Below are 80,930 nucleotides of genomic sequence, written 5' to 3'. Positions count from 1 at the left end.
TCTTTTAAAAATAGCTCTGAACTTATTAAGAAATGAAACATCAGAAAAACAGGGAATTCCTGGTAAAAGACTTAAAGCTGCTTGGAATGAAAAATATTTATTAAAAGTACTTAGTGTCAAAGTATGAGTTTGCCCTGGAGATATTAAGTTTAAATTTTGAATACGTCTTAAATTAAAGAGCAAACGACACATAAAACATTGTGAATCCTATTTTATTTTAAAAAAAAACAATTGTATTTTTACATCACAAATTAAACTAGATGCCAAAAGACTTAAGTGATTATAGAAAATCTTACGAAAAACAAGAACTTTTAGAAAGTAACTGTCCAGAAAACCCAATGGAGTTATTTCAAACATGGTTTATAAGTGCAGATGAATCTGACACCGTAGTGGAAACAAACGCAATGACTATTGCTACTATCGGTACCGACGGATTCCCAAAAAGCAGGGTTGTATTGCTAAAAAAATATACTTCGGAAGGTTTTATTTTTTATTCTAATTACAATTCAGAAAAAGGAAAATCAATTGAAACCAATAAACATATTTGTTTATCATTTTTTTGGCCAGCAGTAGAACAACAAATTATTATTAAAGGAAATGCAGAAAAATTAGCAAAAAAATTATCTGATGGCTATTTTGACTCAAGACCAGACGGAAGTAAATTAGGCGCATGGGCATCTGACCAAAGTGCTGTTGTAACCTCTAGAGAAGAACTTGATGAAAATTTAAAAACGTTCGAAAAAAAGTTTGAAGGAGAAGAAATTAGCAGACCAAAACATTGGGGTGGCTATCTGATAAAACCAATTTCTATAGAATTTTGGCAAGGAAGACCCAATAGAATGCATGATAGAATACGCTATTCTTTACAAAAAGATTTTTCTTGGAAATTAGAGCGTTTGTCGCCTTAATATTTATATTTACATTTCAATAATAAAATTACATGAAAACACTTTACATAGTCCGTCATGCCAAATCTTCATGGGAGTATTCAGGTATTGAAGATATCGACAGACCTTTAAAAAGAAGAGGCATTAAAGACGCACATTTAATGTCTAAATTCTTATCTAAAGAAATTTCTAAACCCGATGTTTTTATGTCTAGTAGTGCAAATAGAGCTTTGCATACTGCCGTGATTTTTTGCGAAAACTTTGATTATCCTCTATCTAACCTAAAAATAAAACGACAGTTGTATAGTTTTAGTGATGGCTATTTAGTAAAAACGGTAAAAGCTTTGGATGACGCATTTAATTCTGCTATAATTTTTAGTCACGATCATGGCATTAATACTTTTGTGAATAAATATGGCCATAAACCATTAGCACATGTAAGTACTTGTGGTATTATAGGAATTCAATTTGAAGAGAAACATTGGAAAGATTTAAAGAAGGGCAAAACGATTATGTCAGAATTTCCTAAAAATCATAAATAAATTTAATTTGTTAGAAATAAAAAAATATGCTGCTATTGATATTGGTTCTAACGCCATTAGGCTACTGATTTCTAATATAATAGTAAAAGAAGGAAAAGAACCTCAATTTAAAAAATCATCTTTAGTGCGAGTTCCTATTCGTTTAGGAGCCGATGCTTTTGTAAGTGGTGTTATTAGTGAAGAAAACGCAGAAAGAATGGTAAATGCCATGGACGCCTTTAAATTATTAATGAAAGTACATCATGTAGAAAAATATAAAGCCTGCGCTACCTCTGCCATGAGAGAGGCAAAAAATGGCGCAGAAATTGCCGAAAAAATTCTTAATGAAACTGGTGTTAAAATCCATATTATTGGCGGTAAAGAAGAAGCCGCAATTATATCATCTCAAGATTTAAATGAACTTATTAGTGGTGATAATTCTTATTTATATGTTGATGTAGGAGGCGGTAGCACCGAATTTACTGTTTTTTCAGGAAGCAAAATTATCATCTCAAAATCATTTAAAATGGGAACTGTTCGTTTATTAAGCAATAAAAAATCTGTTAATAAAGAGATTTTTGAAAATGTTGAAAAATGGATTAAAAAAAATACAAAAGATTTAAAAAACGTGTCTTTAATTGGGTCTGGCGGAAACATTAACAAACTCTTTAAAATGTCTGGAAGAACCGAAGGAAAACCAATTTCTTTTATCTACTTAAATGCTCAATACCAATTTTTAAAGCAGATGAGTTATCAAGAAAGAATTTCTGAATTAAGTTTAAACCCAGACAGAGCAGATGTCATTATACCTGCTACAAAAATCTATTTATCTGCAATGAGATGGAGTGGAGCAAGAAAAATTTATGTTCCGAAAATTGGTCTTTCTGACGGGATTATAAAAAGCTTGTACTACAATAAACTATAAAATATTTATTTTACTAATTATTTATAAATGTTTTTAGTACATCTGACTATGTAGTTAATTTTATAAATTAAGTATCGATTAATGATTAGTATTATGAAAAAATTCTTTGGAGTGTAGCTTTTATAATGTGTGCTACTGTTACTTTCGGTCAAGATTTACCGTTAAATCCTGAACCAGGAAAATGTTATGTTCGATGTAAATCACCAGATATTTATAAGAATGAAACTGTAAATATTACCGTTTCTCCAGAATATAAAAAACTAGTTACTTACCCTGCTGATATAAAACAATTCAAGAAAAAGTTTTAATCAGAGAAGCAGGCCAAGAGGTTTTAATTGTACCAGCAGTTTGGGGTACCCAAGTAGTTACCTATTACGAGAAAGAAGATGGTACAAAATTAGAAGTACAAAAAGCTGTTTTTATTCAGGGTTTTGAAACTGTTGAGACTAAAGCTGCCGCTGCAAGTTGGGAAATGAGTGAAAAAATGCCCGATTGTGATTCTGATGATCCAGAAGATTGTAGATATTGGTGTTACAAACCTTTACCAGCAGAATTTAGAACAATGCCTGTTGAAAAACTTCAAACAGATGCAACGATTCTAAAATCATCTATTCCTGGAGTTACTAAAACGTATGAAAGAAAAGTTATGGTTAAAAAGCCAGAAACATCTATTGTGCAGACAGAACCAGAATATAAAACCATACAAAAAACAGTTCTTGTTAGCGATGCTAGAACAGAAGAAGTAATTATACCGGCTGTTTTCAGGTCTGTAACAAAAGAAATTTTAGTTAAAAAAGGAGGCTTAACTTCCTGGAAAGCTGTTGACTGTGAATTAGTAGATAATACACATTTGCCAATAAATTGGGATTTTTCTAGTGCAACCTTAAACGAAGGAGCTACTACAATCATAGATGCTAGATTGTTACCAATATTAAGAGACGGAATGGCCGTGTTTATTGAGTCGCATACAGATATGAGAGGTACAAAAAGCGACAATCAAGAATTATCAGATAGAAGAGCAAAAGCGGTTACAGATTACTTAATTTCTAAAGGAATTAATGCTAGCCAGTTATATGCTAAAGGTTTTGGAGAATCTAAACTTTTAAACAAATGTTCTGACGAGGTTGCTTGTTCTGAATCTGAACATGCAACGAATAGAAGAACCACTTTTAGAGTTGTGAATCAACGATAATAAATACTACATAAATCATAAAAAAAACGAAGCAACTTGCTTCGTTTTTTTCATGATTAAATCTAAATTATACAAGGTATACCCGTTTAATACCAGTTTAGTTTTATAGTGACTTGCAAATAAATTGAATTATTTTTTGATTAATTGAAATGAAAAGTAATTAACATAGCATCCTTACGGTAATTATTTTTAATGAAAGGTACGCATAAAAAAAACGATTTATCACGGAATTATAAGGCTAATTTGGTAAAGGTATTTAAAGTCAAAAAGTAAAAATATTTTAAGTTTTTAGGAGCATACCAGCGTACTATTCTAAAATCTTCAAAGGCTCCAATTGCCCTTTTTAGGGAAAGTTGTTTTTAGAAAAAAATGAAATCGAAAATTATACTTTTTAAACGACCTTTTAGTCTTAACTCGCTAGAACTACAATAAAATAAATAAGGTTTAGAATTCACTCAAACTTATAGTATAACAACACAACAAATGTTCTCTTTTCCTTTTGACTGTTATCTTCTATTTTTAAAAATATTTACAGTTTTCCCCAATCCTTATTTCATCAGAAATTCTATAAAACAGAACCAAAAGAGAAATAAAGTGAACAAGAATAACTACAGGATTTCTGTAAAAGCAACATATAAATTTTAAAGAAAAGCGAAATCAGAATCCGCGCAAAACACCCCAAAAACGAACTAAAATACACCTATTATCGCTATAATATTTTGTGTAAAATAAACTTTAATCAGGTATTTCTTATTTAAAACCTTTAAAATAGGCACTTTAAAAACTTATTAAAATGCATCATAATTTCAGCCGGAATTCGTACTACAAGAAGGTACAAAAATAGTATAATCTACTTTCTTTAATCGGTATAAATTTAGAAATATCGATGTATACATAAACCTAAATACGAACTATTTTGTGAAGTATTATTTGCATTCAAAAGAAAAAACTGCTTTTTAAACAACCAAAAATCGTCTACAAAAATAAAGAAATATTCTCCTTTATTTTCGATACCTCTAATAGCTGCTGATTACAGATTGAAAAAAGGGATAATAATATGCTGTCATTACATATCCTTTTTTCTCCGCTAATTTTTTACCTCGATGATCAACCATCAGTAAAGTAGGAAAAGCTTTCACTTTATATTTTTTTTGTAAGTAGAGATTTTCTTCCATTTTTGTTGGGTGTATCAAATCTCTTCTTCTTGGAATATCGACCTCTAAAAGCACTAAATCTTGATCAGATAAATTTTTAAATTTTTCTGTATGGAATAATTTTTTATCTAAAACTTTACAAGGACCACACCAATCTGAACCCGTAAAGTACATTAAAACAGGTTTATTCTCCTTTTTAGACTTTGCTAACGCCTCTTTAAAAGTAGAAATCCATTGCAATTCAATTTCGTTAACCTTTACATCTTCAGTACTTATACTTGAAACCTCTTGTCCATAAGTAGTTTGAAAAGCAATAAAACTGGCAATAAAAAAAAAGCTTACTCTATTCATAAAATATTTAATTTACTAAAAAACATCAAAAATAATACCATTATTAAAATACAAACTGTGTCTTACTGCTGTTAGATCATTGTTTGTGCATACTTCTAACAAAAAATAAACCGGTGTTTTAACATCGGTTTTGTTGTATATGAGCATTTATTATTTGATCAAATTCTTTATTCTGCCCTCCAAAAAAGTGTGTTTCAATTTCGATAAAAAAAAGATTTTGTAATTCGCCACTTAATCTAGTGTAATCTTTTTCTGTCGTTAATATTATTTTTTTATCAGACTTTATTTCGTCAAACTCTTTTTTAATTTTTTCTATTTCTACGGATGAAAAATGATGATGATCGGCATATTTTAAATGCTTAAAGTTATTTTTGTTTGTTACTAAAAAGTCGACTAGAGGAGCAGGATTTGCAATACCTGTAATCAATAAAATAGCATATTCTTTTAATGCGCTCAACGCTATTTTTTTATCCGAAGACAAAATGTTTCGATAAGAAATTGTTGTAAAAAAAACTTTTTTATCAAATTTTATTAATTTTTGTTTTATCTCTTCTTGCTGAAAATCACTTAAATTAGTGGGGCATTTTGTCACAATAATTATATCCGCTCTTTGAGCTCCTGACCTACTTTCTCTTAAATTACCTGTTGGCAGTAAAAAATCATTGGTAAAAAGATCGTTAAACTTCGTTAATAATACATAAAAACTCCCTTTTACTTTTCTATGCTGATACGCATCGTCTAGTAAAATAATTTCTGGTGATGTACTTTTTATCAACCTTTGAATCCCTTCTACCCTATTGGCATTTACAGCAACATCAATCTCATTAAACTTTTTAAAATACTGCAAAGGTTCATCGCCAACATCTAAAGCGTTATGACTGCCATTTAAGAGCACAAAGCCTTTTGTTTTACGTTTGTAACCTCTGCTTAAAACAGCTACTTTAAAACGATTTTTTAAAACGCTAATTAAATACTCTATTTGAGGCGTTTTTCCTGTTCCGCCAACACTTAAATTGCCAACAACAATTACTGGAATTTGAAAAGATGTCGATTTAAAAACCCCTACATCAAATAAAATATTTCGAATCGTTGTAATTATATCATACAAAATTGCAAACGGAAACAATAAAAATCGAACAAGTTTCATCTTCGTAAAAATACAATAAAAGAACGTCTAAAAAACAACCAATAACAATTCTATTCTTTTAGCTTCTTTCGCTCATTCTTGTATGTGTACCACAAACAGTACCGAACTATTCTTTACAAATTGTTTTCAAATTAAAAAGGCTAACTTTGTTTTTGATAAGCTGTTTACATGACTATAAAAACAATTACAAATTATATAGAAGAATTAGCGCCTTTGCACTACGCAGAAAGTTTTGATAATGTTGGCTTGCTCGTTGGCCATAATACATTAAAAGTTACCGGCGTATTGGTTACTTTAGATACGTTAGAGGAAACTGTTGATGAAGCAATTGCGAAAGATTGTAATCTGATTGTAAGTTTTCATCCAATTATTTTTGGCGGATTAAAAAAGTTGAACGGACATTCTTATGTAGAAAGAGTTGTTTTAAAGGCGATAAAAAATGACATTGCTATTTATGCAACCCATACTGCATTAGATAATTCTAAAAATGGCGTTTCTGCAAAAATGTGTGAAGTTTTAGGTTTGATAAACAATAAAATTTTAATTCCTAAAAAAGGTATTATCAAAAAGCTAACCACCTATGTTCCTGTTAAAGATGCCGATAAAGTAAGAAATTCGCTTTTTACAGCAGGCGCAGGTAACATTGGAAATTATGACAATTGTTCTTTTAACGTTGCGGGTGATGGAACTTTTAGAGGAAATGAACACGCAAACCCTGTTTTAGGAGAAAAAGGAAAAGTTCATACCGAAAAAGAAACAAAAATTTCTGTAACCTACGAAAGTAAAAACGAAAATTATATTTTAAAAACTTTACAAGAAAATCATCCTTATGAAGAAGTTGCATACGACGTGATAACGACCGAAAACCTGCATCAAGATATAGGTTTGGGAATGATTGGGGACTTGCCCTTAGAAATGGATGAAAAAGACTTTTTACTGTATTTAAAACGCACAATGAAAACAGATTGTGTTCGTCATTCTGCTTTTATCAACAAAAAAATTAAAAAAGTAGCCGTTTTAGGTGGTTCTGGAAGTTTTGCAATTAGCAATGCAATAAAAGCGAATGCCGACGCCTATGTGAGTGCAGACTTTAAATATCACGAATTTTTTAAGGCAGAAAACAGCATTCTTTTGGCAGATATTGGTCATTATGAAAGCGAACAGTTTACAAAAAACCTTTTGGTTGATTATCTTACGAAAAAATTTAGTAATTTTGCAGTCATTTTATCAGAAAAAAGTACAAATCCTATATATTATATATAAACATGGCAAAGAAGAAAGAAATTTCGGTTGAAGAAAAATTAAGAGCGCTATATGACTTACAGTTAATAGACTCTAGAATTGACGAAATTAGAAACGTTAGAGGCGAACTGCCTCTAGAAGTAGAAGATTTAGAGGATGAAGTTGCCGGGTTAAATACACGTGTTGCTAATTTAAACAAAGACGTTACAAGTTTAGAAACAGATATTAACAACAAAAAGTTGGCGATAGACGAATCTAATACGTTAATGAAAAAGTATGATGAGCAACAAAAAAAGGTAAGAAACAACAGAGAATTTGATTCGTTGTCGAAAGAAATTGAATATCAAGATTTAGAGATTCAATTGGCAGAGAAAAGAATTAATGAGTTTAAAGCCAAAATTGCTCAAAAAATGGAAGTTATTAACGGAACTAAAGAGAAGTTAGCGAAGCAAGAACTACATTTATCTCATAAAAAATCTGAATTAGATGCTATTTTAAAAGAAACTGAAAAAGAAGAAGGCCTTTTAAAAGAGAAATCTAAAGAGTTTAGCGAATCTATCGATGCTCATTTATTTGCTGCTTACCACAGAATCAGAACCAAAGTAAAAAATGGTTTAGCGGTTGTAGCTATAGAGCGTGGTGCTTCGGGAGGTTCTTATTTTACAATACCACCACAAGTGCAATTAGAAATTGCAAACAGAAAGAAAATTACTATTGATGAGCATAGTGGTCGTATTTTAGTTGATGCAGCTTTAGCAGCAGAGGAAAAAGAAAAAATGGATCAGTTATTTTCTTAACTATTTTACAAGTAAATATAAAAAACTCGAAGTACATACTTCGAGTTTTTTTGTGCTTGATTTTTAAAAATTCATTTTACTTATATCGCGTATTATGCTGCAAGCAGCGTGCGCAAAAATCCAAAAAAATGAGCAAACCGTAAGATTCTTAAAGAATGACAACCACAGTGCTTTACCATTTTGGTTTTATTGCTTGCGATACTATTTTGTTTGCGATACTTTTTGTTCTCCGTTTAGTTTTTAATGCTACGAGTATTCCATTATAAAATGATATGTAGAACGTGAAATTTTCGTGGAATAACAAACTTTGTTGTTCAGCATTTAAGAAATGGAAAATGAATAAATTTCTTGCGTTAAATCAAAAAAAAACTCAAAACAATGTTTTGAGTTTTTTTTTTAGATTTAGAAAATTAATAATCTAATTTTTTTAGATATTGTAATTTTTCTTTCCAAGTAAGTAAATCTTCTTTAAAGTCGTTCACCTTATTTCTTACATTTACAACTAACGGATTATCAGCTTTAGCGTTTGAGAAAAAACCTAAATTATTCTCTAACTGCTGCATTTCTTTCATAATCTCGTCTATCTTTTTTCTAACATATATCTGTTCAGAATCTAATCTTCTGGTATCCTTCTCGGCAGCATACCCATCTACAACATTTGTAAATTTTAGCATAGAAATTTCGTTTTTATCCAGAGATAAACTTTCTAACATTCTATCTATTTGCTTGTTAAACTTACCTTCTAAATGACGAGCATTCGATGGTAATTTTCCTAAACTTCTCCAAGCCTTAATCGATTCTAAAACTGTTTCTTTAGTCGTTTCTTTTGCTTCTTTTAAAACTTCTAAAAACTCTTTTTTAGCAATGGCAACCGCCTGTTCTTCTTTACTTGCAGAATTTTTTTGTTCGTGAAATCTATCAAAATAATGGTTACAGGCAGCTTTAAAACGTTTCCAAATATCGTCTGAAAACTTACGAGGAACATGGCCAATCTTTTTCCAATCTGCCTGTACTTTTTTCAAAGTATTCGTTGCCTTTTCCCAATCTTCACTTTCTCTTAAAGACTCTGCCAATTCTATTAGAGCAATTTTCTTTTCTAAATTGTCTTGCTGACTGCTCTTTTCTTCTTTGTAAAATGTATTTTTTGAGCTATTAAATTTTTTAGTTGCTCCTTTAAACTTCTGCCAAACTTCTTCACTCTTTGAGTAAGGAAGTTTCCCTACGTTAAAATACTGTTGTCTTAATGTTTCAATATCATTAATACTTTTTTGCCAATCGTTGTGGCTTTTATTTTTTGAGGTGTCATACGCATCTACCAAAGCAATAATCTCTAATTTCTTATTCGTTATGTCTTGATATTTAGAGCGCATTTCCTTAAAATATTCATGTCTTTTATCATGAATAGTTTTTGTTGCCAAACTAAATTTATGCCAAATTTCTTCCCGCAATTCTTTGGCTACAGGCCCTATATCTTCTTTCCAAATTTTATGTAATTCTTGCAGTTCTTTAGAAGCATAATTTACATCTGGCTCTTTTGCTAAAGCCTCTGCTTGCTTAATTATATTTAATTTTTCTTCTAAATTATGCTTAAATTCTAAATCTCTAAAATCATTACTTAAGTGCAATAAATCATAAAAACGCTCTACGTGATGATGATAAATTTTCCAGGTATCATTATAATACACTTTTGGCACGGCACCAATAGTTCGCCAAGTATCTTGAATTTCTTTAAAATTCTTGTACATCGTTGTAGCATCTGCCTCGTCTATTAAACTTTTTAAACTTTCAATAACCGCTACTCGTTTTTCTAAATTGTCATTTAATTGCTTGTCTAAGTCGTTATAATGGGCATCTCTTTGCTTCTTATAATCGGCTAGTAAAGAATTGTATTCTGCTTTAATCGGACTAGAAAACTGAAAATCTATAACATTACCTCCATCCGCTAAAAACGCAGCTTTTTTTTCTGCTATTAAAGCTCCAAATTTTTGATTAAAAGCAGTTTTAACGGTTTCTACTTGCGTCTTTATTTTTTGAGCAGGATTGTCTGCTATGATTTCTTTAAGACTCAAAACCAACGCTTCTAGAGTTAATTTAGAATACACTGTTGCTGACTCATCTTTTTCTTTAGCAATTTCCTTTTCTTCCTTTTCTACCAAAGAATCTTTAACTTCGATAACAGCTTTAGAAGTTTCATCAACTATTTCTTCATTTTTAGATGTTGTCTTTTCTTCTTCTTTAGAAACAACCTCAACATTTTCAGTCTTTATGTTTTCAACAAGTTCATTTTCATTTGGTGTTACATCAACTTTTTCTGTTGATTTTAACTCGTTTTTTTCAACGTTTTCTTCATTTTTATCTAACATATCTACAATGTTTAAAGGTCTTTGTACAATACTATAATTATACAGTCACCAAAAATAGTGACAACTTACAATAATTGCAAGTTATCACCATAAGTAAAATTTATAATGTGGTTATTTGTTCCAAATTCTCCAAGATTCTTCTGCCTGCAGCTGCAACATTTCTAATCCGTTTTTAATAACAGCCCCTTTTTCTTTTCCTTTGGATAAAAAAACGGTTTCTTCTGGATTGTAAATTAAATCATAAAGAATATGATTTGTAGTTATAAATTGATACGGAATGTCTGGGTGTTTTTCGATGTCTGGTGAGGTTCCTAGAGGTGTGCAATTAACAATAATCGTGTAGTTTTCTATAACTTCTTGGGTTAAACTTTGGTAAGAGATCTCTTTTTTTCCTTCAGGATTTCTAGACACAAATTTATATTTAATTTTATTTCTCTTAAAAGCGAAGGCAATCGCCTTTGATGCACCTCCTGTTCCTAAAATTAATGCTTTTTTATGATGCTTCTTTAAAAAGGGTGCAATAGAATTCTCAAAGCCAACAACATCAGAATTATATCCTTTTAAATTTCCTCTTTTTGTAAACTTAACCGTATTCACCGCCCCTATTTTTGCAGCAGTTTTATCTAATTTATCTAAAAACGGAAGGATTGCCTCTTTATAAGGAATGGTTACATTTATACCTTTTAAATTGCTGTATGCATCTATGATTTTTGGTAAATCTTCAATTTTTTGAAGATCGAAATTCATGTATTTATATTTCTTTAAATCTAATTTTTTAAATTTTTCAGTAAAATATCCACGCGAAAATGAATATGAAATATTTTTACCCAATAAACCAAATAATTTATTTTTTTCTGCTCCTGTCATAATAATCAATGGCTAATATTAATCCGATACCTGTAAAGATAAAAAACACCGCTAAAATGGTTTCTTTATTTAAACTGTTCGGTATAAATCGTTCGTAATTTTCTACTATTTTATGTCCTTTTATATCTAATAAATCAACTTCATTCGCTTGGGCATAAATAGTTCTTTTCCATGGCCAAACAATGCCTAAAGAACCGGTTATAAAACCAATAATAACTGCATTTACAATTTTATTATATCGTTTTAATACATACCCTAAAACATGTGAAAGCGAAACTAACCCAAAAGCAGAACCGGCTGCAAAAACGGCTATAATTTTTAAATACCTCATTTTTGTAGTATCTGATAAAAAATCAAAATTACCAGATAAAATGCTCGTTAATACATTTAGCAGCACATTTACAGAATCTACCAATAACAGCACATAATTGCCTAAAAGTATTAAAATAAAAGAGCCAGAAAGCCCGGGTAGTGTCATTCCAGAAACCCCTATAATTCCGCAAACAAAGACAAACCAAAGATTGTCATTTTCTACCGCTGGGGTTAAAAAACTAATCCCTAAACCGATACTTGCACCCACAAATAATGCAATAAGTTTTTTTTTGTTCCAACTTTTAAAGTCTTTGGCTATATAGTAAATAGACCCTATAATCATGCCGAAAAACCAACTCCAAACATAGAGTTCGTAGTGTTTTAAAAAATAATCTAAAAGCAATGAAACACTAAAATAACTAAAAATACTGCCGCCCATAACCAGCAACAAAAACGGTGTATTTGTATATTGAGAAAAACTTTTAAACTTTCCGCTAAATAATAATTTAAACGATTTTAAATTAATTTTCTGAAAAGAATAAATTAATTCTTCATAAAAACCTAAAACAAAAGAAACAGTTCCTCCAGAAACTCCGGGAACTTTATTTGCTGCCCCCATAGCCAATCCTTTTAAAAAAAGGATTATTTTTTCAGCAAACGTTCTTTCTTTATGCATTTATTTTTTTTGAAACGCTAATTTCTCCATTCCCAAAATTAAGGCAAAACCTACAATTGCTAAAATAATTGCCATTGTTAATTGCGCATCACCATCAAAAGAAAAAGGTAAAATACTTTCTTCATTTAAAGGCACTTGTAATCCTTTAGAATTCGTGCGCCAAGTTAACGTTTCTTTCCATGGCCAAATTTTATTTAAAGAACCTATGATAAAACCTGTTAAAACAGCTAATGTGTAATTTTTATAATGAGCAAACAACCATTTTAATATTTTAGAAAAACTTAACAAACCAATAACTGCGCCAGCCATAAAGATTAAAATAGTTTTAAAGTCTCTACTGTTTAAAGCATCTAAAATTGGTTTGTATGCACCTAATAAAACTAAAATAAAGGAACCAGAAATACCAGGTAAAATCATTGCACAAATTGCAATTGCACCAGCTGCTAAAACATATAAAGAAGATGAATTTTCAGAAACTAACGGATTTAAAGTAGTTATATAATACGCTAAAAACGCACCTAAAATCAATATAATAACAGCAATAAAGTTCCATTTTGTAATTTGCTTTGCGATATAAATAATACTTGCCAACACCAAACCAAAAAAGAACGACCACAATAAAATAGGTTCGTTTTCTAACAAATATTTGATGGCTTTTGCTAGCGATAAAATACTGATAAAAATACCCGCAAAAAGAGATAACAGAAAATTACCATTTAGTTGCGTCCAAGCAGCTTTAAAGCCTTCTTTTTTTAGCGTTTTAAACAAGCCTAAATTCACATTACTAATAGACCCCAAAAGCTCTTCATAAATACCAGAAATAAAGGCAATTGTACCTCCAGAAACGCCTGGAACTACGTCTGCAGCACCCATAGCCATTCCTTTAAATCCAATTATTAAATAGTCTTTAATTTTTCTACTCATCGAAATTTAATTTTGAAAAACGAAGGTAAATGATTTTAAATAAATGTTCACAATATTCTTTTTATTATAATATTATCTTTGGCCTGAATTAAACCAGACTATCATGAAAAAACATATTTTTATTTTACTTATTTTAACCTTAAGCCTAATTTCTTGCAAAAAAAATGACACTACAAAAACTATTACTAAAGAAGTTGAAACAGAAATAAAAGAAAATTTAGCATTAAAAATAACTCCGATATCTCATGCTACAGCAGTGATATCTTTTAATAGCGAAACCATTTATTTAGACCCTACTGGTGGCTTAAAGTCTTTTGAAAAATTTAAAAAACCTACGTATATCATAATTACGGATGTTCACGGAGATCACTTTAATTTAGAAACTTTAAAGGAACTAGATCTTTCAGAAACCACGATTATTGCTCCAGAAGCAGTTTGTAAAAATTTAACCTCTATTATTTCTAAAAAAATTATTGCGATTCATAATGGAGAAGAAAAATTGATGGCTACCTTTAAAATTGAGGCAATACCCATGTATAATTTAAGAGAAGAAGCTTTAAAATTTCATGCTAAAGGAAGAGGTAATGGCTATGTGTTCACCATAAATAATGAAAGAATTTATTTTTCTGGTGATACCGAAGACATCCCCGAAATGAGAAATCTAAAAAGCATTGATAAAGCTTTTATTTGTATGAATTTACCATACACAATGACCGTTGAAAGTGCCGCTGATGCAGTTTTAGAATTCAAACCAAAAGAAATATATCCATATCACTACAGAGGAACCGATGGTTTGAGTGATGTTAAAAAATTCAAAGAAATCGTTCAGAGGCAAGATGCCAATATTAAGGTTATTCAATAGAATTGGTATCCAAATAAAAACTAAACCCTATTTAACGATAGAAAACAGTAATAACTTGTTCCTTTTTTGATGATTTTTTATCCAAAAAAAATACTGAAACATTAACATCAAATTAAAGTGGTAAAAACTAATTGATACTCTTTAATTGTTTTGCTCACTTTAAGTTTGATTTTTGAAAAGGAAATAATGCCTGTTTTAAAAGAGTTTGAGCAAGGTTTTTTTTGGCATTTTTCTTATCTTTGAGAAACTCATAAAAATACAACGATGAAATTACTAAAAAAACTTACTTTTTTATTCTTATCGGTACTACTATTTACTTCTTGTGATAAAAATATGGAAAAAACCGCCATTGTAGATATAGCATCTAAAAGCGGCAGTAACGTAACAGGAAATGTAACTTTTACCGAAAAAAACGGAAAAGTCTTTATGAAAGCATCCGTTACTGGTTTATCAGCAGGAAACCATGCCATTCACATTCATGCCATTGGTGACTGCTCTGCAGAAGACGGAACATCTGCGGGAGGCCATTGGAATCCTACAGATCAAAATCATGGAGAATGGATGAAAGAACCTTTTCATACGGGTGATATTGGAAATATAGTTGCCGATAAAGAAGGAAAAGGAACAATTGTAAGAACTACAGATTTATGGTGTATTGATTGTGATGATGATACAAAAAATATTGTAGGAAAAGCTATTATTATTCATGCCGGGCCAGATGATTTTAGTTCTCAACCATCGGGTGCTGCTGGGCCTAGAGTTGGTTGCGGAGAAATTGTATTGAAATAACTTTTTACTTTAAAAAAAACCACTAAAAATTTAGTGGTTTTTTTTTTGTATTTCATTTTGATAGCCTAAAAACAACAATTGTTATTTTCAATTGATACCAAAAGTTTTACTACTTGCATATTTGTTGACATCCTTTTGTAAGAATGACTCTAATTTTTCAACCATTTTTGTGGTGCCACAGTAAAACGGACTCCGTTCATGAATTTCTAATGGTTTGATATCTAGTATTCTGTTAAAACCGTCTATGGCTTTTCCTCCAGCTTGTTCGGTTATAAAAGCGATAGGATTGCATTCATAAAGCAACCTCAATTTACCCTTATTGTTCCTATTACAACTTGGATACATATAAATTCCCCCTTTCAGCATATTTCTATGAAAATCTGCCACCATAGAACCAATATATCGAGAAGTATACGGTGTATCTTCTTTAACTTTTTGACAAAACTTTATATAGTCTTTTACGCCTTGAGGAAAGTGTAAATAATTTCCTTCATTCACCGAATATAGATTACCCTCTTCAGGAATTTTAATATTAGGATGCGAAAGATAAAAGGAACCAATAGCCGGATTTAATGTAAAACCATTTACCCCGTTTCCGGAAGTAAAAACGAGCATTGTAGAGGTTCCGTAAATAATATAACCCGCAGCAACTTGTTTATTTCCTTTTTGTAAAAAATCTTCTTTTTGAACAGGAGTGCCTATTGGAGAAATTCGTCTGTAAATTGAAAAAATAGTACCCACTGATACATTCACATCAATATTAGAAGAACCATCTAGCGGGTCCATTAAAACAACATACTTACTACTCATAGCGTTATTTGAACCATTTAAAATGATAAAATCATCGTTCTCTTCAGATACAATACCACAAACCACTTCTCGGTTGCTAATCGCATTTATAAAGATATCATTCGTATAAATATCTAATTTTTGCTGGTCTTCGCCTTGCACATTGGTACTCCCTGAGTATCCTATTATATCAACAAGTCCGGCTTTATTAATTTTATGATTTACTACTTTTGCTGCTAATTTAATAGCACTTAATAAGCTCGTAAATCCTCCTGATGTTTCTGCGTAATGTTTTTGATTTTCAATAATAAACTCACCTAAAGTTATGTTTTTATTCATCTTGATTGATTAATTAATAGAAAAGCCTTATCCAAAGTAAAAGCAACTTTACAATAAGGCTATTTCATGATTCTAACGCGTTGCATCGCCTGTGAAGATTGGAAAACCCCAAAATCCAACACGTATAATAAGAATATATTATGGTTTATTTTTGTTAGATTTAACAGAACACTCCAACTCTTGTTGTCAAGATATTTTGCCTTAAATACTTGCTTGTAATAGATATAACACGGCATTATGAACTTGACTGTACTATGTTTACCCCTTTAAAAAAGATGAACTATTAGTTGCACTCTTGCATACTTTACAGAAGGATTCCATAATGTATTCACCGAAAAAGGTACACTATGATCTCCGAATTTAACTGTTTTCGAAGCCGTTAACCCAACATTCACTAAATCAAAATTTTGAGTTCCGTCTCCATATAAATGCGTATTGCCGTTTAATGAAAACCCGGCTCCAACAAAAGCACTTACATCTACTTTTGATTCTTTTATGAGAGGATAAGAAACTTGAACATACGTAGAATAACGTTGCTCGAAATCTAAATTGGTGTATTGCCCATCACGACTGCCAAATAAAAGTACATCAGCCTCTAAAGTTAACGGAAAACTCTTTCCAAAATGATACGATGTTCTTAAATCTAAAAAATGATAGGTCGTTTTTTTATCATAGTCCCAAACATTAGGATTCGCAGCACCTCTGGTGTTAAATAAATTCCATAAACCCAGAGACAGACCATTCTTTGCGTACTGCACATAATAATTTATTTCTTGATACGAAGTGCCATCACTTTCATTTGCGAAAGCCACTCCTCCCCAAAAACCCGTAGAAAAACTTCCTGATTTATCTAGTTTTAGTTTTAGAAAAACGGCAGCCATTGGTCTGTCTGAAATAATTAATCCTCTCCATAAATGGCTTGTTTTTAAATCTACTGAAAAATCAAGCGGACTGTCTTTTAACGTTTTTTCTTGGGCAGTACTTAACTGCGCCGCAAATGCAGCTAAAAGTATATATAATACTTTTTTCATTTTATTTGATTTTAAATTTTGTGAGTAATTTTAGACTAGAGAGAAATATGTAATAAAGCCGCAAGTACACAACCAATAATAGGACCTACGATTGGAATCCAGGCATAACCCCAATCACTTTTGCCTTTAACAGGTAAAATAGAATGCATAATTCTTGGACCTAAATCACGCGCTGGATTAATGGCATAACCCGTTGTGCCGCCTAAAGACAAACCAATTACCCAAACTAAAAATGCCACTGGTACTGCGCCTAGAGAGCCTAAACCCATTTTGGCATCAGTAGAAACTCCTAAATTAATACTTGGTCCGGCCATATAGAATATTACAAACACCAATACAAAGGTTCCAATAATTTCACTTATTAAGTTCGAAAATGTATTTCTAATTGCTGGCCCTGTGCTAAAACAAGCTAATTTTCCACCTTCATCTTCGGTTATTTTAAAATGATCTTTGTAAAACAACCACACTAAAAAGGCTCCTAACATGGCACCAATCATTTCGCCGGCAATATACTCGGGTACCAAACTCCAAGACAACTTTCCTGCTGTTGCTAATGCGATGGTTACTGCCGGGTTTAAATGAGCTCCACTATAAGGACCTGCAATTACTACCCCAACAAATACTGCTAAAGCCCAGCCTGTTGTAATGACAATCCATCCAGAATTGTTTCCTTTTGTGTCTTTTAAAACTACATTTGCAACCACACCGTTTCCTAATAAAATAAGCATCATGGTACCTAAAATTTCTGCTACTAAAATTGACATAATTTATTTGTTTTAGTTCGTTAGTACTTGATGTTTATTCTTCGATCCAGTTTTGTGCACATTTTACTGCTTTATGCCAGTACTTTAGCATGTCCTCAATTTTTGTTTCGTCACCAGCAGGCTCAAAAACCTTATCTACAGTCCATTGAGATTGAATCTCGTCTACACTATCCCAATAACCAACAGCCAAACCAGCTAAATAGGCCGCACCTAAAACAGTGGTTTCTAAAGTTTTTGGACGTAATATTTTAAACCCAAATAAATCTGATTGCATTTGCATTAATAAATCACTGGCAGCCGCACCGCCATCGACTCTTAATTCAATACTTTTTTCACCGGCATCTGCTTCCATCGCTTTTACAATATCATACACTTGAAATGCAATACCCTCTAAAGTTGCGCGTGCTATATGAGCATCTGTAGTTCCGCGTGAAATACCGAGAATAGCACCACGAGCATAAGGATCCCAATACGGTGCACCTAAACCCGTTAAAGCTGGTACAAAATATACACCACCGTTATCGCTTACTGTTTCTGCCAAATGACTAATACCAGGAGCTGTTTTAACCATTTTTGCACCATCCCGCATCCATTGTACTGCTGAACCCCCAACAAAAACACTTCCTTCTAATGCGTACGTAGTTTTTCCATTTATTTTCCAAGCAACAGTCGTTAATAAATTATTTTTGGAATATACTGCCTTTTCACCCGTATTCATTAATAAGAAACAACCAGTACCATATGTATTTTTAACCATACCCGGTTTTATACACATTTGACCAAATAAGGCAGCTTGCTGATCTCCTGCAATACCTGCAATAGGAATTTTTGTAGAAAATAAGGTTGTAGCTGTTGTTCCATACACTTCACTACTTTCTTTTACTTCGGGTAAAATAGCTTTAGGAATATTAAATAATTGTAATAATTCTTCATCCCATTCTAATGTATGAATGTTTAAAAGCATGGTACGGCTAGCATTAGAAACATCGGTAATAAACATTTTACCTCTAGTTAACTTCCACACCAAAAAGGTATCAACCGTACCAAAACACAATTTACCAGCTTCTGCTTTCTCTCTTGCTCCTTCTACGTTATCTAAAATCCACTTTAATTTAGTCGCAGAAAAATAAGCATCTAATACCAACCCAGTCTTCTTTTTGATCATATCTGTATGACCTGCAGCTTTTAATGTATCACAAAATTTAGCGGTTCTTCTATCTTGCCAAACAATTGCATTGTAAATAGCTTCGCCGGTTTCTCGATCCCAAACAATTGTTGTTTCTCTTTGGTTTGTGATACCGATTGCTGCAATTTCTTCTCCAGTAATTCCTGCCTTTGCAATAACTTCTGCCGCTACCGATATTTGAGAAGACCAAATTTCATTTGGATCGTGCTCTACCCATCCCGATTTAGGAAAAATCTGTTCAAAAGGTTTTTGAGAAACTCTAACAATTTCTCCACTGTGGTTAAATAAAATTGCTCTTGAAGATGTTGTGCCTTGGTCTAAGGCTAAAATTAGCTTATTTTTCATTTTTTTTACATTTAGATAATTTACTTTTTATAAAATATATTGTGAGGTAACTTCAATATAGTCAGCTACCTGTTTCTTCTGCCATTCGTCATCTTCGCCCAATTCGTGGGCCATTATTTTAGCTACTTGCGGAGCCATTTTTATACTTTCTTTTGCATCTAATAACTGGCAGCGTGTTCTTCTAGCTAAAAAATCTTCTACCGTCCGAGCCATTTCATGCTTAACAGCCCAAACAACTTGCGCATTTATAACTTGAAGGGTTGTACTTATGTATTCATTCATTCCCTCTTCTTTCGCTACATTTAACAATCCTTCTTCGTCAGATCCATAAAAATATAAAGGGTTTTCGTAGTCTACATTCTCTTTATGACCATGAATCTTTAAATTTTTTGTTTTGGTTAAAATATGAGACCAACCTTGCTTTTTCTCTGCTTTATCAACCAAATCTTCACCCATTTTTCTGTACGTCGTCCATTTTCCGCCGATCATGGTTAGCAAACCAGAGTCCGATTCAAATATTTTATGACTTCTAGAAATCTCTTTCGTTTTACTTCCGTTTCCTTTCGAAGCAGCCAAAGGTCGCAACCCAGCAAATACACTCAACACATCACTTCTTAAAGGTGCTTTTATTAGATACCTAGCTGCTGTTTTTAAAATAAATCCTATTTCTTCTTCCAATGCAATTGGCTCTAAAGATTCTGTTTTAATAGGCGTATCCGTTGTTCCAACAACCACTTTATTATGCCATGGCACTAAAAACAAAACTCTTCCATCATCAGTTTTTGGAATCATAATGCCATCATCACCAGGCAAAAATGACTTATCTAACACTAAATGAACACCTTGGCTAGGAGCAATTGTTTTTTCAGCGCGCGGTGAATCCATTTTTAAGATATCATCTGCAAATACTCCCGTTGCATTTACAACTTGCTTTCCTTTTATTTCGTGTTCTTTCCCTGTCTCTTGATCTATAAATTTAACCCCAGAAACCCTACCTGTATTATTTTTAATTAACCCTTTTACATCACAATAGTTTATCACAATTGCGCCTAAACCAACAGAAGTCTGTAATGTATTGATTGCTAAACGAGTATCATCAAACTGCCCATCATGATATTCTACACCTGCCGATATTTTTTCTGGATTAATTGTAGCTATACGCTTCACTGTTTTAGATTTAGAAAGCCATTTAGATTTTCCTAAACTTAACTTTCCTGCTAACAAATCGTATAACGTTAACCCAACAGTATATTGCAACTCATCAAAAAGGCCATGTGTTGGTATTACAAATGTTAAGTTTTTAACTAAATGCGGTGCATTTTTAACCAATAAACCTCTTTCTGTTAACGCTTCTCTCACAAGGCCTATATTTCCTTGGGCTAAATAACGAACACCTCCATGTACTAATTTTGTACTTTTACTTGACGTAGACTTTGTGAAATCTGACTTTTCTAGTAACACCACAGAGTACCCTCTTGCTGATGCCTCAAGTGCAATACCAATACCAGTTGCACCACCGCCAATTACTATAAAATCATATTCTTTAGAATTTTTATTGATTTTATCAATCATTTCATTTCTAATCATACTTATAACCTATTATTTTTTATTAAAACTCTGATTGTAAATATATAATCATTATGAAACAAAACGAAACTTTATGAAAGTATTTTTAAATTATTTTAGTTTTATCAGGTTTCATAAGGCTTCAAGCGTAGTTGTAAAATGTTAATATAGCATAGAAAAGTGGTAAAATAGCCTTATTGCCCATTTCCTATCGATAAAAAAGGAGTCAAAAAAATCGAATTCACACTAAAAAAATTATTTGACACTCACCGAAATTACCATCACTGAAAAATTATTAAATATATTTTTAAGTATATTTGTGCGTACAAAAAAATAACAAATGACTGTGAATATTGCTGAAAGACATGAACTTATTCTTAAAAAACTAGAAAACGATGGTTTTGTAACTGTTTCAGATTTAAGCACGGAGTTTGATGTCTCATCGGTAACGATAAGAAAAGATTTAAAACTTCTTGAAGAATTAAATTTATTATTTCGTTCTAACGGAAAAGCAATTCGAAAAAACCCTTACACCCACGAAAAAACCGTAAATGAGAAGGAAAAAATTCATCAAGGAGAAAAAAATAAAATAGCCATAAAAGCCGCTGAATTAATTAAACCTTTTGATAGTATTATTCTTGCATCTGGCACCACTATCATCGAGATGGCGCATCAAATTAAACCCATAAAAGGAATAACAGTCTTAACAGCTTCACTAAACGCAGCATTAATTGTTTCTGAATTAAATGGTGTCGATGTTATTCAGCTTGGAGGTGTTCTTAGACAAAGCTCTTCTTCTGTAATTGGACCTTTAGGCGAGCAGATGCTTTCAGAATTTACGTGCTCAAAGTTATTTTTAGGCGTAGATGGTATTGATCTTGACTTTGGCTTAACCACCACCAGCTCAATGGAAGCCTCAATTAATAAAGTCATGATAAAATCTGCACAGAAAATAATTATTTTAGCTGATTCTTCTAAATTTGGAAGAAAAGGTTTTGGCAGAATTTGCGGACTTGAAGATGTAGATCAAATAATTACAGATTCTGGTATAGAAGAAGCGTATAAAGAAAAATTAGTAAAACTAGGTATAGATGTATTAGTCGTTGATATTAATTAGTAAAATAATTAAACAAAATCTACTTTACTACAATTGCTTTATGTGCTAAAAAATATCTTGTAAATTATTCCGAAAGCCTTTTTTTTTTCTTACACCCCTTATATTTTTAGTTTTACCTGAATCAGGATTAAAACAACAAAATGTCTAAACGGCTTCTACTTCAAAATAAATTTAAAACGTAACTCCTTTATCTACTCTTTTAGGTTAGAATATAAAATAAAGAGCTTCATAACGCAGGCAATGTATAAAATTTTAGCATCTACCTCAAAACAAAAAAATTATATATCAAAATAGTGAACCTATGAATAAGCAACCTCGAAGAAATCAAAAATACATATCGTTTTCATATTACTGCGCAAAAAGTCGACGAATTAATCATAAGGTCTCGCTAAATACTGAATTAAGTTCAGTAAATGAAAAGGGGATTAACATACTTTACAATTTTAAAATTATAGCTTCGCTACTTTTTAAAATTGAGCTTCACCAATTAAAATATTACTCAAAACAATAAGCAAACAGGCAGTAAAGAGGAACTATTCGAACGTATTCTTATAATTTTTTAAAAGTTTTTGCACTTTTTTATTTTCAAAAACAATAGGATAAATTTCATTTAAAATTACGTGAAACTCATAATTGATATTCATTCCTGCAATTAAATGATTTAATCCATGCTTTTCTTTGTTCAAAACAAAAAATAATCCTGCCAATCTATATTCTATATCAGCAAAATTTTTATACGTTTTTTGAGCATTATACAAGACACTAATTGCATCATTAAATTCGCCTAAAAAAGAAAGAACATCTGTTAACGCAATATAAATCTCAAGCGCATCATCTTCTAGAGATAAACAGTTTTCAAAACCTGTAACTGCTTCTTCATAAAAGTTAAGTTTTATCTTTATTTCGGCATATCTTCTCCAATACAAAGCATTGCTGTCATCAATTTTTAAGGCTTTTGAAATATAATATGCTGCCTTTTGATAATTTTCATCATCATAATATAAATTTGTGAGTAAAAACCAACCTCTATCTAACAAAGGATCTTCGTGCACTGCTTTTTTGTAATAAGAAATAGCGGAATCAAATTTTGCTATTCTTTCGTAACACTCTCCTATTCTAACAAAGGCAAATGCCGTAGGATCATCTAACTCTAAAGTAACTAAATAATTATCGATTGCCCCCTGATACTCTCCCATAGCCTCTAGAGTTTTAGCTTTTTCTAAATATCCGCCAATAAAAGATTCATCAATAAGAACGGCATAATCAAAAGCAATTAAAGCTTCTTTAAAACGCTCTTGAATAAAATGCTGTCTTCCTAATTGATGCCAAGCAACCTCACAATACGGGTTTTTATTAATGTAATTATTTAAATATTTAATGGCTTGTTCATGTTTCTTTTCCATATCAAAACAGTACAAAACATTATAAAGTGCAGCATAATCCTCATAATCTACTTCTAAACATTTTTCAAAAACTAAACGCGCTTTTTTAAATTCGTCTAAATATAAATATTCCATACCCATTAAAGACCAAACATCTACTTTATCATCGGTTAAAGTAAGTGCTTTTAATAAATTTACTATTGCCTCTTTATGATCGCCAGATTTAGAACTGATGGTTGCTCTTTGTATAAAAATTTCGTCATTATTTGGTGAGATATTCTCTATCTTTTTCAACAAAGAAGACGCCTTATCTATCTCATTTTCAAAAACATGCAACTCTACTTGTAAAAACCTTAAATCTATAGATGCCGGGTGCTGCTCTAAACCTAGCTTTACCGCTTTTTTAGCAAGTGCATGTTTACCAACATCTAAATAATGAATAATAATCTCCTCAAACTCAACCAAATCAAAGAAATATACATTGTTTGTTTTGAGCATAGATTCAAATTTTACTAATGACATAGTTACTAGAATTGAATTATTTATCTAAAGTACTACAACTCTAACAAACCATAAACAAAGGAGTGTATTGTTTTCAACAATTTAATTAACAACAAAGGTAAAAGGCAGGATTTAAACAGCTTAAAAAAAAATAAAAAAAACACTTTACGTTTTTTTTGCTAAAACATCAAATACAACCTTAAATTGATACAAATTATTTAAAGCAACATCGATTCTTTTACAATTCATAAAATTCGAATCTCTTTTTATTTTGCTCCTACATTTATTTACGCTAATTTTGATTTTTAACCACTATCTGCTAAAATTTGATTGCATTCTTATGAGCAAAAAAACCTTACTTAACTCAAAAGATATTGAAATTATTTTGCATCGATTAGCTTGTGAGCTCATCGAAAATCATAACGATTTTTCGAATACTGTTTTAATTGGTTTGCAACCCAGAGGTACATTTTTAGCCAACAGATTGGCAGAATTACTAAAAACAGCCTACCATATAAAAGATCTGAAATTAGGATTGTTGGATATTACTTTTTATAGAGACGATTTTAGAAGAAAAGAGACTCCGTTAGCGGCAGAAACCTCTAAAATTGATTTTTTAATAGAAGACAAAAAAGTAGTCATTATTGATGATGTTTTATATTCTGGTAGAAGTGTAAGAGCGGCTTTAACAGCAATTCAATCTTACGGCAGACCCGAAAACATAGAGTTACTTGTTTTAATAGACAGACGCTTTAGCAGGCATTTACCAATTCAGCCAAATTATAGAGGCAGACAAGTTGATGCCATTAACGAGGAAAAAGTTTTGGTAAGCTGGAAAGAAACTGGCAAAAAAGACGCCGTTTATTTAGAACAGCGATAACATTCATAAAATAGTAGTTGCGAGATACGACTAATTACAAAAAAGAAATGTCTAAAATAATACTTAATTTAAATTTACCGAAATGCAGGGTTTAAGCGTAGAACATTTGCTTGGCATAAAATATCTGAATGCAAACGATATTGATCTTATTTTTAAAACTGCAGATCATTTTAAAGAAGTCATTAACAGACCTATTAAAAAAGTACCTTCTTTAAGAGACATTACAATTGCCAATTTATTTTTTGAAAACAGTACACGAACAAAGCTTTCTTTTGAATTAGCAGAAAAAAGACTTTCTGCAGATGTTATTAATTTTTCTGCAGGACAATCGTCTGTAAAAAAGGGAGAAACGTTAATAGATACGGTAAACAATATTTTAGCGATGAAGGTAGATATTGTTGTAATGCGCCATGGAAATGTTGGTGCAGGTGTCTTTTTATCGAACCACGTAAATGCAAAAATAATCAATGCAGGAGACGGAACACATGAACACCCCACGCAAGCTTTGCTAGATTCTTACTCAATCAGAGAAAAATTAGGCTCTGTAAAAGGTAAAAAAATAGTTATTGTTGGTGATATTTTACACTCTAGAGTTGCTTTATCTAACATATTTGCGCTGCAATTGCAAGGTGCCCAAGTAAAAGTTTGTGGCCCAACAACCCTAATACCGAAATACATTTCTAGTTTAGGTGTAGAAGTAGAAAACAATCTAAAAAAAGCATTAGAATGGTGCGATGTTGCTAACGTATTAAGGGTACAACACGAAAGAATGGAGATTAAATATTTTCCTTCTACTAGAGAATACACGCAACTTTTTGGCATTAATCAAGAAATTTTAGATAATCTTGGAAAGAAAATTGTTATTATGCATCCAGGTCCCATCAATAGAGGGGTAGAAATTACAAGTGAAGTTGCAGATTCTGATCAATCTATTATTTTAAATCAAGTAGAAAACGGAGTTGCCATTAGAATGGCGGTAATCTATTTATTGGCACAACAGATAAAAAGATAAATAAATGAACGTAGAAAAAAATAAAAATTACACCCTTATTTCTTCGGATGAAAATACGTTTGTAGAATTTTTTGCATCATTTTTATCGAAAGAAAAAGAACTAGCAGCTGAACATTTAATAGTGCAACTTTCTAATAATATTAACACGACCAAAGAAGATTATTTACTATTTTTGGATTTTGCAGTACAAAAAAAGCAAAATGGTATATCTTTTGCTATTATAAGCGATAAAGCAGTTATGGACAATTTTCCTGAACACTTTAATATTGTACCTACTTTTCAAGAAGCTAAAGACATATTAGAAATGGAAGCAATGGAGAGAGAGTTAGGTTTTTAAAACCATTGAAAATTATGATAAAAAAGATACTTTTTATGCTATTTTTATGTGTGATTGCCGTTGGGTTTTCTCAAGAAAATGAAATTGAAGATGTTTCAACTGCTCCAAACCCTTTTAAACAAAACACCAATATTACTTTTAAAATAACCACAAATTCTACCATTACTTTATTGGTAAAAGATGTTTTAGGAAAAATAGTTTTTAAAAAAGATTTTCAAACAGAAATTGGCAAAAACACGATTCCTTTTTACAAAAACGATTTAAAGGCAGGCATGTATATTTATAGCATACAAAATAAAAAGAAAATTGTTTCTAAACGTTTCGTAATTCAATGAGTTTAAACCTTACCATATTGGGTTGCCATTCAGCAACACCCCGAGCAAATGCTTTTCCTACTTCGCAATATTTAGAAATAAATAACAAACATTTTTTAATAGATTGTGGCGAAGGCACACAACGACAAATGCGAAAATATAAAGTTGGCTTTTCTAAAATTGATCATATTTTTATTTCACATTTACACGGAGATCATTTTTATGGTTTAGTAGGTTTATTGGCTACTTATGGAATTTTAAGTAGAGAAAAAGAATTGCATGTTTACGGACCAAAAGGTATCAAAGCAGTTACGATGTTGCAGTTAAAAACCTCGCAGAGTCATGCTAAATACCCTATTATTTTTCATGAACTAGTCTCTAAAGAAAGTGAAGTAATTTTTGAAGACGATAAAGTTTCTGTGCATACAATTCCTTTAAATCATCGGGTGTATACAAACGGATATTTGTTTGTAGAAAAAGAAAATCCTAGAAAACTACATCTTCAGAACATTAACAATTATGAAGAAATTGATACCTCTGATTATCTAAATATTAAGGCGGGTAGAGATGTTGTTTTATCAACAGGAGAAATTATACCAAATGCAGAATTAACCTTACCCCCAAAAAAACCTTTAAGTTATGCTTTTTGCAGCGATACCTGTTATAAGCCAGATATCATTCCGATTATAAAAGACGTGGACTTATTATACCATGAAGCTACTTTTTTAGCCGATCGAGAAGATTTGGCAAAAAAAACCAAACATGCTACTTCTAAACAAGCAGCACAAATTGCTAAAGATGCCAGCGCTCAACAACTGATTATTGGTCATTATTCTGGCAGATATAAAGATATTTCTTTGTTTCAGAGAGAAGCCCAAGAAATTTTCAAAAAAACAGAATTAGCAGAACCTGGAAAAGTATTTAGTATTGCGTAAAGCAACAGTATCAATTATAATATCCTTTTTCACCGAGTAACGTGCAATAATTATAACTATACCTCAAAATATGAGTTAAATATGTCATATTTAAGCTGTTCTATTTTTGTGAATGTTTTTAGATTATTTTCTATTTCTTTATTTCTGTTCTCACAGATTTGACTAAATCATCAATTTTAGTTTTCCTTTTTGTAATTTAAACTGCATTGAAACCGGCCACAGCAATTTAATTCTTAAGCGCAGTTCAATTAGTACAATTCTCTAGATCAGTATTTTATTGGTAACAATTCCCTTTTAGTTTGTCCGTACAAACCTTTCAAAACTTTAAATAATGCTTTGGCATTTTTAACAAGCTCAAAAGACTTTTTAAGCTTGTTTTATCAATTTATAAAGCTGTATTAATTACAGTCCTTTTCCACCTAATTTGTAGCGCACTATTTATATCATCAACTCTCTAAAAAAACAGCTAATTAAGCTCTAATTTAAGCTAAAAAGTTAATTATAGAAACCATTAATCTTAATTTAAGTCCTAAAAGCAGCAACTAGGTATCTATTAACAAATTCTAAAAGAAAGATTTTTAGCACGTTGCTAACTATTTATTTTATACTTCTTAAACAAAGATTAATACTGGTCTGTTGATAATAAAACTAAAGTACATGCTACTTCTGCCTCAATCTTATTTTCTTCTAGTAACTTTACCAACGCAGTGTTTTCTGTTCCAGGATTAAAGATAACTCGTCTTGGCGCTAAAGAAACTATATAATTGTAGTATTCTTCTTGCCTTTCAGGGTTTAAATATAACGTAACCGTATCTATATTTTTGTACTCTTGTTGTTCATCATCTACAGTTACATCTAAAACTTTTCCTTTTCTAAAGCCTAAAGCTACCACTGGTAATTCTTTGTCTCTTAATCTTTTAATAGCAATATTAGAATATCTATTAGGATTTGTAGATGCACCGATGACTAATGTTCTATTTTTCATAGTTGTAAAATAAATTAAACAAAATTAATACTAAAAAATAAATATAATTGTTTGGTTCTGTTACCTACAAGATAAAGAATGTTTTGCAGCTATCAGTCATATAAATGAAGAAAGTTCTTTTTATACTAATCCTAAAGAGCCTACAATTATCTCGAATAACAAAAAAAATAGTATTAGCTCACAACAAAGCTTCAGGTAAAAATTTTAAATATTAGACTGGCAAAATTATTAGAGTTTGTCTCTTTAGATTGTAAATTTTTATTGGTTAGAAAAAATTAAAATTATTGAAAATAGCAGGTTTAACCTCTTCTTCCCATTCTATTACTTCTCATTTCAAGCATTTTCTCACGTACCGTTAAAGTATACTCTTTTTTGGTAATTTCTTTTCCTTTTTCTGGAGCCTGAATAGCAATTTTATCATCTTTATTAAGCTCAACTTCAATGCATAACAAAGTTGTATTATTCACGCTTACTTCTAGAATTAATCCTGGTAAACCCCAATACTCAGCGGGACCTTGCGTTACAGGGATTTGAGGTGTATACCAAGCTTCTACCAACGTTAGATTTTCTGTATCACCCTCTTTTTTGGTGGTTGGTGCTAAATCTCCCCAAGAAAAATCGAACCAATTAAGCTCTTTTGCTGGCACAAAAGCTTTTGCTCTGTAACATGTATATTGGCCAATTTTTTTAGTTTCCGTACCCATCGTCCAATCTATTTTATATAATTCGTCTTTTACTAGAAAACGTTTTCCATAAAATTCTTGACTTTGCACTAACTTCTGTTCTTTAATATTTTTGTAATGATCTCCTCTAGAGAAATAACCTCCCCAAGAATCTGTAGCCCCTGAAATGGCATCAATTTTTTCTTCTTCTAAAAAAGAAGATTCCTGATTATTAAACGTTAAAAAATAAGTTTTTTCTAACCTATTTTTAAGGCGCGCTGCTACATCTTTCTTCGCAGCTTCACTTAATGTTGCGCCCCAACTACCCAGTTCCATTTTAGATTTAGAAATATAAGTTGCCTTGCCACTAATCTTTTGAGCGTTTATATGTAAGGTGACTATTGCTAGCGCAATAAAAAGAAAAGGTTTAAGAGCAACTAATTTCATAATTTGATGGTTTTTAGATGAATTGTTCAACGAAAATACTGTTTATACAAACAAAATAATTTATTTACTTAAAATTTAACAATACTTTAAAAGTTATATAAATCAGTATTTTATGTTGAAAAAATGATCTTCAATTATTCTCTAAAATTCTAAACGCTAAAATTTATTTATGATTAACAGCCTCAAATGAAGATTTCAATGCGATTAAAATATTCATCAGACAGAAAAATAAAATTAAAATTGGGTTTACTTTTGAGCTTTCAAAAGGTATAAATTTTAAAAAAATATTCATCCCAATTAAAATCAAACTAACATTTGAAATCAATAAAAAAAATTTATATTTTCTCTTCATTTTGCAGCTCTTCTTAAATTATTACCATCTAATAACGACACTTCCCCAAGTAAAACCACTACCAAAAGCAGCTAAAACAACCAAATCATTGTCTTTAATTTTGCCCATTTCCCAAGCTTCTGTTAGCGCAATGATTACTGATGCAGCTGTTGTATTTCCGTACTTTTGAATGTTATTGTGCACTTTATCATCGGTTAATTTAAATTTCTTTTGAATAAATTGTGCAATTCTTAAATTTGCTTGATGCGGAATTAACATATCAATATCTTCTTTCTGCAAATTATTAGCTTGTAAACCCTCTAAAATTGCTTCAGAAAAACGAACAACAGCATGTTTAAAAACAAATTGACCATTCATATGCGGATAATAAGATTGGTCTTCAGGATCATTTTCTGCCAAAATTTCTGGAACCCATCTTCCGGTTGCCGGACCCTCTAACATTAATTCTCTCGCATGTTTTCCTTCAGAATGTAAGTGCGTTGATAAAATGCCTTTTCCTTTTTCTTTTTCTTCACTTCGTGACAATACTGCGGCTCCTGCCCCATCCCCAAAAATCACAGTTACACCTCTACCTCTAGTAGATTTTTCTAATCCGCCAGAATGATTTTCAGCACCAATCACCAAGATGTTTTTATACATTCCGGTTTTTATAAATTGATCTGCAACAGACATCGCATAAATAAAACCAGAACACTGATTACGAACATCTAAAGCACCAATCGTTGGCATATCTAACATATCTTGTACGCGCACGCCGCCGCCAGGGAAATACATATCTGGGCTTAAGGTTGCAAACACAATAAAATCGATATCATCTTTTGTTAAACCCGCTCTTTCTATGGCAATTTTACCTGCCTTGGCTCCCATAGAAGAAGTATTATCGCCAGTTTTTGGATCGATCCATCTTCGTTCTTTAATGCCTGTTCTTTCTTGAATCCATTCATCTGAAGTGTCCATAAATTCCTTTAAATCGTCGTTGGTCACAACATTTTCAGGAACATAATATCCAAGACCCGTAATTTTTGAATTATACATAATTTAAAGTGGTATTTTTTAGTTATTTGTTTGTTTACAACTAACAAAAATAGTGAATTTTCAATTTACACACAATTTATCGTAATCTGATTCTATCTGTCATCTTGTCATAATAAAATGTTTGGTATTTTTTTTGACTACTTGGTTTAGAATTAAAACAGCGATGTTTGGTTTGTGCTTTTTTTATAAAAAAAACTACAGCGAATAACATCAACAAAAACAAAACATACTATATTATGGCAAAGGGAAATATTAATGTATCAGTAGAAAACATTTTTCCGCTGATTAAAAAATTCTTGTACTCTGATCACGAAATATTTTTACGTGAGTTAATTTCTAACGGTACAGATGCAACTACAAAATTAAAACACTTAATTTCTATTGGTGAGGCTAATACCGAATTAGGCGACGCAAAAATAGAAATCAGTATTGATGAAAAAGCGAAAACCATAACAATTAAAGACCAAGGTTTAGGAATGACTGCGGATGAGGTTGAAAAATACATCAACCAAATTGCATTTTCTGGAGCCGAAGAGTTTTTAGAAAAATATAAAGATGACAAAAACGAAACTGGCGTTATTGGCCATTTCGGATTAGGTTTTTACTCTGCTTTTATGGTGGCTGCAAAAGTAGACCTTATTACAAAGTCTTTTAAAGATGAACCCGCTGCACATTGGACTTGTGACGGCTCTCCTGAATATACGCTCGTTGAGCACGACAAATCTGACAGAGGTACAGAAATTGTTTTACACATTGCAGAAGACTCTTTAGAGTTTTTAAAAGAAGATAAAATAAAAGGTTTATTAAATAAATACAATCGTTTTAACCAAGTGCCAATTAAATTTGGAACTAAAAAAGTAAACGATCCAGATTTTACGCCTGCAACTACCACCGATAAAGATGGTAAAGAAACTACCGAAGCGCACAAACAAATTGATGTTGATAATATCATTAACAATACAAGCCCAGCTTGGACAAAAATGCCTGCTGACTTAAATGAAGAAGATTATAATAACTTTTACAGAGAATTGTATCCAATGCAATTTGAAGAGTCTTTATTTCACATTCACTTAAATGTTGATTATCCTTTTAACTTAACAGGAATTTTGTTCTTTCCAAAGTTAAGTCCGTCTATGGATATGCAAAAGGATAAAATTCAGTTATACCAAAATCAAGTTTATGTAACGGATAATGTTGAAGGAATTGTACCAGACTTTTTACAGATGTTAAAAGGTGTGATTGATTCTCCAGACATTCCTTTAAATGTTTCTCGTTCTGGTTTACAAGCAGACGGTGCGGTAAAGAAAATATCAGGTTACATAACTAAAAAGGTTGCTGATAAATTATCTTCTTTGTTCAAAAAAGACAGAGCAGATTTTGAAACAAAATGGAACGATATTAAAGTAATTATTGAATACGGAATGTTGTCTGAAGATAAATTCTTTGACAAAGCAAAGAAGTTTGCTTTATACCCAACCGTTGCAAATTCTTATTTTACGTTTGATGAATTGGTTGAAAAAACAAAGGAAACTCAAACTGATAAAGACGGTAATCATGTTGTTTTATACACATCAAACCAAGAAGCACAGCACAGTTTTATAGAATCTGCAACGGCAAAAGGCTATGAAGTTCTTGTTTTAGACTCTCCTATTATTTCTCATTTAATGCAGAAACTAGAAGGTGGTGATGCAAAAGTAAAATTTACGAGAGTAGATTCTGATTTTATTGATAATTTAATCAAAAAAGATGAAACTGTAATTTCTAAATTATCTGATGAAGAAAAAGAAACTTTAAAGCCAATGATTGAGGCAAACGTTCCTAAAGAAACGTATACAGTTCAATTAGAAGCGATGGATTCTGATGCTTCTCCGTTTATTATTACAGTTCCAGAATTTATGCGCAGAATGAAAGAAATGCAAGCTTCTGGTGGTGGTGGAATGATGGGAATGGGGAACTTTCCTGACATGTACAATTTAGTAGTGAACACAAATAGTCCGTTAATTTCTAACATCTTAAATGATAAGGATGAAGCTTCACAAAAACATTTAATTTCGCAAGCTTTTGATTTGGCAAAATTAGCTCAAAACCTTTTACATGGTAAAGATTTAACAAGCTTTATTAAAAGAAGTTATGAGTTGATTAAATAAGGCAACCCAGTTACATTTAAATACTTTAACCTCCTTGTGAAAACTTGGAGGTTTTTTTTTATTTTAAATTTTGATAAAAAAATTACTACTCTATAAAATCATCACGTATTTACAAGAAGGTATAACGAAGTAAACTGAAAATTAATAAGCATAATGTATTTTTGATAAAAAGATTGCTAGTTAACCATCATTTGCAAAATTAGTAATATTAGTTTTACAAATAATTCACCTACTTTTAATGCAAGAAAAATCCTCACGTTTTAACATTTCGACGTTAGGAAAAATCCCATAGTACTGAAATTTAAAGGTATAAAATTTTATGTGATTTCTTCCTTTAATCAAAAAACCAAAACTGCGCATTATCAAATTCTCTTGTCTATTTTCTTTGAGTTATCACAATAAAAACTAATTGACTCATTTTACTTGACTTTTATCCAAAGAAATAGTTCTGACGTGTACACCTTAAATTTACAAATTCCTTTTTTTAACTATTTTAAAATAAACAAATTAGTTCACCACTAGATAATTTACCAAAACCACAAAATCCTTGATAAAATCCTTCACAAAAATTAACAAATACGTCTAACCCATAAAACCGTTTTAACATAAGGTAACTCGCCTGTTTTTGTCAAATAATGATTCGTTTAGCAGTTAAGAGAACAAAAACTATGAATCGAGATCAAGGAAGCAAAGCGCCTGCATTTAAATACCTTAACTTCCTTGCAAAACTTGGAGATTTTTTTTTATTTGACTATCTAAATAAAATAAGGTAATTTAGATTTTTACTTAAAATTGTTTCAGGGCATCAAGCTTTAATGCATAAAGCTTTTTATCTTTTAGTAATTTATAAGTCAAAGAACCTCCCTTTAGTAATCATTCTTTTAAAAAAAACACTCTATGAAGTTGTCTAATACCGTTTTTGTTCTTATTGCTAGTTTATTAATCTGTTCTTGTTCTATCACACATAAAAAGCAAAAAGTAACTGAATTTCAATTTGCAAAACCAGAGGATGTTGGTATGATATCCGATAGTTTAGCAAAAATTAAAACTTTGGTAATGAACTTTGTAAACGCAAAAAAATACCCCGGCGCCGTGACTTTAATTGCTAAAAATGGTAAAATAATTTATGAATCGGCAATCGGTTGGTCTGATTCTGCCAGAACCAAACCGTACAATAAAGACCATTTATTTCGTTTGGCATCAATGACCAAGCCAATTACCTCTGTTGCAGCGATGCAATTAATTGAAGCAGGCAAATTAAAATTAGACGATCCTATTGGTAAATTTATTCCCTCTTTTAAAGAAACTCAAATATTAACAAGTTTTAATCCGAAAGATACTACATGGACAAGTAAACCGTCTATGACCAACCCCACAGTGCGTCATTTGTTAACCCAAACGGCAGGTGTTCCTTACGGATTTATGAATCCGCAAGTGTTTGGTGCAATTTTAGCGAAAAACGGCATACCTGATTTAAGCACACATTTACCAATAACAACCACAGAGACCATGAGCAAAATTGGCAATCTTCCGCTAACCCATGAACCAGGAACTAAATGGGCATATGGTTTAAATACAGATGTTTTAGGTCGGGTGGTTGAAGTTGCTTCAGAAATGAAATTAGATGAGTATATTCGAGAAAATATTACCAAACCTTTAGGCATCGAAATGTTAGATTTTTATTTTGATGAATCTTACACAGACAACCTTGCAAAAGTTTTTTTACCCACAAAAAACGGAACAATTACCCAAGCTTCTAATATGGGTAAAATGTATATTGCAAACTACCCTACAGAAGGTGCCAAAACATATGCATCTGGCGGAAGTGGAATGACAGGAACCGCAAGAGCTTATTTTATTTTCTGCCAAACAATGCTAAATAACGGATCCTTAAAAGGTATAAAAATATTAGAAGCTAAAACAGCGAAATCTATGCATCAAAATCAGATTGATTCGCTTTCTTATCCTTGGGGATCTGCTCGCTTTGGATTTGGATTTGATATTGCCGATGGTCATTCTAATAGACCCGATGGCACTTACAGTTGGTCAGGTGCATTTAGTACCGTATTTTGGATTGATCCAAAAAATAATTTAATCGTTATTCAATTAAGACAAGTATTATCATCTCCTTTTAACAACAGTATTAATAACCAACTAGAGCAAATTATTTATAGTGCTTTAAAAGAATAACAACAAACCAAAAATAAATTTAAACCAAATATTACTATTTTAATTTACAAAATTAAGAATCACATAACATGATTATAGACGTACATACACACCTTAACAATTACCACGAAGAACGGGTAACCTCTATCACAGAGAGTTTAGATTTACTTTCTAAAACAATGAAAGACAACAATGTAGACTATTCTTTAGTATTGTCTTCTTATAAAGTAAATGAACATAGACCAAGCACAAAACAAGTTGTAGAAGCTGTTAAAGGATACAAAAATCTAGGTGTTGTTGCAGGCGTTAGTTACTGGCATTACAATTATAAAGACGTTATAGAAATTAGCAAATATTTACAACAAGGTTTTATTAAAGGCTTAAAGTTTTACCCAGGTTATGAGCCTTTTTACCCAAATGATATCCGTTTTAAATTGATGTATGAAATGGCTATTGAATACGATGTTCCTGTCATGTTTCATTCTGGTGACACCTATGCGCCAACAGGAAAAGTAAAATATTCTCATCCTTTACATATTGATGATTTGGCGGTAGACTACCCAGATTTAAAAATTGTAATTTGCCATGTTGGCAATCCTTGGATTAAAGATTGTATGGAAGTTGTCTATAAAAACAAAAACGTTTATGCAGATATTTCTGGACTCGTTTTGGGAGATTTTAGCGATAAATTTGAACGCTACATGAAAAGAGAAATTGAAGAAATGATTACGTATGCTTGTGATCCTAAATATTTATTATATGGCACAGATTGGCCAATTTCTAATATGAAATCATATTTAAAATTTATGCATCAATTAGATTTAGCAGACGATAAAAAAGAACTAATTTTATGGAAAAATGCGGCAGAATTATTTAAGATTGATGTACATGATTTAAAGTAGTTCAACGTTGGTTTCTTTGGATAAAAAACATAAAATAAAATTCGTGAGGGGTTAAGCATCTTAAAAGTGTACCAATAAAAATTTAAATAATTCAAAAATAAAAATTTAAAACAATTATTTGAACTGCTGATAACATAAAACATCTGCACTAAAGTTACTCAAGTTATTACCAAACTCTAAAACTTAAAAACAATAAAAAAAGTTTCAACATTTATTTAAAATGTTGAAACTTTTTAGAGTTTATATGCACCTAACTTACTTGAATGCAAAAACCACATCAAAAGTACATATAGAATTACAGAAAATTTTGCTTAATCAAAATACTACATCTTACTCATTACCATAGTAACTTTAGATTTCATTTCTTGGCCGCTTACCACTAAATCCATATCTATTAAAGAGTTTACAGGAATTCCTGATGCTCTTTCTATATCCATACTACCTGTAATTTTACCGCTAGCAATTCCTGTTACATCACCAGATAAATCTAAAATTACGGTATCTTCTGATATTGATTTTACAGTATAAATATAATTCAGTTTCATTCCTTTTTCTTCTTTAACGCTCGTCCAACTGCTACCAACTTTTATGGCCTCTGTAGGATATACAATATTACTAGACTGTTTCGCTATGTCTTCCATACCCATAACACTTGGTTCTACTCTAGCCTCTGTAATTTCGCCCAAGTTGTTTCCTTTGGCAAAAATAACAGCCTCTAACATAGGGCCCATTTGAGTTTTCATCATTTTACCTCCCTCATCTAACTCTTCATCACTTTTAGAGGAATCATAACTAATTGCGTTACCTGCTTGTAACATATCCATAGTCATATTTGTAAATTTCATTTCACTATCATAGGTTTGTTCTTGCACATCTGTAACCTTGATATTCATATCAATGGTCATTCCCATAGACATCATGGCACCCATTTCTTGAGACATTTTCATAGCAACGTTATAAGTAGCGCCTTCCTCATAATTTAAACGCAGTAATACAGCATCTTGTGCCATAGAAATATTTGCAGAGATCAGTAAAAATAAGATAAATAATTTTTTCATTTTTTTTGTTTTAATTTTTCGTGAATGTTTAGCAACAAAGCTAGTTATTTTTGTCGATTTTTAAAATAAAAAACTTGGATGATTAAGATGATGTTCCTAAAAAACAAAAATAAAGAGTTCTTTTTAATATCAGAAATATAATGAGCCTTTACTTTCAAAATTGACGAAAAAAGCAGACAAGCATTTTGTGTTTTTCTCTATTTTTTTTTTGATATAAAAATAGATTGTAAAAAGTAATTTCTGCTCCGTAAAAAAAGAATAACTTTGAACCATATTTTAAAATATGACCCTAAATAAAGTAATTTATAAAAAGTTAACGGCATCGTTTTACAGATAATTATAATTAACTACAAAACACCACCTTAACTGCATAATTACTGATTTTTTTTTACCAAAAAATTTTGTAAAGAATTGTATTGACGCATCACAATTTTTAACATCAAAGACATCAATTAAGGTAATATTTCAAAAACAGCATAGTACTAATGATATACTTTTTAAAACATGTTTAAAATTTTAAGAGCTACAATTAAAGACGCTCAACTTTTATCTAAATTAAGTGTTGATACATTTTTACCCGCTCATGGTCATTCTGCGCCAAAAATAGACATCGATAATTATGTAACTCAAAATTTTAATACAGAAAATTTTATCACTGAATTATCTGATATTAATAACTGCTATTATCTGCTGTATTCAAATGATCAAATTGCGGGATACTCTAAAATAGTTTTTAATCATTTTAATGAAAATATACCTGCTAAAAACACTGCATATATGAGTAGATTGTACCTACTAGAGCGTTTTTATGGTTCTGGTTTAGGAAAAAAATTATTTGATTTTAATCTGCATCTTTGCAAAGAACATCAACAATCTGGCATATGGCTTGCTGTTTGGGTAGAGAACCAAAAAGCAATTTCATTTTATAAAAAAATGGGTTTTTTAAAAGTTGGCGATTACGATTTTAAAATTTCCGAAAGACATAAGAATCCTAATCATATTTTGTATTTAGAATTTTAGCAGTAGATAAATAAAAAGCGTAAACGGTAATTTAGGACTCTTTTATTCATTTTTTCATAAATTTTTAAAAAGTAAATACCGTTATTTAAACCTAAAATGTTCGCTAAAAAAGAGCACCGTAAACTTGATTGCTTACGGTGTACTTTTTAATTGAATAAAATTATAGTCAGTTTTTATTTCGGTAAAAACGGACTAAAAAAGTTACTCCTACTAATTTAATAGTACTTAATCATGCTCCTGTTAAAGACCAATAAAAAAGGTTAATCTGTAAAAATCGTTGTTTGAAAATCTATCAACTTCTTCAGCAAGATTTGCACCAAAAGAAAAACGTAAACCTGTACTATTCTTTTTAAACTGAATATAAGGACCAGCCCATAAATAACCATCAGCCCTTTCTAAAGAACCACCGCCATTTGTCCCTCCACCAGACAAATACAACTCTTCTAAATGAGCTCCTACTGAGAAATATGGAGATACTCTATAGCCTAAATTAGCCCAGTAATGCACATAATTATTTGTAGATTGCCCTGCAACCGTTTCATCAGCTAAAGTACCATAATACCCAGCGTATAATTGACCTTCCCACTTATCTGAACCATAATTCACAGTTAAATTAGGCACTATTCCATCTCCAACAACACCTCTACCTTGAGCTCCACTAGAAAGTAAACTACCCATTGTAAAACCTAATTGTGGATTAATGTCAAAATTTCCAATTGTTTTATTATATCCGATACCAAATTCAGTCCATTGACCCCAAGCAGCAGGAGCGCTACCTGCACCCCATTGAATACCGTAAAAAGTAAGTGCGTCTGTATCTGTAAAAGAATAAGAGGCCGTCATCATGGGATTAAATCCGAAGAAAGCATCTTGATTAAGACTTAGTCCAAAACTTACCTTATCGTCATTAGTTTGTGCGTTGAAGGAAGAAACGGATACAACCATTGATAATGTAATACTAATTAAAAGTTTTTTTAAATACATACTATTTAATTTGAAGAATTATTATTTTTTAGCTCTGTTATTTAATGATACGATTAGCAATGATTAGAACATATTGATAAATTGCCAATGCGATTAAAGGTATTATTACACATTACTGGAGAGCGTATCTTTAAGTTTCCTTTTAAAATTTTACTTATTTTGAACATAATAATTATGGTGTAAATATTATTCTGATTTCACTGTTCATTTTAAATAATTATTCAAATTTATACATTAAAAGTAATATACCCCTAATTAATAGTATTACTTTCTTTATTTTTACTATAATTATAAAACATACCCCCTAAAATTATGGGGTGCTGTGAATTTTTACTAAAATTTTATGAATTTAAATTGTTTGAATACTATTGTTTTAATAATTATAGCAGTAATACAAGGTTTTATTAGCAGTAAAACACCTCATTCTATGACAAAAAACACCTTTTACGCATTAAAACACCCTTATAATTGCTTAACACTCATATATAAAAGGAATACTTTTTAATCTAATAGTATTACCTATACATACATTAAACACCTCTCTATTTTATAAAAATTATAGTATTTTAAAATGCTCGAATTTTATTTTAATTAGAAGAATCTAGTACACAGTAAATTGATTCTTACTAAAAAGCTAGCGCACCTTATTACACCAAAGCCTGAATTTATAAATCACTAATAACCAACAAAATAACCAGTAAGGAAATTGGTTTGCAATTTAGATCGAAAACCAAAAAGCGATTTCACCCTAAAAGAAAAAGGCGTTTACAAAAGTTGGGGAGTTCAATTTTAAAATTTAAGATACCTATTCAAATCCTAACCATGTTTTGTGTTTAACGTTTTAAAAAGGTAAATACTTCTGCAATAAAAATTCACAAAAACCATAAAAATCAGATACTTTTGTAAAAAAAAATAATAAAACCTACAAAATGAAAAAAACAGCATTAATTACGGGAGCAAGTAGCGGTTTAGGAAAGGAATTTGCCAAAATACACGCTAAAAAAGGAGGCGATTTGGTAATTATTGCAAGAAGCAAAGACAAGCTTTTAAAATTAAAAGAAAAGTTAGAAAAAAAATATTCTATTCACGTGAGTGTGATAGAAAGAGATTTGACAGCGCCAAATGCAGCGCAAGAAATATATGATTTTGTAAAGTTTAGTAATATAGAAATCGATTATTTAATAAACAATGCTGGTTTTGGTGGTATTGGGAAATTTCATGAAAGAGATTGGCATCAACATTTATCAATGATTCAAGTCAATATTGTTGCTTTAACAGCTTTAACGCGTATATTTTTACCAGATTTTGTCGAAAAAAATAGCGGTAAAATTCTAAACGTTTCTTCTACGGCAAGTTTAATGGCAGGACCAATGCAAGCGGTTTACTTTGCAACAAAGGCGTATGTGACTTCTTTTAGCAACGCAATTGCAGAAGAATTACATGACACTAACGTTACCGTAACTAACTTGATGCCCGGTGCTACAGAAACCGATTTTGGCAAAATATCGGGAATGGATAAAACAGCTTTATTTAAAGATGCCGCAAAAGCTTCTGATGTTGCCAATGATGGTTACAAAGCCATGATAAATGGAGATTTAGAAATAATTTCAGGTGTATCCTTTGCACAGAAAATGAGACTAAAAGCAATTCCATTCGCACCAAAGAAAATATTACTTTCTCAAATAAGAAAAATGCAAGAACCTAAAAAATAAGTATACCTATTTTAAAAGCCTAACAACAAACCTCTTGGCTATTATAAAGAGGTTTGTTTATTTTAGTATCTTTGATAAAATCAAACCTACGCTCATGAAAAAAACAGGTCTTACTCTTTCAATCGTTTTTATTCTTTTTACTTCTTGTAATCAACAAAAAAAAGAAGCAATCCCCACAAATAAAAATTTAAGTTTTAGCAACTTTCTTACCGATTACAACGAAGGTAAACTAAAGCTAAACCCTTTAAATGCTACCTTTGCTGGTGACTACCGATATAATGATATATTTCCAAACTTTTTATCGACCGAATATCAACAAAAAACAAAAGATTTTTATACCGATTATAAGGCTAAACTTAAAGATTTTAAGGATGAAACATTAAATGTAAGCGAACAGATGAGTAAAGCTGTTTTAGATTGGGACTGCGAAATGGCACTTGCCCAAAGCAATTTTAAAAACGATGTTTTATTTCCTATCAACCAAATGTGGACGGTTAATTTAACCATGGGACAATTAGCAAGTGGCAGCAGTGCACAACCTTTTACAACCGTTAAAGATTATAATGATTGGTTAAAAAGGCTTGATGGCTATACTATTTGGTTAACTTCTGCAGAAAGTAACATGAAACAAGGTATTGCTGAAGGCTATGTTTTGCCAAAATCGTTAATTCAGAAAATAATTCCGCAATTTGAAAGTTTAACCGAAGTAACCAAAGATTCAGAAGGCATTGTAGATGTTTCTAATAATTTATTTTATGCACCTATCAAAAAATTACCAAAAAATTTTACTTCAGAAGAAAAGCAAGAGTTCACTAAAAAATACACGGCAATTTTAAATGATCAATTAATCCCTTCATTTAAATCGTTGTCTTTATTTTTAAAATCAGAATATCTTTCTGCAGGAAGAGAAAGTAGCGGTATTTCTGACATTCCCAATGGTGAAGCGTATTACAAACATGCCATAAAAAATTACACAACTACGAATATGACTGCAGATGAAATTCACACACTCGGTTTAAGCGAAGTGGCAAGAATTTTATCTGAAATGGAAAAAATAAAGCAAGAAGTTGGCTTTAAAGGTACTTTAAAAGATTTTTTTTATGATGTTAGAAATAACAAGCAACTAATGCCATATAAAGATGCCTCAGAAGTTTTAGATAATTTTAATGCGATTCATGAAAAAATGAAACCGCAATTAGAAAAACTGTTTGGCAACAAACCCAAAACACCTTTTATTGTAAAGCAGACTGAAAAATTTAGAGAAGCTTCATCAAGTGCAGAATATAATCCTGGCTCTTTAGACGGCAGCAGACCGGGTGTTTTTTATGTTCCGATTCCAGATGCTACCACCTATAATGGTTTTCAAGATGAAGCCTTATTTTTGCATGAAGCAATTCCGGGGCATCATTATCAAATTTCATTAACACAAGAAAACAACAATTTACCAGATTTCAGAAAAACACTTTGGTATAGTGCGTATGGCGAAGGCTGGGCATTATATACAGAAAATTTAGGAAAAGAATTAGGACTGTATACAGATCCTTATCAATATTTCGGAATGTTAGGCATGGAAATGCATAGAGCTATTCGATTAGTGGTAGATACAGGAATCCATGCAAAAGGTTGGTCTAGAGAAAAAGCAATTCAATATTCTTTAGATAACGAAGCAGAATCTGGAGATGGAATTATTTCTGAAATAGAGCGCTACATGGCAAATCCTGGACAAGCCTTGTCTTATAAAATAGGCCAATTAAAAATTAGAGAATTGCGTGCTAAAGCAAAAGCTGCTCTAGGAAATCAGTTTGATATTAGAGAATTTCATAACGAAGTATTAGAAACAGGGTGTATTCCGTTGGCTTTGTTGGAAAATAAAATTGAGAAGTGGATTGAAACTAGTAAATAAATAGCACCTTATTTTAAGCAACATCGACAAATATATTTCATGAAAAAACTAACCTTTCTCACCCTATTTATTGCCACGACTATTTTTTGCCAAACAAATACAGAAGTGCATATTTTTGACATCATCAAAACCGAAAAAGGATACGATTTAAAAAATGGAAAAAACATTTCTAATAATGCAGCTTATGACAATCAGCCTTATTTTTATGATGATAATCACGTGATTTTTGCATCGACTAGAGATAAAGAAACGGACATTGTGATTTATAATCTAGAACATAATACCAAACGTTTTATTTCTGATACTAAAAACGGCAGTGAATACTCACCACAAAGAATCCCTAAATCAAACGATATTTCTGCAGTTCGTTTAGACAAGGATGGATTGCAGCGCTTTTATCAATATAATTTTAAAACTCAAAAAAATAAAGAACTTATTCCTGATGTAAAGATTGCGTACCCCAATTGGTTTGATAAAAAGACCATAATTGCTGTTGCTATCATAAACGGTTCTTTAGAACTGCTCATTTGTGATTTAAAAAAGAAAACAACCATTTCCGTTGCAAAAAATGTTGGGCGCTCTGTGCATAGAATTCCGAATACCAATTTAATGAGTTTTATTAGCAAAGAAAATAAGGAATCTTGGCTACTAAAATCACTAAACCCGGTAACAAAAGAAATAAAAACAATCGCATCACTAAAATTACAAGAAGATGTAACGTGGCTACCAAATGGACTTTTATTGATTTCCAGAGGAAACACAATCTATAAATTTGATCCTAAAAAAGACATGTCTCCAAGTTTATTTTTTAGTTCTATAGATGACAACCTCAATAATATTTCTAGAATTGCAGTAAATTCTGACGGCACAAAATTAATGCTTGTTGCAGAAGCTTCTCCAGAATATTTAGCGCAAGAACAATTAGACGGTTACAATAAAAGAGATATCGATGCTTTTTTAAAACCCTATGCAAAAGAGGTTCAAGTATATCGTTTTCCGAATACATTAGAGTACGAAGGCATAGAAAATATGAGAAATCGATATGAAAGTTATTTTGAAAACACACCCGATTTGCATTGTGAACTCATCAAAAGAATTGTGCATAAAGATCAAGTAATCGATCATGAATTAGTTACCGCAAACGGTAAAACTCGAAAAGCGGTGGCGATATATACCATGAAAAATGGAAAAATTGCGAGTGTCACTTTTTTGTAAATTACCCAAATCGTTTCAATAGATAATTTTTCAAGAAAAAAACCTAAACCATCAACATAAAACCAAAAAGTAAGACGGCGAAAAGCGTATTGTAGAGATAAAAAACGTTTGGCTTTGATAGCAAAAGAAGCAGATGCCAGTGTTTTTATGAAAGGACAATCAAAAAACGCAGCTACTATTTAAAAAGTATTCATTTTAAATCTATTAGTTTTACGAATAGGCGTAGGTTTAGGAGTCTTTTTAACACTTAGTTTAGAAACTTATACTAGCTTAAAAAGCGATGCTATTTATCTTGCAACTATTTTCTTTATGGCTGTTGTTGGGTTATTAGTAGGCTTCATTTTAACAAAAAAACGAGATCAAGAATAAAAAACATTCAAAGCTCTAAAAACCATTTCATTTTATGTGAAGTGGTTTTTTTTTGTTTTTAAAAAGAACAGTACCTTTAGGCACTTATTTCTTATAGAAATGAAAAATAAAAATAACAACTTATAAGACCTCATTTTAAAACCTCACAATGAAAAAAATAACGCTCTTAATTACTCTTATCACCTCTATAGCATTCGCACAAACCGATGCTAAAATTTATGATATTATTGATGCTGTTTCTGCAGATAGAATTAAAGCGGATGTAAAAACATTAACAGAATTTGGCACAAGAAACACCTTTTCTGATACCATTTCTGATACTCGTGGAATTGGCGCTGCAAGAAGATGGATAAAATCTGAATTTGAAACTATCTCTAAAGAGTGTGCTAATTGTATCAATGTGTTTTATCAGAAAGATTTGGTAACCACTGAAATGAGTACAAGAGTTCCTCATGATGCTTATGTTGTAAATGTTGTAGCCGTTCAAAAAGGTACAAAATACCCAAACAGATATGTTATAATGAGTGGCGATATAGATTCACGCGCAAGTGATACAATGGATTTTACCACAGATGCGCCTGGTGCAAATGACAATGCCTCTGGAATGGCAGGAACCATAGAAGCTGCAAGAGTTTTAAGTAAGTATAAATTTGAGAGCAGCATTATTTATGTTGGTTTGTCTGGTGAAGAGCAAGGACTTTTTGGTGGCGCAGGTTTGGCAAAGTATGCGCAAGATAATAAATGGGAAATTATCGGGATTTTAAACAATGATATGATCGGAAATATTACTGGCGTAGATGGCGTTATTGATAACAGAGCTTTTAGAATTTTTTCTGAACCTGTACCTGCAAACGAAACTGAAACAGAGCGTAAAATGAGACGTTTTTATGGTGGTGAGGTAGACGGCGTTTCAAGACAGCTAGCAAGATATATTCATAAACAGACTAAAACGTATATGCCAGAAATGAATCCGATGATGATTTATAGATTAGACAGATTTGGGCGTGGCGGCCATCACCGACCTTTTAATGATTTAGGCTTTGCAGGCATTAGAATTATGGAAGCGCATGAAAATTATACGCAACAACACCAAGATATTAGAGTAGAAGACGGAATTAAATATGGCGATACTTTTGAGCATGTAAACTTTCCGTATGCAAAAAAATTAACGGCTGTAAATGCTATTAATTTAGCAAGTTTGGCTTGGGCTCCAGAAGCTCCAAAAGAGGTTGCCATTGGCGGTATCGTTGAAGCTTCGGCAAGGTTAAAGTGGAACAAAGTTGAAGGCGCAAAAGGATACAAAATTTACTGGAGAGATACCACGTCACCCACCTGGGATCATTCTAGATATGTAGAAACTACCGAATTTACTTTAGACGGAATTGTTATCGATAATTTCTTTTTTGGAGTTGCTGCTGTTGGCGAAAATGGTCATGAAAGTGTTGTTGTTTTTCCGAATAAAATTTGGAGAGATTAGTTGATGAAATTTTTGATCTATAGTGTTAGCGTGTGTGGGAAAGCGTTCCGTTTGTTTCGCTATAAGCGCCCCATGCATGCAAACGCCTTACAAATTGTCTTCCTATAAGTACTCGACAAAAGTTAAAATGATCAACAAACAGCTATATTGTTGCGGAATAACCCACTGTATTGGAAGCCGTTTGATTTGTCTTTCTTTAAGCATAGTACACACTGATGGTTCATAAAGTTTGTCATTAGGAAAGGTGTTCTTAAATAATTAAAAAATATTACTCCTAAAAGATGGCAAGCTTTAGAGAATTATGTGAAGAGATTAAATTTTTGTGACAAAAAAATAAGAAACAATCTACTTTCCACAGATAAAATTAGCAATCTCCCGATTAGAAATTTTAGGGTTTGCACCTGCACTCTGCGCCACTAAAGCACCAACAGCGCAAGCAAAATCGATTGCTCTTTGCGGTTTTTCTTCGTTTGTTAACTTACTAATTAATGACCCTAAAAAAGAATCTCCAGAACCTACCGTATCAGCAACTTTAATTTTATAACCACTATTGTAATATAGTTTAGCATCAAACAATAAAACAGCCCCATGTTCCCCTTTAGTCACACAAATATGTTTGGTATTTGTTTCCTTTGATATAAATTGTAAATTCTGCTCTAAATTATTAAATTTAGAACCCATAAAAGCACTGACTTCATACAATTCATCATCATTTAATTTAATGAAATCTGCTTTTTGCATTAGTTCAATTAAAACATCTTTATCATAAAAAGGAGGTCTTAAATTGATATCAAAAACTTTATAGCCTGCAAATTCTAATAATTGATATAAAGTATTTTTAGAAACTTTGTCTCTAGTAATTAAACTTCCAAAAACAAAAGCATCCGCTTGTTTTACCAAATTTGATGCCTTTTCTGTGAATGCTATTTTATCCCAAGCCTTTGGATGTTCAATTTTATAAGTCGCGGCTCCTTTATTGTTTAAGGTTACGGTAACTTCTCCTGTTTTAAAATCGTTTAAAACTTGAACATGTTCTGTATTTATTTGGTGTTCTTGCAAATAATTGAGAATCAATTTCCCTAAATCATCATCACCGACAGCACTAATCATAGCAACCTCATTAGAAAAAGACTGTAAACGAGTTGCAACATTTAAAGGAGCTCCTCCAATTTTTTTATGCGTCGGAAAAACATCCCATAAAACTTCACCAAAACAAACAATTTTATTCATAATTTTAATAAAAGATTTAAATTCCGATAAAAATCGGCATTAATTCAAGGATAAAAAACTTAATTCTTAAAGACCCAAACGTTTTTAGACTCTATAACCAGCAACATCGGCACAGCGCCATCGAGATCTCAAGGAAAAAATATAATTTTAATATTCCCACCGAGCATATCAAGATTTGAAATACGAGATCCCGATAAAAATCGGCATTAGTTCAAGGATAAAAAACTTAATTCGTAAAAACGCAACCGTTTTTTAGATTTACTAACGGGCAACCTCGACACAGCGCCATCGAGATCTCAAGGAAAAAATATAATCTTAATATTTCAACAAAAAGTATCATAATTTGAAATATGAGATCTCGCTAAAAAGTTGATTAGTTCAACTAGCAATTTTGATTTCAAAGCTTCGCTTTTTATCAAAATTGAGTTTCACTAATAAATATTAGATTCCATCGTTTGCTGGTTAATTGAACTTGCAAAAATAGAAAGCATTCTTTTGGCAATCCCAGTCCAACCAAAATTTCTACGCGCAAAACGTGCCCCTTCCACAGACATTTCGTTTCGTAAATTAGGATATAAAAGCGGCATTGCCATCATGGCTCCAAATTCTACAGGTCTATGAGGATCTGCAAATAAAGCCTGATTTCCAAAATCAATTAAATCACACAAACCACCATGAACGGTAATTACACTTGGGGTTCCGCAAGCCATTGCTTCAATAGCAACCATACCAAAAGGTTCATATCTAGAAGGCATTGCAAAAATACTAGCAGATCTATACACATTTGCTAAATCTTTATCCTCAATATAATTATTCCACTTAATTTTATCCATCACTCCAATTTCTGTTGCAACTTGTTTTAATTTTTCAATTCCTTCTTGATCTTGTTTAGAATCTCCTCCAATACAAGCTACTAATCTTGCTTCTGGGCATAATGCAAAAACAGTTGGTAAAGCATTTATTAATAAATCATATCCTTTATTATGTGCCATTCTTCCCAAAGCCAAAATATCTGTCGGATTGATATCGTATTTTAAACGAATTTTATCCTTCTCTTTAGACGGAACGGGATAAAATCTATTTTCATCTATTCCTGGAGGAATCATACTGCAGTTCTTGGGAAGCATATCATATTGCTGCACCAAGAGTTCCACTTGTGGTAAGGTCGTTGCGATCACAAAATTGCACATCTGATACACAAAATATTCTTTTCTGATACGTTCTTTAAAACGGTAGGTTTTCTCCATTTCTTTTTCTTCCATATCACTGCCCATAGAATGCTGTTTCCACCAACCTAAAGAATGTGGCGTATGCACATGACAAATACCTAATTCTTCCGCAATTTTTTGTCCAGCCCAACCAGCATCCCAATAATGCGAATAGACAACATCATATTTTTTATTTTCTTTTTTTATGGCCGCCAAAGTATTCGTGACAAACTTTTTTAAATGATCATGCATGTCTTCTTTTCGGATAAATTTCTTGCCCCCAAAAGGAATTCTCCAAACACTATAATTCTCGTTTACATTATCATATTCTGGTTGATCTTCAAACTGCCGCGTTACTAAATCTACCCGTTTGCCCAGTCTGCTAAATCTTTCTGCTAATTCTAAAACATACACTACTTGACCACCAGTATCTGGTTTTCCTAATTCTGCATTTGCTCCCACATATCCATGTAAAGAGATCATTAAAATTGATTTCATACGTTAATTTTTAGCGTTAGTTTTCGTTATTTTTAAATCGTGACATGCCGCAATATATTGCGCAGCAGACCAAGCCTGATAAGCTTTTCCCATGGGTTTTCCTGTAACGCCATGCGCCCATTCATTAAATTCCCATTCATTGTTGATCCCCTCTTTATTGATAAGCGCCAATTTGTGTAATTCTGCAATTGCGATATCTCGAAACCCTAATTTATTTACATACTTTACCCAAAATCCGCCTACAAAAGGCCAAATACCACCATTGTGATAATGATTTGGTAAGTTGAGTAAGTTTACGGTATAATAAGGCTTCCAATCTGGATCACCAGGACTTACAACTGGATAGACATTTGCAACCGGAAATGGATCATTAGCGCCAACACCTAGCATAAATTTAAACGTTTGGTGTGCTTTTTCTGAATCTATGGTTCCGTGTAAAAAGGCCAATACATTTCCAAGAATATCACAACGCCAGCTAAAATCGAACGGTGTAGTTTGTGCTATTAAATAAGAAGTATCTCCTAAAGTAAATTGTTTTTCGGCAAAAGAAACCGAATGAAATAATTGTTGCTGTGTTGATGGCCAAAAATTACGAACAATTTCTTTTTTAATCACTTGAGACCATCTGATATATTCTCCTGCATCTTCATGGTCTCCAAGCATTTCTAACATACGTCCAAAACAAACATTAGAGCGGTACCACAAAATTTCATCGTATAAAATATTATAACTTCTTCCGAATAAATCCGTCCAATCTCCAGCTTCCGGAATTTCTAAAAGTGCATCATTATTGCTATCATGTGCGCCCAACCACCTCATCGTTTCCTTAATATCTGAAATATATTTTCTTAAAAACAAAATGTCTTTTGTAACATTAACATATTCATAGAAAGCGATTACTACCCAAATACCACTATCGATAGAGCAAATACCACCGACTCCAGAATAATCTGGTTTTTGATCTTTTAACCTTACATTGGCAGGAATTTGGCCATTTCTAGAAATGTTTTCTAACAAAGTAACTAAAGTTTGACGCTGACATTTGTGTATTTCTTCATCATCAATTAAAGACAGCGAGCCAATTACGGTAATTGCGCCATCTCTTGCCCACACAGAATGATAATTTTCATCGGTTCCGTTTGGTATATTATCGGGTATAGAGCAAGCAGAAAACCCTAATGGAGTTATATTTTTTCGCAAGGCTTCAATCGCTTTTTCATACCCTTCTTGTATTAATGCTATTTTTTCATTATCATCTTCTAACGAAATAGTATCTAGTTCTTTTTTAATAAAAAAATCTTCTGAATGATCTACATTAAGACCTTCTATTGCTTCCTTTGGTAAAATTTGGTAATAAATTAAACCTTCAATAATCCCATCACCTTTTTCTTTTTCTGTGTGATAGACATTTTTATGCTTGGTGTACTTATATAATTCCTCGTGCGCATTCGCAACGACAATTCCTGAAACATCCTTCAAATCGAACATTGCAGAATCGTTTCCGCTATCTCCTGCAACTAAAACTTGGTTTGTTTTTAAACTTAACCTTCTTAATAACCATTGTAGTGCATTTCCTTTATTTGCCCATTTTGGTACAATATCTAAAAATTTATCACCTGAATAAATAACGTTTACATCCATGTTAGCGTTTGCAAAATCTCGCGCTACATTTTCTACAAGCTCTTCACTTGCATCATGAAAAAAATAACTTCTTTTATAAGAGTGTTGAAATTTACTTGGTTGCTCACTAATAGGGTGGTCTATTTTATTGATGATAGTTTCTACGGCTTCTAAATTCCAACCATCATCCAGTACATCATTAAATTCCTTTTCTACGCTCTTTTCTTTATAATTATAAATGTGTGTTCCTACTCCAGAAATAATATAATCAGGTTTTGGCAACACACCTTTATTAATAAGATTTAAAACGTCATCGATTAACCTGCCGGTATTATAAGTAACAATAATATCGATATCATTCGCATATTTTATCCAAGTTTTTGTAAAATTACTCTTGTACGTATGAAAATCAATTAGTGTGTTATCGATGTCAAAAGATACTAATTGTATATCATTTTTACTCCCTAAACTATTGTCTACCATTTAAATATGTTTTTTAAATTACTTCTAATTATGCCAAATTATAAAAATTTTAATCAATAAATGAGCTCATATGAGACTAATATTTACTCTTAAATATACTTTTATGATAGTCTTATTTTTTGTCTATTTTAAATATAGTATAAAGAATATTAGGTGGTTAAAATTAGAATATTACAAAGGGCCCACTCTTATTTCTAATATTTAAAACAAAAAATATGTTAATTAAATGTTAAATAAATATATCACTCTCTAAAATGAAAGTAATACTATTATATTTGTAGTGTAAACTATCAATTATGAAAAATCTACTATCTATATGTTTCGTATTAATTATTAATTTTTCTTTTGCACAAGAAAATTCTTCTGATATTTTAAGAACGTTTAACAACCATCAGAAAAATGCTTTTATGGCAAATAACAATGAAAATGCTCATTTTGTCAATAATCCGAGAATCGTATCTCTTGATTTTAACAATCTTATAAAAGTTAATGAAGGAAAATTTTCTTTAAAAGAAATTCATGACAAAAGCTTGACTTCATTATTGATTGATTTAGACCAGAATACAACAGCTCAATTTTTAGCAGTCGAAGAAATTATTTCTTCTAAAATAAGTGTAACCGCTAAAAAAAGTATGATTCTAGCTACAAATCAAAAATTTATAGATAACCTGATAACAGCAAAAATTTTACAAGAAGGCTTACTGAATGGAAGTAAAAAATATTCAGACAAAAACGACAACCTTTATGGCAATTATCCTAAAATGCTAAATCTGTTAATTGTGAACTATATTCTATCAGAAAATTTAGAGTTACAAATTGGTAATAGTATCTATCCTTATTTGAATAAACCTTTTAAAACAGAATTAGATAAAACATTGTCTAGCAGCTTAAATTTATTAGCGATTAATTTTTAAAAACAAAGATAGTTCCACACTTTTAGATTGACGTTTCTAACACTTTAGAGACGTCAATTTTATCGTTAAAATCGATTGTTTTAGGAATTACTAAAAAATAAATTTATTTTAACGCTATTTAGTATCCTCATCAAGTCTCTTAAAAACATAGTTCGTTACCTAAATGTGCTTCTTATTTTCAATAAATTATATTTAAAAAAAACCAAGAATAGGCAAAAGGTACCTTTAAATTTGAATGGATTTAATCAAAAATAAAGTGCCCTAGAAAGCAACTATTTTTAGGGTCACTAAAAAATTTAGAAATACTAAATTATAAAAAAGCCATCTAGACTCTCGTTTAGATGGCTTTTAAACAAAATTCAAATAATACACTACTTATAAACTCTTATCCCCTAAATTAGGATTGTACACATAATTAAATGTGTAAAATCTTCCATTTCTTGGGTTAGAAGCATCTAAATCTTTATAATAACTAATGATTTCCATTTTTGCATAATGCCCATCGTTTGTTTTAACGACAATAACTTTTCCCGAAATTGGGTTTATCACATTATTTTGTCTGTTATACGTATACCAACCATTTCCACTACCAATAGGCAAAGCATAAACATCTGTTGCATCTTGCTTAAAATTTGCATCTTCAGGTGCTTCTAAAATACTTTCAAAAGCTCCAGTTTCAATTGCTAAAGATCCGTTAGCTGTTCTCGCTGGTTCATCAGTTAAACCAATTTTAGAACCTCCATTTACTAAAATGTCAGTTCCTCTAAAAGCAATATCCCAACTAGCATCAGTTACCACAGTTCCCGATTTAAAGCTAAATTTTGTAAACGCTCCAGAGACGGGTCCCTGACCAGCGCCACCTATTTGAGGTGCGGGAATATTGATCGCTTGATTAGAAACTGCCGGTTCTAAAACTGGCGCGTCGTCATCATTACAAGAAGTTAGTGTTAAACTTACAAAAGCGATTACTAAAATTGATTTTAAATTTCTCATTTTACTTATTTTACTATTTATATATATTTATTTTAAAAATTGAATCGTACTCTACCATAATAATTTCTTCCTACTAATAACACTGCGTCATTATTAGGGAATGCTGTTTCGTTTTCTAATCCCTTTTCATCAAAAAGGTTGTCTACACCTAGCTGAAAATTCAATAAATCGAAAAATGTTTTTTCTATCGCCATATTTATTTGTGCATTACCGGCTACAAAATCATCGTATTTATCAATAATATTCTGACTGCTATTCGTATCAAACAAAGCATATTTACTTCTATAAATTGCTCTTATGTTTGTAGAAAAATCATGTGTTAAATTCTGGTAAAATAATTTTGCATTTGCCGTATGTTTAGACCTGTTTGGCAGTCCAAAATAATCTGATTTTTTAAGAGCAACTGATGGAGCTAAAGGCGTTTTTCGATAGAAAACCGTGCCAGTTTCTATATTTCGTACTTCTTGTTTGTCTTTTGCATCCAAAAACTGATAACCACCAACAAAATTAAAATTGTCTGAAATTTTAATCTTAACATCCAATTCTACCCCTTGTGTAAAAACCTGATCTCTGTTTTCATAATAAAACACAGAAGTTCCTGTACTGATATTTGGCAAACTTCCTTGAAGCGCCACCGTATTTATCAAATCATTAATATCATTTCTAAAAAAATTGATATTAATTTTTACATCTGAAATAGGCTTCACTTCAAAACCAACATTATAGCCAATAGAATTTTCTGGTTTTAAATCTTTTTCTATAGATTTTACATTAGGTTCATCGCCATATAAATCATGTAAAGTTCTAGTTCCTAAAACAATATAACCTCCTGCTCTATTATTAAAGTTAAAAAAAAGTTGTCTAAAATCTGGTGCTTTAAATCCATAACCCACGGAAGCTTTTGCTGATAACCAATCATTTATTTTATAGGATGATGATATTTTTGGACTGAATGCAGATTTGTATTTGTTATGATTATCAAATCTTGCGCCTACAATTAAATTTATTTTTTCTGTGGGATGAAAATCATATTGGGCAAAAATATATTTGGAATTAAAAGTCTCTTTTTTATCAAAGAAAGTTCTATCCAAAGCATCAAAATTTGCACCTAAACCAGTTATTAATGTACTATTTTTTAAAGCTGTTGTGACTCTAATTTCTGGTCTTATTAACGTTTGATTAAATTCTGCTAACACCCCATTAAACTGACTTTCCGTTGTAAATTGAGTTGCATAAAAAGTGTAATTAACATTCCATATATCATTTATTTGATGCCTTAATTCTGTATTAGAATTCCAATCACTTTGAATATTATTCTCTCCTTGCGTTTCATAAAAATAGCGTTGAGAAGTAAAAATATTTAGCTTTTTAGAAAAATCATAGGTTAACTGTAAGTTGCTCGTGTAATTTTGATAGGCTTCTGTAGTTTTTGAAATTGTTGTCGGGCTCAAATCAAAACCTCCACTAGAATTTAAATTAATACCAGCAGCTGCACCAAATTTTCCTTTTTTATAAACAAAATTTGTATTAATATCTAATTCGTCTCTGGCACCTAGTCTTACAAAATAACCAACATCACCCTTTAAAACATCTCCTTTTGGTTTCTCTGTAATTATATTGATAACTCCACCCAAAGCTTCAGAACCATATAAAGAAGATGATGGACCTTTTACAATTTCTATCTGTTTAATGTTGTTTACCGTAATTCTACTCAAATCTAAATTACCAGAACTTCGCCCAACTAAAGGCACACCGTCAATCATAATTAACGTATATTCTGCTGATAAACCTTGCAATTGAACCCCTGTAAATCCGCTTTGATCGGTTACAAAATTAATTCCTGTTTGTTCTATCAAAATATCCTTTAACCTTGTTGTTCCAGATTTTTGAATTTGTTCTTTAGAAATTAACGTTACAGGCATTGGCAAAGAAGACAATTGCCTAACAGTTCTTGTTGCCGTAATTACAACTTCATTTAACGCATTTACTTCCACAGAATCTTTTTTCACCTCTTTCTTTTGAGAAAAAGTGGTAAAAGCAATACTAAAAAATAGTAAGACAAAAACTCTATTTAGAAACATTCTTAATAATTTTACGCAAATATAATTCCTTATTTTAATTAAATCTAAATAAATTTTATATTTTTGCCGCAGACATATAATCCTAAATACATTTAAAAATGAAAAAATTAATAGTTAGCTCGTTGTTCCTGTTTTTATCAATACACGTAATTTCACAGTCAAAAAAAACGAAAGATCAAGATGCCATTAAAGAAATGTGTGGTTGTTTTGAAGTAACCTTCAACTTTGCAGAAACCTTTAATACTAGTAAAGATTCTACTTATAAACCCTCTAAAAACAAAATTAGTAGTGGTTTAGAATGGGCAGCGTTAGTGGTTAATGAGAAAAATAAAATCTCCATTCAGCATATTCTGCAAGTCGGTAATCCTGCAAAACCAATGATCGTAAAACATTGGAGACAAGATTGGCTCTATCAAAATAAAGATTTTTACATGTATAACGGCGATAATAACTGGACTTTTGAGCAGAAAGACAAACAAGATGTAAAAAAACAATGGACCCAAAAAGTATATCAGGTAGACGATAGTCCGCGGTACGAAGGTTCAGGAACTTGGGTTCATGTAGACGGAAAAAGCTACTGGGAAAGCACAACAACCGCGCCTTTGCCGAGAAGAGAATACACAAAAAGGAGCGATTACAATATTACTGTAAGAGGAAATAGACAAGAAATTACAGATGCGGGTTGGGTTCATGACCAAGATAACAGCAAAGTTATTCGTACAAAAGACCAAAAGGATAAAATAATTGCTTTCGAAAAAGGATATAATACTTACAATAGAGTAGATGAAAGCAATTGTAAAATTGCTAAAGATTGGTGGATAAAAAATAACATAAAATGGGAAATAGTTAGAAACAAATGGGACGCCATTTTTAGCAGAAACACAGATTTAACATTAGAAGCAAAAGTTGATAATAAGCCACTATACAAACATTTATCTGATAATGTTACCGAAAAAAAGAAAATGGACGCTATTATTGAATCTTTTGTTAAAAAATAAATCAGATGAAAAAGTTACACGTTTTATCTGTTTTCGCGCTTATTTTAAGTGGTTCTTTTACAGCTCAAAATTCTAATATTTTTCATGAAAGAGACTTCTGGCAAACAAATCCTAACATTTATACTATTGATAAAAAAATAGCGGAAGGAAACGATATTTCTGAATTAAATAGCAATGCTTTTGATGGTGTTGTATATGCAATTTTAGAAAAAACAGATAACAAAACCATTAAACACCTTTTATCTAAAAAAGGAAATGATGTGAACAAAAAAACACACGATGGCAGAACCTATATTTTCTGGGCTTCTTATAGCAACAATTTAGAATTGATGAAATATTTAGTTTCTAAAGGTGCAAAAACAAATTTGGTCGATAGTCATGGATATACGGTTCTAAACTTTACAGCAAACGCAGGTCAATTAAACAAAAAATTGTACGAATACTTATTCAAAATGGGTGCAGATATAAAAACCGAAAAAAATCATAGTGGTGCAAATGCACTTTTACTAATAGCACCTCATACTAAAGATTTTAGTTTGATAAAATATTTAACTTCAAATGGTGCATCCATAAATGATAAGGATAATGATGGAAATGGAATTTTTGAATATGCCTCTAAAGGAGGAAATATAGCCTTTCTAAAAATGCTGGTGAAACGTAAAGTAACGATAGGTACTAGTACAATGATTTTTGCAAGTCAGGGTTTACAGAGAAAGAAAAACAACTTAAAAACCTTTAAATTTCTAGAAAGCATAGGCGTTAAAGTAAATGTTATTGATAAAAAAGGTAGAAATTCACTACATGCAATTGCCTATAATAGTAAAGATCTTGCTACCTATTCTTATTTTATAAATAAAGGTGTAAATACAAATTTGCAAGATAATGAAGGCAATTCTCCTTTTATGAATGCCACAAAGAACAATACTTTAGACGTTGTAAAATTTTTATCTAAACATGTAAAAGATTATAATTTAAGCGATGAAAATAGACGTTCTGCTCTGGTAATGGCAGTCCATAAAAATTCTGCAGATGTAATTGAATTCTTACTAGAAAAGACAGCTGACATCCACACAAAAGATGGTAATAATAATACCTTATCATATTATTTAATTGATAATTATAAAGCAAATAAACCAACACTTTTTGAAGAAAAATTAAAACTTCTAGAAAAAAATGGATTGGTTTTCAATCAAATTCAGAATTCTGGAAACACACTTTTACACATTGCTACTGAAAGAAATAATTTAGCCTTATTAAAAAGATTGGCTCCCTATAATATTAATGTTAACCTTAAAAACAAGGAAGGTTTAACGGCTTTACAAAGTGCGGCCATGATGGCTAAAGACACCAAAATAATTCAATATCTAATGCGTATTGGTGCTGATAAGAATGTAAAAACAGATTTTAATGAGTCCGTTTATGATTTGGCTTCTGAAAACGAACTACTGAAGAAAAATAACGTTGATATTAATTTTTTGAAATAAAATTTTTAAAATGAAAAAAAGAAATTTAATCTTTATAATTCCTGCTTTTTTGTTAATGATTACGGCATTGTTTAGTTTTAAGAAAAATACTGAAAGCAGCTATAAATGCATGATTCAAATGAAAAATTACACAGGAGAAGGTGCTTATGTTGTTATATCCTTATTGAACCCCGAGGGTAGCTATGAAAAAACTATTTATGTGCAAGGTAATGATGACGAATGGTATTTTGACATTACTGATTGGTGGAAATTTCAAGGAAAAAAAAGAGCAAATATTGATGCCATTACAGGTGCCACAATTGGTGGTGGCCAACGCACAATTAGTGTGATTAAAATTGATGATAACCTGTTAAATAAAGGCTACAAAATTCGTTTTGAAACTGCGGTAGAAGATCAAGAATATCATACTTCAGATGTTGAGTTTGACTTGACCAAAGAAAACTTAAAATCTAAAATTGAAGGAAAAGGGTTTATTCGTTATGTAAGAATGATGCCTAAATAAAGGATAAAATTCTAGCGCAGATTACACAGATTTTTACGGATAAAACGTTTTAAAGACAACATCCTAAACATTTGTTTTAATCAGTGAAATCGGTATCAAAAAAAAATCAATCTACTACCTAAAAAATAACAAAACCTAAATGACAATTTCAATATGGAGATTTAGCCACTTAACACTGGCAATATCTTCTGCATTCTTTATTCTTATCGCCTCTTTAACAGGTATTATTTTGGCTTTTGAACCTATTTCAAACAAAATAAATCCTTATAACGTTGCAGATATAAGTTCCGTTTCTATTGCAGAAACAATTAGAGCTTTAGAAAAGGAGTATAACGAAATTATCACGATTAAAGTTGATGAAAATGATTTTATATCTGCCTCTGTAATTAAGAAAGATAGCAAGAGTACCTCTTTCTATATCAACCCAAAAACGGGTAAAAATATTGGTAATCTGATTCAGAAATCCCCCATTTTTGAATTTGCAACCAACCTACATCGTTCTTTATTTTTAAAATCAACAGGAAGATTTATCATTGGTTTTGTTTCTTTATTACTTTTATTAATTGCAATTACAGGCACTATTTTAATCGCAAAAAGACAAGGTGGTTTCAGAAAGATATTTTCAAAAATAGTTAAAGAAGATTTTAATCAATATTATCATATTATTTTAAGTCGGTATGCTTTTATTCCGATTGTTATTATAACACTTACGGGCTTTTATTTATCCTTAGAGAAATTCTCTTTACTTCCTAACGTTGCTGCTGTTCATGAAAAGGTAGCTCAAAAACCATCAAGTTCAGATATAAAACCAACAAATTTTTCAATTTTTAAATCCACAAAATTAAGTGCTGTAAAAGAACTAGAATTTCCTTTTTCTAGTGACGAAGAAGATTATTTTTATTTAAAATTAGAAACTAAAGAAATAGCAATTCATCAAAAAGACGGACAAATTATCAGTGAGAAAAAACAAGGATGGGTTTCTTTAGTAAGTTATTATAGCATCATTTTACACACAGGAAAAGGTTCTATCATTTGGTCTATTATCTTATTATTATCCTGTTTAGCGATACTTTTCTTTATTTTCTCTGGCTTTTCTATGACGTTAAAAAGAACAAGAACTAAAACAATGATCAGAAATAAATTCACAAAAGATGAAGCCGAATATATTGTATTAGTAGGCTCTGAAACCGGTAGTACTTTTAATTTTGCAAATGCTTTTTATTATGCTTTATTAAAGGTCAGAAAAAAAGTTTTTATTACCACCTTAAACGAATATACTACCTATAAAAAAGCAAAAAACATCATCATTTTTACAGCAACATATGGCGCGGGAGAAGCACCGATAAATGCCAATAAATTTATGAAGAATATCAACAAAATTAAGCAACAAAAGATGTTAAAATTTGCGGTTGTTGGTTTTGGCTCTAAAGCATATCCTGAATTTTGCAAGTTTGCCATTTTAGTGCATGCTAGTTTGCAAATTCATAAAGATTTTATACCCACAATTCCTGTTTTTAAAATCGATAATCAATCTTTTAAATCTTTTATAGCTTGGGTAAAAGAATGGAGTTTTAACAATCAATTGGTGCTTACAATCCATAAAGAAGACATCGTAAAATCATCCGAAGAAAACATCGACTTTAAGATCATTAAAAAAACGGATTTGAATATTGATGATACTTTTCTAATCCAAATAAAACCAACTGAAAAAATAAAGTTTGTTTCTGGAGATTTACTTTCCATCAACCTAACAAATGAAAACAAGAATAGAGTCTATTCCGTTGCAAAAATCGATAAAACTATTTTATTAAGTATTAAAAAACATGAGTTGGGTGCTTGCTCAACATACATAAGTAAGTTCAGTTTAAACGAGAATTTAAGTGCCCATATTCAAGAAAATAAGCAGTTTCACTTTCCTGAAAAGGCCACTGAAATCATCCTAATTTCTAACGGAACAGGAATTGCTCCTTTTTTAGGAATGATTCAAAAAAATAAAAAACAAAAAGTTTATTTGTTTTGGGGAGGAAAAACAAAAGAGTCTTTAAACATATACAAAGATTTGATCAAGGTTGCTTTAGAAAAAAAATCACTTTCTTCTTTTTTCCCTGTTTTTTCTCAAGAACAACAAGAAAAAATATATGTTCAAGATATTTTAAAAAATCATACTGACTTAATAACAAACGTTCTAAAAAACGGAAATGTAATTATGATTTGTGGTTCTATTGCAATGCAAAAGGGAGTAACGAACGAGTTAGATAAAATTGTAAAGAATGATTTAAAAATATCTTTAAATCATTTTATAAATCGCGGTCAAATTAAAACTGATTGCTATTAAACTAAATATCATGTGTCAACATTCAAAAATAATATCAAGTGTTAAAAACGGAGAAATTTCTATGTGTACAGGTTGTAAAACCTATGCGCTCACGTATAAGAATATCTTCTTTCAGTTTACAAGTGAGCAACTTACAAAATTTAAAAGCTACGTTTCTCAAATTGATGTCGCTTATTGGTTGGATCATAATGCTTGTTCTACTCAAAAAAGAAAAGTTCCTATTCCAACATCTCATCAAAATTTAATACTGATCTTTGATATAAATGAGGTTAAAGAATTAAGAATTTTACTGGATCTAGATAGAAACAACCCGATAAAAATAGTTGCACCTGCTGATATTGATTATCCATTAATTTTAAATTAAATAGGTATAGACCTTTACATACCCAATTATAAAATTAAATTGATGCAATACGTTTTAAAAGAAGTCAGAAAAAAATACAGATATATGGAAAAGTTTAAAAAGAGTTCATTTTACTATTTTCAAGTTAGATTACAACATAAAAAACCAAAAATTGTGTCATTTAGACCTTTAGTCTTCGCTCAAGATAACCTTTTGAGAAATCCTATAATACGAAACTTCAAAAGTCTGTAACTTTATGTGATTTCTCACTTTGGTCTAAAAAACAAAGCTGAACCTTATCATTTTTGCTTAAAAATTATCTTTCAATAAAAATACCATTCTAAAATTCAATTATAACTTCATAAAAAAAACCTCACGGGCTTTGATACTGAATCGAGTTCAGCACAAGAAGCCTGTGAGATTTAAATACATATAATACTACACTTTTTTTCTACAATCCGCTCATAAAACTGCCATAAGGATCTTTAAATTGAGTGCCTTCTGCAAACCGATGCTTGCTTAATTTTTTAAACTCAACTAATGCCCATAGCACATATTCTTTCACAAAATATCGATCGTTTATATTCATGTTTGGTTGATGTGCTTTTAGAAAAGCATCTAAAGGTTTAATTTTATCAAGCTCGTTTTTGTATTGTTCATCTGTAAATTCATCTAACAATTCAAAATCTTCTTCTGCATTAAAAAACCAAGAAATCACATCATCATAAGGTGTTTCTGCATCTTGTTTTTCTAACTTTTTTATTTCTGGAAAATAAGTTGGAAACAATGTCTTAATCGCATTATTAATTAAGGTTTCTGCAACCATTTGTGCGCCTTCTTGTTCGCCCTCATAAACCAATTCTACCTTCCCTGTTATTGCAGGTACAATTCCGTCAAAATCACTTAAACGAATCATTGTTTTAGAATCACCAGAAAGCAATGCTCTTCTTTCTGCTGTGCTCAATAAATTTTCGAAAGCAGAAATACTTAAACGTGCACTTACGCCACTTTTAGCATCTATATATTCGCTTTCTCTTGCCTCAAAAACAATTTGCTCTAACAAATCTTTTGCCAATTCAGGAACCTGAATAAACTCTTTTTGAGAACCTGCTTTGCTAGTTTCTTGTTGTGTAATTAATTTTGCCGTTTCTATATCTTCTGGATAGTGTGTTAAAATTTGAGACCCAATTCTATCTTTTAAAGGCGTTACAATGCTACCTCTATTGGTATAATCTTCTGGATTTGCTGTAAATACAAATTGCATGTCTAAATTTAAACGCATTTTAAATCCACGAATCTGAATATCTCCTTCTTGCAAAATATTAAATAAGGCAACTTGAATTCTAGCTTGTAAATCGGGTAATTCATTAATTACAAAAATACATCTGTTTGCTCTCGGAATCATTCCGTAATGAATTACTCTGTCATCTGCATAGCTCAATTTTAAATTGGCTGCTTTTATAGGATCTACATCCCCAATAATATCAGCTACAGTAACATCTGGAGTTGCTAATTTTTCTGCAAAACGTTCGTCTCTGTGTAACCAATAAATCGGAGTATCATCTCCTTTTTCTTTAACCAATTCAATCGCAAATCTAGAGATAGGTTGTAATGGATCGTCGTTAATTTCTGAACCTTCTACAACCGGAATATATTCATCTAATAAATTCACCATTAATCTTGCTAAACGTGTTTTTGCTTGCCCTCTTAATCCTAACAAATTAATATTGTGCTTGCTTAAAATAGCTCTTTCTAATTCTGGAATTACAGTGCTTTCATATCCATAAATTCCTTTAAAAACGGTTTCCTTACTCATCATTTTACTGATTAAGTTTTCTCTTAACTCGTCTTTAATTGATTTTGATTGATATCCGGCTTTTTTTAAATCGCCTATTGTCTTTATATTTTGTATATTCATTTAGTTTGCTTTTTACTGTTGGCTTTTCGCCTCTAGCAATTACTCTTAAGTTTTTTTAGCTAATAGCGAAACGCTAAAAGCCATTTTTTTGTTATCCTTTAATCCTCTTTTTCCTATTCGTTTCATAATCTTCAAAAATCATTTCACCCAAACCTTTTAAGCCTGTATAAAATGCTTTTCCTTGGTTGGCTTGTGTAAAGGCTTTAACAAATTGCATTAAATAAGGATCTTGTGCAATCATAAACGTTGTAATCGGTATACGTAATTTTCTAGCCTGTTGTGCCATTCCGTAACATTTATCAACGATGTATTTATCTAAACCATTACTGTTTTTATAATATTGACCATCTGGTAAACGCAAACAACTTGGTTTTCCGTCGGTAATCATAAAAATTTGTTTGTTGGTATTTCTTTTTCTTCGCAGTAAATCCATTGCTAATTGTAAACCAGCAACTGTGTTTGTATGATAAGGTCCCACTTGTAAATACGGCAAATCTTTAATTTTAATTGGCCAAGCATCGTTACCAAAAACAATAATATCTAACGTATCTTTTGGGTAGCGCGTTGTAATTAATTCTGCCAAAGCCATTGCCACTTTTTTGGCGGGCGTAATTCTATCTTCTCCATACAAAATCATTGAGTGACTAATATCAATCATCAAGATAGTACTCATTTGGCTTTTATGCATGGTTTCCTCCACAACCAAATCATTTTCTGTTAGACTAAAACTATCAATTCCGTTGTTAATCTGGGCATTTTTAATGCTTTCAGTTACTGAAACTTTGTCTAACGCATCACCAAATTGATAAGCCCTTACATCTCCCGTATGCTCATCTCCTATTCCAGATGCTTTACTTTTATGATTTCCTGCCCCACTTTTTTTAATTTTACCAAAAATATGATTTAAAGCTTGCTGACGAATGGCGCGTTCTGTTTTGGATGTTATTTTTGTTCCTCCGGTGCCATCTCCTTTAATTTCTTCTTTGATGTATCCTTTCTTCTTTAAATCTTCGATAAAATCGTCAATCGTGTAATTTTCGTCTGTTAGTTTGTATTCTTCATCTAAAGAACGCAACCAATCGATGGCTTCATCAAAATCGCCAGAAGTATGTGTAATCAGCTCTTTAAAAATTTCAAATAATTTTTCAAAAGGTGATACATTTTCTGCCTCATAAGTTTTGAAGACAAATCCTTTTCTATTTTTCTTGTTTTTCATCACCATAAAAATACAGCTTTATTCTGTTCTTTAAAAAAGATTCACATTGCTTTAATACATATGTGCATTATTTATATTGATACTATTTTAGCACAACGTATAATGATTAAGAAAAACCGAATTTGTGGGTAATCGTTAATTTTATAATAAAATTAACAGTTCTATAGCCATCTAAAAAGTAAATTGTAAGCCTAATTAAATTCAATTTATGTTTATGAAAAAACTACAAGTAAAAGGATTTAGAATCCTCTGTTCATTGTTCTTAACCCTTGCTATGTTTGGTGTTCAAGATACAAATGCACAGTTTTGGAAAAAGAAAAAAGACACAAAAGAAACCTCTGCAAAAAAGCCAGATTCAACGAAAAAAGACAAATCGATTGCCGATTTAACAAAAAGCAGTAAAAAAATTGAAGGATTATTTACCATTTATCAAGATACTGTTACCGGTGCAGTAAAATTATTAGTAAAAAAAAAGCAACTAAATAAAGACTTTATTTATTTTTCTCAAATTGCAGATGGGGTAACAGAAGCAGGCGCTTTTAGAGGTTCTTTTCGAGGAAACACTATAATTCACGTTACAAAATATTTTAATAGATTAGAATTTTTGGCACCTAATACTTCCTTTTTTTTTGATGAAAACAGTCCGCTTTCTAAATCTTCGGAAGCAAATATAAGTGATGCGATTATTGCCAGCGGAAAAATTTTAGCAGAAGATGATAAAAATGGCGAATATTTAATTGATGCTGATGGTTTATTTTTATCTGAAACTTTTACCAGAATAAAGCAACCAAGATTCCCTGGTCAGTCTCCTCTTGCTTTTAGTTTAGGTAGTTTTGATAAAACAAAATCTAAAATAAACGAAATAAAAAACTATCCAGAAAACACCAATGTTAAAACAGAGTATGTGTATTCTAATCCTTCTGTCTTAAATGGTGGCGGAGCAGCAGTAACTGATGGTAGAAATGTTTCTATTAAAGTTTTTCATACGTTTATGAATATGCCAGAAGCTAATTATGAGGCTAGAATGGATGATGCAAGAGTTGGTTATTTTTTAACGCAAACAAATAACATGACCACCGCAGAAACTATAAATTATAGAGATATGATTCATAGATGGAAGTTGGTAAAGAAAAATCCGGAAGCAGCAATTTCTGAACCTGTAACTCCGATTACTTGGTGGATTGAAAAAAGTACACCATTAGAATGGAGAGAAACGATTAAAGAAGGTGTATTAGCTTGGAATGTAGCTTTTGAACAAGCAGGTTTTAACAATGCCATGGTTGTAAAAGTACAGCCAGATGATGCAACTTGGGATGCAGGTGATGTTCGTTATAATGTGTTACGTTGGACGTCTTCTCCGAACCCTCCTTTTGGTGGTTATGGGCCTAGCTTTGTGAACCCAAGAACTGGTGAAATTTTAGGCGCAGATATTATGTTAGAATATGTACATTTTACCAATCGAGTTTTTCAAGACAAATTGTACAATGATGCGTCTGCCAATATGAATGTAGAAACTTCTCAAGAATTAGAAGTTAAAAAATATGTAGAGAAAAATAATTTAATGTACTGCTCTATGGGGCATATCATGCATGAAAATATGCAATTAGGATCTGCAGTTTTACAAGCAGCAGGGGCAACTGAATTAGAAATGGAAGGTCTTAGAAAAGAAGGAATGAAAGCTTTAATTATGCACGAAGTTGGGCATACTTTAGGTCTGAACCATAATATGAAAGCGAGTCAATTATTTTCTCCTGATCAATTAGCAGATGCCGCTTTTATTAAAGGTAAAGCGTTAACAGGTTCTGTGATGGATTATGCAGGAATTAACATTACAAATGACAGAAGTAAACAAGGGCAATATTCTGACATGGCTGTTGGGCCTTATGATGTTTGGGCAATTGAATTTGGCTATACTCCTTTTAAAAGCGATGCAGAAAGAAACGCATTATTACAAAAATCTACACAACCAGAATTAATTTTTGGTAATGATGCAGATGATATGCGTTCTCCTGGAAAAGCAATTGACCCAAGAGTAATGATTGGCGATTTATCTAACGATCCTATTACCTATTCTATCAATAGATTTGAGTTGGTAAACTCTATGATGAAAAACATCAAAACACAATTTACAAAAGAAGGTGAAACTTATGAAGATTTAAGAAGAGCTCACAGAACGTTACAAAACCAAAGCAGAATTGCAGGTGGTGTAGTCTCTAGATTTATTGGTGGTGTTTATGTAGATAGAGCTACATTTGGCCAAGAAGGTGGTACCCAACCGTATACTCCTGTTAGTTTAGCAGACCAAAAAAGAGCAATGAACACTTTAGATACATATATTTTTGCACCAAACGCTTTTGACACACCAAATGATGTTTATAATTATTTAGCAAAACAAAGAAGAGGCTATGGTTTCTTTGGTGGCCCAGAAGACCCTAAAATTCATGACCAAGTTTTAAGCAATCAAACCAGTGTTTTGGCGCATATAATGCATCCTAATACTTTGCAGAGAATTTCTGATTCAGAATTATATGGCAATGAATATAAATTATCTGCTTTTATGACCGATTTAAATAATATGATGTTTAAACCAGATGTGTATGGTAGCATTAACTCTTTTCGTCAAAATTTACAAGCTGTGTATACCAAACAATTAATTGGTATGCTTACTGGCAAAGCAAGTAGTAGATTTTCTGTAGCTTCTAAATCGATGGCTATTTATAATTTAAATAACATTAAAATGTGGGTAAGTAATGCTAAAGGTGATATTGCTACAAAAGCGCATAAAAATCACTTAAAAACATTGATTACAAACGCAATGAAAGAGATTAAATAAGCTAATAAAAATTATCTATCAAAACCGTAATCTTTTCGATTACGGTTTTTTTTATCTTTACAATATGGGAAAAATACTAATAACCGGAGGTACAGGTTTAGTGGGCACTAGACTTACAGAAATGTTGATTGAAAAAAATCATGATGTTGTAATCTTAAGCAGAAGTCCTGAAAAAGAAAACGAATTTAAATGGGATATTGCTAAAAAATATATTGATAAAGCTGCTTTTAATAAAGTAGATTATATCATCCATTTAGCAGGTGCAGGCATTGCAGATGAACGCTGGACGGATAAACGTAAAGAAATCATTATCGATAGCAGAGTTGAAACTGCAAATTTACTTTTTAACACGATAAAAGAAAATAACATCCCTATAAAAGGTCTTATCTCTGCTTCAGGAATTGGTTATTATGGAGCGATAACCACAGATACTATTTTTAAAGAAACAGCAAAAGTTGGAGATGATTTTTTAGGCGAAGTGTGTCAAAAGTGGGAAGATGCTGCCCATCAATTTGAAAGCTTGCAAATCCCTGTAACCATTTTAAGAACTGGTATTGTTTTGTCTAAAAAAGGAGGTGCTTTAGAAAAAATGAGATTGCCTGTAATATCTCCCATAGGTTCTGGAAAACAATATTTACCTTGGATTCATATAGACGATTTATGCGAAATGTACATCCAAACAATTGAAGGTAATTTAAAGGGTATTTATAATGCGGTTGCGCCAGAGCATCATACAAGTATAACATTCTCAAAAGCATTAGCAAAAAGCATTCATAAACCTTATCTTGGTGTCTGCGTACCTGGTTTTATGTTAAAACTATTATTTGGAGATTTATCTGTGATCCTTTTAAAAGGCAGCAGAATTTCCGCAAAAAAAATCAAAGACGATGGATATATTTTTAAATATGCAAAATTAGGAAAAGCTTTAAAAAATTTATAAAAAAGTTGATTTAATAAACTCTATTTTCTATTATTAACCAATTATTGTTTCACAAAAGGGTTGCGCATATCAATAGAATTAAGCTAATTTAATCGATAGAATTCCCCGACTCCCTGCGTCGGTGGTCAAGATTAAAGTTTGAAATCCTGGGTTTTCATCAAACTAAAAATATGGTTTTTTTCCGCTTGATACCTCGATGGCTCTGCCTCGAGGTTGTTCATTTCTTCGATTAAACACAAAATTAAAAACTCAAAAAGAATCTTTATGCATAACCAAGTTACAGATACCTTTTTAAAACAATTAAAGTATCCCCTTATACTCCGCAGAAAAAATAAACAACTAATTACTTGTAAAAATTAGAACAAAAAAAAGGTATAAAATTTAAAAATTTTATACCTTTTTTATTTTCTTTATACGCAACTAGAACGTAGATGTAATATTTAAAGAAACTTCACTCCAAGTTTTAGAAACCCCATCTGCACCCGTATGTAAAAGCTCACATACCTTATTTAGAGAAGCTAAAGCTTGTGTCGCTTTCCAGTTAGTAACATCCATAGTAGAAGTCATGCTAAACGTTTTATCGACTATCGTGTAGGTAAAAGGCACTTCTTTTGTAATACCATTCATCTTTATTTCTGCAATTCCTGTAGTATCATCTGTAATCGTTAATTTGCCTGATAATGATGCGGTGTTTTCCATCATACCAAAAAAGAATTTCTGAATTTTATAATCTCTACTTGTATCTTTTGTGTACAAACCACTAATAGGTATCGAAAAGGCTGTATTGTTAATTGCTTCTTTTACACTAGTTCCCTCACCACCAGAAAGTACTTCTATTTTTTTAAACCATCCGCCAACACCAATTTTTTCAGTAGTTTTATAGGCAATAAATTTAATATCATTTGTAGCATTCATCACTGCAAAAGGTGCAGTGCTTTTTGGTGTTGCTACCTCTATCGTTTTTTTACCTCCTTCTTGTTTAGTCTCCGATTTACACGCTGAAAAATTAAATGCTGTTGCAATAATTAAGAAAGAAATTATACTTATTTTTTTCATGATTTAAGTTTATTTTGAATTAAAATATTGTTTGCGAGTTCTATGTACTCTTTTTTAGCGTCTTCGGCAGACATGCCGTTTACCTGAACCCAAGCATTAAACTTGAATGCGCTTCTCACATCTAAACCGCTATTAGATGAAAATTTATTACCAAAATTTGCTTGCTTGTAGTACGCGTAAAATTTAAGCATTACATCTGGTGCAACTGCTTTTTTCAATTTAGATATTTTATTGAATGCTACCTCAAACTCTTTATCTAAATCGCTGGTATTACTATTATTTTTCTGCAATGACTTGGACACCACCTTTAACTTTATCACCTAAACTTACCTTTATTTGAGTACCAATTGGCAAATAAACATCTACTCTAGAGCCAAACTTTATAAACCCTGCATCGGTGCCTTGCACAACTGTATCTCCTTCATGTGCATAATTTACAATTCTCTTTGCAAGCGCACCAGCAATTTGTCTGTATAGTATTTCTCCCATTGTTTTGTTTTCAACAACCACGGTAGTTCTTTCATTTTCTGTAGATGCTTTCGGATGCCAAGCAACGAGGTATTTGCCTGGATGGTATTTACTATATTTAATAACACCACTCATAGCATATCTTGTAACATGCACGTTTATTGGCGACATAAAGATAGATACTTGTATTCTTTTGCCTTTAAAATATTCAGGCTCTTCTACTTCTTCTATGACTACAACTTTACCGTCTACAGGCGCTATAATAACGTTCTCATTTAAGTCGGTAATTCTTTTAGGATTTCTAAAAAACTGAAGTACGATAATTAGAAAAGCTAATGCAATAATCTGAATTGCTTTCTCAAGCCAAAGCATTTCAATAAATTTTTCAGCCAACAATATAGCAGCTATTGTAAATAAGAATGTAATTACAATTATTTTGTAACCTTCTTTATGAAATCGAATCATAGTTAAATAATAAAATTAATATACAAATATACAAACGGAGCCGCAAATAACAAGCTATCGAGCCTATCTAAAATACCTCCGTGACCTGGCATAATGTTTCCACTATCCTTCATTTTTGCTTGTCTTTTAAATTTTGATTCCACCAAATCTCCTACAGTGCCTATTGTAGAAACAATTACTGCGATTATAGCCCAATTAATCATTGAAAAATCTAAATTATATTTACTAATCAATACTCCTGCTAATAATGAGAAAACGAGTCCCCCAAAAAAGCCTTCGATTGTTTTTTTAGGTGATACTGACGGAAATAATTTATTTTTCCCGAAATTTTTACCAATCAAAAAAGCGAAAGAGTCATTTATCCAAATAATAGATAAAATACCAATCATTAAATAAGGATGAAAACTCCCTTCGTAAAAAGGAAGTAATATTAAAAAACACATTGAAAAGATGACGTATCTAATAGAAACTCCTAGTTTAGATCGTTCATTAGAAAAGCTGATTTCTTTTTTTGCAAACAGCTGATACATTAAAAAAACAGAAGACCCTATTGTAATTGCCAAAATTCCAGTAATGGCATAACTATCTTGTCTTTTTAGCATTAAGAATAACAGTATCGGAAAGAAAATGTAAGCAGCATAACTTTTAAGCTTCGTCATCCTAGAGAATTCCCAAATACATAAAAAACCGAATATACCGATTAGTAAAATGTAAGAATCTTCAGAAAATAGAATTGCCGAAATAAAAATTAAGATATAAACAATTCCAGAAAAAATCCTTCTTACAAGGTTGCGCATATTATAAATCTTCTAATAGCAGCAAATATAAGTTTTTTGAGTTGTTGTTACCATAGTTTAAAAAATTATCATCGCTTTTATTAATGTTATAATTTTTAACTGAACAAATATTGGTTGGTAAATTACCTTTATTATTTATTTTTATCCCAGTTAAACCTTGTCCTGTATCTTTAACTAACTGACTTGTAGTTGCAAAAACAATAAAGTTATCAGGAAACTCTTGTAACCTTATGCTTTTTAATTGATTTGATGAAAATAGAATATCTCCGTTATCTGCAATTAAATGTTCACACGTAGTAAGGATTGGTGTATGTTCTTTAAACTTATCTACTACATAAGTACCTCTCTGATGACAAAGGGCAGCTAATTTAGTATCTAAAAGACAGATTTCATTCCAATTATTTTCTGAAATTACCTTTCTGAAGTTCTCTACTACCTCCTCCTTATTAGCACAATATAAAAACTTGCCTCCTTTTTCAACAAATTTATGCACAAACAGGTCATCAAGTGCTAACTTGACAGCCTGTTTATGAATATTTTCATCCTCTTTTGCAGGGATATTGAAAAGTTTTTTAAAAAAATCCATTTGAAAATAAATTTATTCCTCCGAAACTTTTTCTTCTTTTGAAGGTAAATCTTGCTCTTCTTCTTTTTCTTTTATTTCTGCATCTAAAGCTTCAAAAGGTCTTTTTCCAAAGATTTTTAATAGATCATCTTTAAAGATAACTTCTTTTTCTAACAATAATTCTGCTAAAACTGTCAGTTTCTCTTTGTTGTTAGATAATAACTCAATAGCTCTTTGATACTGAATTTCTATCATTTTAGAGATCTCACTATCGATCATCTTTCCTGTTTCTTCACTGTAAGGCTTTACAAAAGAATCATTACCAGAAGAATCGTAGTATGTAATATTACCTACTTTTTCGTTTAAACCATATACCGTTACCATGGCTCTTGCTTGTTTGGTAACTTTCTCTAAATCGCTTAAAGCTCCTGTAGATATTTTATTAAAAATAATTTTCTCTGCAGCTCTACCGCCTAAAGTAGCACACATTTCATCTAACATTTGTTCTGTTTGAACAATCAATCTTTCTGCGGGTAAATACCAAGCAGCTCCTAAAGATTGCCCTCTAGGTACAATAGTAACTTTAACCAAAGGCGCAGCGTGCTCTAACATCCAACTTACAGTTGCATGACCCGCTTCGTGAAAAGCGATTACTTTCTTTTCTTTTGGTGTAATTACTTTATTTTTCTTTTCTAAACCGCCAACAATTCTATCTACAGCATCTAAAAAATCTTGATGATGAATTGCTTTTTTACCAGTTCTTGCAGCAATTAAAGCAGCTTCATTACACATATTTGCAATATCTGCTCCTGAAAAACCAGGTGTTTGTTGTGCTAAAAATTCAACCTTAACATCATCAGACATTTTTAAAGGCTTAATATGCACTTCAAAAATTTCTTTTCTTTCGTTAATGTTTGGTAGATCTACATAAATCTGTCTATCAAAACGACCTGCACGCAATAAAGCACTATCTAAAACATCTGCTCTGTTGGTGGCGGCAATTACAATAACATTGGTATCTGTACCAAAACCATCCATTTCTGTTAATAACTGATTTAAGGTGTTTTCACGTTCGTCGTTACCACCAGTCATACTATTTTTTCCACGCGCTCTACCTACGGCATCAATTTCATCAATAAAGATAATAGAGGGTGATTTTTGCGCAGCTTGTTTAAACAAGTCTCTAACTCTAGAAGCACCAACACCTACAAACATCTCTACGAAATCTGAACCCGATAGCGAAAAGAAAGGAACATCTGCCTCTCCTGCCACTGCTTTTGCTAATAACGTTTTCCCTGTTCCTGGAGGCCCTACTAATAAAGCTCCTTTCGGAATCTTACCTCCCAACGAAGTATATTTTTCTGGATTCTTTAAAAAGTCTACAATTTCTTGTACCTCTTCTTTTGCCCCTTCTAAACCTGCTACATTCTCAAAAGTTGTTTTTACTTTTGTGTCCTTATCAAATAGTTTAGCTTTTGATTTACCAATGCTAAAAATTTGACCTCCGCCACCAGATCCAGATCCACCACCAGACATTCTTTTCATAAAGAATAACCAAATAGCGATTAAAATAATAAAAGGTAAAAAGCCAAGAACTGCATCAAAAATACTTGTTCTTTCTTTGTTGTCGATATCTACAATTAAATTATTTTCTAATTTTGCTTGTGCAATATTTTCTTCAAAAGTTCTTTGATCTCCAAAATTGTATTCATAAACGGCAGAGCCAGGTCTATAAAACGTAGAAGATGTAAATTCTTTGTGTTTTGATTTACTTAACGCTTCTTGTGTTAAAAAAAGTTGCGCAACATCTTTGTTTAACACAACAATTTTCTTGATATCGTTATCTCTTAAAATTTCCTCAAACTTATTTTTTGAGATACTTTTTGAAGCTAAATCTCCACTACTAAAAAATTGTACAGCAATGATCGCAATCAAAACTGCACCGTAAATCCAATAAGAACTAAATTTAAATTTAGGTAAATTGGTTTTTTTATCTTTATTTGAGTCACTCATTTTTTTATAAAATCAAAAAGGTTAAACTGGATTAATTTCGGTAATTTTTGCATCACCCCAAAGGCTTTCTATGTCATAAAAGTCTCTAACATGCTTTTGAAAAACATGAACAACCACATTCACATAATCCATCAATATCCATTCAGAATTTGTTTGTCCTTCTATATGCCAAGGCTTATCTTTTAGCTCTTTGCTCACTACTTTTTGAACAGAACCAGAAATTGCATTTACTTGCGTATTAGAATTTCCTGAACATATTATAAAATAATCGCAAACTGTATTCTCTAAATCTCTTAAATCAAGTAACTGAATGTTTTCTCCTTTAACATCATCTATTCCCTTGATAATTACAGCGATTAATTCGTCTGTACTTACGTGCTTTTTTGCCATTAATGTCTTCTCTAATTTAGTGCAAAGTTATTATTTTTTTACGAGTTTTATGCGTAATATTGAACTAGTTTACACATTATTTAACACTTGAAATTAATCAAACTTAATGCCATTGCTTCTACCAGCTCTTTTTTAAAAGAATTGTCCCAAAATTCTGTCCTAGAAAACTATACAGTTGTGGTTACTAAAGAGCAGACTAATGGGCGCGGTCAGCAAGCAAACTCATGGGTATCTGAACCAAGTAAGAACCTTACTATGAGTGTATTTATAAATGGTTTTAATTTAGAAATAATCAATCAAAAATACCTGAATTTTGCCATTAGCTTGGCAATATTCGATGTTCTTTATACCAAAGAAATTGGAAAGCTTTCTATTAAATGGCCCAACGACATTCTGTCAGCAAATAAGAAAATATGTGGCATTTTAATAGAAAACAGCATCCGAAGTAATGACATTTACGCATCTATTGTTGGTATTGGTTTAAATGTAAACCAAATAAAGTTTCCAGATTTTCTTGAAAACGCATCTTCTCTTAAAAAAATTACCCAAAATAACTACGACCTAGATAGTTTACTTTTCGAAATTATTGCCCAGATAAAAAAGCGTGTAAAGTTGGTAAAGGCAAAAAAATACACAGAATTAGAAAATGATTATTTAAATGTATTGTATAAAAAAAACATCCCCACTATGTTTAAAGATAGTACTGATGTTTTATTTATGGGTATGATAACGGGTATTTCTGTTGAAGGAAATCTTCAAGTAGAATTGGCAGATGAAACTACCAAAGAATTCAGGATTAAAGAAATATCTATTGCTTAAACCTTTTGTAAATTGTCTGTTAAAGCTACAATAAAACTATTTAAAGGTCTTTTTACCATCATTGCCATCATTGCATTAAACTTGCCGTTAAAATGCAACTGTACCTTGCTAGAATTCATATCAAGTTCTGTAATATCTGCAATTAATTCAAAATCTAACTTGCTGCTTGCGGCACCTAAAGTAATGTTAGAATATTCAGTTTTTTCTTTTAAAATCAATCTAATTTCAGGCATTCCTTTTAAACCAAAAAGAAAGGAATCGCCGTCTACCTCAAATTTCTGAATAGACGCTGGCATTAATTGTTCAAAATTTTTCAAATCAGATAAGAACTCGTACGTTTCTTTTTGAGATTTTGTTACCGTTACTTTATTCCCTTCTATATTCATACTATCTAATTTTTATTGATTCCATTGGCTAGGGTTTGCTCTCCATTCTTGCAAAATAACTAATTCCTTTTCAGAAATATAGTTGCTATCTAAAGCCTGCTCCAATAGGTTTTCATAGTTGCTTAAGGTCTTTAAATTCACATTGTGATTCTTAAAGTTTTGGGTAGCTTCATCAAATCCGTAAGAAAAAATAGCGACCACACCTTTTACAACAGCACCCGCTTCTTTTAAAGCAGCTACCGCATTTAAACTACTATTGCCTGTACTAATTAAGTCTTCTATAACCACAACATTTTGCCCGCTTTCTAGATGCCCTTCTATTTGGTTTTTTCTACCATGTTGTTTTGGTTCTGGTCTCACATACACAAAAGGAACTCCTAGCTCTTGTGCTACTAAAATACCAATAGCAATTGCTCCTGTAGCCACGCCAGCAATTACATCTGGTTTGCCATATTCTAGTTCTGCAATTTTGGCCATTTCCTCTTTCAGAAAAATACGAACAGAAGGATACGATAAGGTTATTCTATTATCGCAATATATCGGAGATTTCCAACCTGAAGCCCATTGAAATGGTTCATGCGGTTTTAACTTTATTGCTTTAATTTGCAATAAATGTTCAGCCGTTTTTTTTGCTGTATCTTTGTTTAAAATCATACCGCAAATGTATAATGTTTTTGTAAATGATACCCCAATTATTATCACATCTTCGCTAAAAAAAGAAAATGATTATCCTGTGTATCTTTTTAAAGAAATAATTTTTGATGAAATTATCTACAAACTTAAGCATAATTCTATTCGTGGTATTACGCTATATAGTTCTGATTTAGAAGAAGATTGGCAAACTTTTTTGCAAAATTTAAAAGTGGTACCAGCTGCCGGAGGGTTGGTTTTAAACGCAAAAAAAGAGGTGCTTTTTATTTTTAGAAATAACGTTTGGGACTTACCAAAAGGGAAAATAGAAAAAGGAGAAACCATTGAAACCGCTGCTATTAGAGAGGTTGAAGAAGAATGTGCCATTTTTGATTTATCAATTATAAAAAAACTACTTACAACCTATCACATATATCACGAAAACGGTGTGAAATTAAAAGAAACGCATTGGTTTTTAATGCACTCTAATTATAATAAAAAACTAATTCCGCAAATAGAAGAAGGAATCACAGAAGTACTTTTTAAAAATAAAGCGGAAACCGACCAAGCTTTGCTAAATACCTATGCAAATATCAAATTAGTCTACGATACTTTTCAAGAACAGCCGTTTTCTTAAAAAACCTTCTATCTTTGCCGACTTCTAAAAGTAAGCAAAAAAAATGACAGATTTTATAAAAAAGATAACACCGAACGCCAAAGATGATATTTTGGCAGGTATTACCGTTTCATTAGCAATGATTCCAGAAGTTGTTGCATTTGCTTTTGTGGCTCAAATAGATCCTTTAGTGGCACTTTCAGGAGCGTTTATTATTGGTTTGATTACTGCTATTTTTGGCGGTAGACCAGGTCTTATTTCTGGAGCAGCCGGTGCAGTTGCCGTTATTTTTGTAGCAATGATTTCTGAAGGACACACCAAAGGAATGTTGTTTGACAGCCCTGTAGATAATATGGGTTATTTTTACCTTCTTGCTTGTGTTATCTTAATGGGCGTAATTCAAGTATTGGCTGGCGTTTTTAAAATAGGAAAATTTGTACGTTTAATTCCGCATTCTGTAATGATGGGATTTGTAAACGGACTGGCAATCGTTATCTTTTGGGCACAAGTAAAAATGTTTTCTCATAAGTCTTTAGAAGTTTCTGCAGAGGGTGTGAAAAATTACGTGAGTACTTTTATGCAAGGCACAGAATTATATATTATGCTTGGTTTTGTAGCTTTAACCATGGCTATTATTTGGTTATTACCAAAACTTACTACCAAATTACCCGCTTCATTAACCGCTATTTTAGTGACTACTTTTATTGTTATCTTTTCTGGTTTAGAAGTTTCTACCGTAGGTTCTTATATTATAGAAGGTGGCGGAACGGGTTTAAAAGGAGAATTCCCGACGCCTAATTTAGAGCTTTGGCAAAACTTACCCATTAATCTAGACACTTTTACCTTTATTTTACCTTTTGCTTTTTTAGCAGCCTCGGTTGGTCTAATTGAGTCTTTAATGACCATGAATTTAGTAGACGAGTTAACAGAAACAAGAGGAAACGGAAACAAAGAATGTGTGGCACAAGGTGCAGGAAATATTTTAAGTGGTCTTTTTGGCGGAACAGGTGGTTGTGGTATGATTGGGCAGACTGTAATTAATATTAATGCTGGTGGTCGTGGTCGTTTGTCTGGTATTATTATGGCTGTTACCTTATTATCTTTTATCCTTTTTACTGATAAATTAATAGAACAAGTGCCCATTGCTGCTTTAATTGGTGTGATGTTTATGATGGTTATAGAAACTTTTGCTTGGTCTAGTTTTAGAATTTTAAAGAAAATTCCGAAATCTGATGCGTTTGTGCTGATTATCGTTTCTGCAGTGACTGTAATTTTTGATTTAGCCATTGCCGTTTTTGTGGGTGTTATTATTTCTGCACTTGTCTTTGCTTGGGAAAATGCTAAAAAGATTAGAGCTAGAAAACGTTTTAGAGAAGATGGGACCAAAGTATACGAAATTTGGGGACCTCTTTTCTTTGGAAGCATCTCTGCATTTAATGAAAAGTTTGATGTAAAAACAGATCCTGAACAAGTAGAAATTGATTTTGTAGAAGCACGTATTTCAGATCACTCTGGTATTGAAGCTATTTCTGCTTTGGTAGAGAAATACCAAGCTGCCAATAAAAAAATTACTCTAAAACACTTAAGTAAAGATTGTAAGGTTTTACTTCAGAAAGCAAGTCCTAACTTTAAAGATGTTATTTTAGAGGATATCGATGATCCTCGTTATCATTTAGCTGCGAATCCAGAAGATTTTCCGAAACCTTTGGGAGAGTATAAGTTTTAGAGAGGAAATACAACTAAAATAAAAAGCTTATTTTGGTTAATGTTATTTAGTTGTATAATTATTGATAACATCAGCAATAGCTATAGCTATTTTTTCAGCCATCAGGGGAGGGACAGCGTTGCCAATCATTTTATAATTGTACCCCATACGTTCTTTAAATTCAAAATCATCAGGAAAAGATTGAAGAAGCGCAGCTTCCTTAACAGTTATGCTTCTTGCTTGATTAGCGTCAGGATGAATAAACATCAATCCGTCTTTGTATAAATGTGCTACAATTGTTTGGGATGGTTTGTCCCATGACAAGCTTCTATATTTAGCATGTTTAGAGTTCTTTCCTAAAAGGGAGTTATAAAACTGAATTCGTTCTAAAATAGAACGTTTATTCATGTTTTTTAAAATCCATTCTTCAAATACTTTAACATCGCGCTCATTATGAAATCTTGGCTTATGATTTTCTTCAATAATTTCGTCCTTGTTAATTGGTACATGAGAATATTTTCTACCATTTATTTTTATAATTTCTTTTGTTGGTTTAAACTTTGGTAGATGATTGATCGCTTGCCTTATAGTTTTAGGTGTTTTTATTTTCTGACGATCAATTGCCTCATAAATAGTTTCTAAATTGAAGTCTTCAGTCTTAAAAGCTCTTTTTATGCCAATAATTATAACCCGGTCTCGTTTTTGTGGAACCCCAAAATCACTAGCAGACTGTATAACACTTTTAAGTTTTTCCGGTCTTTTTATGTCATAACCATGTTCATGAAAATATTCGTAGATTCTTTCAGTAACCCTCTTATCACCGGGATAAGCACTTAATATACCTGGTACATTTTCAAATACAAATATAGATGGTTGAAATTCCTCAACAACTTTAATAAAGCTCTCGAAAAGATAATTTCGATAATCGTCTTTCATAGAGTTTTTATCCTGTGTTCTGCCAGCTACTGAATATGCTTGACAAGGAGGCCCTCCAATTACAAGATCAACTTCTGTTCTTCCTATAAGGCCTCTTAACCCATGATCTATGATCTCCTTGTGATTAGTGTTGCCAAAAGTTTTAATAGTTTCCTCTTTCCAACTACCATTGATCAACTCATCGGTTTTCTGAATATCAAAATGTAAAACTCTTTTAAATGCCTCTTCATTAGTATGTTTCCATTTTTTCTCAAGTCTAGATCTAAGAGTCCTTACCATTGGAATTTCCCATTCGATGTGGGCTAAAGCATGGTATTTCCCTGACATTAGAAATCCTTCAGATAAACCGCCACAACCCGAAAATAAATCAATAAACGTTAATTTTTTATGCTCCATCTTGACAAATAAGGTCTAATATGTTTTTAAATTGTGCCGCAAATACACCTCCTAACAATGGTGGAACAGCATTTCCTATTTGTTTAAACTGATTTCTAGTACTACCCGTAAAAAAATACCAATCAGGAAAAGATTGTATTCTTGCGGCTTCTCTAGGTGTAATACTTCTAGGATTTTCTCCAGGATGGACATATGAATTGCCATCTGTTTCTAAATGAGCTATTATTGTTTTTGAGACACTTTCAGGGTTAAGTTTAAAATACTTGTCTCCAAATCCTTTCACTTTTTTATTTCCATTTTTATCAGTAAAAACACCATAAGTAACTTTTGAAAGTGCTTTTTTATTCACAGAATCATTTAAATATTTTCCCGCTACAAGGTTTCTATAAATAAATAAATCGCGCTCGTTATTATACCTAGATTTATGATTAAACAAATATTTAGGTATCATTAATCTACCATTATAAGTATTTATGGAAGAAAGATATTTACTACAGCCGTTTTTATTTAACAAATCTTTATATGATTCATTAGAAATGTTTTTCCCAAAACAAACCCCGATTTCACTAAATGCAATCTCGGATTCCTCCTTATAATTGTTAGGTTTAGGATTCGATTTTATCTGTGGTAAATCAAAAATAACATCTTTTAATTTTAAAGGATCCTTTTTTGTTTTTATAATTTCTTCAAAAATTGTAGAGGCATTAATAGCATATTTTTCCGCTAAATCTTTACGCACACCAATGAAAAAAATACGTTCTCTATTTTGAGCAAGGCCAAAATATTTTGCATTTAGTATTTGAGAAGATGTGTCGTATCCGTATTCACCTGTAACTTGTAATGATTTTTCAATTAAATCCCTGTAAACTGAAGCTGATGCTAATCCTTTTACGTTCTCAATTAATACAAGTTTAGGCGATAGCTTTTCTGCAAATTTTAAATAATATTTAAATAGTTGGTTTCTTGGGTCGTCAATAAAACCCTTTGTACGTTCTTGCAAAGTAGCTTTTTTTGAGCGACCTATCATGGAAAACCCTTGACAGGGAGGACCTCCTATCAACACATCAATATGACTTATGCCTGAAAGAATATTTTTTACAGCATCATTACCTTTAATGGAGCGCGCTTTTTTACGAAGTTCAACTTCTTTTTTAGTCTCTATAACAGTATGACCTTGCATATCATAAATAACATCACCATTCCCAAGGTGCTCGTAGAGTTCCTTAATATCTCCTAAAATTACTCGATCTTCATTCGTTTTAGGATGCGTTTTTATAAGATTTTTCTTCAAGGTATTCAACGCTGGTTCAGCGATATCATTTGCCATTTCGAGATGAAACCCCTTATTACCAAAACCAATAGTCAAACCGCCCGCACCCGCGAATAAATCTATATAATTATAGCTATTTTTCTTCTTCATATTTTACACTAAAATACACGCATTCGTTGAACTATTCAAACCTTTTTTGAATAGTTTAATTTTGTGGTTGATTATCTGTTTATTTTCAACTAATTATTAAAATTAAGTTAATATATAAAACCTTTCTATAAATAGCAATTTTAGGGTATTCCGAAGTAAACAATAAATACTTCATTTTACAAGTCCTATCAAATAGTCAATATAAAATATATTTTATTAAACAACATCGAGAAGCTCATCCTTTAAAATAGCGTTAAATACGCGATAAAGATCTTCTAAATATATTTTCAAATCAGAGAATTTTCTATTCATTATTTCTCCATTTTTATTTTGACAATTAACTAGATATACTTTATAAGTCTTTGGCTTATATTCTTTTAATTTAAAATTAGGTCTAAAATGGTCTTTCATCAACCTTAAATGTCTCCTACTGTATAATGACATACCATCTTTCATATAAGTTTCAATTTCATCTTGTATTCGATTGTGCAGTAAAGTACTCAAGTTTCGCAGGTCACTACCCCTTGAAAACAAAGAGAAAAAGAATAAAAAAAGTAGCATTTTTATTCCTTTAAGTTTCTAAATTTCAGTACCTTAAAGGTGTAATTCCAATACGCTAAAAATGCTACATACCAAAGATATTAAAAATTTATCAGAACTTAGTGCTACTTTTTGTGATACCCATAAAAAGTCAGAATTTTTCACCAACTATGTGTCGATATTAAAAT

Annotated in this window: 69 protein-coding genes; 34 read left to right on the top strand and 35 right to left on the bottom strand. The window is 31.5% G+C overall.

Going from position 1 to position 80,930, the window contains the following annotated elements; translation table 11 throughout:
• Nucleotides 1-260 precede the first annotated feature (260 nt).
• The 5 genes from pdxH to ES044_RS07915 all read left to right on the top strand — a co-directional run bounded on the left by pdxH (nt 261) and on the right by ES044_RS07915 (nt 3,525).
• Nucleotides 261-908, top strand: a complete 648-nt coding sequence (gene pdxH / locus ES044_RS07930) for a pyridoxamine 5'-phosphate oxidase (protein WP_147117512.1) — start codon at nt 261-263, stop codon at nt 906-908.
• Nucleotides 909-940: 32 nt separating this feature from the next.
• Nucleotides 941-1,429, top strand: a complete 489-nt coding sequence (locus ES044_RS07925) for a SixA phosphatase family protein (protein WP_147117511.1) — start codon at nt 941-943, stop codon at nt 1,427-1,429.
• 7 nt (nt 1,430-1,436) lie between these two features.
• Entirely contained in the window at nt 1,437-2,333 is an 897-nt protein-coding gene (locus ES044_RS07920; protein WP_147117510.1) for a Ppx/GppA phosphatase family protein, read from the top strand.
• 125 nt (nt 2,334-2,458) lie between these two features.
• Nucleotides 2,459-2,641: a hypothetical protein gene (locus ES044_RS19360; RefSeq protein WP_317131207.1), complete on the top strand. Its 183-nt coding sequence runs from the start codon at nt 2,459-2,461 to the stop codon at nt 2,639-2,641.
• A 164-nt stretch (nt 2,642-2,805) separates the two neighbouring features.
• Entirely contained in the window at nt 2,806-3,525 is a 720-nt protein-coding gene (locus ES044_RS07915) for an OmpA family protein (protein WP_317131206.1), read from the top strand.
• A 1,016-nt stretch (nt 3,526-4,541) separates the two neighbouring features.
• On the opposite strand, the gene ES044_RS07910 is transcribed toward ES044_RS07915, so the two are convergent.
• Both ES044_RS07910 and lpxK read right to left on the bottom strand, forming a co-directional pair.
• Nucleotides 4,542-5,030 carry a thioredoxin family protein gene (locus ES044_RS07910; RefSeq protein WP_147117509.1) on the bottom strand — a complete coding sequence of 163 codons (489 nt, stop codon included), beginning with the start codon at nt 5,028-5,030 and terminating at the stop codon, nt 4,542-4,544.
• A gap of 118 nt (nt 5,031-5,148) precedes the next feature.
• The gene (gene lpxK, locus ES044_RS07905) at nt 5,149-6,177 is read right to left on the bottom strand and encodes a tetraacyldisaccharide 4'-kinase (protein WP_147117508.1); all 1,029 of its coding nucleotides are present in this window, start codon (nt 6,175-6,177) and stop codon (nt 5,149-5,151) included.
• Nucleotides 6,178-6,345: 168 nt separating this feature from the next.
• On the opposite strand from lpxK, the gene ES044_RS07900 reads away from it, so the two are divergent.
• Both ES044_RS07900 and ES044_RS07895 read left to right on the top strand, forming a co-directional pair.
• The gene (locus ES044_RS07900; protein ID WP_147186982.1) at nt 6,346-7,440 is read left to right on the top strand and encodes a Nif3-like dinuclear metal center hexameric protein; all 1,095 of its coding nucleotides are present in this window, start codon (nt 6,346-6,348) and stop codon (nt 7,438-7,440) included.
• A 2-nt stretch (nt 7,441-7,442) separates the two neighbouring features.
• Nucleotides 7,443-8,216: a zinc ribbon domain-containing protein gene (locus ES044_RS07895; protein ID WP_147117506.1), complete on the top strand. Its 774-nt coding sequence runs from the start codon at nt 7,443-7,445 to the stop codon at nt 8,214-8,216.
• A 410-nt stretch (nt 8,217-8,626) separates the two neighbouring features.
• On the opposite strand, the gene ES044_RS07890 is transcribed toward ES044_RS07895, so the two are convergent.
• The 4 genes from ES044_RS07890 to ES044_RS07875 all read right to left on the bottom strand — a co-directional run bounded on the left by ES044_RS07890 (nt 8,627) and on the right by ES044_RS07875 (nt 13,358).
• Entirely contained in the window at nt 8,627-10,579 is a 1,953-nt protein-coding gene (locus ES044_RS07890) for a DUF349 domain-containing protein (protein ID WP_147117505.1), read from the bottom strand.
• A 111-nt stretch (nt 10,580-10,690) separates the two neighbouring features.
• Nucleotides 10,691-11,446, bottom strand: coding sequence for a shikimate dehydrogenase family protein (locus tag ES044_RS07885; protein WP_147117504.1), 756 nt, complete (start codon nt 11,444-11,446; stop codon nt 10,691-10,693).
• Nucleotides 11,424-12,434: a DUF368 domain-containing protein gene (locus tag ES044_RS07880; RefSeq protein WP_147117503.1), complete on the bottom strand. Its 1,011-nt coding sequence runs from the start codon at nt 12,432-12,434 to the stop codon at nt 11,424-11,426. Before ES044_RS07880 ends, ES044_RS07885 begins: the two co-directional genes overlap by 23 nt.
• Entirely contained in the window at nt 12,435-13,358 is a 924-nt protein-coding gene (locus ES044_RS07875; protein ID WP_147117502.1) for a DUF368 domain-containing protein, read from the bottom strand.
• A 103-nt stretch (nt 13,359-13,461) separates the two neighbouring features.
• Between ES044_RS07875 and ES044_RS07870 the strand changes: the two genes are divergently transcribed.
• Together ES044_RS07870 and ES044_RS07865 are read left to right on the top strand one after the other, a co-directional pair.
• Entirely contained in the window at nt 13,462-14,220 is a 759-nt protein-coding gene (locus tag ES044_RS07870; RefSeq protein WP_147117501.1) for an MBL fold metallo-hydrolase, read from the top strand.
• Nucleotides 14,221-14,484: 264 nt separating this feature from the next.
• Nucleotides 14,485-15,009: a superoxide dismutase family protein gene (locus tag ES044_RS07865; protein ID WP_223269083.1), complete on the top strand. Its 525-nt coding sequence runs from the start codon at nt 14,485-14,487 to the stop codon at nt 15,007-15,009.
• Between the two features lie 87 nt (nt 15,010-15,096).
• Here the strand turns inward: ES044_RS07865 and fbp are convergent, their stop codons facing one another.
• The 5 genes from fbp to ES044_RS07840 form a co-directional block, all read right to left on the bottom strand.
• On the bottom strand, nt 15,097-16,137 hold the full coding sequence (fbp, locus tag ES044_RS07860; protein WP_147117500.1) for a class 1 fructose-bisphosphatase: 1,041 nt from the start codon (nt 16,135-16,137) through the stop codon (nt 15,097-15,099).
• Between the two features lie 266 nt (nt 16,138-16,403).
• Complete coding sequence (locus ES044_RS07855) at nt 16,404-17,168, bottom strand: hypothetical protein (RefSeq protein ID WP_147117499.1); 765 nt, start codon at nt 17,166-17,168, stop codon at nt 16,404-16,406.
• 35 nt (nt 17,169-17,203) lie between these two features.
• Nucleotides 17,204-17,932 carry an MIP/aquaporin family protein gene (locus ES044_RS07850; RefSeq protein ID WP_147117498.1) on the bottom strand — a complete coding sequence of 243 codons (729 nt, stop codon included), beginning with the start codon at nt 17,930-17,932 and terminating at the stop codon, nt 17,204-17,206.
• Between the two features lie 34 nt (nt 17,933-17,966).
• On the bottom strand, nt 17,967-19,463 hold the full coding sequence (glpK, locus tag ES044_RS07845; RefSeq protein WP_147117497.1) for a glycerol kinase GlpK: 1,497 nt from the start codon (nt 19,461-19,463) through the stop codon (nt 17,967-17,969).
• Nucleotides 19,464-19,490: 27 nt separating this feature from the next.
• Nucleotides 19,491-21,050, bottom strand: coding sequence for a glycerol-3-phosphate dehydrogenase/oxidase (locus tag ES044_RS07840; RefSeq protein WP_147117496.1), 1,560 nt, complete (start codon nt 21,048-21,050; stop codon nt 19,491-19,493).
• A gap of 319 nt (nt 21,051-21,369) precedes the next feature.
• On the opposite strand from ES044_RS07840, the gene ES044_RS07835 reads away from it, so the two are divergent.
• Nucleotides 21,370-22,146, top strand: a complete 777-nt coding sequence (locus tag ES044_RS07835) for a DeoR/GlpR family DNA-binding transcription regulator (RefSeq protein WP_147117495.1) — start codon at nt 21,370-21,372, stop codon at nt 22,144-22,146.
• 533 nt (nt 22,147-22,679) lie between these two features.
• Here ES044_RS07835 and ES044_RS07830 read toward each other — a convergent pair.
• Nucleotides 22,680-24,050 carry a tetratricopeptide repeat protein gene (locus tag ES044_RS07830; protein ID WP_147117494.1) on the bottom strand — a complete coding sequence of 457 codons (1,371 nt, stop codon included), beginning with the start codon at nt 24,048-24,050 and terminating at the stop codon, nt 22,680-22,682.
• Between the two features lie 319 nt (nt 24,051-24,369).
• Between ES044_RS07830 and pyrR the strand changes: the two genes are divergently transcribed.
• The 5 genes from pyrR to ES044_RS07805 all read left to right on the top strand — a co-directional run bounded on the left by pyrR (nt 24,370) and on the right by ES044_RS07805 (nt 27,507).
• On the top strand, nt 24,370-24,909 hold the full coding sequence (gene pyrR, locus ES044_RS07825; RefSeq protein WP_147117493.1) for a bifunctional pyr operon transcriptional regulator/uracil phosphoribosyltransferase PyrR: 540 nt from the start codon (nt 24,370-24,372) through the stop codon (nt 24,907-24,909).
• An 82-nt stretch (nt 24,910-24,991) separates the two neighbouring features.
• On the top strand, nt 24,992-25,921 hold the full coding sequence (locus tag ES044_RS07820; protein ID WP_147117492.1) for an aspartate carbamoyltransferase catalytic subunit: 930 nt from the start codon (nt 24,992-24,994) through the stop codon (nt 25,919-25,921).
• A 4-nt stretch (nt 25,922-25,925) separates the two neighbouring features.
• Nucleotides 25,926-26,258, top strand: coding sequence for a hypothetical protein (locus ES044_RS07815; protein WP_147117491.1), 333 nt, complete (start codon nt 25,926-25,928; stop codon nt 26,256-26,258).
• 14 nt (nt 26,259-26,272) lie between these two features.
• A complete protein-coding gene (locus ES044_RS07810) occupies nt 26,273-26,593 on the top strand; it encodes a T9SS type A sorting domain-containing protein (protein WP_147117490.1) in 321 nt (106 codons plus the stop codon).
• The gene (locus tag ES044_RS07805) at nt 26,590-27,507 is read left to right on the top strand and encodes a ribonuclease Z (RefSeq protein ID WP_147117489.1); all 918 of its coding nucleotides are present in this window, start codon (nt 26,590-26,592) and stop codon (nt 27,505-27,507) included. The genes ES044_RS07810 and ES044_RS07805 overlap by 4 nt, the downstream gene beginning before the upstream one ends.
• Nucleotides 27,508-28,129: 622 nt before the next feature.
• Here the strand turns inward: ES044_RS07805 and ES044_RS07800 are convergent.
• The 3 genes from ES044_RS07800 to ES044_RS07790 form a co-directional block, all read right to left on the bottom strand.
• On the bottom strand, nt 28,130-28,492 hold the full coding sequence (locus ES044_RS07800; RefSeq protein ID WP_147117488.1) for a CoA-binding protein: 363 nt from the start codon (nt 28,490-28,492) through the stop codon (nt 28,130-28,132).
• Between the two features lie 299 nt (nt 28,493-28,791).
• Nucleotides 28,792-29,601: a GLPGLI family protein gene (locus ES044_RS07795; RefSeq protein ID WP_147117487.1), complete on the bottom strand. Its 810-nt coding sequence runs from the start codon at nt 29,599-29,601 to the stop codon at nt 28,792-28,794.
• Nucleotides 29,602-29,974: 373 nt separating this feature from the next.
• A complete protein-coding gene (locus tag ES044_RS07790) occupies nt 29,975-30,988 on the bottom strand; it encodes a 3-oxoacyl-ACP synthase III family protein (protein ID WP_147117486.1) in 1,014 nt (337 codons plus the stop codon).
• A 236-nt stretch (nt 30,989-31,224) separates the two neighbouring features.
• Here ES044_RS07790 and htpG point away from each other — a divergent pair, with 236 nt between their 5' ends.
• The 3 genes from htpG to ES044_RS07775 all read left to right on the top strand — a co-directional run bounded on the left by htpG (nt 31,225) and on the right by ES044_RS07775 (nt 36,206).
• Nucleotides 31,225-33,135 (top strand): molecular chaperone HtpG, encoded by a 1,911-nt coding sequence (htpG, locus tag ES044_RS07785; protein ID WP_147117485.1) that lies wholly within the window; start codon nt 31,225-31,227, stop codon nt 33,133-33,135.
• Between the two features lie 897 nt (nt 33,136-34,032).
• Entirely contained in the window at nt 34,033-35,325 is a 1,293-nt protein-coding gene (locus tag ES044_RS07780; RefSeq protein ID WP_147117484.1) for a serine hydrolase domain-containing protein, read from the top strand.
• Between the two features lie 68 nt (nt 35,326-35,393).
• Nucleotides 35,394-36,206 (top strand): amidohydrolase family protein, encoded by an 813-nt coding sequence (locus ES044_RS07775; protein ID WP_147186980.1) that lies wholly within the window; start codon nt 35,394-35,396, stop codon nt 36,204-36,206.
• A gap of 323 nt (nt 36,207-36,529) precedes the next feature.
• Here ES044_RS07775 and ES044_RS07770 read toward each other — a convergent pair whose 3' ends face one another.
• Nucleotides 36,530-37,264, bottom strand: a complete 735-nt coding sequence (locus ES044_RS07770; RefSeq protein WP_147117482.1) for a DUF6263 family protein — start codon at nt 37,262-37,264, stop codon at nt 36,530-36,532.
• Nucleotides 37,265-37,768: 504 nt separating this feature from the next.
• Between ES044_RS07770 and ES044_RS07765 the strand changes: the two genes are divergently transcribed.
• Nucleotides 37,769-38,284: a GNAT family N-acetyltransferase gene (locus ES044_RS07765; protein ID WP_147117481.1), complete on the top strand. Its 516-nt coding sequence runs from the start codon at nt 37,769-37,771 to the stop codon at nt 38,282-38,284.
• Nucleotides 38,285-38,524: 240 nt separating this feature from the next.
• Here the strand turns inward: ES044_RS07765 and ES044_RS07760 are convergent, their stop codons facing one another.
• Entirely contained in the window at nt 38,525-39,268 is a 744-nt protein-coding gene (locus ES044_RS07760; RefSeq protein ID WP_223269082.1) for a DUF6733 family protein, read from the bottom strand.
• A gap of 929 nt (nt 39,269-40,197) precedes the next feature.
• On the opposite strand from ES044_RS07760, the gene ES044_RS07755 reads away from it, so the two are divergent.
• The 4 genes from ES044_RS07755 to ES044_RS07740 all read left to right on the top strand — a co-directional run bounded on the left by ES044_RS07755 (nt 40,198) and on the right by ES044_RS07740 (nt 45,944).
• Nucleotides 40,198-40,980, top strand: a complete 783-nt coding sequence (locus ES044_RS07755; RefSeq protein ID WP_147117480.1) for an SDR family NAD(P)-dependent oxidoreductase — start codon at nt 40,198-40,200, stop codon at nt 40,978-40,980.
• A gap of 94 nt (nt 40,981-41,074) precedes the next feature.
• Complete coding sequence (locus ES044_RS07750; protein WP_147186978.1) at nt 41,075-42,883, top strand: DUF885 domain-containing protein; 1,809 nt, start codon at nt 41,075-41,077, stop codon at nt 42,881-42,883.
• Nucleotides 42,884-42,922: 39 nt separating this feature from the next.
• Complete coding sequence (locus tag ES044_RS18850; RefSeq protein WP_223813545.1) at nt 42,923-44,098, top strand: nuclear transport factor 2 family protein; 1,176 nt, start codon at nt 42,923-42,925, stop codon at nt 44,096-44,098.
• A 517-nt stretch (nt 44,099-44,615) separates the two neighbouring features.
• A complete protein-coding gene (locus ES044_RS07740; protein WP_147117478.1) occupies nt 44,616-45,944 on the top strand; it encodes a M28 family peptidase in 1,329 nt (442 codons plus the stop codon).
• A gap of 345 nt (nt 45,945-46,289) precedes the next feature.
• On the opposite strand, the gene ES044_RS07735 is transcribed toward ES044_RS07740, so the two are convergent.
• The 3 genes from ES044_RS07735 to ES044_RS07725 all read right to left on the bottom strand — a co-directional run bounded on the left by ES044_RS07735 (nt 46,290) and on the right by ES044_RS07725 (nt 50,983).
• Nucleotides 46,290-47,174 carry a carbohydrate kinase family protein gene (locus tag ES044_RS07735; RefSeq protein ID WP_147117477.1) on the bottom strand — a complete coding sequence of 295 codons (885 nt, stop codon included), beginning with the start codon at nt 47,172-47,174 and terminating at the stop codon, nt 46,290-46,292.
• Nucleotides 47,175-47,605: 431 nt separating this feature from the next.
• On the bottom strand, nt 47,606-48,880 hold the full coding sequence (locus ES044_RS07730) for a glycosyltransferase (RefSeq protein WP_147117476.1): 1,275 nt from the start codon (nt 48,878-48,880) through the stop codon (nt 47,606-47,608).
• Nucleotides 48,881-48,883: 3 nt separating this feature from the next.
• A complete protein-coding gene (locus ES044_RS07725) occupies nt 48,884-50,983 on the bottom strand; it encodes an HAD-IIB family hydrolase (RefSeq protein ID WP_147117475.1) in 2,100 nt (699 codons plus the stop codon).
• A gap of 296 nt (nt 50,984-51,279) precedes the next feature.
• On the opposite strand from ES044_RS07725, the gene ES044_RS07720 reads away from it, so the two are divergent.
• Nucleotides 51,280-51,897, top strand: a complete 618-nt coding sequence (locus tag ES044_RS07720; RefSeq protein ID WP_147117474.1) for a hypothetical protein — start codon at nt 51,280-51,282, stop codon at nt 51,895-51,897.
• A gap of 375 nt (nt 51,898-52,272) precedes the next feature.
• Here ES044_RS07720 and ES044_RS07715 read toward each other — a convergent pair whose 3' ends face one another.
• Nucleotides 52,273-52,890 carry an HmuY family protein gene (locus ES044_RS07715; protein ID WP_147117473.1) on the bottom strand — a complete coding sequence of 206 codons (618 nt, stop codon included), beginning with the start codon at nt 52,888-52,890 and terminating at the stop codon, nt 52,273-52,275.
• A gap of 32 nt (nt 52,891-52,922) precedes the next feature.
• Nucleotides 52,923-54,971: a TonB-dependent receptor plug domain-containing protein gene (locus tag ES044_RS07710; RefSeq protein ID WP_147117472.1), complete on the bottom strand. Its 2,049-nt coding sequence runs from the start codon at nt 54,969-54,971 to the stop codon at nt 52,923-52,925.
• A 98-nt stretch (nt 54,972-55,069) separates the two neighbouring features.
• Here ES044_RS07710 and ES044_RS07705 point away from each other — a divergent pair, with 98 nt between their 5' ends.
• The 5 genes from ES044_RS07705 (at nt 55,070) to ES044_RS07685 (ending at nt 60,654) form a co-directional block, all read left to right on the top strand.
• Nucleotides 55,070-55,969: a DUF6607 family protein gene (locus ES044_RS07705; RefSeq protein ID WP_147117471.1), complete on the top strand. Its 900-nt coding sequence runs from the start codon at nt 55,070-55,072 to the stop codon at nt 55,967-55,969.
• Between the two features lie 5 nt (nt 55,970-55,974).
• Entirely contained in the window at nt 55,975-57,453 is a 1,479-nt protein-coding gene (locus tag ES044_RS07700; RefSeq protein WP_147117470.1) for an ankyrin repeat domain-containing protein, read from the top strand.
• Nucleotides 57,454-57,463: 10 nt separating this feature from the next.
• Nucleotides 57,464-57,955, top strand: coding sequence for a DUF2271 domain-containing protein (locus ES044_RS07695; RefSeq protein WP_147117469.1), 492 nt, complete (start codon nt 57,464-57,466; stop codon nt 57,953-57,955).
• A 139-nt stretch (nt 57,956-58,094) separates the two neighbouring features.
• Nucleotides 58,095-60,290, top strand: coding sequence for a PepSY domain-containing protein (locus tag ES044_RS07690; RefSeq protein WP_147117468.1), 2,196 nt, complete (start codon nt 58,095-58,097; stop codon nt 60,288-60,290).
• 10 nt (nt 60,291-60,300) lie between these two features.
• Nucleotides 60,301-60,654: a DUF6686 family protein gene (locus ES044_RS07685; protein ID WP_147117467.1), complete on the top strand. Its 354-nt coding sequence runs from the start codon at nt 60,301-60,303 to the stop codon at nt 60,652-60,654.
• Nucleotides 60,655-61,084: 430 nt separating this feature from the next.
• Here the strand turns inward: ES044_RS07685 and ES044_RS07680 are convergent, their stop codons facing one another.
• On the bottom strand, nt 61,085-62,551 hold the full coding sequence (locus ES044_RS07680) for a sigma 54-interacting transcriptional regulator (RefSeq protein WP_147117466.1): 1,467 nt from the start codon (nt 62,549-62,551) through the stop codon (nt 61,085-61,087).
• 91 nt (nt 62,552-62,642) lie between these two features.
• Nucleotides 62,643-63,767, bottom strand: a complete 1,125-nt coding sequence (locus ES044_RS07675; protein WP_147117465.1) for a vWA domain-containing protein — start codon at nt 63,765-63,767, stop codon at nt 62,643-62,645.
• A gap of 214 nt (nt 63,768-63,981) precedes the next feature.
• Here ES044_RS07675 and ES044_RS07670 point away from each other — a divergent pair, with 214 nt between their 5' ends.
• A complete protein-coding gene (locus ES044_RS07670; protein WP_147117464.1) occupies nt 63,982-66,600 on the top strand; it encodes a zinc-dependent metalloprotease in 2,619 nt (872 codons plus the stop codon).
• A gap of 64 nt (nt 66,601-66,664) precedes the next feature.
• The gene (locus ES044_RS07665; RefSeq protein WP_147117463.1) at nt 66,665-67,540 is read left to right on the top strand and encodes a TIGR01777 family oxidoreductase; all 876 of its coding nucleotides are present in this window, start codon (nt 66,665-66,667) and stop codon (nt 67,538-67,540) included.
• 420 nt (nt 67,541-67,960) lie between these two features.
• Here the strand turns inward: ES044_RS07665 and ES044_RS07660 are convergent, their stop codons facing one another.
• From ES044_RS07660 to rsfS, 7 genes are read right to left on the bottom strand one after another with little or no spacing between them, the layout of a single operon-like run.
• Nucleotides 67,961-68,596: a YceI family protein gene (locus ES044_RS07660; RefSeq protein ID WP_147117462.1), complete on the bottom strand. Its 636-nt coding sequence runs from the start codon at nt 68,594-68,596 to the stop codon at nt 67,961-67,963.
• Nucleotides 68,593-68,898: an acyl-CoA-binding protein gene (locus tag ES044_RS07655; RefSeq protein ID WP_223269080.1), complete on the bottom strand. Its 306-nt coding sequence runs from the start codon at nt 68,896-68,898 to the stop codon at nt 68,593-68,595. The genes ES044_RS07660 and ES044_RS07655 overlap by 4 nt, the downstream gene beginning before the upstream one ends.
• Nucleotides 68,873-69,529: a phosphatidylserine decarboxylase family protein gene (locus tag ES044_RS07650; RefSeq protein ID WP_147117460.1), complete on the bottom strand. Its 657-nt coding sequence runs from the start codon at nt 69,527-69,529 to the stop codon at nt 68,873-68,875. The genes ES044_RS07655 and ES044_RS07650 overlap by 26 nt, the downstream gene beginning before the upstream one ends.
• A gap of 2 nt (nt 69,530-69,531) precedes the next feature.
• Complete coding sequence (locus ES044_RS07645) at nt 69,532-70,326, bottom strand: phosphatidate cytidylyltransferase (RefSeq protein ID WP_147117459.1); 795 nt, start codon at nt 70,324-70,326, stop codon at nt 69,532-69,534.
• Between the two features lies 1 nt (nt 70,327).
• Nucleotides 70,328-70,912 carry a hypothetical protein gene (locus ES044_RS07640; protein WP_147117458.1) on the bottom strand — a complete coding sequence of 195 codons (585 nt, stop codon included), beginning with the start codon at nt 70,910-70,912 and terminating at the stop codon, nt 70,328-70,330.
• Between the two features lie 12 nt (nt 70,913-70,924).
• A complete protein-coding gene (gene ftsH, locus ES044_RS07635) occupies nt 70,925-72,904 on the bottom strand; it encodes an ATP-dependent zinc metalloprotease FtsH (protein WP_147117457.1) in 1,980 nt (659 codons plus the stop codon).
• A gap of 21 nt (nt 72,905-72,925) precedes the next feature.
• A complete protein-coding gene (gene rsfS, locus ES044_RS07630; RefSeq protein ID WP_147117456.1) occupies nt 72,926-73,294 on the bottom strand; it encodes a ribosome silencing factor in 369 nt (122 codons plus the stop codon).
• 87 nt (nt 73,295-73,381) lie between these two features.
• Between rsfS and ES044_RS07625 the strand changes: the two genes are divergently transcribed.
• Nucleotides 73,382-74,113 carry a biotin--[acetyl-CoA-carboxylase] ligase gene (locus ES044_RS07625; protein WP_147117455.1) on the top strand — a complete coding sequence of 244 codons (732 nt, stop codon included), beginning with the start codon at nt 73,382-73,384 and terminating at the stop codon, nt 74,111-74,113.
• On the opposite strand, the gene ES044_RS07620 is transcribed toward ES044_RS07625, so the two are convergent.
• Together ES044_RS07620 and pyrE are read right to left on the bottom strand one after the other, a co-directional pair.
• Entirely contained in the window at nt 74,110-74,499 is a 390-nt protein-coding gene (locus ES044_RS07620; RefSeq protein WP_147117454.1) for an SRPBCC family protein, read from the bottom strand. The two genes, ES044_RS07625 and ES044_RS07620, sit on opposite strands and share 4 nt — an antisense overlap.
• Before the next feature lie 12 nt (nt 74,500-74,511).
• Nucleotides 74,512-75,153 (bottom strand): orotate phosphoribosyltransferase, encoded by a 642-nt coding sequence (pyrE, locus tag ES044_RS07615; RefSeq protein ID WP_147117453.1) that lies wholly within the window; start codon nt 75,151-75,153, stop codon nt 74,512-74,514.
• Between the two features lie 7 nt (nt 75,154-75,160).
• Between pyrE and ES044_RS07610 the strand changes: the two genes are divergently transcribed.
• Together ES044_RS07610 and ES044_RS07605 are read left to right on the top strand one after the other, a co-directional pair.
• Entirely contained in the window at nt 75,161-75,766 is a 606-nt protein-coding gene (locus ES044_RS07610) for an NUDIX hydrolase (RefSeq protein ID WP_147117452.1), read from the top strand.
• A gap of 43 nt (nt 75,767-75,809) precedes the next feature.
• On the top strand, nt 75,810-77,471 hold the full coding sequence (locus ES044_RS07605; RefSeq protein WP_147117451.1) for a SulP family inorganic anion transporter: 1,662 nt from the start codon (nt 75,810-75,812) through the stop codon (nt 77,469-77,471).
• 42 nt (nt 77,472-77,513) lie between these two features.
• Here ES044_RS07605 and ES044_RS07600 read toward each other — a convergent pair whose 3' ends face one another.
• Both ES044_RS07600 and ES044_RS07595 read right to left on the bottom strand, forming a co-directional pair.
• Nucleotides 77,514-78,782, bottom strand: a complete 1,269-nt coding sequence (locus ES044_RS07600) for a DNA cytosine methyltransferase (RefSeq protein ID WP_147117450.1) — start codon at nt 78,780-78,782, stop codon at nt 77,514-77,516.
• Entirely contained in the window at nt 78,772-80,202 is a 1,431-nt protein-coding gene (locus ES044_RS07595) for a DNA cytosine methyltransferase (RefSeq protein ID WP_147117449.1), read from the bottom strand. The genes ES044_RS07600 and ES044_RS07595 overlap by 11 nt, the downstream gene beginning before the upstream one ends.
• Nucleotides 80,203-80,930 lie beyond the last annotated feature (728 nt).

It is taken from the genome of Polaribacter sp. IC066 (assembly GCF_007997085.1).
Taxonomy (GTDB): Bacteria; Bacteroidota; Bacteroidia; order Flavobacteriales; family Flavobacteriaceae; genus Polaribacter.
The sequence above is the reverse complement of the archived record's forward strand: the minus strand, read 5'-3'. Positions and strand labels throughout refer to the sequence as shown.

Bases quoted from the DNA above. Each gene is read 5' to 3' on its own strand.
- ES044_RS07870 (WP_147117501.1), top strand. From the start codon at position 13,462: ATGAAAAAACATATTTTTATTTTACTTATTTTAACCTTAAGCCTAATT.
- htpG (WP_147117485.1), top strand. From the start codon at position 31,225: ATGGCAAAGGGAAATATTAATGTATCAGTAGAAAACATTTTTCCGCTG.
- ES044_RS07875 (WP_147117502.1), bottom strand. From the start codon at position 13,358: ATGAGTAGAAAAATTAAAGACTATTTAATAATTGGATTTAAAGGAATG.
- ES044_RS07665 (WP_147117463.1), top strand. From the start codon at position 66,665: ATGGGAAAAATACTAATAACCGGAGGTACAGGTTTAGTGGGCACTAGA.
- ES044_RS07605 (WP_147117451.1), top strand. From the start codon at position 75,810: ATGACAGATTTTATAAAAAAGATAACACCGAACGCCAAAGATGATATT.
- ES044_RS07695 (WP_147117469.1), top strand. From the start codon at position 57,464: ATGAAAAAAAGAAATTTAATCTTTATAATTCCTGCTTTTTTGTTAATG.
- ES044_RS07915 (WP_317131206.1), top strand. From the start codon at position 2,806: ATGAGTGAAAAAATGCCCGATTGTGATTCTGATGATCCAGAAGATTGT.
- ES044_RS07765 (WP_147117481.1), top strand. From the start codon at position 37,769: ATGTTTAAAATTTTAAGAGCTACAATTAAAGACGCTCAACTTTTATCT.
- ES044_RS07700 (WP_147117470.1), top strand. From the start codon at position 55,975: ATGAAAAAGTTACACGTTTTATCTGTTTTCGCGCTTATTTTAAGTGGT.
- ES044_RS07735 (WP_147117477.1), bottom strand. From the start codon at position 47,174: ATGAATAAAATTGTTTGTTTTGGTGAAGTTTTATGGGATGTTTTTCCG.
- ES044_RS07815 (WP_147117491.1), top strand. From the start codon at position 25,926: ATGAACGTAGAAAAAAATAAAAATTACACCCTTATTTCTTCGGATGAA.
- ES044_RS07715 (WP_147117473.1), bottom strand. From the start codon at position 52,890: ATGAGAAATTTAAAATCAATTTTAGTAATCGCTTTTGTAAGTTTAACA.
- ES044_RS07770 (WP_147117482.1), bottom strand. From the start codon at position 37,264: ATGAAAAAATTATTTATCTTATTTTTACTGATCTCTGCAAATATTTCT.
- ES044_RS07800 (WP_147117488.1), bottom strand. From the start codon at position 28,492: ATGAAAAATAGAACATTAGTCATCGGTGCATCTACAAATCCTAATAGA.
- ES044_RS07810 (WP_147117490.1), top strand. From the start codon at position 26,273: ATGATAAAAAAGATACTTTTTATGCTATTTTTATGTGTGATTGCCGTT.
- ES044_RS07640 (WP_147117458.1), bottom strand. From the start codon at position 70,912: ATGGATTTTTTTAAAAAACTTTTCAATATCCCTGCAAAAGAGGATGAA.
- ES044_RS07805 (WP_147117489.1), top strand. From the start codon at position 26,590: ATGAGTTTAAACCTTACCATATTGGGTTGCCATTCAGCAACACCCCGA.
- ES044_RS07885 (WP_147117504.1), bottom strand. From the start codon at position 11,446: ATGACAGGAGCAGAAAAAAATAAATTATTTGGTTTATTGGGTAAAAAT.
- ES044_RS07900 (WP_147186982.1), top strand. From the start codon at position 6,346: ATGACTATAAAAACAATTACAAATTATATAGAAGAATTAGCGCCTTTG.
- ES044_RS07685 (WP_147117467.1), top strand. From the start codon at position 60,301: ATGTGTCAACATTCAAAAATAATATCAAGTGTTAAAAACGGAGAAATT.
- ES044_RS07775 (WP_147186980.1), top strand. From the start codon at position 35,394: ATGATTATAGACGTACATACACACCTTAACAATTACCACGAAGAACGG.
- ES044_RS07910 (WP_147117509.1), bottom strand. From the start codon at position 5,030: ATGAATAGAGTAAGCTTTTTTTTTATTGCCAGTTTTATTGCTTTTCAA.
- ES044_RS07780 (WP_147117484.1), top strand. From the start codon at position 34,033: ATGAAGTTGTCTAATACCGTTTTTGTTCTTATTGCTAGTTTATTAATC.
- ES044_RS07680 (WP_147117466.1), bottom strand. From the start codon at position 62,551: ATGAATATACAAAATATAAAGACAATAGGCGATTTAAAAAAAGCCGGA.
- ES044_RS07855 (WP_147117499.1), bottom strand. From the start codon at position 17,168: ATGAAAAAAGTATTATATATACTTTTAGCTGCATTTGCGGCGCAGTTA.
- ES044_RS07895 (WP_147117506.1), top strand. From the start codon at position 7,443: ATGGCAAAGAAGAAAGAAATTTCGGTTGAAGAAAAATTAAGAGCGCTA.
- pyrE (WP_147117453.1), bottom strand. From the start codon at position 75,153: ATGATTTTAAACAAAGATACAGCAAAAAAAACGGCTGAACATTTATTG.
- ES044_RS07795 (WP_147117487.1), bottom strand. From the start codon at position 29,601: ATGAAATTAGTTGCTCTTAAACCTTTTCTTTTTATTGCGCTAGCAATA.
- ES044_RS07790 (WP_147117486.1), bottom strand. From the start codon at position 30,988: ATGTATAATTCAAAAATTACGGGTCTTGGATATTATGTTCCTGAAAAT.
- ES044_RS07720 (WP_147117474.1), top strand. From the start codon at position 51,280: ATGAAAAATCTACTATCTATATGTTTCGTATTAATTATTAATTTTTCT.
- ES044_RS07840 (WP_147117496.1), bottom strand. From the start codon at position 21,050: ATGATTAGAAATGAAATGATTGATAAAATCAATAAAAATTCTAAAGAA.
- ES044_RS07705 (WP_147117471.1), top strand. From the start codon at position 55,070: ATGAAAAAATTAATAGTTAGCTCGTTGTTCCTGTTTTTATCAATACAC.
- fbp (WP_147117500.1), bottom strand. From the start codon at position 16,137: ATGAATAAAAACATAACTTTAGGTGAGTTTATTATTGAAAATCAAAAA.
- ES044_RS07595 (WP_147117449.1), bottom strand. From the start codon at position 80,202: ATGAAGAAGAAAAATAGCTATAATTATATAGATTTATTCGCGGGTGCG.
- ES044_RS07830 (WP_147117494.1), bottom strand. From the start codon at position 24,050: ATGTCATTAGTAAAATTTGAATCTATGCTCAAAACAAACAATGTATAT.
- glpK (WP_147117497.1), bottom strand. From the start codon at position 19,463: ATGAAAAATAAGCTAATTTTAGCCTTAGACCAAGGCACAACATCTTCA.
- ES044_RS07835 (WP_147117495.1), top strand. From the start codon at position 21,370: ATGACTGTGAATATTGCTGAAAGACATGAACTTATTCTTAAAAAACTA.
- ES044_RS07600 (WP_147117450.1), bottom strand. From the start codon at position 78,782: ATGGAGCATAAAAAATTAACGTTTATTGATTTATTTTCGGGTTGTGGC.
- ftsH (WP_147117457.1), bottom strand. From the start codon at position 72,904: ATGAGTGACTCAAATAAAGATAAAAAAACCAATTTACCTAAATTTAAA.
- ES044_RS07750 (WP_147186978.1), top strand. From the start codon at position 41,075: ATGAAAAAAACAGGTCTTACTCTTTCAATCGTTTTTATTCTTTTTACT.
- ES044_RS07850 (WP_147117498.1), bottom strand. From the start codon at position 17,932: ATGTCAATTTTAGTAGCAGAAATTTTAGGTACCATGATGCTTATTTTA.
- ES044_RS07755 (WP_147117480.1), top strand. From the start codon at position 40,198: ATGAAAAAAACAGCATTAATTACGGGAGCAAGTAGCGGTTTAGGAAAG.
- ES044_RS07820 (WP_147117492.1), top strand. From the start codon at position 24,992: ATGCAGGGTTTAAGCGTAGAACATTTGCTTGGCATAAAATATCTGAAT.
- ES044_RS07730 (WP_147117476.1), bottom strand. From the start codon at position 48,880: ATGAAATCAATTTTAATGATCTCTTTACATGGATATGTGGGAGCAAAT.
- ES044_RS07760 (WP_223269082.1), bottom strand. From the start codon at position 39,268: ATGTATTTAAAAAAACTTTTAATTAGTATTACATTATCAATGGTTGTA.
- ES044_RS07620 (WP_147117454.1), bottom strand. From the start codon at position 74,499: ATGAATATAGAAGGGAATAAAGTAACGGTAACAAAATCTCAAAAAGAA.
- pdxH (WP_147117512.1), top strand. From the start codon at position 261: ATGCCAAAAGACTTAAGTGATTATAGAAAATCTTACGAAAAACAAGAA.
- ES044_RS07670 (WP_147117464.1), top strand. From the start codon at position 63,982: ATGAAAAAACTACAAGTAAAAGGATTTAGAATCCTCTGTTCATTGTTC.
- ES044_RS07645 (WP_147117459.1), bottom strand. From the start codon at position 70,326: ATGCGCAACCTTGTAAGAAGGATTTTTTCTGGAATTGTTTATATCTTA.
- ES044_RS07865 (WP_223269083.1), top strand. From the start codon at position 14,485: ATGAAATTACTAAAAAAACTTACTTTTTTATTCTTATCGGTACTACTA.
- ES044_RS07725 (WP_147117475.1), bottom strand. From the start codon at position 50,983: ATGGTAGACAATAGTTTAGGGAGTAAAAATGATATACAATTAGTATCT.
- lpxK (WP_147117508.1), bottom strand. From the start codon at position 6,177: ATGAAACTTGTTCGATTTTTATTGTTTCCGTTTGCAATTTTGTATGAT.
- ES044_RS07660 (WP_147117462.1), bottom strand. From the start codon at position 68,596: ATGAAAAAAATAAGTATAATTTCTTTCTTAATTATTGCAACAGCATTT.
- ES044_RS07880 (WP_147117503.1), bottom strand. From the start codon at position 12,434: ATGCATAAAGAAAGAACGTTTGCTGAAAAAATAATCCTTTTTTTAAAA.
- ES044_RS07925 (WP_147117511.1), top strand. From the start codon at position 941: ATGAAAACACTTTACATAGTCCGTCATGCCAAATCTTCATGGGAGTAT.
- ES044_RS07690 (WP_147117468.1), top strand. From the start codon at position 58,095: ATGACAATTTCAATATGGAGATTTAGCCACTTAACACTGGCAATATCT.
- pyrR (WP_147117493.1), top strand. From the start codon at position 24,370: ATGAGCAAAAAAACCTTACTTAACTCAAAAGATATTGAAATTATTTTG.
- ES044_RS07650 (WP_147117460.1), bottom strand. From the start codon at position 69,529: ATGATTCGATTTCATAAAGAAGGTTACAAAATAATTGTAATTACATTC.
- ES044_RS07610 (WP_147117452.1), top strand. From the start codon at position 75,161: ATGTATAATGTTTTTGTAAATGATACCCCAATTATTATCACATCTTCG.
- ES044_RS07710 (WP_147117472.1), bottom strand. From the start codon at position 54,971: ATGTTTCTAAATAGAGTTTTTGTCTTACTATTTTTTAGTATTGCTTTT.
- ES044_RS18850 (WP_223813545.1), top strand. From the start codon at position 42,923: ATGAAAAAACTAACCTTTCTCACCCTATTTATTGCCACGACTATTTTT.
- ES044_RS19360 (WP_317131207.1), top strand. From the start codon at position 2,459: ATGTGTGCTACTGTTACTTTCGGTCAAGATTTACCGTTAAATCCTGAA.
- ES044_RS07675 (WP_147117465.1), bottom strand. From the start codon at position 63,767: ATGAAAAACAAGAAAAATAGAAAAGGATTTGTCTTCAAAACTTATGAG.
- ES044_RS07890 (WP_147117505.1), bottom strand. From the start codon at position 10,579: ATGTTAGATAAAAATGAAGAAAACGTTGAAAAAAACGAGTTAAAATCA.
- ES044_RS07740 (WP_147117478.1), top strand. From the start codon at position 44,616: ATGAAAAAAATAACGCTCTTAATTACTCTTATCACCTCTATAGCATTC.
- rsfS (WP_147117456.1), bottom strand. From the start codon at position 73,294: ATGGCAAAAAAGCACGTAAGTACAGACGAATTAATCGCTGTAATTATC.